The organism is Salimicrobium halophilum (assembly GCF_900100295.1).
GTDB lineage: Bacteria > Bacillota > Bacilli > Bacillales > Halobacillaceae > Salimicrobium > Salimicrobium halophilum.
Window position 1 is genome coordinate 457,773 of sequence record NZ_FNEV01000001.1, and the last position, 115,085, is coordinate 572,857.

Here is a 115,085-nt window from a genome sequence, read left to right on the forward strand (position 1 = left end):
TGTCTAAATAAAAGTTTCCCGCCCTAGTAAAAGACATTACAGCATCTTCAGGTAACCCTTCTCCACCAGGAGCCAAATCACCAGCCGGGGATTCAGCTAGCGCAAACATCCCATCACCTTCTATAGCAAGGTCAAGAGATCTGTTTGTTGTTTGTCGATTCCCCTGAGTATGGACATTATCTATTGAATTTAACTCAGATCCCAATCCTACTTGCTTAGCGTTTACACCACCTAAATTTCTATCATCTTCTCCTTGAGGGCCTTGCGCAGCTGAAACAGTCTGGCTCATCATGTCCTGAAATGTCGCTCTTCCCTTTTTAAACCCGAATGTATTTACATTGGCAATATTATTACCGATAGTATCAAGTTTTGTTTGAAAACCTTTCATTCCGGAAATACCTGCATACATTGATCGTAACATTTATATTCATCCTCTCTATTTGCGGCCGTTTCTGTCTATCCACGGCCTAAGGCTTCCTAAATAGGTCCAGCCATTTACATAATTATAGTTCCATCGATATTCGTAAACACTCTTGCTTCCGTAGCTTGCTTATCCATAGCAGTAACAACAGTATGGTTCTTCGTATTGACAATGAGCGCCGCATCATTCGTCAGCACAAGAGAATCCCTAACTCCCTTGTTTTTAGCTTCTGTCAGTTTTTCACTAATCTTTTTCCATTGCTCGTCCGGTATTTCAATATTACGTTCTTTTAATCTTTCAGCAGCGTGCTTGCTCACCTTAAGTTGTTGATTATTTAAAACCTCTTTGAATGATGTTTGCTTTTCTTTATTACTGGCAGTTTTATCAGCATGCTTTAAGGGAATCGGTTGGTAAGTCTGATGAATTTTAGGTTGCATCATTCATCCCCGCTCTCCGGGTTTCTTACCTCCTGTATCAATGAAACGGGAACGGAAGTTCCATCACTTAATTTTAGAGAAACATTTCCATCTTTTTGACTGACGGCCTCTACCACTCCTGTTTGAATGGTGTCGCCCTCTCCTCCAGTGTCACTTTCAGAAAGATAAGAGATTTCTTTAGCAATCATATGACTATATTCAACTACCTGAGCCTGACGTCCTTCGAAAAATTCCTGGAAAGAGCTGCTCATATTAGTCATTTGCTCCAACTGAGTGAATTGAGCCATCTGAGCTACAAAGTCTTTGTCTTTCATCGGATCAAGAGGGCTCTGATTTTGCATTTGAGTCATCAGTATCTTCAAAAAATCATCTTTTCCTAGGGAACTACTTCCTGTGGAACGTTCCTGTTTCATATGATTCTCAAGATAATACGTCGAATCAATACTATTCATTTATTTCACCTACACTTTCTCATTCAGAATATCGGAGAAAGACACGGCCGACTCTTCACCTTCATCTTCTTCGAAATCTTCATCAAATTCCTGCCCGGAAGATTGTTCTTCCCCTTCATGGAAGTTTTCAGCTTCATCTTCATTCAAAAATTGCTGATTCAATGTTTGTTCTGTTTTCTCTACAACTACTTGCTGAGGAGAAAACATATGGCGCAGTTGCTGCATGTTACCTTCAAGCATTTCTTTAGCTGCCTGAGACGTAACCATGATTTTTACAGCCATTTCTCCATTGACCTGAGCAAATTTAATAGTCATATCACCAAGAGAGGAAGGTTTCAACTTGATTTGCATTTCCTGATTCCCTAACTTATCCGTGAACATCTTACTCGATTGGATCATGTCTTGAAGTTTTTGAAAAACTTGTCTTTGAGCAGGGGCTTGAGACTGCTGGTCCACCTTTATTACAAATTGCTCCACTTTTGTCATCGGTGTTTGATGACTTATTGTAGAGAGCTTATCGTTTCCGGTATTTAAAGAAGATTCTTCCATTTTAATCTTTGTTGAATGAGATAACCACTTCCCTATATCTTTGACTGTTATTTGCTGCTGATTATAAACAGTAGGAAGTTGTTGTTTGCGTTGGACATTGCGGATCAATTGTTCAAATAAAGCTTTATCTTCCGGCTTTCCAGATGATTGATTAAGAAGTGCCTGAGTATCAACTCCTTTGGATTCATTCACAAATTTCACCAACAATTCCCTTAACTCTTTCAATTGAGCATTCGTCACTTCTTTTAGAGAGGTTTTTCCTCCCTCCTGTAGTGATAAAATCCCTCGAAAGCTCTGAAAGATCTCAGTTAGTTGCTCATTGCTTGAAGCAGTCTCACCAGCAACTTTTTGGATATTCTGTTGAAACCCATGGATCCCTGTTAAAAAGTTATCTTCAAGACTTTGAGTGAATGTCTGAATATCATCGAGCACTTGAATTAAAGCGGACTTTTCACTTTCCTTCTTGCCTTCATTCAAAGTATTCAATGAATGCCTCAATTTTTCCACTAGTGCATTCCATTTCTTTGTATCTTTCTCCATCATATTCACAGTTTGCGAAGGGCTGTTGGAAAGAATCATTTCACCCAGACGAAAATCCTCTGCTGATAAGTTTTTAAGGAAGTTCAACATGCCATTTTCTCCATTAGGAGAAGACCACCCTTCACTTATCAACTCGATGACATTCAACATTGCTTCTCTTTCTTTTCCTTCAAGGTTCAATAAACTTTCCGGGAGATCACCCTGGTTTCCAGCTATTATAGCTTCTTTGACTTGAGACACTTCAGATTCAGATAAGCTTTGAAAAATCTCCATTACCTGATTATTCCCATTCATACTTTGAAATATGGATTTCCCTTGACTCAGCAATTGCTCCATTGAGCTACTACTTTTTTGCATATGCCCCTTTAATTCTTCTAAAAGCTTCATCAACTCTTCTTTTTGAGCTTTTGTAAACATTCCTTTTTCACCGGATAATGAAGCCATCAATGCTTCCTTGCTACCTTCAGACTGTTGAGTCTCTTCCATAACAAGACTTATTGCTTCTCCAAAAGCTTTTTTATTCATATTTTCGTTGATGTTGCCTTTAGTCGAGTTGGTTTTTTTTATATTCACCTGACTTGTTAACAATTCCATCATCTGCATTCATTTCACCCCCCTTCAAAAGCAATCATCTACTTATTCAACCGCCAGCCGCTCCGCTATAGTCGCGCCGATCTCCGGGTCCATTTCCGCTAAGATTTCCCCTCTCGCTTCACTACTGACTTCTCTTAAAATCTGTACAATCGTGGCTGTATCCATATTTTCAGAGAGTGCCGCGGCTCTCTCTGCATCCATTTCTTCGAAGGATCCAGCCAGCTCTCCTACACTATCTGTCGTTTCAGCTTCTTCTGAATTCTCTTCTTCTTCAGAAATACTGCTTTCTAATGTGGCTATTTCCTGTTTCAACTCTTCAATTTCATTGTCTCTGGAAGAAACCGTACCTTCGAGCTCCTGAATCTGAGCTTCGTAATCTGCCACCGTTGCCTCCAGTGACGCAATTTCCTGCTCCCCGCTTTTTTCTTCCTCAGTGGTAACTACATTGGAGACACCGGGGATTTTCTGGCCGATTTTAGCAGCCTCATCAAATACGTTGAATCCCATAATCGTCAGTACCACGATGGTCAAAGTTATTGCGAAAATCACAGGGACAATGATTACGAAAAAGAACCATTGAAACCTCCCGGAGTTGCTTTCCTGCTTTTTCTTTTTCGTTTTTGCCATGTCATCACCTGTTCACTTTGTTCGAAAATTGCTGTATGGAAATACCATCCATTTCTTTCGATTCTTCATATTTTACCCAGTTTTGAAATTCCTGCTGTTTACGGTCGATGATTTTTTCATACTTTTTAACTTCTACATAGGCTTTATCTCGCTGGTCTTCAAGGCGATTCATATTCTGCCTGGCCTTATGTACTTCAGGCTGGAGCCGGCTCACTTCTTCTTCCATGTTCTTGATTCTGGCCTGATAATAGTGAATAGAATGCAGATCCACCATCCCACTTCCCAGTTCCTGATCCACTGCAGCTTCCATATTCTCTTTTTCTTTAAGCAGATTGTAGAGGGTGGTGGCTTTCTCTTCGAATACGTCTATGGCTGACTGATACTTTTTCTGGCGCTCTTCTTTCTCCCGCTCCTGATAATCTCTCAGTTTGTGAAACGCATGAATATTCACCCTTGATCACTCCTATAAAAATAGTTCTTCCAGCTCTGCCACCGATGTTTCATAGGGAGCTTTCTCATTCATATCCTGTGATAAGAATGAATCGATCTCCGGTTGCATTTTAATGGCCTCATCAATGTTTTTGCTGCTACCCTTTTTGTAGGCACCGATCTGTATAAGCTCTTTGTTCTCCTCATATGTTGATAATAATGAACGAAGCTGGTTCGCTTTTTCTATATGAGTTGGAGACACGATCTGATTCATGACTCGGCTCACAGACCCTAAAACATCAAGAGCGGGGTAACGCCCTTGTTCTGCGATTTTCCGGTTAAGTATGAAATGACCATCCAATATCCCTCTGACTGTATCAGAGACTGGTTCATTGAGATCATCTCCATCCACTAAGACCGTATAGAAAGCAGTGATCGTCCCATTCGCACTCGTTCCTGTTCTTTCAAGTAACTTAGGAAGCATCGCGAAAACGGAAGGGGTGTACCCTTTCGTTGTCGGTGGTTCACCAGTGGCCAGACCTATCTCACGTTGGGCCATGGCTACGCGTGTCACCGAATCCATCATTAAATTCACGTCATATCCTGCTTCTCTGAAATACTCGCTGATCGCTGTAGCTGTGTAAGCTCCCTTTTGCCTCAGCAATGCAGGCTGATCCGAAGTGGCAACAACTACAATCGACCGCTTCAACCCTTCTTCTCCAAGGTCATTTTCAAGAAATTCCCTCACTTCTCTTCCACGTTCTCCAATAAGTGCTATCACATTAATATCAGCCGAACTGTTGCGGGCGATCATACCAAGGAGAGTACTTTTACCAACACCACTTCCAGCGAAGATTCCCACACGTTGCCCTTTTCCGACAGTCAACAGAGAGTCGATAGCTCTCACTCCGATTTGGATCGGAGCCCTGATCCTTGGCCTGGACAAAGGGTTCGGGGGAGACTGTTCTGTTTCGAAATTTGTGAGTCCTAAGGGATGTTCACTTCCATCCATCGGTTTTCCTGTGGCATCGAGGACAGAACCTATCAATCCTTCTCCCACTTTAATGGAAAGCGGGGCTCTCGTTGCTTCAACCAGACTGCCAGGTTTTATATCCGTCATTTCTTTGTAAGGCATGAGCAGAATGTTTTCCCCCTGAAAACCTACCACTTCAGCAGTTACCACTTCATTCTCAAGTTTTGATGGGTGGATATAACACACATCTCCCACTGAAGCCTCCGGCCCTTTCGATTCCACCATTAGTCCTACCACTCTATGGATTCTACCGTAATGCTTGTATCTCTCCACCTGATCGATTTTTTCCGTTATGGCTGATAAATCCAACTCATTCACCTTCTTTCATAACGTTCATAATCGCTTCACGGATTAGTGTGAATTGACTGTCAATGCTGGCATCCACTCTTCCAAAAGGGGATTCTATATAGCATTGATAGGGATCCTCGAAATTTTTGGCATATACGGAAAGCTGAGCCTGGCTGTCCATCATTCTGCTTAATTCTTCACGATACTTTGTAAGTTCTTCATGGAAGTGCGGATGTACATAAATAGAAATTGTCGGTTGATCAGCCACCTCTTTAATCGCCTCTTTTACAAGGGAGCGAAATTGTGACGGATCTCCTTCCAACGATTTTCCCAGGATTCTTCTGCCTGCACGCATTGCAATGTGAAGGATCTCTTCTTCAGCACTTTCCACCTTTTCTTTGTAGAGGTGTTCCGCATCAGAAATGGTTGTGTTCGCCTGGTCGATCAAGGAAGCATACTCATCCTTCCCTTCCTTCTGTCCTTCCATGAAGCCTTCCTGACGCCCTTCCATTCTCGCTTGTTCCGCAATGATACGTTTTTCTTCTTCCCATGCTTCTTTCTCCGCTTCGATTTCCTCTCTGGCTTGTCGAATCAAAGCTTCCGCTTCCTCTTTCCGTTTGACAAGCAGGGATTCTGCCTCTTCTTTCTTCGAAGCTATTTTTTCTTTTTCCTGCTCTAACACGACTTCCTCGTTTGTTTCTTTCGGTTCTTCTTTAGGGGATAAATCCCGGATTGGTATGAGACGTTTAGACAATGATGTCATCTCCTCCACCACGGGCAATCACGATTTCACCGATTTCTTCAAGTCTTCTTATCGTACCTACCACGCGCGTCTGAGCTTCTTCAACATCTCTAAGCCTGACTGGTCCCATGAACTCCATTTCCTCTTTGAAGTTTTCAGCCATACGCTGGGACATATTATTGAAAATGATTTCCTGGACTTCATCACTGGCAACTTTAAGTGACAATTGTAAGTCTTCGTTGTTTACTTCCCTGATCACTCTTTGAATCCCTCGACTGTCAAGAGTGACAATGTCTTCAAATACGAACATGCGCTTCTTGATTTCTTCCGCAAGTTCCGGATCCTGGGATTCCAGGGAATCGAGAATCGTCCGTTCCGTACTTCTATCGACACCATTCAGCACCTCTACCACTGATTCTATACCACCGGTTTCTGTATAATCGTTCGTAACAGTAGCGGAGAGCTTTTTCTCGAGGACCTGTTCCACCTGATTGATGACTTCCGGTGATGTAGAGTCCATCGTAGCGATCCTTCTTGCAATATCCGCCTGAACATCCTGGGGAAGCTCTGACAGGATTTGCCCTGCCTGGGTAGCATCCAGATACGAAAGGACCAACGCTATCGTTTGCGGGTGCTCATTCTGTATGAAGTTAAGAATTTGACCCGGGTCTGCCTTCCTCGCAAAGTCGAAGGGGCGCACCTGCAGTGAGGAGGTGAGCCGGTTCAGTATGTTGCTTGCTTCATCATTCCCCACTGCTTTCTCGAGGACCTCTTTTGCGTAAGAGATTCCCCCTTGTGAAATGTAATCCTGTGCGACAGCTATCTGATGAAACTGCTCTAGAATTTCTTCTTTTTGGGTCGCATCCACTTTCTGTACGGACGATATCTCCAGGGTCAGTTGTTCAATCTCTTCTTCACTTAAATGTTTGTATACCTGGGCAGCCACATCCGGCCCCAGAGATATCAGCAATGCTGCAGCCTTTTGTTTACCTGACAATTTCTGCTGAGGCATATTCATTCCACCCCCTTAATCTTCTGAAATCCAGGAACGCAATAACTTCGCAAAATCTTCCGGATTCTCGTTGGCCATTCGTTCCAGCTGTTTTTTCCTTCTTGTGGATTCATCATCCCGTTCTTCGATATCAGGAACCTCTTCTGGAACCCTCACTCGTTCTGTGACTTCTTCATATTCATACTCTTCTTCTTCCTCCCCATTTCGGAAAAGTCTCCATAGGAGGAATGCGACGACCAGAAGCAGAAGTCCTCCTACTATGTATACCCAGGTAGGTAACCCTGTGGCTTCATCATCAAATTCAGGGGTTCCCTGAAACTCCTGAAATATAATAGATACACTATCATCCGGGTTCACATTCTCTTCGTATTGGGTATTAATGGAAGTGTTGATCATCGAGTTCAGGACGGAATCGATACCATCCGAAACTTCCTGCTGTTCCTGCTCTGTCAATAATTCAGGTTCGCCGTTTTCGTTTTGTCCGCGAACCGTATCCACAGCCACTTGGATACCTAAGTCTCTTATTTTGAATGGACTTTCTTCAATATCTCTATAAATACGATTGAATTCGTTATTAATCGTTTCCTCAGTCATCTCATAATCCGAAGGCGCTCCCTCAGCATCAGCGGGGTAGTTCTGTATGTCCTCGTCCCCAGCACCGGCTATACCTTCTGGCACACCGCCACTATAAGCTTCTTCTATTCTCTCGATACTTACAGGCAATCCTTCCATTTCTTCGGGATCGACAGGTTCGACCAGTTCTTCCCGTCTGTTTTCCTGAGTGAAATCGATATCAGCCGTTACCGTCGTGATCGCTTTGTTTGGTCCCACCATCGCACTTAACATACGCTGAACCCGTTGTTGAATGTCCCGCTCGATTTGTTTCTTGATCGTCTGCTGCTCCGTATAGTCCGTCGCACCGGCCATAGAGTTATTGGACGATTCAGGATCATAATATTGGAAGTTCTGATCCATGATTGCGATATTCTCATTCGACAAGTTCGGCACGGACTTGGATGCAAGGTTATAAAGTGCTTCCACTTGGCCATTCTCAAGTCTATAACCAGGCTCTGTATTTACCACAATGGAAGCGGATGTCGGCTGTTTATCATCTGATACAAACACTTCTTCTTCGGGTATATTAATCATTACTTTGGCATCATTGATACCATCGATACTGCTCATAAGCGTAGCCAGCTCGGACTGCATAGCATCCAGCTTGATCATACTGAACTCATTGTCCGTCATCCCCCAGGAGACGTTATTACTGAAAAAACCGTAGTCGATATTCCCACTTTCCGGAAGCCCTGCCGCTGCGAGGTCGACAAGAAGCGATTCCGCCTGACTCTCAGGGACATGGATTGTACTTCCTCCACCGGTTATTTCATAGTTAACGCCTCTCGTATCCAGTTCAGCTTTCACCTGACCTACTTCCTGACGGGAAAGATCCTGGTAGAGAGGTACCATGTTCGTCCTCGATGAAAAGACAGTGACGGCTACTATAATGAACAGTAGGGCTATAAATGATCCGATGATTATTCCTTTTTGCCCTTTTGACCTTTCTCTCCAATAAGCAGTGACCTTTTCCTGATAATTTTTCAATTTCTCTTTCATAATAGCCCCCACAAAACCAACCGTTTATTCGTACTTATTAGTACCGTTATACTTGCATGCGCATAACTTCTTTGTATGCACTGATCACTTTGGACTGCATCTCTGTAGCAGTCGTCATCATGACACTCGCTTTTTGGGAAGTGATCATCACGTTATGGAGGTCATCAACGTCTCCCCGCGCAAGTGCTTGTGTCATTTCATTAGACTCCACTTTCGCTTTGTTGACCCCTTCGATTGCATTTTTCAAACTATCAGCGAACTGAGTGTGTACTTCATTCGGCGTCGTATCGTACGTTTCACGAATAGATGCTTGGGGTAAACCGTTTATTGATTGGACCATTTTCGTTCCCTCCTCAATTATCGACCGATTTCCAGTGCTTTCATCAGCATATTTTTGGATGCATTCATAGAAGTTACATTCGCTTCATAGGAACGAGTCGCACTCATAATGTCGACCATTTCTCTTAAAGGGTCGACATTCGGCATTTGTACATATCCATTTTCATCTGCGTCAGGATGATTAGGTTGATAAACGTTCTTGAACGGTTCATCATCCTCTGTAATCTTTGTAGCACGGACTCCTTCTCCAGGTGTTGCACTTCTGTTTGATGCCTGTTGGAGAAAGGAACGAAAAGACTTTTCCTGCGGTTGGAATGAAACCATTTTTCTTCGATACGGTTCCCATTCTCCATCTTCGTTCCTCGTAGCTCTCGTTGAGTCTGCATTGGCGATATTCGAGGACGCCACATCCATTCTCAGACGCTGAGCAGTCAGACCGCTGGCACTATTGTTGATTGCGTGAAACATACTCATTTAGGCACTCCCACCTTTAATGACACTCTCCAGAGATCTGAATTTTCCGCTTATCCGGTCGACAAGTGCCTGGTAATAGATTTGATTGTTCGCAAGTTCCGTCATTTCCTTGTCAATATCCACATTGTTGCCGTTATGGTTATATGTGGTTCCTGAGCGGACCGTCGTCCGGAACCCATTTCTCTCTCCTTGATTGAACGGCAAATGTCTGGCATTTGTTCGCGTCGCCTGAAGCTCGCCCTCCAACATTTTCCCGAAAGAAACGTCTTTCGCTTTATATCCAGGAGTATCAACATTTGAAATATTATTGGATATCGCTCTATTCTTCTCACTGGCATAATTCAATGAATTCTCGAGTACATGGAACGTATCACCGAATAATTGCATTCCTTCACCCCAACAGTTTCGTATTATGTACATTGTTCATTCTAGCGAACTTGTATTTTGTGGTCTACCAGTCCGGAGCAATAGATGACAGTATTACAGAAATAACGACAATCGACCTACTACCTCCGAATTAAGACCTCCTCTTAGAATCGGGTTCTTCTTATCGTCATTTTCCCACAATTTTTAATAAAAATAAACATTTTTCTGGAATATTTTTTAAAAGTTAATATTTTTGCTAATAAAAAAGCTATGTTATTAATAACATAGCTTTTGAAGTAATCAATTAGTTTTAAGTCTTTGCAGTTCCAGCAGGAAGTTATCATTCAGGACTTTGATATACGTCCCTTTCATACCGAGTGAGCGTGATTCAATGACTCCGGCACTCTCTAGTTTTCTTAGGGCGTTCACAATAACGGACCTAGTAATTCCGACACGGTCGGCGATTTTACTGGCTACAAGCAATCCTTCGTTTCCTTCCAGCTCTTCAAAGATATGTTCAATAGCTTCCAGTTCACTGTAGGAAAGGGAACTGATTGCCATTTGAACCACGGCTTTGTTACGAGCTTCTTCTTCGATTTCTTCCGCTTTTTCATGAAGGATTTCCATTCCGACGACTGTCGATCCGTACTCGGCAAGCAAGAGATCGTCTTCGTTGAAGCTTTGATCGAGTCTGCTCAGAATTAACGTTCCAAGGCGTTGTCCTCCGCCGATGATAGGACACACAGTTGTGAGACCCTCTTCGAAAAGATCTCTATTCTCTTCAGGGAAAGCTGTGTATTTACTATCAATATCGATATTGGCTGTTGTCTCCTGAATATTGAAGAGACTTTCTGTATACTCCTGTGGAAACTGTCGATTCGAAAGCATCGCTTTCATTCTTTCATTTTCGATTTCCTGCTTGATGGCGAATCCAAGAAGTTTTCCTCTTCTACTTACAACGAAAATATTAGCTCCGATCACATCTCTGAGTGTTTGGGACATGTCATTGAAATCCACTGATTTTCCGGTGGTCGTCTGAAGCATTGCATTGATTTTACGGGTGCGTTCTAGTAAGTTCATTGTTAATTCCTCCTGTTTATAGTATAAATCTGCTTAAATCCTTATCCTCGACAATGGCAGACAGCTTACTGTCCACGTACTGAGGGGTGATTTCTATCGTTTCCATGGTGACATCAGGAGCTTCAAAAGAAAGATCTTCAAGTAATTTCTCAAGAATCGTATGAAGTCTTCTGGCCCCTATATTATCTGTTGCTCTATTTACATCAGCTGCAATCTCTGCGAGCCTCGTTACAGCTTCATCCGTGAACGTAACGTTGATGCCTTCTGTTTCGAGAAGGGCTTTATATTGCTTCAACAGAGCATTCTTCGGCTCTTTGAGAATCTTCTCGAAGTCTTCGACAGATAACTTTTCCAATTCGACGCGAATCGGAAATCTTCCTTGAAGTTCAGGAATAAGGTCCGAGGGTTTCGACATATGAAAAGCACCAGCAGCAATGAACAGGATATGGTTCGTCGAGACTGCTCCATGCTTGGTCATAATGGTAGAACCTTCAACGATCGGTAGAATGTCTCTTTGCACACCTTCTCTTGAAACATTCCCCTGCGATTCGCCCTTAGCAGCAACCTTGTCGATCTCGTCGATGAATATCATACCAGATTGCTCGACGCGTTCGACCGCTTCCTCGGAAACTTCATCCATATCTATCAGCTTCTGGGCTTCTTCTTGTTTCAATACTTGCCTGGCTTCCTTTACCGGAAGTTTACGGCTCTTTTTTTTCTTCGGCATGAACTGGCTGAAGGCATCCTGCATGTTCATCCCCATCTGTTCCATACCTGACCCCTGGAACATATCAAACATCCCTGCCTGAGACTCCTCGACTTCAATAGTTACCATCTTATCCTCAAGTTCACCGTTCTTCAATTGATATTCGATAGTGCTGCGTTTGTTTTTTATATCCTGCTCTTCGCCTTTTTCCGGTTCCTCTTCGTCTTCAGGACCCTGATTAAAGAGCATTTCAAATGGGTTTTTCATAGAAGGAGCCTGCTTCTCTTTCCTGGAAGGAACGAGAAGTTTCACAAGACGCTTGTTGGCTTGTTCTATAGCCTTCTCTTCCACTCCTTCCATTTTCTCTTCTTTCACCATGCGCATCGATGCTTCCACCAAGTCACGAACCATTGACTCTACATCTCTACCAACATAGCCGACTTCCGTAAACTTCGTAGCCTCTACCTTTATAAAGGGAGCATTGGTCAACTTGGCGAGACGTCTGGCGACTTCCGTCTTTCCTACTCCTGTAGGTCCGATCATCAGGATGTTTTTGGGTACAATTTCATTCCTTAAGTCATCATCCAATTGCATTCTGCGATATCTGTTACGCAAAGCTACAGCTACAGATTTCTTCGCTTCCTGTTGACCAATTATATATTTGTCCAGCTTCTCTACGATGGTACGTGGTGTCAAATTAACAGACAACTCCACCCCTCCTTTATTCAAGTACTTGCAGTGTCAATTCATCATTCGTGAAGACACAGATTTCACCGGCTATTTTCAGGGAAGCTTCGGCGATCTCTTCAGCAGTCTTTTCCGGAGAATAGCGTTTGAGAGCTCTACCTGCACTCAACGCAAAATTCCCGCCGGAGCCGATAGCTAAAATCTGGTCATCCGGTTCAATCACCTCTCCTGTCCCTGATAAAAGAAACATCTGATTTTTGTCCATTACAATCAACATCGCTTCCAGTTTCCTAAGCATCCGATCGCTACGCCACTCTTTGGCGAGCTCTACAGCGGCACGCGCAAGATTTCCATCAAAGGATTCGAGCTTCGCTTCAAACTTTTCGAAAAGCGTAAAAGCATCAGCTACAGACCCTGCAAATCCAGCAAGAACCTTACCACCAAAAAGCTTACGTACCTTGGTAGCCTTGTGTTTCATAACGACCTGATTCCCGAGTGTGACTTGACCGTCTCCGCACATGGCACTTTGACCATTATGCCGGACAGCGAATATCGTTGTTGCATGAAATGACTCTTCCATATCTTCCACCTCACTTTTTTGCTCTTGGATGACTGTTTAGATATACATCCCTTAATCTATCTTTGGATACATGAGTATAAACTTGCGTACTCGATAAATGCTCATGACCCAGCAATTCCTGAACCGACCGCAGATCAGCTCCTTCATTCAACAAATGGGTAGCGAAGGAGTGTCTCATTTTATGGGGATGGATATCCACCGTTAGTGATGCTTCTTTTACAAGTTTATCAAGGATTGTACGAATCCCTCTTGGAGTAATTGCTTTTCCTCTATTGTTCAAAAATACTTTCGTTGTCTTTTCATTGCTTTTCGTCAAAAGCTCGGAACGTCCATTTTCGATATAGGCCTTAAGTGCATCCTGGGCATACTGTCCAAAAGGGACGTACCTCTCTTTCCGACCTTTCCCTGTTACCAATATCGTCGATAATTGAAAATCTATACGTTCCATTTCTAAATCAGCACATTCACTTACTCGTATACCTGTACCATATAACAGTTCGAGGATGGCAAGGTTTCTTTGACCCAAGGGTGTAGAAGGGTCCGCAGCTTTGAATAACTCTTCCATTTCTTCCTCATAAAAAAACTGAGGAATGTACTGATCCTCTTTCGGGAGACGTACGTCCATCATCGGACTTTTCCCTACGCCCTCTTCCCTTTCAATGAATCTGAAAAACCCTCTCAGGGAAGATAACTTCCTTGATACAGAACGCCGCGAAAGCCCATTGTCGTATAATTGCGACAAATACAGACGGATCACTCCCATTTCTATCTCATCGATACCGTCAACCACTTCCTTTTCCAGAAATGCAGCGAACTCTTGTAGGTCATTCTTATACATATGTATCGTATGAGGCGAAGCATTCTTTTCAATCTGTAAATACTCTATATACTGACGAAGCCAATCTTCATATTCAGGCACAATGGACCCCCTCACAAAACGATTAAATTCTATCATTATCTTCAGGAAAAAACAATATATTTAATAAAATTGTAACAAAATTCTGAATTGTCGCTGACTACATACATTTTACCACAAGCGCTTATTATATAGAAGCGTTCCGCTACTGTCAACGCACAAAGTCGTAAACGACAACTTTCCTTCTCCATAAAAAAAGCCCGGCTATGCCGGACCTTTATTTTTGCTGTAATTCTTCTTTATAGTCACACTCTGTACACTGTATCTGGTTTCCTTTTTTCAAACGTTTCTCTACGAGCAGAGATTCACATTTTGGACAAGGTCTGCTGATCGGCTTATCCCAGGAAATGAAATCACAATCAGGGTATCGTTCACAACCGAAGAATTTACGATTTTTCTTACTTTTCCTCTCAACGATTTCACCTTCGTTACACTTCGGACATGTAACATCGATCTTCTTGAGAATCGGTTTCGTATTCCTGCATTCCGGAAAGTTGGAACAAGCCAAAAATTGACCGTATCTTCCCATTTTATAAACCATTTCATGACCGCATTTCTCACAAGTGATACCCGCGGGTTCATCTTTGATCTCGATTTCTTCCATTTCTTTTTCTGCTTTCTCGAGTCTTGGTTCGAACCCATTATAGAACTCCCGAAGCACTTCGATCCAATCCTCTTCGCCGTCTTCGATACTATCGAGGTCATCTTCCATTTTCTTTGTGAATTCGACGTCGAGAATCTCCGGGAAGTACTGGAGAAGTTGTTCGAGGACAATTTCCCCGAGCTCAGTAGGGATGAACCGCTTATTATCAAGTGAGACGTACCCTCTGCGTTGAATCGTATCAAGGGTAGGAGCATAGGTAGAAGGACGCCCGATCCCTAGCTCTTCGAGTGTCCGGACGAGCCTTGCTTCCGTATATCTCGGAGGTGGCTGAGTAAAATGCTGGTTCGGTTCGATCTTATCAGCCTCTACAGTCATGCCTTCTTCGAGATGTGGGAGCTGCTTGTTTTTATCATCTTTCTTATCGTCTTTGCCTTCAACGTATACTTTCATAAACCCTTTGAACTTGATTTCGGAGCCCGTAGCACGGAATTCTACCCCTTCATTGTATAGATGAACAGTCATCGTATCCATCACCGCCGGAGCCATCTGGCTTGCCACGAACCGCTCCCAAATCAACTTGTAGAGACGGTGCTGGTCTCTTGATAGCATCTTTTTGAGGTTGGTGGGCTCACGCAAGGTTGATGTTGGTCGAATAGCTTCGTGAGCATCCTGAGCCCCTTCTTTCTTCTTTTCGTTCTTCTTCGACCCTGCACTATACTCTTCTCCGTATTCTTCAAGAATATAATCCAGAGCCTCTGACTTCGCGGTATCAGAAATGCGTGTAGAATCTGTACGCATATATGTGATCAGGCCTGCTGTTCCCTGTTTTCCGCCAAGGTCTACCCCTTCATAAAGTTGCTGGGCGATCATCATCGTTTTCTTTGCACGGAAATTCAGCTTTCTTGCCGCTTCCTGCTGGAGCGAAGAAGTGGTGAAAGGAGAGGCAGGGTTCCTTCTCCTCTCTTTCTTATTCACTTTCTGAATGCTGAATTTATTTCCGTCCATCTGCTCCTGGATCTTTTTGACGTCTTCTTCGGAGCTGAGCTTTCGCTTTTCACCGTCCACTCCGTAAAACGACCCCTCAAAGGTTTCTTTACCTTTCAGAAAGTCCGCTTCAATGGACCAGTATTCTTCAGGTGTGAAATTATTGATTTCCTTTTCACGGTCGATGATCAGTTTCACCGCTACGGATTGCACCCTCCCGGCACTGAGTCCTTTCTTGACTTTCTTCCATAGTATAGGGCTGATATTATAGCCGACGAGCCTGTCGAGAATTCTACGTGCCTGTTGGGCTCTTACCAGGTCATCGTTTATCGTCCTGGGATTTTTGAAAGACTCTTTGACCGCTTCTTTCGTAATCTCGTTGAAAACGACACGACATTCACTGTTTTCGTCTATGTTAAGACTGTGAGCCAAGTGCCAGGCGATTGCTTCCCCTTCACGGTCGGGGTCGGCAGCGAGATATACTTTTTTCGCTTTCTTGGCTGCTGTCTTCAATTCTTTTAAAACTGGACCCTTGCCCCGGATTGTAATATATTTCGGATTAAAATCATCTTCCACATCGACACCCATCTGACTTTTCGGTAAATCACGGACATGTCCTAGTGAAGCTTTCACTTTATATTTTTTTCCTAAATATCGTTCGATTGTTTTGGCTTTAGCAGGTGATTCCACAATTACGAGATAGTCTGCCATGTACGAGCCTCCCATAGAGGTTTTGATAAAGTAAATCTTCCTTATTATTAAATAGATAGAAACTGTTTGTCAAACAGAGTCATCCCTTTGAGCGTTGTTCAGGTACAAGTATATCGTGATGAGTATGAACGATCTTCGCTCCCTGATCAATGATAAAGTGACATCCTTCACTTGTTTCACTGCCTACCGGACCGGGAAAGGCATAGACTTCTTTTCCCTGCTCCAGAGCCTGATCCACCGTAATCATCGTACCACTCTTCATTCGTGCTTCTACCACCACCGTAGCGTCACTCAATCCTGAAATGAGTCTATTCCTCTCAGGAAAGTGATACTTTTCGGGAGCAATATGTGGCGCATGTTCGCTCAAAACCAGTTCTTCGGTCATCAACCTCTGGTAGAGAGTAAGGTCATTTTTAGGGTAGACCTTATTGAATCCTGACCCGAGAATTGCAATCGTACGTCCCCCGTTTTTGATAGCCAATTGATGGGCAAACTGGTCTACTCCTTGGGCCATTCCACTGACGAGGCAATGGGTTTCGACCATAGGAAGAAAGATCTTCTTCATCGCTGGCAATGCATAAGAAGACGGTTTTCTAGTACCTATCACACTTATACGCCGGTTATGTTCAAGTAATGAAAGGTCCCCGGACGCATATAGAACAAGCGGAGGGTCCGGAATCCTTTTCAATGCATCCGGATACTTGCGGTCTATAATGGTGAGTACGTGGAACCTGCGAAGGGCTTCGGATAATGTACGATTTACAAACGCATCTGAAACATGGTTCCTGATTTTGTTTGCACGTTCGACAGGAAGGGATAATTGATGGTGCCAGCGTTCGGGGGGAGAGTGAATAAATGTTGAAAGAGAAGGGTCTTGCCTGATCATCTGCTTCAGCAGACGCCTCGTTACATTAGGGGAGCTTTGCAATAGTAGTAGATTCCAGATATCGTCCATCACACACCTCATTCACTATTATTAAGTTTTAAAAATATAGAGAAGGGAGCATATCCCTTCTCTATGAATCATTAATGCGTCTTACATTTATCATAAAGATCATTCTTTTTCAGTACATCAATCAACGTCTCTCCCATTACAGAAGGCGTCTCAGCTACTCCGATGCCACACTCGTTCATGACGCGGATCTTCTCATCAGCTGTACCTTTTCCACCTGAAATGATGGCTCCTGCGTGGCCCATACGTTTACCGGGAGGGGCTGTACGTCCGCCGATGAACCCGACAACAGGTTTATCCATATTGGATTTCACCCATTCAGCAGCCTCTTCTTCAGCTGTACCACCGATTTCACCGATCATAATTACTGCCTCCGTATCATCATCCTCCTGAAATGCTTTCAGAACATCAATGAAGTCCGTTCCGTTAACTGGATCTCCACCGATTCCGACAGCTGTGGACTGACCGATTCCAGCCTCAGAGAGCTGATGAACCGCTTCATACGTCAACGTACCGGAACGGGATACGACCCCTACATGTCCTTTTTTATGGATGTATCCCGGCATGATGCCGATTTTACACTCATCCGGTGTAATGACACCTGGACAGTTCGGACCTACGAGACGCGTTTTCTTCCCTTCCATGTAACGCTTCACTTTGATCATATCCTGAACCGGAATATGCTCCGTGATACAGATGGCGATATCCATTTCAGAATCAGTCGCTTCCATAATTGCATCAGCAGCAAAAGGAGCCGGTACGTAGATGACAGAAGCATTTGCTCCTGTACTTTTCACAGCTTCTTCGACCGTGTTGAAGACGGGCACTCCTTCAACTTCTGTACCGCCTTTACCCGGTGTTACTCCGCCGACGATTTGCGTACCGTATTCAAGCATCTGTTTCGCATGGAACAACGCTGTAGACCCGGTAATACCCTGGACAATCACTTTTGTATTTTTATCAATATATACACTCATCCTATTCCCGCCTTTCTACTTTACAAGTTCTACGATTTTTTGTGCACCGTTAGCCATAGAATCTGCAGACGTAATATTCAGTCCGGATTCTTCAAGTATTCGCTTACCTTCTTTGACGTTCGTACCTTCGAGTCTCACAACAAGAGGAAGCGTCAGACCTACTTCCTTCGTAGCTGCTACAATTCCTTCGGCGATGACATCGCACTTCATGATTCCCCCGAAGATGTTAACGAAAATACCGTTCACATTTTCATCGGAAAGGATCAATTTGAATGCACCTGTAACCTTCTCTGTTGTAGCTCCGCCCCCAACGTCAAGGAAGTTTGCGGGTTCTCCGCCATAGTGCTTGATGGTATCCATCGTCGCCATTGCAAGTCCGGCACCGTTGACCATGCAACCGATGTCTCCGTCAAGAGCGATATAGCTGAGATCGTATTTAGACGCTTCGATCTCTTTCGGATCCTCTTCGTCAAGGTCTCTCAAGTCCGCAATATCTTTCTGACGGAAAAGAGCGTTGTCATCAAAATTCAGTTTGGAATCAAGGGCAAGAACTTCTCCATCTCCTGTAGTGACAAGCGGGTTGATTTCCGCAATGGAACAATCCTTTTTCACAAAGACGTCATAAAGTCCAAGCATAAATTTAACCGCTTTCGAGAGCGATTCTTTCGGAATGTTGATATTGAAAGCCAGACGACGTGCCTGGAATGGAGTGAGGCCAGTAACCGGGTCGATCACTTCTTTGAAGATTTTCTCCGGCGTTTCTTCTGCCACCTCTTCAATTTCAGTTCCGCCTTCCTCGGATGCCATCATTGTAATACGGCTGGTATTACGATCGAGAACAAGTCCTACGTAATATTCGTTTTGAATATCACAGCCTTCTTCGATCAGTAAGCGCTTTACTTCTTTCCCTTCAGAACCTGTCTGGTGAGTTACGAGCGTCTTGCCGAGTAGTTCTTCCGCATATGTACGAACGTCATCCAGACTTTTCGCTATTTTCACTCCACCCGCTTTGCCTCGTCCACCGGCATGGATTTGAGCTTTTACGACTGTTACATCAGAGCCGAGTTTCTCCGCGGCTTCAACAGCTTCGTCGACATTATAAGCAACGTGGCCATTCGGTACGGCTACGCCGAAATCGCGCATGATTTGTTTTCCCTGATACTCATGAATGTTCATGTTTCATCCTCCCATCATTTTCTACTGCAAGTCTCATTGTATATAAAGTGAGCTTCCATTGTCTACAGTTATACAAGGATATGTCGAAAATTTCAAACGTTCCAGCTCACGGCACCTCTATTAAATGTAAGCGCCATCCTTTTATTTTCAGTATGTGTACGGCTTTTCTGTTTCCAGAAATTAATTCTCCTCTGTCTCACGTTTTTATTCTACTTTTCTTATTAAACCCGATGAAAAAGGCGGAACCCGACCACGGATTCCACCCATCATTCAACTTTTTTATCGCCCTGTACATTCTTCCTATTCTGTTTCATTTCCTTATCGGACTGATAGATAAAGGCGAACACTTCAGCAACAACCTGATATAGTTCTTCAGGGATCTGTTCATTAATATTGAGTTCGGACAAAAGTTCAATGAGTGTAGCGTCTTCTTGAACTGGAACATCCGCTTCTTTCGCACGATCCAGAATTTTATCCGCTATATACCCGTGACCTTTGGCCGTCACTCTCGGTGCTTCCCCACTCTCAGGATCGTAGGTCAGCGCAACCGCTTCTTTTCTTTCGTTTTCATTCTTCATACGCGAAAATCCACCCCCTGGAAATTGATGGACGGTGTCTGTTTATGCTCTTCGACTCGACTTTCCCCCCTTCCCGCCTTCACCTGCATGGAAGCAAGAGAATAACCGGCATTCTCCAGCCCATTTTTCAGTTTGGTTTCAAAACTTCCTGCAACTTCAGGCAGCTGCTCCGCTTCATTGAAAACAGTTACATGTACTCCTCGGTTTCTTACCTGAAGATCGATCACCGTTTCCTTAAGATTTTCCAGGTCCAGATAGAAAAGTATATGGCAATGATTAGGGTCTATCGTACCGTCTTCGTTTTTCTTTCCTTCCACGTTCACGTGGATATCTTTCCTTGCCTCCAACAATTGTCCCGGGAACTGTAAGGAAAATTGCAGAGATTGAGCAGTCTCCTGAGAAGCGGTCATCTGCATAGAATTGAAAAAATGAAGAAGATTTCTAGCTGCTTCAGCTTTAGGAGTCTGCCCCTCTCCGAGAAGAGCCAAAAGCCCTGTTTTCATGGACGGTTCAGGTTGAGAATTGTTTTGACGAAGAATTGCTTCATCATCGAGACCGCTCATCTGCTGAAATGCCCTTACTTGTAGCAGCAACCGTTCCTGTAAAGGCAGCGGAGATACCTTTTCTGTCAACACCGTCCACTCCGTCAATGTTTTTTGCAGGGAAGGAGGGAGCTGCGTTTCAAGTGTCTGATGGATTTTCTTCATAGCTGCTTGCATCATACGAATAGCGTCTTCAGAAGTGGCAGCCCTACTATTAGGAGAAAACTTCATCGCTTCGAAAGGGATTTGATTGATCACTTTTTCGATGGAAGACCTCTCCGTTCCCGACATGGGAGCTGTGAGTTTTTGGAAGGTTCCTTGCGTCATCAACTGCCGGTGATTCTCCACAAATGACTGGAGCAAGGCCTGCGGACGGGATTCGCCCCCCGAGGTGAACATCCGATTAAATTGCCCCATCCACTGAGATAATTTCTGCGTCTCCTTCCCGGAAAGGGGAAGCTGTTGCCTGAAAAGATTCTGGATTTTTTCTGCTGTTTCCGCGGAAAAATCCACTCCGTTCTTTGGCAGTACCCCACGAGTCCCTTGACCTTGACGATGTGTAGCCGTCAGAGGGAGCATCTGGTTCATATCCTTTATAACCGGTTGCTCTCCTGAGCGTGAAAAGCTGCTCACGGACAATTTCTGCATCCCTTGAAACAAGTTTTGTTGAGCGGATTTGGAACCAGACAGGTTTCCTATAATTGAATTCTGCCCCTGCTGTAAAACATTCGATCGGAAGGATCCAGGCGATTGGGTCGAAGGAAAGACGCCCGCTCGTTGAAGAACCCGAAAAGACTGAGACTGATTCGCCTGAGCTTCATTCATAAGTTTTTGATTTGCGGCTTGCTGAACACTCCCGTTGCTATCTGAGGCAACGATAGAACTCAACAAAGTGGAAGCCCTTGAGGCGAGCTGGAAAGGCCCTCCCCCTTTACTGAGTTGGTTGAAAAGCGTTTGTAATTGCGTCTGTTTAGAGGTTGTTAGAGCATGGAATACAGATGGTCTGATAGGCAGCTGCTTTTCGAACATTTCTTTTAATACAGCAACTGTTTGAGGACTTTTGGATGATTGCAGCATCGAAAAAGCCTGCTTTAATTCCTGCGCATTAAAAGGAATCCTACTGTCCATCAACATCTTAGCGAAGGCAAGCGTCTGATTGTTCGCTTTCATTCCGTGAGACTGCATCCATTTTTGTAGAGATACCGTTTCGTCTCCTCCTGGCTGATTCGCCAATACTTTCAGATGGATCGGTTCTTTCCCGGGCTGGACTTGAAACAGGTAGTTCTGTCCTTTCGTAAGCGATGTTTCAAGACGGGCATGCACCTGTTTTCCGCCGATATCAACGATGGCACGATTTTTCGGTAAAAGTTCTGCCACTTTCCCATTGATCACTTTTCCGGCACTCAAGGCTGGTGAACTTACTTTTTGAACTTTTTGCAGTGAATGGAACATACTCTGTATCGTCGTATTCATATCATTACCCTCTTTTCATTCAGGAGCGGACAGGTACGAAACTTTTTCTATGGTATGGGGTGATTCCCTCTGCCTTTATCGCATCGAGGTGCACTTTCGTCCCGTATCCTTTATTATTGGCGAACCCGTAGCAGGGATAAGACTCACCAAGGTCTTTCATAAACCGATCTCTTGTCACTTTAGCAATCACGCTCGCAGCAGCAATGGAAACGCTTCGCTCATCCCCCTTCACATAAGCCTCCTGGTCACTTTTCACGGGAATGCTCATAGCATCTACGAGAAGGAAATCAGGAGCGTATTCCATATTCTCTACCGCTCGTTTCATAGCCAGTTTCGTTGCCTGATAGATATTAATTTCATCGATCTCCTCTGCGCTCGCTTCCCCTACCCCTACATCCGCATACTTCATGATTTCGTTATAGAATGAATCTTTGTCTTTCTCTGTGAGCTTTTTGGAATCATTCAGACCATATAAAGTGAATCCTTCCGGTAAACGCACACATGCTGCCGTGACCGGACCCGCAATCGGCCCTCTGCCTGCTTCATCTATGCCGGCTATATAGCTGTATCCCTTTGCCTTTTTCTCCTCTTCCAATAGACTCATTTCATGCCACTGGTTTTCAAGTTCTTCTCTACGTGCTTCCTGTTTTTTTATACGTGCAACGATTTGCTGGACACCTTTTCTTTCATCTTCCTGAATGTCTGCTAATGTCAAAAGCCCCTGCTTTTCTTCTTCCTTCAATTGCTTCACTGATTTATTCGGCATTGCGGATCCTTCCTCTCCTTTTTATATCGGAAAAAAATAAAATAATTGAATGGTTTCGTGAGATGGAACCCAGCGCTAAAGTTTTCTAATGAAAAAAAGAAAACGCGTCATGGAAGAGATCCACACGCGTTACGGCCGTTCAAAACTGATTCTGCCGAGCCGGTCATTCCTCAAATCATGGATGATGATTTCAGCCACTTTTTCGTAATTTACGACACCGCCACCTTCAAGCGCACCTCTTCTTTTACCGATTTTATCGAAGGCTTCCACTACATCTTCGAAATCGGAAAAACCGAACCGTGCTTCCATCAGGTCAGGGTAATGATCCTTCAAAAGATTAAGGATATAAATAGCCACTTCATCCTGAGGCAGAATCTGATCCTTGATCGTCCCTATCGAAGCAAGACGGAACCCGATCGCTTCGTCTTCGAATTTCGGCCAGAGGATGCCTGGAGTGTCCAATAGTTCAAATTCATTCTTTACTTTGATCCACTGTTGTTTTTTCGTTACACCAGGTTTGTCTCCCGTTTCCGCTTTCTTCTTATGAGCAAGACGGTTGATCAGCGAGGATTTCCCGACGTTTGGGATCCCTACGATCATTGCTCTCGGATTTCGCGGATTTATACCTTTCGCCCGCTGCTTATCAAGCTTTTCCTGGGTAATTTGGCGTGCCGCCTGAGCTATTTGCTGAACGTCTTTCTTATTATTCACATCTATTGCAATCGCGTAAGAAAATTGACTTTGAAAATAATCAAGCCACTCTTTCGTCACCTCCGGATCAGCCAGGTCCTTCTTCATCATGACGACCAGTTTCGGCTTATTCTGGATTTCTTCCTGTAACATCGGATTCTGAGAAGAAGCTGGTGCTCTTGCATCTACCAGCTCGATAACGAAATCGACAAGCTTCAAATTCTCTTTCACTTCGCGTCTCGCTTTGGCCATGTGGCCTGGATACCACTGAATACTCACCTTAGTCCCTCCTTTAATCAAGCCATTGAATGCGCTCCGGCGGCCAGTAAGACAGAATCGCCTCTCCTACGACCTTTTCAAGCGGTACGACTCCAAACGCCCGGCTGTCTGTAGAATTCCTGCGATTATCCCCCAGAACCAGGACGTTACCTTCGGGGATTTCCGAGTAACCACCTTCGAGCTGCTCCAGCTCAAAGTTTCTCGTGTATCTCTCCCCCTCCGGCATTTCCCTTATCCTATCTTCCAGGAACGGCTCTTCCACCTGTTCATTATTAATATATAGCTGATCATCCCTTACGGCTACGTGTTCTCCTGGCAAACCGATCACTCTTTTAATGTAATCTCTCCGTTCTGTTGCATGGAAGACGACGATATCAAAACGGTGAGGAGAACCGAGGGTATAGTTGATTTTACTCACGATCAAGCGATCCTCATTATGTAAATTCGGAAGCATGGATGGACCTTCCACTACCACAGGGGCGAAAAGGAACAACCTTACAAGGATAGCAAGAACTGCTGCCACGGCCAGTGCTTTTGCCCAATCTATGATTTGTCGTTTCATATTCGAAGCACCTTCTTTTCCATTATAACAAAAGGCGATCCTATCCGAAAAAGCACAGAAGCAGGATCCTGCTTTTGTTCGTTTATCTATTTTATCAGAAAAAAAGGAGCTTGACAGCGCAAGCTCCTTTTCCACTATTAAATGATCTCTTTAATACGCGCTGCTTTTCCGCGTAGGTTACGCAGATAGTAAAGTTTCGCCTGACGTACTTTACCACGGCGAGTGCGTTCAATTTTTGCGATTCTTGGGCTATGAAGCGGGAATGTACGCTCTACACCTACACCGTAAGAAATCTTACGTACCGTAAACGTTTCGCTGATTCCTCCGTTTTGGCGTTTGATGACGACCCCTTCAAATACCTGGATACGCTCGCGGCTACCTTCAACAACTTTTGCGTGTACTTTTACAGTATCACCAGGGCGAAAGTTGGGATGGTCCGTACGGAGCTGATCCTTTGTAATGTCATGAAGTAGTTCCTGCATTTTTTTCACTCTCCTTTTAACTAATGCTCATCCCTCTATGAGCGAGCGGAACATCGTTTTTTCCACTTAAACCGAACGTTTAAGCACAACGTATAATATAGCATATTATCCCTTTTAACACAAGGGTTTATCAGCTTTTTTTCCATTCTTCTATCAAAGCCTTTTCATTATCCGAAAGCTCTACTTTATCGAGGAGATCGGGACGTCTGGCAGCCGTCCTTTTCAAAGACTCTTTGCGGCGCCATTCGTCTATTTTGGCATGGTTCCCTGATGTTAGAACCTCGGGCACTTCCATCCCCCGAAAGTTCTGTGGGCGCGTATAATGAGGATGTTCAAGTAGTCCGTTCGAAAACGAATCTTCCGGAGCCGACTGCTCATTACCCAGGACTCCGGGAAGTAATCGCACGACAGCATCCATCGTAACCATTGCCGGCAGCTCTCCGCCAGTAAGGACATAGTCACCGATGGAGATCTCATCCGTAACGAGGTGTTCACGAATCCTTTCATCGTATCCCTCATAATGGCCGCACAAAAACACCAGATGATTCTCCTCCGAGAGTTCTTCTGCTTTACGCTGAGTCAGAGGTTCTCCTTGAGGACACATAAGAATGACTCTGGCTTCTTTGTCGGGATTGATCGCCTCCATGGCATCAAACATCGGCTGCGGGGTAAGAACAAGTCCTGCTCCCCCTCCATACGGATAATCATCGACTTTGTTATGCTTGTTCGTCGTGTAATCCCGGAAATTGATGAACCGATGGGTGAAAGCACCATTTTCCCCGGCCCGTTTTAAAATAGAAGAGCGGAGAACCCCTTCGAACATTTCCGGAAATAATGTCAGAATATCAATATGCATCAGTCCAACAGTCCCTCCATAGGTTCAATAATAATCGATTTCTTTACTACATCGATATACGTAACGACATCTTCAATGTAAGGGATAAGCGCATCTCCTTTCCCTTCTCTCTCTACCACCCATACATCATTCGCACCAGGGGTCAGGATTTCTTTGATGGTCCCGACATAATGGCCACCGGTTGTATACACATAACATCCGATGATTTCATGAAAATAATATTCATCTTCATAAAGGATGCCCGGATTATCTTTTTCGACCATTAACATCCCATCTCTCAAAGATTCCGCTTCGTTTACAGTCGGATAGCCCTCGAAAGTAAGAAGATCAAAACCCTTATGGATACGGTGGTTGCCAACGACAAGTTCCGTCACCTGTTCATTACCTTCATTCGTCCAGTACAACGTATTACCTTCTTCGAAACGTTCCTCGAAATCCGTGATGCGCTTGACCTTCACTTCCCCTTTTATTCCATGGGTATTGATGATTTTACCGACATTCAAATACTCTTGATCCATTTAAACATCCCTCACTCGCTTTATGACTCCATCTTCAATGACGATTTCTCTATCCTTCAGTGTTTCCCATCCCATACCTTCTTCGATATCTATGACACTATCCACTTCTTCGACTGTCAGTTCATAACTCTCAGGAAGGATATCCAGCTGTTCTAATTGATAGCTGATCGCTTCCACCTTATTCTCCCGCTGTTTGATTTCCTGACTCATCCGTTCTTCGATCTTTGAAGGCAGTGTACCGTACTTGTGCTCTAACTTCTTCTGTTCAAAATGAAGCTGTTCCTTTTCCGTTTCCACTTGCTTCCGCTGGTTACGCAGGCGATCGCTTTGTTTGTTTCGCTCTGTTTCTGTGAGGACAACTTTCACCGGGACTTTTTTCATTATTCTCAAGAGCGTCACCCCTTTTCGGATGCAAAAAAAGGGAAAGGTTTTAAATCCCTCTCCCTCTTCTTACATGATATCTACATAAACCTTCTTGTTGTTGTCTCTATTAGCTGCATAGACGACGGTGCGAATCGACTTCGCGATCCTGCCGTTCTTACCGATCACTTTCCCTACATCATCCTGATGAACAGTTACGTGATAGACTACCTTATCCGGTTCTTCATTCACGTCGATAACCAGTTCCTCAGGATGATCGATCAACGGTGAAACAATCGTTTCAAGCAAGGTTTTCATGAGATCACACTACTTTATTTTTGATTTTTTTTATCGTGGAACTGCTTCATGATTCCTTCTTTGGAGAAAAGGTTACGGACTGTGTCACTCGGCTGAGCACCATCAGTCATCCACTGAAGAGCTTTCTCCTGATCAATGTTCACTTCTACCGGATTTGCTACCGGGTTATACGTTCCGATCTGCTCAATGATACGACCATCACGAGGGGAACGGGAATCTGCTACTACTACACGATAAAATGGGTTACGCTTTGCACCCATGCGCTTCAAACGAATTTTAACTGCCATATTTATTGCACCTCCGATTAATATTAATGACTCACACAGATTAAGATTTTAGCAGAAGTTCAAAACTGTGTAAAGCATTTTTCCATTACATAAAAGGAAAATTCATTCCTTTTCCTTTTTTGCCTTTTTGATTGCTGAATTGTTTCATCATCTTCTTCATTTCATTGAACTGTTTCAAGAGCCTGTTCACTTCGGATACAGACGTACCTGAACCTTTGGCGATCCGCTTCTTACGGCTCGCGTTCATCACAGAAGGGTCATGACGTTCCTTTTTCGTCATGGACTGAATGATGGCTTCCACATGGACGATCTGTTTATCGTCGAAGGAAGCGTTCTGCAACCCTTTCATCTTGTTCGCACCAGGAATCATATTGATGATTTCATCCAGTGGTCCCATGTTTTTGACCTGATCCATCTGCTCGAGGAAGTCGTCAAAGGTGAAAGAAGCATTCTTCATCTTGGCTTCTAATTCTTTCGCCTGCTTTTCATCCACCTGCGTTTCCGCTTTTTCGATAAGGGTGAGCATGTCCCCCATACCGAGGATACGGGATGCCATACGTTCCGGATGAAAGACTTCAAGCTCATCCAGTTTCTCTCCCATACCTACGAATTTGATCGGTTTCCCGGTCACTGCCTTGATGGAAAGAGCAGCACCACCTCGGGTATCCCCGTCAAGTTTCGTCAGGAGAACACCGGAGATATCGAGTTGTTCATCAAAGCTCTCCGCTACGTTCACGGCATCCTGACCGGTCATCGCGTCTACGACGAGAAAGATTTCATCCGGATTGACCGCCTCTTTGACCCGGCCAAGTTCACCCATAAGCTCTCCGTCAATATGAAGACGACCGGCCGTATCGATGATGACGTAATCCTGATGGTCTTCTTTTGCTTGTTCCACGGCCTGTTTGGCGATATCCACAGGATCAGCTTCTGTCCCTTGGGAATGCACAGGGAAATCAAGCTGTTTCCCGATTGTCTCGAGCTGATCGATGGCTGCCGGACGATAGACATCGGCCGCTGCAAGAAGCGGTTTACGGTTATAGCTCTTGCGAAGAAGATTGGCAAGCTTCCCGGTAGTCGTCGTCTTACCGGCACCCTGAAGACCTACCATCATAATGACAGTAGGAGGCTTTTTCGCTACGGCGATTTTACTCTCATCGCCACCCATCAGCTCCGTAAGCTCCTCTTTGACGACTTTAATGACCTGCTGTCCGGGAGTCAGGCTCTCCATTACTTCCTGACCGATGGCACGTTCACGGATTCTTTTCACGAAATCCTTTACGACTTTGAAGTTGACGTCGGCTTCAAGCAGAGCCAGACGAACTTCTCGGGACATCTCTTTAACATCCTGCTCGGTGACTTTCCCTTTTCCTTTTATCTTCTGAATCGTTTCCTGCAAACGATCTGAAAGTCCTTCAAAAGCCATTCGGAAGACCCCCTATTCTAATTCTCTCAGTTGATCCACATATCGCTTTAACGGGTCCCGTTCTTCAAGCGATTGTTCCATCTCATCCAGTAGCTTCTGACGCTTACTGAACTTATCGTACAGAAGCAGTTTATTTTCATACTCCTCAAGCATCATTTCTGTGCGCCTAATGTTATCATAGACGGCCTGTCTCGAAACATCGAAGGTTTCCGATATCTCTCCAAGCGAATAATCCTCGAGAAAGTACAGCTCCATGTAACTTCTTTGTTTAGGAGTCAAAAGCGATTGATAAAAATCAAACAAAAAATTAACTCTCGTTGTCTTTTCGAGCATCCCTCTACTCCTTGTTAAGTGAAATACCTTTACAAACATTAATACTAAAGGAGGGAAGGAAGGGCTGTCAAGGATTATCCCTTCTCTGTCTCTTCTTCATAATCATCAATCATATCAGCGAACAATCCATACACGAATGCATGAGCATCAAATGTTTCAAGATCGTTCACGCCTTCACCGAGACCAACGAGTTTCACCGGAATCTCAAGCTCCCGGCGGATCGCCAGAATGATACCACCTTTTGCAGTACCATCCAGCTTAGTCAGTACAATCCCTGTCACATCGGTCGCTTCGGAGAACGTTTTCGCCTGGCTCATTGCGTTCTGCCCTGTAGTAGCGTCCAGCGTGAGTAGCACCTCATGAGGAGCTTCTGGAATCTCCCGGGAGATGACCTTTTTCACTTTGGACAATTCATTCATCAGGTTCACTTTGTTCTGCAGACGTCCGGCTGTATCACAGATGAGCACGTCCGCTTTTCTTGACTTGGCAGCCTGGATTCCGTCATAAACGACTGCGGCCGGATCGCTGCCCGCATTATGCTTGATGACATCGACCCCGACTCTTTTGCCCCATGCATCCAACTGTTCGATGGCACCGGCACGGAACGTATCTCCAGCCGCAAGAAGCACTTTCTTCCCTTCCTGCTTCAACTGATACGCGAGTTTGCCAATAGAAGTCGTTTTTCCAACACCGTTGACACCGACGAACAGATACACCGTGAGGTCGCCTTCTTCTTCATGAAGACCTTCGACTTCCTCTTCATCATCTTCCCCGTAATAAAGCTCTACGAGTTTCTCGGAAATCACTTCTCTTACTTCCTTCGTATCCTTGATATTACGGCGCTTCACTTCCATCTCCAGTTCTTCGATCAGTTCCATGACGGCATGAACTCCGACGTCTGCGGAGATCAGAACTTCCTCAAGCTCTTCGAAGAATTCCTCATCCACTTCCCTGTATTTAGCTACGAGATCATTGATTTTCGTTGAAAACGAGTTCCTCGTTTTGGCAAGGCCTTTTTTGAATTTCTCTGCAATAGAGACTTTTTCCCCATCTTCCACAGGTTCCGGTAATTCTTCTTCCGTCCATTCCTCTTCCGATTCATGAGAAGGAGGTTCCTGCAGCTTGGCTTCCGGTTCTTCCGTCTCCGGAGCTTCCAATTTTTCCTGTGCAGGAGCTTCGAGTTCCACAGTTTCTTCCGTTTCCGGTTCTTCAAGCTCAGGAGTCTCTTCGGTCACAGGGCTTTCTAATTTTTCACTTTCTTCCGCTTCATCAAGCTCAAGTGCTCCTTTATCAGAGTCTGTAGCTTCGTCGATTGATGGATCGTCCTGTCTGGAACGATCTTCAGAGGTCTCTGTTCCGGTTTCTTCCTCCCGGGCGGGTGCTTCTACATCCTCTGCGTCTTCTTTTTCATGATCGACTGGTTCTCCGACTTCGATCGGGGTAAACTTTTCTTTCAGTTTTTTGAAAAATCCCATCTAACCTTCCTTCCTTTACACTTCTAGTAATGATTCCGATTCCTCAAGCTTCACAGAGACGACGCTGGAAACGCCTGACTCCTGCATCGTAACTCCATATAAAACATCTGCATGTTCCATCGTACCCTTGCGGTGAGTGATGACGATGAACTGGGTTTCAGCACTGAAATCTGTAAGGAATTGAGCGAAACGATCGACATTCGCTTCATCCAAAGCAGCTTCCACCTCATCAAGCACGCAGAACGGTACAGGACGTACCTTCAGAATAGAAAATAAGAGGGTGATAGCAGTGAGTGCCCGTTCGCCTCCCGAGAGCAGGTTCATGTTCTGCAGTTTCTTACCTGGTGGTTGGGCTACGATCTCTACCCCTGTCTCTAAAAGATCATCCGGGTCTGTGAGAGTCAGATCAGCTTTACCTCCCCCGAAGAGTTGTCGGAATACATGTTCGAATTGACCGCGAATCGCCTGGAACGTTTCTTTGAACTTCCGTTCCATCTCCTGATCCATTTCACTCATGACTGTACGCAAGGTTTCTTTTGCTGAAAGGAGGTCCTCTTCCTGCCCTTTGAGAAACTCGAAACGTTCTCTCACTTCTTCATATTCATCGATCGCTGCGAGGTTTATCGTCCCCAGCTCTTCGATGCCCCGCTTGATCAATTTCACCCTGGTTGTAGCTTCGTCTACATCAGCTACACGTTCATACGTTGCCTTCGCTTTCTCATAGGTCATTACATATTCCTCTTCAAGGTAGCGAAGCAGGTTTTCAAGCTCAACGTCGAGCCGATTCGCTTTCACCTCTTTATCCTGGAGGTTCTGTACAAAATTCGAATGAATACGATTCGTTTCTCTGATCACAGCATCCAGGTCTTCCACTTCGGTCTGTAACAACCTGCGCTTATCCTTCGCTTCTGTAAGCTTCGAGGACAATGCTTCTTTTTCTTCACCCTTCGCATTTATCTTCTCTTCGAGTTCTTCCTTAGTTTCTTCAGAGTGGAAGAACGACATCAGCTCTTCGTAACTTTCTTCCACCTTTTGAAGAGAAGCCGCTTTCTCTTTATGCTCCGCTTCGATCTGACGCACCTTTTCTTCTGCATTCCTTGCTTCCGCCTGGTGAGTAGCAAGCTGCACTTTCAATTCCTGTTCTTTCTTCCTTAGAGCATCTTTGTTTTGTTCTTTTTCTGCTTTGACATTCGTCAACCGGTCGATTTCCTGCTGAGTCTGTTCGATTTTCTTCTCAAGCTCATCGAGATCACTGTCGATGGCAAGCATATCTTTACTCGTCTTGTCATACTCTTCTTTTTGCTGGACATACTCACGGTCGAGAAAGGCAAGCCGCTCTTCATAATTATCGATGGAGAATTGTAGTTTCCGCTCTTCTTCCCTGTGGGTACGGACTTCTTTTTCGACCTCACTACTTTTCTGCTCTACTTTCTGCAGGTGTCGTTCCTGTTCTTCCATCGATTCTTTCAGCGACTTCACCTTCTTCTCGGCGCGCTTCATTTTCTCTTCATAGTCTGCAACTTTCTCTGTAAGGTCTTTCAATTCCTGTTCCTGTGAGAAAAGAGATGAAGACTTGCCGGACTTTGCACCGCCCGACATCGAACCACCCGGGTTCACAACATCTCCTTCAAGCGTGACTACTTTGAATTTACGTCCGGTCTTCCGCGCAATAGCATTTGCCGTCTCCAGTGTGTCGGCAATCAGTATGTGGCCAAGCAAGTTACGGAGGATTGCATTGTATTTAGAATCCACCTGAATGAGAGCACTTGCGACACCGACGAATCCACTTTCCTTTCTCACCCCTTCAAGCGTACGTTCAGGAACGAACCTCTCCTTGATAGCTTCCATGGGAAGAAAGGTGGCCCGCCCCTGATTCGTTTTCTTCAGCCATTCGATAGCATTACGCGCGGAAGCTTCATCCGCAGTGATTACGTGCTGAGCCTGAGCTCCGAGTGCTGTTTCGATGGCTGTCATGAACTCTTTCGGAATGGTCACTTTCTCAAGAACAGATCCCTCTACTCCCTTGAGTTGGCGGTTGTCCCGAGCTTTCAACACAGCTTTCACCCCTTGAAAGTAACCGGCGAAGGATTCCTTCATCTCTTCAAGAGCACCTTTTTTCGAACGGAGGCTCTCCATATGCTGATAACCCTGATACAACTTCTGCTGCCATTCTTCATAGGATTGTTTCGTCTGTTTCCACTGATCTTCTTTCTCTTTAAGTTCAGTCGTCAATTGTACTTCCTCAGCTTCTAGAGGGTGCAATTTCTCCACAATATCCTGATGGGTACCTTTCATTTTTGTCAATTCTTCACGAAGTTCAGTCGTTCTTTCGTCAGACTGGTTCGTCTTCAGTTGGTCGGCACGTCTCTTTAGATGCTGCTTTTCATTTCTCTTTGCTGCCTGATCATTAAGAAGATCGATGTAATCAGCTTTCAAGCTTTCAATCGTTTGTTCTATCGTGTCGATTTCCTCATATAGCGCTGAGGCCGTACGATCAATCTGATCTTTCGTATCTTTTTCTATCCGCTTTTTCTTCCGCTTATGTTCCTTTGCTTCCTTTAAGGCTTCCTCTGAAGATGTCAGCTCTTTCCTCATTTTCACGCGATCATTTTCCAGACTTTCCTTTTTCTCTTCATAATGCTTTTTCTTCTCCTGGAAAAGCTCTCTTTTACCGTTCAATCCCTCCAGCTCTTTGGTCAACTGAAGCATCGTCCCGTGCGTTTCTTCAATCAGACTGTCAAGATGAGCTGTCTCTTCACGCTTGTTTTCCACTTCCGTCTGTTTTTGTTCCACCTTTTCGTCAAGCTCCTGTTCCTGCTTCCGGTGGTATTCGATATAAGCTTCCAAAGCTTGCCATTCTCCGTGCATATCTTCAATCTGCGTGACGAGAAGAGCCACTTCTTCTGTTTCAAGTTCTTCTTTCTTTTCCAGATAATCACGTGCGATCGAAGCCTGTTCCTTTAATGGCTCCACCCGGTCTTCGATTTCTGATAGGATATCCTTCACACGGTACAGGTTATCTTCTGTTTCTTCGAGTTTCGCTTCCGCTTTCCGTTTCCTTTGTTTGTATTTCAACACTCCGGCTGCTTCCTCGAAAATGACCCGGCGGTCTTTAGGTTTAGAACTTAATATCTCCTCCACCTTGCCCTGACTAATAATAGAGAAGGCTTCTCTGCCAAGTCCGGAATCCATGAAGAGGTCTACAATATCTTTCAGCCGGCAGCTTTCCTGATTTATATAGAATTCACTATCCCCGGAACGGTAAACCCGCCTGGTCACCTGCACTTCTTCAAACTCAAGTGGCAAGGTATGATCTTCATTGTCCAGAGTAAGTGTTACTTCTGCATACCCTTTGGAATGTCTCGTTTCACTTCCGGAAAAGATGACATCCTCCATTTTGCTTCCGCGCAATGAGCGGGCGGACTGTTCTCCAAGCACCCACCGGATCGCATCCGTTATGTTACTCTTTCCGCTTCCGTTCGGCCCTACGACAGCCGTCACTCCCGAAACGAATTTAATATCTATTTTGTCGGCGAAGGATTTGAACCCAGCCGTCTCCAATTGTTTGAGGAACATCTCTTATCCTCCTGTTTGTCATTCTTTCTCTAACTTAATTATTCTATCATAATAATATTGACGCGCCCACCTGGGTTTTCGAGGGGTTTCAAAATCTCCTGTAATCATCTATCATAGACAATAGCAAAAAATAGGGGGAAGATACCATGAGTTTGGAAGAAGCAAACAGAGATAATTTGAACACACTAATAGAAACACTCGCTGATCGATTGCAGGTGGTCAACCGCGGCCTCCTCGACCCGGAAGATTTCGACCTTGATCATTATCATGATATCAAAGAACTTTACGATATCATCGAAATGAAAGGGCAGCTTAGCGTGTCGGAGATTCAGGCGTTCGTCTCTGAACTGTCTAAATACCGTAAATACTGAATCGGAACACTCGCTTTACAACAACATGGATGGGACCACAAAAAACTCCGAACAATTGAACTATAATTGTTCGGAGTTTTTTTAGGAAGCTTTTGTGCGCGCTCATTCCTCGAAAGAAGGTATCTGAACCTTTACTTAAGCTTCTCCAACGCTTCTTCCGCGGCTTTCTGTTCGGCTTCTTTCTTTGTTCTTCCTATCCCGATTCCTGCGGTATCCCCGTGAATATGTACATGAGCAATAAATTCCCGGTTGTGCGCAGGACCTCGTTCTTCTACAATCTGATAATCGATATCCGCCTGTTTCTCCCGCTGAATGAATTCCTGAAGCTGGCTTTTATAATCCATCGCATGAGAAAAAGCACCACGTTTGATCTTCGGATAGATATAGTAACTTAGAAAAGATAGAACACGGTCGAATCCCTGATCAAGATACAAAGCGCCGATAAACGCTTCAAAAACATCCGCGAGAAGAGCAGGGCGGTGACGGCCACCGGTCATCTCTTCCCCTTTTCCAAGTAGCACATAATCCTGGAAGTTCAAGTCATTGGCAAAATCGACGAGAGAGGCTTCACACACGATAGAAGCACGTAACTTCGTCAAATCCCCTTCTGCCATATTCGGATATTTTCTGTACAGGTACTGGGAAACCCCGAGTTCCAGTACGGCATCTCCAAGAAACTCAAGACGTTCATTATCTTCCCGATCCGTATGACGATGCTCATTCACATAAGATGAATGGGTAAAAGCCTGCTCCAAGAGCGATATGTCAGAAAATGGTACGTTCATATGTTCCTGAAGCTTAGTTAGATCCCCCATAGGTCACCCGTTCCTTTGCATTGTACTTTTGTTTATCTTTTTTTACAGGAAAGGCTGCCTGACATGCAGGCAGCTCCAACATTTAAGACTGACTGTCTATGTAATTGACAGCGTCTCCCACTGTATTGATTTTTTCTGCTTCTTCATCAGAGATTTCCATGTCGAACTCATCTTCAAGTTCCATTACAAGTTCAACTACATCAAGTGAATCAGCTTCCAGGTCTTCTTTGAAAGACGCTTCCATCGTCACTTTAGATTCTTCGACATCCAGACGATCTACGATGATCTCTTTCACTTTTTCAAATGTCTCGGCCATTCCGGTCACCTCCCTTCAGATATTATAGTAAAATTCGGTCCAAAAAACCAGTGTATTTCTCCGTCTTCTTTCGTAAAAAACGGCAGGTTTCGCTTACATGACCATACCGCCGTCTACGTGAAGCGTCTGACCTGTCATATATTCAGCATCTTCACTCAGAAGAAAACGAACGACTCTTGCGACATCCTCCCCTGTTCCAAGGCGATTTAACGGAACCAATGAAAGCATCTGCTCTTTTTGCTCCTCTGTGAGCTCGTCTGTCATGTCAGTAGCGATGTATCCAGGTGCCACAGCATTCACCCTGATATTCTTAGCAGCAAGTTCCTTGGCATTGGATTTTGTAAGACCTATCACACCGGACTTCGCTGCTACATAGTTTGCCTGGCCAGGGTTCCCTGAGACACCGACGATAGAGGAGACATTGACGATACGACCGAACTTCTGGCGCATCATCTGGCGCGTCACCCCTTTAGTGGTAAGAAAGACTCCTTTTAAGTTAGTATCAATGACAGACTCGAAATCTTCTTCCTTCATCCTCATCAGCAAGTTGTCTTTCGTAATACCCGCGTTGTTCACAAGAAGCTCCAGACTTCCGAATGTATCGACTACTTCTTTGATCATAACCTTTACATCTTCTTCCTTCGATACATCCGCCTTGATCTTGAACGCTTCTCCGCCGGCAGCCAGAATCTCATCAACGACCGCCTGCGCCTTCTCTTCACTACCGGCATAGTTTACTGCCACTTTCGCCCCCTTCTTAGCAAGTTCAAGAGCAATGGCTTTTCCGATTCCACGGGACGCTCCTGTGACTAGCGCCGTCTGTCCTTCGAACATTATGAATCCTCCTTATACCAGTCAATGAAAGCTTCAAGACTATCTTTATCATTGATCTGGAATGTTTTCATTCGTCTTTCCACTTTTCTTACGAGTCCCGACAACACTTTCCCTTCTCCTATTTCCACGATGGCGTCCACACCTTCCTGAACGAAGGCTTCCAGCGTTTCCTGAAAGCGCACCGGAGAATAGAGTTGCTCTACGAGAAGCCTGCTTATCTCTTCTTTTTCCTTCACAGGACCAGCTGTTACGTTCGCATATACCGGTACCCTTGCGTCTTCTACCGCTATTTCGTTCAAATAGGAAGCGAAATCCTCTGCTGCGGGTTTCATAAGATCCGAATGGAACGGTCCGCTGACGTTAAGGGGCATCACCCGCTTTGCTCCCTTTTCTTTCAGATTCTCTTCGGCTTTCGATACAGATGGCTTATCTCCGGAAATGACTACCTGACCCGGACAGTTGATATTGGCGATATTCACGACACCATCTACACTTCCTATAGCTTCCTCGATTTCAGCAGTAGACAATCCGAGAACGGCACTCATAGCCCCTTTCCCTGATGGATAAGCTTCTTCCATCAGCTTTCCACGGGTATGTACAAGGCGTACCCCTTCAAGGGCCCCGAGAGATTCGGCGGATACGAGGGCACTATACTCGCCGAGACTATGGCCGGCAGCCATATCCGGCTTCATCCCTTCTTTCTTTAACAGCTGGTCAATAGCAGCACTGACAAGCAGTAAGGCCGGTTGTGCATTCTCCGTTTTCGTAAGTTCTTCTTCAGGACCTTCGAACATAAGTGAAGTCAAAGAATACCCGAGAGCATCGTCCGCTTCGTCAAACAGATGCTTCACGAGAGGGAATGATTCGTATAGATCCTTCCCCATCCCAACCTTTTGGGAACCTTGTCCAGGAAATACAAACGCTACTTTTTTCATTCTTTTTCACCTTCCATTTGTTCAAGAGTTGTTTGAATCGTGGAAGAAACATCCTTCTTCACCATATCACGTGCCTGACGCACAGCATTCACAATCGCGTTCTGATCTGAAGAGCCATGCGCTTTGATTACAGGAGCAGAAAGGCCAAGCAAACCTGCTCCTCCGTATTCCGAATAGTCAAGCTGGTCTTTGAGCTTTTTTAAATCATTTTTGACAAGAGCCGCAGCCACTTTTGTCTTTATGCTGGACATGAATGTCTCTTTGATCATCTTGAACATATTCATCGCTGTCCCCTCGATCGTCTTCAGCGCGATGTTACCTGTGAATCCGTCCGTCACGACAACATCTGCCACCCCATCGAGAAGATCCCTCGATTCGACATTTCCGACAAAATGAATCGGAGCTTCCTGCAGCATGGTAAAGGCTTGTTTCGTAAGATCGCTTCCTTTTCCATCTTCTGTGCCCACGTTCAATAAGCCCACTCTCGGATTATTGATTCCGCGGACCTGCTCTGCATAAATCGAACCTATGATTCCGTATTGCAACAGGTGATTCGGTTTTGCATCTACGTTCGCACCGACATCCAGCATGAGGAACCCTTTGCCGTCAAGAGTGGGAAGGGTCGGGCTTAATGCGGGGCGGTCCACCCCTTTTATACGTCCGACAACAAACAGACCGGCACTCATCAGAGCTCCGGTGTTCCCGGCTGAAATACAGGCATCCGCCCGTCCTTCCTTCACCTCCGTAGCCGCAAGAACCAGCGAGGACTGCTTTTTTCTCCTCACGGCACGTACCGGTTCATCTTCATTCGTGATCACTTCGGATGTATGCACAACATGAAGACGTTCTCTCGATTCCGAAAACGCATGGATCTTCTCTTCGTCCCCTATCAGGGTAATCTCTATGTCTTCATATGTCTGAAGGGCTTCCATCGCACCTTTCACAATCGCCTCGGGTGCGTGGTCCCCGCCCATCGCATCAATAGCTAGTTTCATGACGTCTCTCTCCTTCTACTCTTCGGAACGATACATATAAAACGTTCCAGAAAACACTTCTTCCTGTCCTACATAGCTCGTAACTTCCACTATGGTGCGTTTCTTCTCATCCAAGCCACGCACCTTCGCTTTGGCAACGACCCGCTCCCCGCGCTTCACCTGTCGGGTGAATTTCAGAGAGGAGCTTGCTGTCAGTGCCAGTTCATCATCGATGACAGCTACAGCAAGGGAATTGGCTTGCGCAAATAAGTGGTGCCCTCTGGCTATATCATTACGGGAGAAGACGTGTTCATCTTTGATATCCATGATCGAGATCGCTTTCTCATCAAGCACAAGATCGACGACTTCTCCTATGACATCATCGATGGACAAAGCTTTCACCGTCTCCGTCCATTCCTGGTGTGCCACTGATTTGATTCTTTCCCTCACCTCAGGAATCTGAAGTTCCATACGATCGAGCCGAATCGTCTGTATACTTACGGAAAATTTCTTCGCAAGCTCATCATCTGTCACAAAGGGGGTCGCTTCAATCGTTTCCTGAAGTTCCTTTTGCCTTTGCTGTTTCCCTTTTTTCATTCTCTTCTCCACCGTCCATTTTTATGACTAGGTACTAATAGTAATATATAATACTATACTTGTTAACGCAACAGATGTGAGTTAATCAAGGACCTCTCCAATATTTTCAAGATCATGTCTCAACATGTTCCTTAAAGACCGGAATTCCTCTTTTTCCTCCAACCATCCACTGTCGATGATTTCAGCCGCATCTTTTCTGGCGGTCTCTAGCGCCCGGTAATCGTGAACCATGTCTGCGACTTTGAATTCAGGAAGTCCACTTTGTTTTCTTCCAAAAAAATCCCCCGGACCCCTGATTTTCAAATCCTCTTCCGATAGTTTGAATCCGTCCGTCGTCTCTGTCATGATCCTCATTCTTTCTTTTCCTGTGTCGCCTTTCGGCTCAGCGAGAAGTATGCAATAACTTTGACGCTCTCCGCGTCCCACCCTTCCTCGAAGCTGGTGAAGCTGCGAGAGTCCGAAACGATCGGCATCATAGATGACCATCACACTTGCATTGGGAACATCAACACCCACCTCCACGACAGTAGTGGATACAAGAATTTGTGTCCGGTTCTCTGCGAACTCAGTCATGATCCCTTCCTTCTCTTCATTCGACAACCTTCCGTGCATAAGTCCAACGGTGACCTCAGGTTCATATACTTCCCGGAGTTGTTCGTAAAGCTCGACAGCATTCTGAATATCAAGCTTGTCGGATTCTTCGATCAAAGGACAAATAACGTAAGCCTGACCGCCCTGTTGGACCTGTTTACGGATAAACCCGAGAACTCGCTCTGTCATCTTCCCTTTCACCCAGTAGGTCTCCACTTCTTTACGACCGGAGGGCATTTCATCGATAGAAGAAACGTCCATATCACCGAACGCTGTAATCGCCAATGTACGGGGGATCGGAGTAGCCGTCATGAACAACACATCAGGTTTCATCCCTTTGTCACGAAGAGTGCGGCGTTGTTCCACCCCGAACCGGTGCTGTTCATCGATGACGACGAACCCGAGTTTCGAGAACCTGACATCTTCCTGTATCAATGCGTGGGTACCGATCAATATATCGATCGTGCCCGTTTCGATCTCTTCGATGATTTCCCTTCTCCTGTTTCCTTTAACCGAACCGGTTAAAAGTCGAACGTTCAAGCGACCCCCGAACAATTGCTGTAAAGAAGAAGCATGCTGTTCTGCAAGTATCTCTGTAGGCACCATAAGAGCTGCCTGCTTCCCGGCCGTAACTGCCCCGTACATACTGATCGCGGCTACTACTGTCTTCCCCGAACCTACGTCCCCCTGAAGTAGCCGATTCATACGATGGGGCTGTTTCATGTCTTTCAATATTTCTGCCAGAGAACGTTTCTGGGCTTCCGTCAACGAGAAGGGCAGAGACGCAACAAACTCCGTAAGGACTCCGTTATCATAATGGAGGGCATTCCCTTCCGTCGCTTCTTTATACCTTTTTCTAAGCAGCTGCATTCGCAACTGAAAAAGAAGGAGCTCTTCATATGTAAACCTTCTACGGGCATGTTTCAGCAAAATGCGACTCTCCGGAAAATGCATGTCCCGCATCGCCCTATGTCTCTGAGGCAACTTGTACATGTCGAGATAACTTTCGGGGAGCACTTCATCCACGTGATCTCCGAATTCTTCGATCGCTTCGCGCATCACTTTTTTCAATGTGGAGAGTTTCACATGTTCACTGACGGAATAAACCGGCTGGATAGGTGCGTCGGATTTCGCTTCCCCTTTCTTCAAGTGGGTAGCTGTCAACTGCAGGCGGTGCATGTCCCATTTCCCTGTCACCGTGACCGTATCATCCATTTCCAGGCTCTTTTTCAGAAAGGCACGGTTGAACATAACGACCTTGACAGCAAATTCTCCCACTTGCATCGTGAAAGTCAGCCTTGATTTTTTCTTGCCATAATAGGCAAGGGAAGGTTGTGTGGCAACCTTCCCTTCGAGTGTCGCTGTTTCCTTATGAACCAATTCCGTCAGTGGCTTCACTTCAAATTCATCATAACGGAACGGAAAATAAAACAGCAGATCACGTATCGTATAGATTGATAGATCATTCAGATAGGAAGCGAGTCTTTCCCCCACTCCCTTCACTTGTTGTACCGATTGATCCAGCACTGGTCCTCACTCTTTTCCATAGATATTCTTCGCTAGCGCTTTTCCTGTAGGGGTAGCAGCAAGCCCTCCCTCAGCTGTTTCACGAAAAGCTGAAGGCATCCGCTGACCGACTTTGAACATTGCATCGATCACTTCATCACAAGGGATTCTACTTGTTACTCCGGCCAGAGCCAGATCCGCTGATACCATTGCCTGGGAAGCACCCATCGCATTTCTTTTGACGCACGGAACTTCCACAAGTCCTGCTACAGGGTCACAAATCAATCCTAGCATATTCTTCAAGGTTATTGCCATCGCTTCCGCTGATTGCTCAGGAGTTCCCCCCGCCATTTCGACAATAGCCGCCGAAGCCATACCGGCAGCGGAACCCACTTCCGCCTGACAACCTCCGGCTGCCCCTGATATAGATGCGTTATTCGCCACTACAAATCCGAACGCACCAGACGTGAACAAATATCGAAGCATATCTTCTCTTGTAGGGTTCAGTCTGTTCTTTACAGCAAAAAGCGTGCCCGGTACGCAACCGGCACTTCCTGCCGTTGGCGTAGCACAAATCCTTCCCATAGCAGCGTTCACTTCATTCGTCGCCACAGCTTTACTGACAGCATCAAGAAGCAGGTCTCCCGATAAAGGGGTCTGTTCCTTCATATACTTCTGTATCAAAACAGCATCTCCACCGGTCAATCCACTATGCGACTTCACGCCCTGAAGTCCTTCTTCGACCGCCTCTTCCATGACCGCCAGGTTTTGTTCCATGGTAGCGAAAACTTCGTCGCGAGTAGCCTCTCTCGTTTTCATCTCCTGGCGGATCATCACTTCGGATATGGCGATCCCCTCTTCTTTTGCAATAGCTAACAATTCTTCAACATTACGAAACATATTCATTCTCTCCTTCAATCCGATATTCTCGCTGCCTGTGTAATATGATCGGCGACTTCGAGTTGTTCCATCACAGTATCCGGAATGTTCTGATCCACCTCAATCACCATCATAGCCGCTTCCCCGGCTGCAGTCCTCGAAACTTCCATTCTACCTATATTTATCTTCTCTTTAGCGAGAATTCCTGTCGCAGAGGCGATCGCTCCATAACGGTCATGATGCAGAAGGACAATCGCCGGATGATTCCCGGAAAGTCGAAGTGGAAACCCGTTCAATTCTGTGATTTCCACTTTCCCTCCTCCGATTGAAATCCCCGTCAATTCCAGTTGATCCTGCCCGTCTTGCATACGGACTTTCGCTGTATTCGGGTGATCAGCTCCCGCCTGTTCTTCATGGATACGAACACTGATCCCTTCTTCTTCTGCCTTGATTAGGGATTGTCTGATGCGATCATCGAAGGTATCGTAATCCAGAATACCTCCAACGATTGCAACGTCCGTCCCATGCCCTTTATAAGTCGATTTAAAAGAACCGTACAAATATATGTCCACTTGCGAAGGCTGCCTTCCAAACAGATGCCTTGCAGCTCTTCCGATACGCGCAGCTCCCGCGGTGTGAGAACTCGAAGGCCCGATCATCACCGGTCCTATAATGTCGAATACAGATCTGTATTTCATTTTTAACCACCTCTCATCTTCCCTTATTTTAGCATATACAAGAAAAAATCCCCACTTTCTCTCATTAACGCAGTGCTGTCACAAAAGGAAAGGTAGCGCTTTCAATGATTTTATATTTGATTATTGAGAAGCAAGGAAGTAAAATTGAAAGCTGTGGGTTCATTCGTAACCGGGTGGGAGAGGGACAAATTTCATAAGGAGAACGAGATGCTGAATAAAAACGGACAACAGACCTCTTGGAAACAGGAGCTGATTGCTGGATTTATCGGTTATTTCACGACCGTGTACATCGTCGCCGTCAACAGTCAAATTCTCTCCGATGCAGGCTTGCCACTCGAGACAGGCATGGTAGCTACCATTCTTGCCAGTGCACTGGGCTGTTTACTGATCGCTTTGTATGCTAACGCGCCGATGGTCCTCATACCTGGCATGGGAATCAATGCACTGTTCGCCTATTCTATCGTAGAAGGGAACAATTTCACGTATGAACAGGGGCTGGCCGTGGTCGTCGTGGCATCCGTGTTTTTTGTCATTACCGCTTTCACTTCTCTCGGTGCATGGTTGAGCCGGGCTTTACCGCTTTCACTCATCCACTCCATCACCGTGGGAATCGGGTTTTTCCTGGCGTTGTTGGGTCTTGAAAAAGGCGGAGTCGTCGTAAAAGGAGAACAATCACTAATTGCTCTAGGAGACCCTACATCACCTGTTGTGTTGACAAGCCTCGCCACTTTATTCATCGCCATTTTTCTATTTGCGAAAAATGTTCCGGGGAACTTCCTCGTTACACTAGTGGTAGGTACGATCATCGCTTCCTTTACAGGAGTCCTGGATGATCCTCAACCAGCTCTTAATTTTGCTGAACAACAGTGGGTGTTCGCTCCTGATTTCTCAGCGATGGTAGATTTCGGGTTTTGGATGGCGGTCTTTCCACTCGCCCTTGTCATCATTTTCGAGAACATGGGCCTGATTCACGGGCAGCTTGATATGGTCGGCAATAAGACGGATACGAAATTCCATAAGTCTTACCAGGCCACCGCTTTTTCTTCTCTGTCGAGCGGGTTTCTGGGCACTTCTCCAACGGTTTCATCTGCGGAGAGTGCAGCGGTTATCGCAGCGGGAGGAAAAACGTGGCGCGCCTCCATGACTATGGCTGTATTGTTCATCGCTACGCTATTCGTGATTCCGTGGATCTCCATTGTTCCATCCACTGCGATCAGTCCTATTCTTATTATCGTAGGTTCTTTGATGGTACAGGAAATCAGACATATTCCTTTCGATGATCTGTCTGAATCCCTTCCTGCCTTTCTGATGATAGCTATGATTCCGTTCACCTATTCTATTCCAGATGGGATGGCATTCGGATTTATCGCTTATCCTATAGTCAAACTCGCTATGGGCAAACAGAAAGAATTGACGGTTCCGATCATATTGATCGCTTTGGCGTTTTTCATTGAATTTTTATTAAGAATCATTTCTACGTAACTACACCCCCGCTTTCGCATGGAAAGCGGGGGATTCTTATATTCATTTCTCTCCCAAAAAGAAAAAGCGCACCATTTCCCGGTACGCTTGTCCTCTTACTCTACAGAAAAGATGAAAGAATAGATAGGTTGTCCACCTTCATGGATTTCTATTTCCATTTCCTCGAATTCTGCTTCTATATAATCTTTCACTTCTGCAAGCTCTTCTTCCGTCACTTCTTCCCCGTAAATCACCGTGAGTATCTCATCCTCTTCCTGATCGATCATTTCAGAAAGAAGACCTTTGGCCACATCCAGACGCTCCGGATGTGAAACAGTGATATCTCCATCGAAAATCCCCATGAAATGGTCTTTCTCGATGGTCATTCCTTCAAAGGAAGTGTCACGGACGGCATAGGTCACCTGCCCTGTTTTCACATCTTCCATCATGGAAGTCATCGTCTGCTTATTCTCTTCGAGAGACAGATCCGGAGAGTACCCGAGCATGGCACTCATACCTTGAGGGATCGTCTTGCTCGGGACGACAGCCACATGATCTTCTGAAAGGTCAGCGGCCTGTTCGGCTGACATGATAATGTTTTTGTTATTAGGTAAGATAAGGACCTGTTTGGCATGTGCCCTTTCAATAGCTTTGGAGAGATCCTGGGTAGACGGGTTCATAGTCTGTCCACCTTCAATGACGACAGAAGCCCCCAGGCTTTCGAAAAGCTTCTTAACACCATCTCCCATGGCTACGGTTACGATACCGTAATCACTTTTTTCTTTTGCCGGTGATTTCGTTTCACCGACGATAGAGGTATGCTGCTCTCTCATGTTTTCGATTTTTATATTTGTAAGTCTTCCATATTGCTGTCCTAGAGAAAGTGCGCGTCCAGGTTCTTCTACGTGAACATGGACTTTGATCAGTTCTTCATCAGAAACTACGAGAAGAGAGTCTCCGAACTCACTCAGGTCTTCACGGAATGCCTCTTCGTCGTAGGGGGTTTCCGCTAATTTATCTTCCTCGAATTTCACCATGAATTCCGTACAGTAACCATAGTGGATATCGGCGGTTTCCATAAAATCCTGGTTCAATTTATGGTGTTCCGCACTTACCATGTCATCCATGCTCACACTGGTATCAGCTTCAGGCGCTTCTTCTCCTTTAAGGTTGGAAAGAAACCCTTCGTAAATGGTCAGAAATCCCTGGCCGCCACTATCAACGACGCCGACCTCTTTCAATACCGGTAACAGTTCTGGCGTACGATCCAGTGACTTCTTTGCAGCCTTCACCACACGTTCGAGAAACGGAATGAATTCCGCTTCTTCTTCTGCAGCTTTCTCCGCTTCTTCACTCGCTTCTCGCGCCACAGTAAGAACGGTTCCTTCCACCGGCTTCATCACAGCTTTATAAGCTGTCTCTACTCCCTGCCTCATAGCAGCAGCATAGTCTCCGGTAGTAATCGTCTCTTTACTCTCGAGTGACTTGGAAAAACCACGGAATAGCTGGGATAAAATTACTCCCGAATTACCTCGTGCTCCCATGAGAAGCCCCTTGGCGAGCGCCTTGGCCACATCTCCTGCATGGTTCGAGGTTACGTTTTTCACTTCTTCCTGTCCGGATGTCATCGACAAATTCATGTTCGTCCCCGTATCACCATCCGGAACGGGAAATACGTTCAGAGCATCGATCATCTGAGCGTTCTTTGATAAATAACGGGAGCCCTGCAGCACCATGGCTGCAAATGTCTGCCCATCCAACTCCTGTAAACTCACGCTGACTTCCTCCTTTGCCTTCTACCTCACTTTAATCATCACTGGTCACTCGCACACCCTGAATATAGATATTTACAGAGTCCACGGTGAGACCTATTGTTTTACTTAATGTATACTTCACTTGAGACTGCACGTTGTGAGCGATCTCTGAAATTTTCGTTCCATAACTTACGATAATATACATATCGATGTGGACGTGATCTTCTTCCTGCCTTACAACGACACCCCGGGAGAAATTCTCTTTTTTCAACATTTCCGTCAATCCATCCCGAAGCTGATTCTTCGAAGCCATTCCGACAATGCCATAACATTCCACGGCAGCTCCTCCTGCCACAGTGGAGATCACTTCAGTACTGATAGTAATTTGACCATTTTTCGTATTCATTTCAACGGACATTCGGATCCTCCTTTAACATGTCTTCCATGCGCTATTATTATAACACAGGACGAACCCCCATCCCCATAATACTTTGTAACAATTCCATTGTTCTGTCAAGGGAAAATTCTTGATATAACCGATTGCATTACACATTTTTCTATGATAGAGTAATTAAGTATCTAAATTGTAATTGGAGGGATTCGATATGGCACGTCGTTGTGTCGTTTCTGGACGTCAAACCCGCAGCGGGAACAATCGTTCTCACGCTATGAACGCTAATAAACGTCAATTTAAAGCTAACGTACAAAAAGTCCGTATTCTTGTGGACGGTAAGCCTAAGAAGGTTTACGTATCTGCTCGCGACTTGAAATCAGGCAAAGTTACCCGCGTGTAACTTTAAAAAAAGCACCCCATAGAGGGTGCTTTTTTTAATGATTACCGCTACGAATTCCACCAGCTGACGCTTTTAGAGACCTTCTTTTTCGAAGCAAGTCCCCCACATCACCAGTGAACATGGTTCACTTCCGGAACGTTCCAAGAACAGCCCGTACGAAACCACCTACAAAACGAGGTAATTTAATGGTATAAAATTTCACACCGTGTCCTCCTCTGTTTACTTAAGGTCCCCCTCGTCCCTGCTTCTTACCACTAATACTATGCCTTCCTTAAAGAAATAAGTACCTGTATCCTCACAAAGCTGATTAGACAGACACAAGGTCGATCCAATGGGGACACTTTCTTTCTCAAGTGGATATTTGAAATTATGAAGTGTCAACCCTTCCACTTTAAGAGAAATCGGAATAAAAGAAATATATGGATAAGAAGTGCTGTAATTTATCGTATGTGAACCGGCCAGTTTTAATTCCATTTCGTTTTGGTTATCAATGATACGTCCCTCTACACCGTGCTGCAAAAGAGGATAAAGAAGCTGGATATTAGCTAACGTATGATCCATCCTTCCACCTGTGACTCCAAAAAACAGAATCCGCTCCGCCTGTCTATCGATAGCTTCATTCACCGCAAGCTCCAGGTCTGTTTCATTTTTTTCCTGAGGATAGACTTTGGTCTCTTGCGCCTTCGCTTGGATTAACGCAAGCATGTCCCCGGATACGGAATCAAAATCTCCTACTGCTACATCTACAGGCATCCCCTTTTCTATAAGCACCTTGGCTCCGTGATCTGCACCGATCCATAAAGAAGCAAGGTCACTGGAAAGTTCAGGAATATATGAGCTCGGTCCACCTCCGACGATTGCAATAGTTTTCATATCTGAAGCTCCTAACTGTTCCGAATCTTTTCTATCGCTTCCTGGCGATTTCCGCTTTTGAAAATGGCGCTTCCGGCTACAAGTACATCCGCCCCGGCGTGTTTGCAACGTGACGCTGTTTCCTCATTCACGCCGCCGTCCACTTCTATTTCATAGGTGAAAGTCTCGTTTTCTTTCCTCCACGTATCCAATTGCTCAATCTTTTTCAGGGTAGCAGGAATGAAATCCTGACCGCCGAATCCCGGGTTGACACTCATGATCAATACTAGATCCGCTTCCGAAAGAATCGGCTTCAGTACTTCGACCGGTGTACCTGGATTGATGACTACCCCTGTTTTCACACCCTGGTTCTTGATAAGTTGCAGCGTTCGATGCAGGTGAGCAGTTGCCTCCTGATGAACGGTGATAATAGAAGCCCCAGCCTTAGCGAATGCTTCGACATAATTTTCAGGGTTCTCAATCATGAGATGCACATCAAGCGGCAGAGAAGTGATTGGTCCGATCGCTTCTACAACAGGAATACCTATGGATATGTTCGGAACAAATTTCCCATCCATGACGTCCACATGGATATAGTCTGCTCCTTTTTGTTCCACGTCTTTGATTTCTGTGCCTAAGTTCGCAAAGTCCGATGCCAGAATAGATGGTGCGATTTTTGTCATTGATCAATACCTCGGCTTTCTATTTTGAATTTCATGTAAAAACTCGATATAGTGTTCATATCTTCCCTCGGCAATTTCCCCGTTCTCCACAGCAGCTTTGACTGCACACTTCGGTTCTTTATCATGAAGACAACCTCTGAACTTGCAGAACGCAGCATTTTCTCTCACTTCCGGAAAACACTCCCCCAGCGCCTCAGCACTCACAGAGTCGAACTCCAGAGAACTGAAGCCAGGGGTATCGGCGACCAACCCACCATTGATCGAAAATAATTCCACATGTCTTGTCGTATGCTTGCCTCTCCCCAGACTTTTTGAAATCTCTCCTGTTTCCAGGGAAAGGTCAGGGTGGATGGCATTCAGTAATGTCGATTTTCCTACCCCGGATTGTCCGGCTATGACTGTTGTCTTATCCTTAAAGAGCTCCTTCACAGCAGTCAGCGCCTCTTTCTTACCCGGCTCACTTAGTATCACTTGATAGCCGGCTTTTTCATACACCGCTTGGTATTCCTCTATTTCCACCGCTGAAACCACCTGATCCTGCTTAGATATAACAATAATCGGGTCGATCAATTTCGACTCGACAAGCACCAGGAAGCGGTCTAGCAGCCGGGAATTAAAAGCTGGATCTACAGCCGATATCACGATGATTGCCTGGTCGATGTTCGCTACCGGAGGACGAACAAGCTCGTTGGTCCTTCGTTCGACAGATAGGAGATATCCTTCATCAGGATCGAATTCCACGATGTCTCCAACGAGAGGGGTGATTTTTTTATTCCTGAATACGCCGCGGCCTTTACATCGATACGTTTCCCCTTGGGACAGAACGTCATAAAAGCCGCTCAGCGATTGAATGATGATACCAGAAGCCATTCAGGCCCTCCTTTTAGTAATTAAGGTTTCCTTCTTCAATAATCTCTCCATCCTGTTCCACTCGGTATAAAGCCTCAGAACCGGGGTTTATCTGGACATCTATTTCCACTGTCGTTTCTTCAGTGATCGTCTCTTCCTGGTACACTTCCTCCCCGTCACTATTCGCATCATCTACATAAATCTGGTAGGTTTCTTCTTCTCCGTCTTCTCCGTTATAAGGTAAAGTCAGTGATAGCGTATCTTCCCTTATAGGTTCCTGTTTCTGACCAAGGGAGACCGTCACGGTTACAGTCGTCCCCTGATTCACTTCCGTAAATGCTTCCGGAGACTGAGAGATAACCCTTCCGACTTCAATATTACGAGAGAACTGTTCGCTGGTCTCCATCTGAAGCCCTTCTTCTTCAAGATAATTTCTCGCTTCTTCCTGGGTCATATTCCTGAGAGGTCTCAGCATAACCTTCGGTGGTCCTGTGCTCACGCGGAACAGCACGCTCGTTTCTCCTGGAACCACTTCCTGATTCTCAGAAGGCTGGAGTTGTTCCAATATTTCCCCTGCAGGACGCTCAGAACTTTCACTGATCGAAAAGACAGAGGCAAATCCTTGTTCTTCAAGCTCTTGTTTCGTCGACTCGAAATCTTCACCCGTGTAATCTTCGAGACGGACCGTCTCTTTCCCCATGCTGGAAACGACGGTTACCGTGGATTCCTCTTTTGTCACACTGCCGGCCGGAGGATCTGTCCTTATCACATACCCTTCTTCTACCTCATCTGAATACTCCGTTTCCCGTTCCACTTGCAGATTCAAATCACGCAGCGTACTATAAGCTTCTTCATATTCCATTCCGGTAACGTCTGCGATTTCCACATCTTTCGGCTCAAGCATCATGGGGATAGCTACTGCAGCTCCTGCGCCCATGAGTAAAAAAAGAAAAAAGGCGATGATCCACGGTTTTTTGCTTCTCTTTTTCTTTTCCTTCTTCTTCGGACCAGGGCCTGGAGCATGCACAAGCGTATCACCACCGGAAGAAACAGGAGTATCTTCGGTCACAACAGGAATCGCCTTCGTTTTCTCCCCTTCCTCCTCCGGAACCTGAAAAGGCTCTACATCTCTATGTTCAAGACAGTGACTTAACTCTTCGTCCATATGTTCGACGGAAGAATAACGATGCAAGGGGTCTTTCGCCGTCGATTTCAACACGATATTTTCTACACTTTGCGGAACATCTGCATAGTTCGATACCGCCGGTGTGTCGTGCTGCAAATGTTTCAAAGCTACAGACACCGGAGACTCTCCGGAAAAAGGGAGACGTCCCGTCAGCAATTCGAAGAAGACGATTCCAAGCGAGTAGATATCCGATTTCTTTGTGGCTATCCCTCCCCGGGCCTGTTCCGGAGACAGGTAGTGTACAGATCCGAGAACGGAATTCGTCTGTGTCAATGCGGTAGCAGAAAGGGCCATCGCTATGCCGAAGTCCGTAACTTTCACGGCTCCGCTTGAGTCGATCAGAATATTCTGAGGCTTGATGTCCCGGTGTATAAGACCGTTTTCATGGGCGTGTCCAATTGCATCAGTAATCTGCCTCATAATCCTTACCGCTTCCTCAAGGTTTACAGGGGCATGCGTCTGTATGTATTTTTTCAGAGTCATACCATCGACATATTCCATGACCATGTAATATATATCCGATTCTTCACCCACATCAAAAATATTAACGATATTCGGATGATTGAGGCTGATCGCTGCTTGTGCTTCTCTATGAAAACGGGTAATGAATTCGTCATCATCTCCGTATTCCAACCGTAGTACTTTGATGGCCACGTGCCTTTCAAGGATCGTGTCAAAAGCTAAATAAACATTCGCCATACCTCCGCCGCCTATCATCGACTTCACATGATAACGGTCATTTAGCATTTGATTTTCAAGCATCACTCGTCACCTGCTTTTTCGGGGGAAGACGAATAGTCCAGAATAGCAATGGAAATGTTGTCTTCACCCCCACGTTCATTAGCAAGCCCGATCCATTCATCAGCCATGGTCTCAACCTCGTTGTTGTAATCGGCCAATGCAGAAAGTTCTTCGTCTGATACTTTATTTGTAAGCCCGTCTGAACAAAGGATCACTCTTGTATGCCCTTCAGGTGAAAGAGAATGAAGATCAGGCGAAACATCCTTTTCTGTTCCAACTGCCTGCAAAAGTACGTTTTTCCTTGGATGGTGATCAGCCTCTTCTTCTGAAATCTGACCGGAGCGAACCAGTTCATTCACGAGAGAATGATCTTTCGTCACCTGACGGAATCCACTTCCATCGGCAATGTAGCATCTGCTGTCTCCTATATTAGCGATAACGAGGAAAGATGGAGTGCAAATAGCAACAACCACTGTCGTTCCCATGCCCTGGCATTCTTCGTTGACCGAAGCGTAGGAAAGAATGCTTTCATTAATATCCTGCATCTTTTCTGCTAACCACGTTTCCATTTCTTCCGGCACATCAAAAGTCTCTCTTTCCAAAAACGCTTCCGTCATCCGCTCAACGGCTATTCTGCTGGCAACATCCCCGGCACGATGCCCTCCCATGCCATCGGCGACAATCAAAAGCCAGGACCCGCCATCAGGGTGTTCAATTGCTGCCCCGTCATCTTCGTTATGGGGTCTCACCTTTCCGGTATCCGTCCAAAAAAAACCTTCCATTTCTCCACCTCATTTCGAACGTTTTTTGAGACGCGTCAAAAAGAAACCATCAGAGTCCGCATCCTGTGGGAAGATCTGTACGCCTGTCCCTTCTATCCAACGATATCTGAGGGCCTCGGGGAGTTCCTCCCGCAGATCTTCGACTATAAAATCCGGGTGAGTCTCGATAAAGTGGTGCACGGCTTCATCATTTTCGTGCCTATCGACCGTACAAGTGCTGTAAATAAGGGAACCACCTGCCGTCAGAAGCGGTGCTACGTGATCAAGGATCGCATCCTGGATCTCTCTCAAGTTATATATATCTTTCTCTTCTTTGCTGTATTTGATATCAGGCTTGCTACGTATAACACCAAACCCTGAGCACGGAGCATCCACAAGAATCCGGTCGAACACTTCCGCTTCATGTTTCTCTTGAAGTTTTCTGGCATCAAAACCTTCTGCTTTTATATTCGTCAGCTTCAGAGACTTGGCTTTCTCTTCTATGGCCCGGGCTTTTTTCTTATGAAGATCATAAGCATGAATCGATCCTTCGTTCTTCATTTTCTCCGCTATGTGTGTTGTCTTTCCTCCGGGGGCCGCACACGCATCTAGCACTGATAGTCCCGAATCCAGTTTCATCAGCTCGGCCACCAGCATAGAACTCTGATCCTGGATCGTAACCAGGCTTTCCCGGAAAAGACGATGCTTAATAATATTTCCTTCATGGATAATAATGCCTTGTTCGGAAAATGGAGAGGCTTCCACCTTAAATCCGTCTGCCTTAAGTTCTTCCATCGCTTCTTCGCGGCTGGTCAACATAGGCTGAACCCGTATGGATTCCGGCATCCGTAACTGGTTCGTTTCACACATCTCCCTAGTCTCTTCCTCGCCATATTGTTCCGTCCATCTTTTCACGAGCCATAAAGGATGACTCGTTGCTATGGCCAGTCGTTCTTCTTCATCTTCGATCACTTCTACAGACGGAACACCATCTCGCTGAATGGAGCGAAGTACACCGTTTGTGAAGGAAGCGATTCCTTTATGGCCTTTCTCTTTTGCCAGGTTTACGGCTTCATTGATGATGGCATGGTCGGGAATGCGGTCGAGCATTTTCATCTGATACACAGACATATACAAGAGCCACTTCACCCAGGGAGTGATTTTTTTCTGGTTCTTGATGGAGGGGTGCAGCCAGTACTGAAGGAGGTCTCTGTTTTGAAGAGTGCCATATACAAGTTCGGTCAGCAGACCGGCATCAGCAGTAGAGAACTTCCGCTTATCAATCTCCTGATTCAGAAGAACGTGACTGAACCCTCCTTCCTCTCCGATGCGGGACAAAAGCTCAAGAGCGGAGGAACGTACAGTACCCTTACTCATTGTTCTCACCCAGAACATCACCTATGTTCATAGCCTGTCCTACACCGTTCACAAACGCAGCCGCATCCATTCTCTTCTTCCCGGCTGGCTGCAATTCCGTCACGATTACACTTCTTCCGTCTCCACAGGCCACAACGATTCCTTCTGGAGACTTATCGAGAATTGTTCCCGGAACCTCTGAGTGTGTAAGTGACCCTTTTCGCGCCGCCCACAGTTTCAAAGGTTTCCCTTCCCAAACGGTGTGCGCCACGGGCCAAGGGCTCATCCCTCTGATATGGTTCCATACGTCCTCTGAAGGTCGGGTGAACTCAATCGATTCTTCTCCTCGTTTGATAGTGGATGCGAATGTCGCCGCTTCATGATTCTGAGGTTCAGCGATCAGCGTACCTTCTATCAGACCAGGAAGTGTCTCTTTCAACAACCCGGCTCCGGCATCGGATAACTTGTCATGCAGAGTCCCCACATCATCCGTTTCCTCGATTTCAACCGTCTTTTTCGAAAGCATATCACCGGCATCCAGGGCTTTGACCATATACATGATGGTAACTCCAGTCTGCTTCTTGCCCTGCATCAGTGCGTAATGGATCGGTGCTGCACCCCGTAATTCAGGAAGAAGAGAAGCGTGCACATTAATGGCTCCAAGTTCCGGATAATCAAGAAGCGGCTCCGGAAGAATCTGACCGTAAGCAGCCGTAATCAGAATGTCCGGCTCATAAGCAAAGATCTTCTCATAGGATTCTTTTATCTTTTCGGGTTGGAATACCTCGATCCCATGCTCTATAGCAGCCTGCTTCACTGGTGGAGGTGTCATCACTTTCTTCCTTCCTTTAGGCCGATCAGGCTGGGTCACGACCAGAGGAATATGATACCCTTCTTCAATCAATCTGTTTAAAATAGGGACCGAGAAATCAGGGGTCCCCATGAATACGATATTCGTCATAACAATGTCCTTTCTCCTACATAAGCTGATATGGCTGAAAATCAACGATGATCTGTAAGCCATTCTGATCTTTCATTTCGTTCTCATAGTAATTCATAATTCTTTGAACGTACTTGTGCTGGTGCGGTTCTGCCTTATATTTTACCATGGTTTGATATCTATATCTATTATTGATGCGCTCGAGAGGCGATGGTGTCGGGCCCAGGACTTCCGATGTTTCTGAAAGGTTCTGGGATAGGTATTGCGAAATCTTCCTCGTCACTTCCTGAGCGTAGAACGTATTCGGATGAGAAATCGTGAGCAACGTCAAATAATAGAAAGGAGGATAGTGGAACATTTTCCTGTATTTCATTTCTTCTACATAAAACTGTTCGAAATCATAGGTGCTCGCAAGCTGAATACTGTAGTGCTCCGGAGTATACGTTTGTACGACGACTTCGCCTTCCTTTTCATGACGTCCTGCCCGACCACTTACCTGGGTGAGCAGCTGGAACGTTTTCTCCGAAGCCCGGAAGTCCGGAAGGTTCAGCAGGGAATCCGCTGCCAATACGCCAACTAACGTTACATTCCCGAAATCGAGTCCTTTGGCGATCATCTGAGTACCGAGGAGAATATCCGCCTCATGATTCCCAAATTTCGTCAGAAGCTTTTCATGCGCCCCTTTACGCCTTGTAGTATCGACATCCATACGTATGATCCTTGCTTCAGGGATCAATTGCTGCAGATGTTCTTCGACCTTCTGCGTTCCGGTTCCGAAATATCTGATCGTTTTGCTTTCGCACTCCGGACACTCGGAAGGCATCGGTTGTTCGTAAGAGCAGTAGTGACACTTCAACTGTTCCTGTTTCCGGTGATACGTCATCGATATATCACAGTGTGGACATTCAACGACATGACCACAATCCCGGCACATGACAAACGTGGAGTATCCTCTGCGATTGAGGAACAGCACGGACTGTTCCCCTCTTCTGAGACGCTCCTCGAGCTTTTCTTTTAGTGCATGAGAAAACATCGATCTGTTGCCTTCGTGCAGTTCTTCTCTCATATCAATGAGTTCGACAGAGGGCATCGCCTGTTTGTTCATTCTCTCCGGCAATTGCAGAAGGTGATAATTACCTTTTTGAGCTCTTGCAAAACTTTCAAGCGAAGGAGTTGCGGAACCTAAAACCACCGGACACCCGTGATTCTCTGCTCTCTTTATCGCAACATCCCTCGCGTGGTACCTCGTCCTGTCTTCCTGCTTGTAACTCGTCTCATGTTCTTCATCGATGATGATCAGACCGAGATTTCTGAAAGGTGCAAAAATCGCTGACCTGGCACCAACGACAACTTTCACATCCTGCCTCTGAATCTTCCGCCACTCATCGAATTTCTCTCCGGCTGAGAGAGCACTATGAAGGACAGCCACCTTGGAACCGAACCTTCCTTTGAAACGCTCTACCATCTGCGGGGTCAGAGAAATTTCCGGCACGAGCATGATCGCTTCTTCTCCGCGATCCAACACTTCCTGGATGGACTGCATATATACTTCCGTCTTGCCGCTGCCAGTAACCCCGTGCAAAAGAAAGACTTCCGGCTCTTCTTCATGGACAGAAGCAACGATCTGATTCTTCGCTTCCTGCTGATAATCCGTCAAAGGAGGCGGGCTCGTCTCCTCAAAAGTATGTCCTTCATAAGGATCTCTCAAAATTTCCTGCGTATAAGATCGAAGGTAACCCTGGTTCACAAGTGGTTTAAGCGAAGCGTCCGTAGTCTCCAGTCGCTTCAGCAGGTCTTTTTTCGGAATCGGGTCCGGATACTCGATGAAAAAGTCGAGGAGAGCCCGCTGCTTTTTCGCCTGAGGAGAAATATCCACGAGAGCTTCTTCCAGTTTCTGCATATCAAGAGAGGGCTCAATCACCGTTATCTTCCGCTTCGTTTCTTTACTCTTCACCTCATACCGTACATCGAGATAGCCATCGTCCACCCATTTTTTCAAATGGTAATACCCGTAGGAAGATACTTCCCATTCCTCGTTCGTAAGCATATCTTTCCCTTCAAACAGACGTTCCAATTCCTCGGGCAAGTGCTCTTCCAACCGCCATATTTCTTTTTTGTACTTGGCTTTTAATACTTGCGGCAACATGACCTGCAGACAGGATATGTAAAAGCTTAGAGTGCGGGAAGCCAACCATTTCCCGAGTCCCAACAGTTCCTCCGTGAGTACAGGGGTCACATCGAGCACTTCTTCCAGTGGCTTCACTTTTTCTACATCCGTTGCCTCCTGAAGCCCGACGACATATCCGAGGATTTTGCGGGGCCCGAATGGGACGATTACTCTCATACCAATGTCTATCCCCTTCTCGAACCCTTCAGGTACAAGGTAATCGAAGGGGCGATTCGTCTGATTCGTCGGTACATCCACAATCACTTTTGCAATCATAGGTCTCGGATCTCCCTGACGATCCGGTCCAGGATCTCTCTGGCTACATCCTGTTTTGAAAGAAGCGGCAACTTCTCTTCTTCTTTCCCCATCCAAATGACACGGTTTTCATCAGCACCGAATCCTGTCCCCGCCTCTGAAACGTCATTGACGACGATGGCATCGAGGTTCTTTTTATCCCGTTTCATTCTCCCGTATTCTTCCACATTCTGTGTTTCTGCGGCAAACCCTACGAGAAACTGGGTCGTCTTCTTCTTACCGAGTTCCTGTAAAATATCCGTCGTTCGTTCCATCTCCACTTCCCATTCTCCGTCTTTTTTCTTCATTTTATGGTCAAACGTAACAGCCGGACGGTAATCAGCGACAGCTGCCGTCTTAATGACGATATCCTGATCCGGGAAGTGTTCCATGACACTCTCGTACATATCACGGGCAGACACAACATCAATTCTCTTTACATTCGGAGGGGTATCAAGAGTTACCGGCCCGCTGATCAAGGTCACTTCAGCTCCCATTTCGGCAGCCTCTCTGGCCAATGCGTACCCCATTTTACCCGTGGAAGGGTTGGTGAAATAACGGACAGGATCGATCTTTTCTCTTGTCGGTCCTGCTGTTATCAATAGTTTCCGGCCACTTAGCTGCCTTCTCCGATCCGTTTCCTTGCGCAGCACTTCTACAATGGTCTCCGGCTCTTCCAGTCTCCCTTTCCCCACGTACCCGCACGCCAGGTAACCATCTCCCGGTTCAATGAACTTGAATCCGAAACCGTCCAACTTCTTAAGATTCGCCATCACAGACGCGTGCTGGTACATGTGCACATTCATAGCAGGCGCTATGTATACACTCGCTTCCGTAGCCAGTAGTGTCGTTGTAAGCATATCATCAGCGATTCCGTTTGCGAGTTTTCCAATAAGGTTAGCCGTGGCCGGAGCCAGTACAAACATATCGGCCCAGTCCGCCAGATCGATATGTTGTACACCACTCGGATCCTGCTCTTCGAACGTATCATCGTACACCGGCTGGCGGGACAAAGCCTGAAATGTAGACGATCCTACAAACCATTTCGCATTTTCTGTCATAATAACTTTCACGACTGCCCCTGACTGGGTCAGTTTACTTGTAAGAGCGGCCGCTTTATAAGCAGCAATACCGCCGGAAACCCCGAGCACAATTTTTTTGCCTTGAAGCATGGATGATTCCTCCCTTGCTTGATATAAAGGACTAAACGGATCCCGTTGACTCTGGCCCTTCATCTATAACAAAAGCCGCGCTATAAACGCGGCTCTTCCTTTGAATATTAGTCTTTTTCCGTACGAGTGTGTACTTTATCGGCATTCGAATAGGAAAGGTGACCTTCTTTGATTTCCTGAAGCGCAATCCCTACGGATTGTGGGGAAGAAGTCTTTTCTACAAGCGGTTCTGCTCCCTGCTTCAGTTCTCTCGCCCGACGAGCGGAGAGTGCGACTAGGGTGTACTTCGACTTGATCTGTTTCTGCAATGAGTCAATGGATGGTTCGAGCATCATTTGGCATCATCCTCCAGTGCTTGTTTGTATTGTTTGGCTACACGACTCCTTTTACAGTGCTCACTGACAACGATGGACTGGACTTTTTCCACTGCATGATCGATATCATCATTGACGACGACGTAATCATACTTATCCATCATATCAATTTCTCCGCGAGCCGCTTCGAGTCGTGCTTTGATCTTATCTTCCGTTTCCGTTCCGCGACTCACGATTCTGTCTTTCAATTCCTCGAGAGAGGGTGGAATCAGAAATACGAAAACTCCTTCCGGGAAATTTTCCCGGACTTGAAGCGCACCATTCACTTCAATCTCAAGAAAAACATCTTTTCCTTCTTCAAGCGTCTGTTCGACGTAAGCTTTCGGGGTACCATAGTAGTTGTTCGCATACTCTGCGTACTCGATCAATTCACCTTCAGATACCAGTTTTTCAAACTCATCCCTCGACTTGAAAAAGTAATCGATTCCGTCTTCTTCTCCTTCTCGAGGATTTCTGGTCGTCATGGAAATAGAATAACGAAGCTCTGTATCCTGTTCAAACAGCGCTTTTCGAACCGTCCCTTTCCCTACACCGGACGGTCCGGATAATACAAATAATATCCCTTTTTCTTTTATCACACCGATGTTCCTCCTAGTTATCTTCCGACATTTCCTCATGACTGAGCACACGTTGGCCTACCGTCTCCGGCTGAACCGCCGACAGAACGACGTGATCGGAATCCGTAACGATCACTGCGCGTGTCCGTCTTCCGTATGTAGCGTCTACCAGCTTATTGTTATCTCTCGCGATCGTGATGATACGCTTGATCGGAGCCGACTCCGGACTCACGATAGAAATGATACGGTTTGCTGATACGACATTCCCGAATCCTATATTGATCAGTTTTAAACTCAAAATTAGTATCCTCCCAACAAGTACTGCCTACAATTTTATTACCTTCTATTATAGGCGAATGACGGCTGATTTCTCAAATGATACGTCGGATTTTTCGGATTTACTTCCATTTACTTCTGTAACCACGACCTACAGTGTAACAAAAAAATTCGATTTGTGCGATAGTTGAACGTACGTTTGTCTTCCGTGATATACTTGAGGGTGAGGTGAAGAATTTATGGCATTCGATGGAATAGTAACACGCGCAATGGTTCACGAATTGAATAACGACTTGCAAACAGGAAGAATCACAAAAATATATCAGCCAACAGATACAGAACTCGTTTTTCAGGTGAGAAAAGACAGAACGAACCACTCTCTCTTAGTGTCAGCTCACTCCACCTACGCACGATTTCATTTAACGAAAGACAATTATGATAACCCGAAACAGCCTCCGATGCTGTGCATGCTTCTTCGGAAACATCTCGTCGGAGGTTTCGTCGAGAGAATCGAGCAGATTGAGAATGAACGGATCGTCAACATCCAGATTCGCACCAAAAATGAAATCGGGGACGAAACGCTCAAAACGCTGGTCATCGAAATCATGGGCAAACATTCGAATATCATGCTTGTCGACCAGGAAGGCGGACATATCTTAGATAGCATCAAACATTTGCCTCCTGCTCAGAATACGTACCGTACGATTATGCCCGGACAACCTTATAAACAACCTCCGTCCCAGGGGAAAACCCACCCGCTTAAACTTACGGGAGAAGATATCGTCCGAAAGCTCGATTTCAATACCGGGAAAATGGACCGTCAGCTTCTTAACATCGTCATGGGCTTCTCTCCGCTCCTTACGAAAGAAATCGTTCATAAAGCGGGCCTCGGAGATACGTTCGGGTACAGTGAAGCTTATGAGCATGTGAGAAGTCTGATAGAGGCACATTCGTACACACCTGCTATTTATGAAAGAGATAAAGAAGTGTTTCACGTACTTCCTCTTGATCATCTGAAAGCAGAGAAAATGGTCTATGGATCTGTGAGTGAGATGCTCGATGCCTTTTATTCCGGGAAAGCCGAGCGGGACCGCATCAGACAACAGGCCGGGGATCTGCATCGCTTCCTGAAAAACGAAATCGATAAGAACCACCGTAAAATCAAAAAACACGAGGAAACCATCAAAAGATCGGAAGCAGCGGAGGATTACCAGAAACTCGGCGAACTTCTTACAGCTCATATGCACATGGTGAAACAAGGTGATGAGGAAGTGACAGTAACCGACTATTATAAGGAAGACCAACCTGACCTGCTCATCACACTTAACCCGAACAAATCACCGAGCGAGAACGCCCAGAATTTCTTCAGGGATTACCAGAAGCTTAAGAATTCGAAGCTGTACGTAGAACAGGAAATCACCAAAGCGAAGCAGGAAATCGAATATTTGGAGCGCCTGCTGCAGCAGGTGGAATCCGCCCGTTCCGAGGACGTAGAAGAAATCCGTGAAGAATTAAGAGACGAGGGATACATGAAGAAGAAATCGAACCCTCGTAAACAGAAAAACAAGAAGAAAAAGCCGTCTCCTGAGAGATATGTCGCTACAGACGGAACCGAAATGTTCGTCGGTCGCAATAATCTTCAGAATGAATATGTAACAAGCCGTCTTGCCCATAAAGAGGACATCTGGCTTCACGCGAAGGATATCCCGGGTTCTCACGTGGTAGTGAAAGACAATGAGCCGTCAGAGGATACGTTATTCGAAGCCGCTCAGCTGGCTGCCTATTTCAGCAAGTTCCAGGCCTCTTCTTCGGTACCGATCGACTATACGAAGATCAAGCACGTCAAGAAGCCATCAGGCGCAAAACCCGGTTTCGTCACCTACGATCACCAGAAAACGCTTTTTGTCACACCGGAAGAAAAGAACGTAAAACAATTAAAACGGAACGCATCCGTCTGATTATTCAATGAAAAAACCCGGATTTTTTCTGACTTTAGAAAAAATCCGGGTTTTTTGTCATCTGTTTTCATTCATATCTTTCCGCCACTTCTTCAGCACCTCTTTTTCTTCTTCTTTGAGGTCCAGTGTTTCCATAAGTTCAGAATACGTGAGGAGAGAATCAAAAGCAAAGCCTGCTTCTTCAAAAGCATCAGCCGCTTGCGCCAGTTCATATGTAAAGATACTGAGCACCTTCTCCACCTTTACCCCTGCATCCTCCAACACCTTACCTGCTTCGATAGAAGAACCTCCTGTAGAAATCAGATCTTCGATGACTACAGCCTTCTGTCCTTCTCCGGCAACACCTTCGATTCTATTTTCCTTCCCATGACTCTTTTTAGAACCTCGGATATAAACCATAGGAAGTTGCAGTTCATCCGCCACCCAGGCAGCGTGAGGAATACCTGCAGTAGCACAACCGGCGATAAAATCGACCTTTTCAGGCAGCTGTCTGATTTTTTCGGAGAGCTGTTTGCCTACCAGGGTACGTACATCAGGATAAGAAATGGTCAATCGATTGTCACAGTAAATCGGGGACTTGATTCCAGAGGTCCAGGTAAAAAGGTTTTTCGTATTTATTTGAATCGCACCGATATCACTAAGTCGCTTAGCCAGGTTCATTACTTTCCAACTCCTTCAATATATAGTCATAGACAGCCCCCGGATCTTTAGCCTGGGTAATCGCCCGTCCCACAACGACGACATCCGCCCCGTGCTCTTTGGCTTTCTTCGGAGTGGCTGTACGTTTTTGGTCATGGGAAGGCTCTCCTTCAAGACGGATCCCGGGCGTGAGAGTAAGAAAATCCTCGCCGGTTTTCTCTTTGATCGCGTTTACTTCATGAACGGAGCAGACGACCCCATCCACTCCACTTTCATCTGCCTGTAAAGCGAGATGCGGAATGATCTCTTCCATAGCAGCATGAACTCCTAGCTCCGCGTTCAACATGGCTTCGGTCATGGAAGTCAAATGCGTTACAGCTAGTACTCGGGTCTCTCCTGCCGCTTGTTTCGCCCGGTTCATCATCTCTTTTCCGCCCTGAGCGTGAACGGTCAGGACATCGACATCGAGGGAGGAAAGGCTTCTTACAGCCCCCTCTGCTGTATTCGGAATATCGTGTACTTTCAGATCGAGAAATACAGGGTGCCCGCGCTTTCGCAGTTCCCTTACAATCGGAGGACCCTCTTTATAAAAAAGTTCCATCCCCACTTTCACAGGCACCTCTTCCAAATTATTGTGCTCCAGGAAATGCAAGGCTCTTTCTCCATCGGGAAAATCAAGGGCTATATAAAGGGGATACATTTGTTTCATCATGGGCACCTCCGATCGCTTCCTGTACAGAAGAAAAGCCATACCTTTCAAGAACGTCAGGAAGGTTTTCAATAATCTCAGGCATTACGAGAGGATTTCGGAAGTTAGCCGTTCCCACCGCTGTCGCTTGTGCTCCTGCAAGCAGAAACTCCAGCACGTCCTCTGCGCTTTCGATTCCTCCCATACCGATGATCGGAATCGACACATGAGGGTACACTTCGTAAATCATGCGGATGGCTACCGGTTTAATGGCCGGGCCTGACAACCCACCTGTCTTATTCGCAAGGAGCGGTTTTCTTTTATCTTTCATGATCTGCATACCAGTGAGCGTATTGATCATGGACAACCCGTCCGCTCCCGCCTGCTCACAGGCGACAGCCATGCCCTTGATATCAGAAGTATTCGGAGAAAGCTTCACATAAACCGGCACTCGGGATTTATGTTTTACGGCTTTCACCACTTCCGCTGCAAGGGAAGGGTCTGTACCGAACTGGATCCCTCCCTCTTTTACATTGGGGCAGGATATATTCAATTCGATAGCAGAAACGTGAGAAGATATCTTTTCAGCTACTTCCTCGTATTCTTCGACGGTAGAACCTGCGATATTTGCAATCTTCGGTGTCTGAAAACCTTCGAGGAAAGGAAGCTCGTTTTCAATAATGGCATCGACCCCGGGGTTCTGGAGACCGATGGCATTCAGCATGCCGCTTGAGGTCTCTGCTACCCTCGGAGTTTTATTTCCGAAGCGTGATCCTCCGGTAGCTGCTTTCAGAACAATCGCCCCCAACTGATCAAGGTTATAGAACGCCGCATACTCTTTCCCAAAGCTGAAACATCCGGAAGCCGGCATGACGGGATTTTTGAGTTTCAGACCTGGAAGGTCCCGTGTCAAGTTCATGGAAGCACCACCTTATCCTTTGGAAATACAGGTCCATCTTTACATACATTGACATAACCACCATCACACGTTTCCATGGTGCAGGCAAAACATGCGCCGATCGCACATCCCATTCTCTCTTCCATCGATATATACCCGGGGACCTCAAGCGTCTTCGTGACTGCTTTGAGCATTCCATTAGGACCACAGGCATAGAAAATATCTGCATCTTTCCCGAGCCATTCCGTCACCAACCCAGATTTCCCGTAGGAGCCGTCTTCCGTGACGATGGTAACATCGGCAAAAGCAGAAAGCTCTCTTTCATAGAAAACCTCCGCTTCAGATCTGAATCCTAACACCGCGCTCACGTTATTGTTGGTACGTGACAATTCTTCGGCCAATCCTTTCATCGGAGGTACGCCGACGCCACCCCCGATGAGTAACACGTGTTGGTCTTCCGGCAGTGGAAATCCGTTGCCGAGAGGCCCCAGCAGATTCACTTCATCTCCCCGACGTTTATTAGTGAGTGTCTTTGTCCCGGGCCCGAATGTTTTATATACGAACGTAAGCGTATCCTCCGTCCATGAAGCGATGGACAACGGACGCCTGAGGTAGTGCGGAGGATCAACCAATACGTGGACGAATTGCCCCGGTTGCTCTATCGATATGCTTGCATCCGTGGCTACAGTCATTTCGTACGTGTCTTCAGCCAATTTGCGGTTCTCTGTTACTTCTACGTCCAGAAGTTTCATAGAAAGGTGCCTCCCTGATTCAGCAGTGGCCGGGATGTGAGACTCATGGAACGAAGCACGTCCACGGCTGCGGAAGCAGTATCTACGCTTGTGAAGCAGGCCTTGCCATACTCTACAGCTTCCCGTCTGATCCGGAAGCCGTCGGTATGAGCTTTTCGTTTTCGATTCAGCGTATTGACGACCATTTGTACTTTGTCTTCCCGGATGACCGAGAGCACGTCCTTTTCTTCTCCTACCTTGCCGACAGTAGTAACCGGTAATTGTCTGCTTTGAAGAAGGTCAGCTGTTCCTTCTGTCGCGAACAAATGGAACCCGAGGTCTACGAGAGAAGTCGCGAGAGGAATGATTTCTTCTTTATCCTTATCCGCCACTGTCAACAGCACACTCCCGTGATCAGGGATGGAAAGTCCAGCTGCGAGCATTCCTTTGTACAACGCTTTTTCAAGTGTTTCGTCGTATCCGATGACTTCTCCGGTCGATTTCATTTCCGGTCCGAGGGTTGTATCAACACTTCTCAGCTTCTCGAAGGAAAAGACAGGAACTTTCACATAAACTCCTTCTCGTTCTTTGGCCACTCCTGTTCCATACCCTTCTTCTTTCAAAGTGCCATTCATCATCATCTTCGTCGCAAGTTGTGCCATTTGTATGCCGGTGATTTTACTGAGGAAAGGAACGGTACGACTCGCTCTTGGATTCACCTCAAGCACATACACCTGTTCTTCATGGACGACGAACTGAATGTTGATCAGTCCTTTCAATGGCAAATTCCTGGCGATTTTCACCGTCGCTTCTTCGAGTTGCTTTTTCACTTCTTCAGAAAGTCGCTTCGGAGGATAAACGGCCATAGAGTCTCCGGAGTGAACGCCGGCACGTTCAATGTGTTCCATAATACCTGGAATCAGTACATCCGTACCGTCCGTAATCGCGTCGACTTCCACCTCTTTGCCTGTGACGTACTTGTCGATCAGAACAGGGTGACCATTGGAAACGAAACGCGTGAGATAATGAGCCAATTCCTCTCTGGAATAAACGATTTCCATCGCTCTTCCACCAAGGACATAGGATGGCCGGACCAGTACCGGATATCCTATCGCTTCTGCAACCTGGTATGCTTCTTCTTTTTCTTCCACACTCTTTCCACCGGGATGCTTCACATCAAGGTCGTTCAAAAGCTGCTCGAAGGAATCGCGATCTTCCGTTGCCTGAATGGATTCGATGGTTGTTCCAAGAATGGAAACGCCTTGTGCTTCGAGCCCATCTGCGAGATTCACAGCCGTCTGACCACCGAACTGGACGATTACCCCTTCCGGCTTCTCAAGATCGATGACATTCATGACATCTTCAACGGTGAGCGGTTCGAAGTAAAGCTTATCGGAAACACTGAAGTCCGTCGACACCGTTTCAGGGTTGTTGTTGATGATGATCGCTTCATACCCCATCTCTTTCAGGGCAAGAACCGAATGTACCGTGGCATAATCGAATTCGACACCCTGACCGATACGGATCGGGCCGGATCCGATGACGAGCACTTTCTTATTATCGGTAACGTCTGATTCGTTGAATGCTTCATACGTTGAGTAGAAGTAAGGAGTCTGCGACTCGAATTCTCCTGCGCAAGTGTCTACCATCTTATAAACCGGCACGATTCCTTCTTCTCTTCTCATCTCCGTGATGCGTCCCGCTGTCGTTTTCAATACGCGGGCCAGCTGCGTGTCGGAGAACCCTTTCTGTTTGGCGAGATGGACCCGCTCGTTGCTCCAGCCTTCCTGTTGAAGCTCTTTTTCCAGAAGGAGAATCGTCTCGAATTTACGCAGGAAGAACCAGTCGATTTTCGTTTTATCATGAATCTCCGCAAGGTCCATTCCTCTGCGTATCGCTTCCGCAAGTACAAACAATCGGCGATCATCGGCACGCTGCATGTGTTCTTTCAGTTTCTCTTCGGAGAAGGACTCGAAAACCGGATCATAAAAGTCTCCATCCGTCTGCTCAAGGGAACGCACCCCTTTGAGAAGTGCCTCCTCGAGGGTTCTCCCCATCGCCATAACTTCCCCGGTCGCTTTCATTTGCGTGCCGAGTATCCGATTCCCGTCTTCGAATTTATCGAACGGCCAGCGGGGAATTTTACAAACGACATAATCAAGAGATGGTTCAAAACAGGCATAGGTGGTTTCCGTTACCGGATTTCTGATCTCGTCCAGCGTCATGCCGACGGCTATCTTAGCGGCTATCTTCGCGATCGGGTATCCGGTCGCTTTCGAAGCTAAAGCAGAAGATCTGCTGACACGAGGATTCACTTCAATGACATAATAGTCGAAGCTCTCTGGATCCATAGCCAGTTGCACGTTACAGCCACCTTCAATCCCCAGCGAGCGGATGATTTCTGTAGAGGCGTTCCGTAACACTTGAAAGTCACGGTCGCTCAACGTCTGTGTAGGTGCCACGACAATAGAGTCTCCGGTGTGAATGCCTACAGGATCGATATTTTCCATCGAACAGACGATGATGCAATTGTCTCTTTTATCTCGCATCACTTCCATCTCGACCTCTTTGAAGCCGGCGATGTTCTTCTCGATCAGACATTGATGGACCGGGGAGAAATCAAGTCCTGCTCTTACCGTCTGTCTCAATTCCTCTTCATCGTTACAGATACCACCCCCGGCACCTCCCATCGTATAAGCAGGTCGTACGATCACCGGGTATCCGATATGAGAAGCAGAAGCAACCGCCTCGTCCGCGGATGAAACGATGTCACTTTCCGGTACCGGCTGGCCTATTTCCCGCATAAGAGAACGGAATAGTTCCCTATCTTCTGCTTTCTGGATAGCATCAAGGCTTGTTCCCAGAAGACGGACATCCATTTCCTTCAAAATACCAGTATCATTAAGCTCCACCGCAAGGTTAAGACCGATTTGCCCGCCAAGCGTAGGAAGGATCGCATCAGGGCGTTCTTTCCGAATGATTTTGGATAAGAATTCTACTGTGAGCGGCTCCATGTACACCTGATCGGCGAAAGTATAGTCCGTCATGATCGTTGCCGGGTTCGAGTTTGCCAGAATCACTTCGTACCCTTCTTCTTTTAAAGACTGGCAGGCCTGGGTTCCGGAATAGTCGAACTCTGCCGCCTGTCCGATAACGATCGGGCCGGACCCGATGACGAGTATTTTTTGAATGGATTTCTCTTCAGACATTCGTTTTCTCCCCTTTCTCCTTGCGAACCAAAGCTAAGAATTCTTCAAAAAGGTGCCCGGTATCTTCAGGTCCGGGTGTGCTTTCAGGATGGTACTGCACCGAAAACACCGGATATGCAGAATGCTTCAGTCCTTCGACGGTCTGGTCATTCAATGAATATTGAGTGACTTCAAGTTCAGTTGACATAATTGTATTATCGTCTACTGAATACCCATGGTTCTGAGAAGTCATAAACGTCCGTTTGCTTTTCTTATCGAAAACGGGCTGGTTTACTCCGCGGTGACCGAAGTGCAACTTGTGTGTCGTTGCTCCACAGGCTCTTGCAATGATCTGGTGACCCATGCACACTCCGAAAATCGGAACCCGGCCGATCAATTGCTTCACGGTTTCCGTCGCTTCAGGAATATCTGCAGGGTTTCCGGGACCATTTGATAGAAACACTCCGTCCGGCTTCTGTCTCAGAATTTCGTCTGCAGACGTGTCGTAGGGAACGACCGTTACGTGACAATTTCTTTCCGTAAAGGCGCGCAGCAAACCGTTTTTCATTCCGTAATCGACGATGGTGATACGTTCTCCCCGATTAGGGATGACGTAGGGTTTGTCTGCAGATACGGTTTCCACCTGATTGTGAGGCAGATCCGTTTCTTTCATTTGCTTCACCGCTTCTTCTGTAGAGAAGGACTCGTCGACAATCATTGCTTTCATCGTCCCATTTTCCCTGATGATTTTGGTAAGTTGCCTTGTATCTACTCCGCTTATGCCAGGGATATCTCGTGCCTTCAAAAATTCATCCATCGACTCTTCGTTGCGGAAATTCGATGGGAACTCACAGTGCTCCTTCACGACCACCCCGAATAGAGAAGGAAAAATCGTTTCGAAATCATCCCGGTTGATTCCATAATTCCCGATCAAGGGATAGGTGAATGTTATAATCTGTCCGCAGTAGGAAGGGTCGGACATGACCTCCTGGTACCCGGTCATACCGGTCTGGAATACGATTTCTCCGAAAACGGACCGCTCACTACCGAACCCGTTCCCATTCATTACTGTCCCGTCTTCAAGAATCAGTTTTCTCATTTTTCCTTCCACTCCTTCCATACAGTCTTACCGTCAATCATCGTGCAGACTGGGATACCGCTCACTTCTCTTCCATCGAACGGAGTATTTTTCCCTTTGGATACAAACGCATGTCTGTCTATCACTTCCGTGTTCCTTACATCGATAAAAGCGAAGGTCGCCGGATGAAGCGGCTCGATTTCACGTCTATTCAGTGAAAACACCTTTCTCGGCTTCGACGTCATCCAGGCGATAAGTTGACCCAGGGACCATTTCCCGGTCGCTACAAAGTGGGTATAGAGAAGAGGGAATGCCGTTTCCAGACCTGTAATACCGAACGGTGCCTCTTTCATCGATTGCTTCTTCTCATCTTCTGCGTGGGGGGCATGATCCGTAGCTATGAAATCGATCGTTCCATCTTCAAGCCCTTCGATAAGTGCTCTCTTATCCTCTTCCGATCGCAGAGGAGGATTCATTTTAAACATCGCATCATCTTCCGTTACGTCTTTCTCACTTAAGATAAGATGATGGGGAGTGACTTCTGCTGTAACGTGTATTCCTGCCTGCTTTGCATTCCGTATCACTTGTACCGATCCCTTCGCGGACACGTGACACACGTGGTAATGACAACCTGTTTCTGCAGCAAGAAGTACGTCTCTGGCTATATGTACCGCTTCTGCGCTTGACGGAATTCCCGGAAGCCCGAGACGTTTGGAAACATCTCCTTCATGAACTACCCCGTCGCCTGCGAGAGAATTATCTTCACAATGAGCAACTACCGGCATATGAAGTTGTGAAGCCTTCTTCATCGCCTCTTTCATCTGTGCCGCTGACTGGACACCGACCCCGTCATCTGTAAAAGCGAAAGCCCCTGCTTCTTTTAAAGCTCTCATGTCCGTCAGTTCGTGACCTTGCTGTTCCTTCGTAATAGAAACATACGGCAGTACTTCACAATTCGCACGTTCCCTGATCATTTCCGTCAGTTCTTCCAGTTTCTCTTCGGAGTCAGGCACGGGGTTCGTATTAGGCATCGGACAAATGGTAGTGAATCCGCCCTTGACCGCAGCATTCGTTCCTGTCTCGATCGTTTCTTTATGCTCTCCACCCGGCTCTCGTAGATGTACGTGCACATCTGTAAATCCCGGGGCTAGCAGGGTCTGTTCCGCATCAAAAATCGCTTCTTCTTCCTTCTTTGAAAGAGTATGACCTATTTCTGCGATCACTCCGTCCACTATACGAATTTCACACGGTTGCACATAACCCTCGTTCCATCTGAATGCGTTTATGATTTTCATAGTACTTCCCCTCCATCAATGTTTGTATAATCGCCATTCGCATATAAACTCCGTTGTTCATCTGCTCGAATATTCTCGATCTCTCACATTCGACCAGTACTGAATCGATCTCTACGCCGCGGTTCACGGGGGCAGGGTGCATGATGATGGCACCAGGTTTCATCAGATTTGCTCTATGCTTCGTCAATCCATACGTTTCGAGATAAGAATCGGTGCAGGACTCATCTTCATGACGTTCTTTCTGAATCCGTAAGAGCATCACGACATCACTGTTTTCCACAGCTTCATCCATGGATACATAGGAGCCATTCGTTTCCCTCCACTGATCCGGAGCAGAAAATTGAACTTGAGCCCCAAGCTGCTTCAAGGCATAAGCATTCGATCGTGCCACCCGACTATGCTTGATATCACCGGCAATCGTCACGGTAATCCCCTGGAACGTACCGAATTCTTCATAAATCGTGTAAAGATCGAGCAGGCTTTGCGTAGGATGCTCCCCTGTCCCATCTCCTGCGTTTATGATGGATGCACCAGTTTTTGCGGCAATGTCATCTAGAGCCCCACGTTCGGACTGTCGGATCGTTAAAACGTCTGCTCCTAACGCCTCGAGAGTTCTCACAGAATCGTACAGCGTTTCTCCCTTTAACAGACTGGACTGTTCTGCTTCGACGTCAAGCACTTCCATTTGAAGACGTTTCTCAGCGACATAAAAGCTTTGTTTCGTCCTCGTACTCGGTTCGAGGAAAAGATTCGCTGCAAACATGCCTTTGAGTGAAGGGATCTCTCCTTTTTTCATCCGGCTCGTTCGGTCGAGAAGGTCATAGATCATCTCATTGGTTAGTTGACTCATGGACAGTAAATCCTTCATCTTATCCCTCCTAAGCGATATCTTCTTCTTTTTCAAACAAGGAATCCTGCTCTTCCTGCTTTTCCGATTTCGGAAGCACCAGGTTCAAGAGAACACCGACGAAAGCTGCCAGCGCCATTCCCCCAAACTCCACATTCGCAGACAATTTGATGAATGCTCCGCCTACACCAAGGACGAGTACTACTGACGTTATGACAAGGTTCCGGTTATCCCCGAGGTCTACATTATGATCCACCATCATCCGCAGACCACTTGCTGCAATCACCCCGAACAGAAGGATGCTCACTCCTCCCATTACAGCCTGAGGGATGGAACTGATCAAAACCGTCACCATACCGATCCAGCCAAAGAGAATCGCGAACACAGCAGCAAGCCCGATTACAAATACGCTGAACACTCTTGTCACAGCGAGCACCCCGACGTTTTCACCGTACGTCGTATTCGGAGGTCCCCCCATCATGCTCGCAAGCATTGTCGCTGTTCCATCTCCGAGAATCGTTCGGTCGAGTCCCGGGTTCTTCAGAAAGTTTCTTCCTGTAACTTTAGAAAGTACCATCTGATCCCCGATGTGTTCTGCAAGCGTTACTAGAGCGAAGGGCATCATAACGAGCGCAATCTCGAAGCTCAGAACCGAAAACGGTGAGTAATCTACAAAAGGTAGAAGGAAATCCGGGGTCTGGAAGAAGGCTTGAAGAAAGCCTCCGAAAGTCTCTGCATTCGTCCAAGCTTGCCATTCTTCCTGGATAGAAGCCGTATCTACAATTCCGTTAAAGAAAGCGAACGTATATCCTGTGAAAATACCTATCAGTATCGGAATCAGCCGGAAGATACCTTTGAAAAAGACCATCGAGATGATCGTCGCTCCAAGCGTTACGAAAGCTGTAATGATATGAATGGTACTGTACACATTGTCACTTCCGGGTTCATACATCGCCATATCCACTGCTGTCGTCGCCAGCCCCAGTCCAATCACCATGATGACCGGTCCCACAACAACCGGAGGTAACAGTTTCGTCAGCCAGTTTACTCCGAAGGTCATAATGAGGAGAGATGCTACGCCGTACACGATGCCTGCCAGGAAGCTCCCTACCATCGCTCCGGCTACCCCGGCACTCTCGGAGATCTGAGTAATCGGATAAATGAAAGCGAAGCTCGAACCGAGATACGCCGGTACTTTTCCTCTTGTAATCAATAGATAGGCAAGTGTTCCTGTACCGCTTGCTACCAGGGCTACAGCTGGAGATAACCCTGTCAAAAAAGGTACAAGGATCGTCGCTCCGAACATGGCGAACAGATGCTGCAGGCTCAGAGCAAGCCAGGATGGCACATCCGGTCGTTCGTTGATATCGTATACTGCTTCTTCATTTTTCATCGTTATATCCTCCTTTTGGTAATAAGCATCTGGACATTAAAAAAACCTCTTTGCTTCAATAAGCAAAGAGGTTCGGTTACAGGTACAGCTATCCACGTATCCTGTCACTCTTTACCTTTGAAGCCTCACGGGACGTTCATTAAAGGTACGTTTTATTTATTTTTCGAAAATGACGACTTCTTCCTGTCCATCCGATTCATCGAGATAAACAGTAACGATCTCGTCTTTGGAAGTCGGTATGTTCTTCCCGACAAAGTCAGCCCGGATCGGCAGTTCCCTGTGACCACGATCGACCAGTACTGCCATCTGAATCGAAGAAGGCCGTCCGATATCTACCAATGCGTCCATTGCGGCACGCACCGTTCGACCTGTGTAAAGGACGTCGTCCACCAGTATAATCTTCTTTCCGTTGATATCGATAGGAAGCGAAGACTCTTTGATCTCCGGTTCTTTATCCTTCGTGACTTCCTTCAGGTCATCGCGATACAAAGTGATGTCCAGTTCTCCCTGAGGAAGCGTCACTCCTTCGATATCAGCTATTTTATCTTTGATTCTTGTTGCAAGCGGTACCCCTCTCGTCTTTACACCGACGATTACAAGGTCGTCGACCCCTTTATTCTTTTCGACTATTTCATGAGAAAGTCGGGTGAGTGTTCGTCTGATCGCCGAGTCATCGAGTACCGTAGCTTTTTTGTTCATACCGGATCCTCCCATACAAAAAACCCTTTTTTGACACACGTGGGCAAAAAAGGGTAAAATCTCCGAAATCCTTTTCAGCCTCACGGGACTGTTGTTAAAGGTCTTTATTAACTTGTCGTTTATTATCACAGAAGATCTCTACTTTGTCAACCGGATTCACTCAATTCATTCAGTGCTTCCTGGAACTCTTCCGGAGGTTCGACAGTAAAACGAAGTTGGTCTCCGGTTGCAGGATGGGTGAACCCTAGCGTTCCGGCATGAAGTGCCTGTCCTGGAAGGGCCAGTGTCTTTCTCGGTCCGTACTTCGGATCACCTGCGAGTGGATGCTCAATGTAGCGCATGTGCACACGTATCTGATGAGTACGTCCTGTTTCCAATCGGCAGGTGAGATGTGTAAAATCTGCAAAGCGTTTCTTTACAGTGAAATGTGTGACCGCGTCTTTACCGCCTTCGATTACAGCCATTCGCTGACGCTCCTTGGGGTCGCGTCCTATGGGAGCATCAATCGTACCATGATCATGAGCCACGACGCCATGTACAATCGCTTCATAGGTGCGTTCCACGGTCTTGTCCTGCAACTGTTCAGCTAAACTCTGATGAGCCTTATCATTCTTGGCAACCATTAGAAGTCCGCTTGTATCCTTGTCGATACGATGAACAATTCCCGGACGTTCCACTCCGTTTATCCCTGACAAATCGTCACAGTAGTAGAGGAGGCCATTTACCAGTGTACCACTATAGTGACCGGCAGATGGATGCACCACCATGCCTGCAGGTTTGTTTACAACGAGCATATGCTCATCTTCGTAAACGATTTCGAGAGGTATATTTTCCTTTTCAATCGTCGCCGGCTTGACTTCAGGAACGCTCCACTCCACTTGATCACCAGGTTGGAGCTTATAATTGCTTTTCACATGTCTTCCGTTCACCGACACGTGATGTTCTTTGATCCATTGCTGAACCTGAGCACGGGATACGTCTTCCAGTGCTTCACTCAGCCATTTATCAATTCGTTCTGATTTGTCTTCTTCCGTTACCACCATCTGTTCACTCATGATGATTTTGCCTCCTTCTGTTTCTTCTCTTCCATTAATGTCGCAATAAGAAACAGAATGACACCGATGGTCAAAGATGCGTCTGCGACATTGAATATCGGATAATTATAGCTACCAATGTACATATCGACGAAATCGACGACCTCTTTGCGGAAGAGACGATCGATGAAATTACCGATGGCTCCCGCAAGCAATAAGGCCAGAGCAACTCCAGTCGCTTTATTTTCTTTTCCTTGTGTATGCAAATAATAAATCAGAAATGCCACGATAATGACTGTAATGATGTAAAAGAAGGTCATCTGCCCCTGGAGAATCCCCCATGCTGCCCCCTCATTCCTGTGAGAAGTCAGATAAAGGAAAGAATCCACTACCGGAACCTGTTCTCCAACGTCCATCAATACGGTTACGAGCCACTTCGTGATCTGATCAATAGCGATTATCAGTAAAGACAACCCATAGAACCAAATCATAGTTATCCTCCATCCATATATTATCCGTCCTTATTGTATCATAAAAGAAGAAGCGCCTCTTCTCCCTCGAAAAAAAGCCTTTCTCTATAGGAGAAAAGGCTTTTCTCTCTTACCTGTTGGATGGACTGTACTCCTGTTCAAGCTGGTCGGATTCGACTTCCTCTTCAAAAAGACGATCCCAGTCATCGTTCTCGATCATGTCGATTTGAGCTTCCACTAGCATACGTAGCCGCGTCTTGAATACTTTCGCCTGCTTCTTCATCTCTTCGACCTCTATGGAGATACGTCGGGACTTTTCGAGAGCATCGTTGACGATACGATCCGCATTCTTCTCCGCTTCTTTTATGATCAACTTCGATTCCTTATTCGCATTCCCTTTCACCTCTTCAGCGGTTTCCTGGGCAACGAGGATCGATTTATTCAACGTCTCTTCGATATTGCTGAAGTGTCCCAGCCGTTCATTCAGCCTTTCCACTTCTCCTTCCAACTCTTTCTTCTGACGTATGACCACTTCGTAATCTTTGATCACCTGGTCAAGGAACTCATTCACTTCATCTTCATCATACCCGCGAAACCCGCGCGTAAATTCTTTATTATTGATATCAAGCGGTGTTAATGGCACACCAGGCACCTCCTCGATCTCTTTAATCTATATACTTTATTCGACAAAACTAAGGAACTTCCTGCCCGGTTGGACAGATCTCTCCTCAAATGTTTCACAAGTCATGACAATACGGAGACGGTCACCCGCCATTTGTCTTTTTTTGTCTGTCCCATCACTTCTGTAAGTTTGCTCCGTCCCTTCCCTCTCAAAGAAAGAAGATCCCCTTCCTCCAGCAGAAAAGAAGGGTCATCTACGGTACGGAAATTCACTTTCACGTGTCCAGCCTCTATGAACATCACCGATTTCTTCCTGGGCAGACGGTAGATTTCTTTAAGTACCACATCGAGTCTCAACGAAGATACGGTCGAAAACATATCTTTCCACTCTTCCTCTGACTCCATCCGTTCCTCCAAAGGTTTTTCTTCCCACGTGACATTTGCATTTTTGATTTGGGTCAGCTGCATTTTTATATAATCACTGATTTCCTCTGCGACCAGAATATGTATCAAACCGTCCCTTACAACAAGATCTCCCAGTTTCTCCCGTTTGATCCCCAGGGACATAAACGCACCGAGTACATCCCGGTGTTCGAGCGACATGAACTTTTCAGGATAGCGGGCTTCAAGTAAAGTGACCCCGAAATCCTCTTCCTCAATAATCTCATATTCAGGAGCGATGATCATTCGCCTGCGCTCATCGGCATCAGTCCCGGAGACTTCCACTTTCAAATCAACATTCGCCAGCAGGGAAAAAGCGATGTGTCGTTCTCTCGGATTCAGGAAATCTGTCCGTTTCCGCTCGAACCTCATCTCCACATCTGATCTCCACGCTTCCACCTGATCGATGAATGGTCGTTCTTCTTTTCTGAAATGCTGGTATACGTCCATATGTCCTCCTGTAAGATGAATAGGAATGTTTCTTTCAAAGAAGAAAGAACAGAAAGTCCTGCTCTCTGTCCTTCCCTACATCGTCATTAACATAAAATATAGTTCCTGTATGCCTCTCGAAGCGAAATTAAGTGTCAAAATTGCTACAATCGGCGAGATATCGATCATTCCAAGTGGTGGAATAATCTTACGAAACGGTTCCAGAAACGGCTCTGTAACCTTCGCCAGCCCTTGACCGAAACTGGAATCTCTCGCTCCCGGGAACCAGGACATAAGGATATAAATGATCAATAGCCAACTATAAATCTGGATGGCGTTAATCAAAAGACTGAAAATCAAACCCACACCGCATTACCACCTTCTATTAAATTCATCCTCGTTTTGAAGCATCTCTGATATGGAACCGGAGACCTCCACGTTGTCAGGTACACAAAGGAACGTCTGACTGCCAAGCTTTTGTATATCGCCACCTATAGCATATACCGTCCCGCTCAAAAAGTCGACGATCCGTTTGGCCTGGTCATGATCGACCCGCTGCAAGTTGATGACGACAGCTCTGTGGCTGACAAGTTCATCGGCGATCTCCTGCGCTTCATTATAATTCCGAGGTTCGTGTAAAACCATTTTAGAAGATCGCTGCGCACTTTTCAAACTGACGACATTTTCTTTCCCTTCTTTCTGCCTGGAGGAAGGAACCTCGGACTCTCTCTCCTCTTCATACTCATCCTCTTCGACGTATTCATAATCATCATCAAGAGTGAAGAATGATTTGAATTTGTTTTTCATACTCATCGATTGTCACCTCCGTTAGATTCATTCCCTACAAGGCTTGTACCGATACGAATATGTGTCGCCCCTTCTTCGATAGCGATCTCATAGTCGTTACTCATCCCCATGGATAAGAAATCACACGGGGCATGTGCAAACCCCTGAGCTTGTACTTCGTCTCTTAGAGCACGCAATTTGCGGAACACTGCTCTCAATTTCTCTTCGTCCTCTACATGAGGAGCCATCGTCATCAGACCGATGATGCGGATGTTCCCATAGGCCTCCGCCATTTTCACAAAATCGAGCACTTCTTCCGGTGCCAGACCGTGTTTCGATTCTTCTCCGCTCACATTCACCTGAACAAAACAGGAGAGAGGTTGTTCTCTTCGTTTATTGATTTCTTTCGCCAGAGATTTACGATCGAGAGAGTGAAGGATATCTATCTCTTCAATCACTTCTTTCACCTTTCTCGATTGAAGAGAGCCGATGAAATGCCACGTCGCTTCTTCTCCGAGAGCCTGGTGCTTATCAAGGAAGCCTTCTTTCCGGTTCTCACCGAGATTCACAACCCCTGCATCTATCGCTTCTTTTGCCCGGTCGATACTTACGTATTTGGTAACGGCGATAACTGTGATTTCATTTGGATCACGATCGACAGCCTTACACGCCTTGCTTATATTTTCGTTGATGATTGCCACATTGTCTTTTACGCTCACTATATTTACCCCTTTCACGTGGAACGGACGATGAAACCGAGCATTCTGCCTGTTTGTCCCTCGTCTCTCCGGTGGGAAAAGAATAACTCTTCTTCTTTATACGTACAGGAGGGAGATACAACAATATTATCTCCCTTCATACCGGCTTCAATGGCTAGACGCCTGTTCAATTGTTTCAGATCAAGCAACCAGCCGTTTGTGTCTATATGCTGCAGAACGTTCTCACGAAAACGTTCAGCTATCTGAGAAGCTACACGATCATCCACTTTATACACATCTTCGCTGATGGCCGGTCCGATGACCATCGTAAGCGTTTCAGTATTCGCTCCTTGCTTCTTCAACGCTTCGATCATACTGCCAGCCATATTATTTACGGTGCCTTTCCAACCGGCATGGGCGATTCCGATCCATCCCGTGCTCTCATCCATAAAATAAAGCGGCACGCAGTCTGCATAAAATCCAGCAAGAAGGGTGTTTTCGTCACTCGTAATAAGACCATCTGCTCCCCCCACAGCTGTATGTAGATCCCTCGCTCCAAGCCCGCGGTCCGATGAAGTCACATGCTTCACCTGTGTGCCGTGTACCTGCTCTGCGAGAATCCAATGGTCCAGGGGCACTCCGATATCTTCGGCTACCGATTCCCGGTTCTTGATCACAAGTGCCGCATCGTCGTCTATGTGCAAGCCCATATTCAGCGATTTTTCTGGATATGCAGAAAATCCATGATTCCTAGTCGTAAACCCTATGGTGACGTCTGAGTCGTCCTGTTTCCAACGAAGAACTCTTTTGGTTTCCGGAACAAACATATTCATCCACCTCTGTTAATTTTCATTTTATCACATGTTTCGCTATATTGCTTTATCATCTTCTATTTTTAACTCTACTTAGGTTCAGTACCCTTAATATTCACCAGAATAACGTCTGCACCGATGTTTACAATTTGTTCCCACTTCACTTGAACGGCTTCTTCTTTGCCGAATAATCCCATCGTTTTCCCTTTCAACTGAAGTTCAATCGAAGCGAGTCTCCCCGTCTTCGTATCAATATCCACATCTGTAATAAATCCGAGCCTTTCTCCTGATTCCACTGCTATAACATCTTTCAACTGAAGATCTGTTATTTTCATCGAATCCCTCCTGTATTATCGTATGTTTCATCCATCCACCTCATGAGGGATATCAACTGAAGCAGGATAGGTTCGGAGGGGAATGATCAAGTATACAAAATTAAAAAAGCATGGCTTCAACGACAGCTCTTTAAGGAGCAAATCGTTCAAACCATGCTTTTGAAATATGTCGTAATGGATTTATTCTTTGTTCCAGTTTCTACTCCTGGAACATCGATTCGTTCATTTCCTTCATTGCTGCCTTCTCAAGTCTCGATACTTGAGCTTGTGAAATTCCGATTTCTTCCGCCACTTCCATCTGTGTTTTCCCGTCGAAAAATCGCTTCGTAACGATCGTCTTTTCTCTGTTATCCAGCAATTTGATCCCCTCCCGAAGAGACAGTTCATCATCCCAGGAGGCTTCTTTTTCATCCTTCAGCTGATCGACAACATATATCGGATCCCCACCGTCATTATATATCGGTTCAAACAATGACACGGGGTCCTGTATAGCATCAAGGGCGAACACCACATCTTCTTCAGGAAGGTCCATTCTTCTTGAAATCTGACGGGCGGTAGGTTCTTTCGCCGTTTCTCTCATTATCTCTTCTCTCATCTGAAGTGCTTTATAGGCTGTATCTCTAATGGACCGCGAGACACGGATCGGCGTATTATCCCGCAGATACCTCCGTATTTCTCCGATGATCATGGGAACTGCGTAAGTAGAGAATTTCACGTTGTGTTTCAGGTCGAAATTATCAATGGATTTCAAGAGACCGATACATCCCACCTGGAACAGATCATCCCCATACTCTCCTCGATTCATGAACCTCTGGATCACGGATAATACCAGCCTAAGATTTCCGTTGACCAGTTCCTGCCTTGCTTCTTCTTCCCCGCTTTGAAGTCGGATGAACAACTCTTTCATTTCTTTGTTTTTTAAAACAGGGAGCGTGGATGTATCTACTCCGCATATGTTCACTTTATGTTTTGGCACAGAAGTTCCCTCCTGAGAAGCAATTTGTATTTTCATTGTCTCCTCAGGAAATTTTTTTATGCGCAGCTACACCATTTTGTCGAACTCTTTCTGAAGCCTTTGGATGATCTTTTTTTCGAGTCTTGATATATACGACTGAGAGATTCCCATCGCATCCGCTACATCTTTCTGCGTTTTTTCTTTATTCCCGATAAGTCCGAACCTCATATGCATGATCTCTTTCTCCCTATCGTTCAATTGTTCGATGGCACTCATCAGCAGGGATTTATCCACTTTCTTTTCCATTTCTTTCGTAATTACATCATCGTCGGTCCCCAGAATATCGGATAACAGCAATTCATTTCCGTCCCAGTCTACATTAAGTGGCTCATCAAAGGATATCTCCGTTTTTCGTTTGCTGCTTTTTCTCAGGTACATGAGAATTTCATTTTCAATACACCTCGAAGCATACGTCGCCAACTTGATCTTCTTTTCCGGATTGAATGTATTGACCGCCTTGATGAGTCCGATGGTGCCGATACTGATCAAATCTTCTATGTGAACCCCTGTGTTTTCAAATTTCCTGGCTATATAGACGACGAGACGAAGGTTACGTTCAATGAGCATGCCCCTGGCCGCCTTGTCTTTCTCTGGAAGCTTCTTCAAAAGCTCTTGTTCTTCCTGCCTCGAGAGGGGAGGTGGCAGAGCATCGTTCCCTCCGATGTAGTAGGTTTCCTTCGGCTTCCATCCCAATTTTCTAAGAACTTTAAACAGCCATAGCCTCATTCGTTTCCATCGATTCATAACTTGTCCCCTTCCCATTCATTCATAAGGTCCGGGTGCAGGAGCATCTGATACGAATGATGTGCCGACAATTTGCCGGGATGCAGACCGATCAGTGGCTTATGAATAACATGTTCGCCGTCGATGATCATGTCATCCATTTTCAATACCGCCATCCATTCATGATCGCTTGCGCCTGCAGCCTGAAACGGAATAAAACAAAACGGGGAGTCGGTATTTGTAATATCAGTGAACTCCACTAGTTGTTCCTCCGTAAACCAATGCAAAAACACATCCTTCTCCGCTACACTGACTCCCTTGCCCGTCCATGGTTCCGTGAGCAGATTTCCCGTGTCAACAAAAGCACTGACTTCAATATTTTTATGATTCCAGATCAATCGTACGTCCCTGCACCCTTCCTTGACACGCGTCAGACTCTCCATTTGACCAAGAATCCCTCTTACCACCCATCCTCCTCCGATAAAGGAGAGAACGGTAATAGCCGGGTTCGGCCAGCCGCTATATGGCGCTATCGCGTAGAATCCTCCCCCTACCATAAAGCAAATAACATAATAAGTGGCTGCCTGCCCCACCCAGGCATTCAGCGATCGATACGGAAAAATGATACGTATAATTACTACAATGCCTCCAAGAATCAGAAGCCACACAGGTACGATGTTGTACAAAGAAGACCAGGTAAGCAATAAAAAAAAGAGGAAAGCGACAGTCATTTTACGCAAAGACAGACGAACCCCCCACAAACGGGCGGTAATCTGTAATAGAATTCCATCCACCAGGACGTTCATCAGCATATAAGACTCTAAGTATACAGCCTCTCCCTCCTTCCCTTTCTATCATCAGTATAAGGGGAGAGGGGCGGAAAACATGTCGGTAAAAAGCGAAGAAGATGAATATTATTTTGTCGATTCATCGAAAAGCGAAGTAAAGCTTTCTAACATGAATAGATGTTTTGCTAGGAACGAAACATGCTTTCAACTATCATTTTCCACAAAAAAACTTCCACCTGTTACAGGTGGAAGTCTTGGTATTATCTTCTTCTATTTCTATTGCGCAGGAATGTCGGAATATCCAACGTTTCCTCTTCCTGAGGAGCTGACTGGTCGTTCATCTGCTCTCTAGGTTCACGGCGAGGCTGTTCTTCCCGTTGCCGAGGTTCCGGTTCTGATTGCTGCGTTTGTACCGTGCGCTGACGAGGTTTGGACTGTCCTTCTTTCATTTGCGTTTCATCAAATCCGGTAGCGATGACCGTTACTACTATTTCATCTTTCAGATTTTCATTGATGACAGACCCGAAAATGACGTTAACTTCCTGGTCTGCAGCAGAAGTGACGATGTCAGCCGCCTCCTGCACTTCATAAAGGCTGAGGTTCGTACCTCCACTGATATTCATCAGAACACCGTGCGCCCCGTCAATGGATGTTTCCAGAAGAGGGGAAGAAATAGCTTTCTTCGCTGCTTCCGCTGCTCTGCTTTCTCCCGTAGCGATACCGATACCCATCAACGCGGACCCTTTATCGACCATGATCGTCTTCACGTCAGCAAAGTCGACGTTGATCAGACCCGGAACCGCTATAAGGTCCGAGATACCCTGTACACCTTGACGAAGGACGTTATCCGCTTCACGGAACGCTTCAAGCATCGGAGTGTTTTTATCGACAATTTCAAGCAGTCGATCGTTAGGGATTACGATTAGTGTATCCACACTTCCTTTGAAGCTGTCGATACCTCCGCCAGCCTGGGTCGAACGCTTTCTGCCTTCGAAGGTGAATGGTCTGGTGACCACGCCGACAGTCAACGCTCCCAGTTCTTTTGCTACCTGGGCAATAACAGGTGCAGCACCGGTTCCGGTTCCGCCACCCATTCCAGCTGTTACGAATACCATATCCGCTCCCTGAAGAGCTTCTTCTAGCTGTTCTTTACTTTCTTCTGCCGCTTTTCGTCCGACTTCCGGGTTGGCACCGGCTCCGAGCCCACGGGTCAACTTATTTCCGATCTGCATCTTCACTTCCGCTTTCGACATATTCAGTGCCTGGGCGTCCGTGTTGACCGCGATAAACTCAACTCCCTGGACTCCATGCTCAATCATTCGGTTGACAGCGTTCGAACCGCCACCTCCAACACCGATGACTTTAATCGTAGCTAATTGATCCATGCTCGTATCAAAATCTAACATCATTCGTTCCTCCTAACCGGCTAGTTGCATCCTTATATTTTAGTCAAAAAATGCTTTGATGAATTTCGAGAAACCAGTTTCCTCTTTTTCTTTCGGCTGTTTCTTCTCTTCTTTAGGCTGCTCTGTTTTTTGTACTTTTTTCTGCTTTGGTGCAGGTCTCCCTGAACTAGCAGTGTCTTGCATACTTGGAAAGATATCCTTTCCCTGTATTTTCGCATTGCGGTAAGCAAATTGCAAGATACCTACGCCGCTTGTGAATTTAGGGTCTCTTACTCCCAGATAATCCGGAACGGCAAGCCTCAGATTTGCACTGAAAACATCCTGAGCAAGCTCAAGCACCCCGGGCATATTCATGGAACCTCCCGTAAGTACGAACCCTCCAGGAAGATCACGTACACCCATGTTCTGCAGCTCTTTAGCTACCATCACATATATTTCTTCGAGTCTAGCTTCAATCATATCAGAAATCTGAAGCTGATTGAATGTCTGTAACTGATTGCTGCCGATAATATTCACAGAAAACGTTTCCTGATCATTGGCATCATCGAAGAAAGCATGTCCATAATCCACTTTGATATTTTCCGCTTCCTCTGTAGACGTACGCAATCCGACAGAAAGATCTTTTGTAATATTATCTCCACCAAGAGGAATCATTGCCGTACCCACAATATGCCCTTCCCTGAATACAGAAACGGTGGTGGAGCCACCGCCCATATCGATGAGAGCTACTCCAAGATGCTTTTCATCTTCTGATAAAGAAGCGGAGCCGGATGCCAACGGCTGAAGACAAACATCACCGACTTCAAGTCCGGCCCTCTCTACGCATCTTAACGTATTATGTAACACGGTTTTAGTGCAGGTGATAATCGTACCTTCCATTTCCAGACGGACGCCGATCATGCCACGCGGATCCGTGATCTCATCCTGTCCGTCAACAATGAATTCCTTTGGTATCACATCAATGATTTCTCTCTCCGGAGGTACGGAAACGACTTGAGCAGCGTCGATGACACGTGTGATATCCTCATCAGCAATTTCCCGATCTTCACTCGAGACAGCTACTACCCCGTGGCAGTCCTGTAACTGTACATGATTTCCGTTAATTCCTACAACCACGCGATCGATTTTCATGTCTACCATTCTCTCCGCCTGATCGACTGCAGAACGGATGGATTGGACGGTCTTGTCGATGTCGACGATAGCACCCTTTTTCATTCCTATAGAAGGGGCGCTACCCACTCCAATGATATTAAGGGAATCATTGGCAACTTCTCCGATTATTGCTTTAATTTCACTTGTGCCTACATCCAGGCTTACAAGTATCTCTTTTTCATTCATCACTATGGCGCACCTCCTGTAAACGACCATGAAAGTATGTCACATATTAAAGGATAACCCATTCAAAAACAATCGTTTTTCATATTCGTAAACGAATTGATAGACTGTGTAATGCTTTAGCCTCACAAGACAACTGAACATTAAGGGTGAAGTCGTCCATATCCTTTTCCGTTAGAAAAAACCTATTATACATCTAATTCCATTCGGATAAACAAATTCCTTCTTTTTTTCCTTTGTTACTCTTCAGAAGTATTCTCCTCGAGTTCCGATGTGTCTTCACTTTGTTCGCTTTGTTCGCTTTTTTCGTTCTCTTCATTCTCCCCTTGACCACTTTCGGTTTCGGATGGTTCAAAGTACGTGCCCACTCCGATGTGAATCACACCTCTGGCATCAGGGTTCAGCTGTGCTACGATGGATGGGTAGCTCGGCATTTTTTCAGCAAAGTATCGCATAGAAGCCAGAACCGTATAACCGTCGTTCATGTATAATCGAACTTTGTCCCACTCTTCATCTTCTACCCAGTGTACTTCCGAAATCAGACTGGAGATGCTTGGAGGAAGCTCACTAATTTCAGCAGCCATTTCTTTAAGGTTCTCTTCTTTAGTGAACCCTGAAAGGACAGGAGCGTCTCCTCCTGGATGATCCACTCTCTTATCGAGAATGTTTCCATTTTCGAGAATAGGTGCATAAGATTCTTCTTCCTCCACATAAGCTACCCTGTCTCTTTCATCAACAGTGATCGTGACAGTAGCCGGGAAACTTCTATTGATGGTTGCATCCTTCACCTCGGGATGTGTCATAAGAGCTTCCCTGACAGAATTGCGGTCCACGGACCACAAATTATTGTCTTCCGTTATTCCACTTAATTCCCTGATTTCTTCTTCTGCCACTTCCTCTTCTCCGTTCACCTCTATAGTAGCGACGTTACTGAGCGGGGATTGAAGATAAATAACGACTCCAATCAGCAAGAAAAGGATGGTCAAGTACAAGATCAGTTGTCGATTCACTTTTCTCTTTCGTCGTTGTTTCAGTTGAGGAATTCGTTCTTCAATCGATACAACATTTTTTTCTTTCTTCATCTAAGAATCCCCTTATGTACGGGTAGGCTTCATACCCAGCCAGTATAGATGTATTTCACTTTATTATAGCATATGTAAACGCCCCTACGTAGACGGTAATGCGAGGAAATCGAAAAAAATAGGAGCATTCTCACATGCTCCTCTTCCCTAACCTTCTTTTTCGTAAACATTGTTAATTCTTCGCGTTCCCGCTTACACGTAGTACGAGTCCAAGCGAAGCCAGTGTCACTGTCAAAGATGAACCTCCGTAACTGATCAAAGGTAGTGTTATGCCGGTGACAGGTATCAAACCGATCACAACGCTTATATTTATACCTACCTGGATTACGACCATACCTACGACACCAGCGGCAATGAAAGACGAAAACATATCCGGCGAATAGATAGCAGTTATGAAACCTCTCCACATCAATAGGAAGAATAAGGCCAACAGGGTCGAAGCACCAATAAACCCTAGCTCTTCGGCGATGACAGAAAATATGAAATCCGTCTGAGGTTCCGGAAGATAATAATACTTTTGTATACTTCTTCCGAGCCCCGTACCGAACAAACCTCCAGGCCCCACTGCGTAGAGGGATTGAATAATCTGAAAACCCGTGCCGAGAGGGTCCTCCCAGGGGTTGAGATAGGCAGTCAACCGATCGATTCTGTAAGGGGCGGAAGCGATCAGCCCGACCAGCCCTGCAAGTGCCAGACCGGCCAAAGCGAAAAAATAACGCATTCTGCTTCCAGCAATAACGAGCAGCACCATACCTGTTCCGAACAACACTGTCCCCGTTCCGAGGTCGGGCTGAAGCATAATCAGCAGGAAAGGAAGTATCGTCATCACTAACGCCGGTAAAAAAACACGCTGAAAAGATTGAACGTCCTTATAGTTTGTCGCCAAAAACCTTGCAAGCGCAAGAATGACACCAAGCTTCATGAATTCCGCAGGCTGAATACTGAAAATACCTATACCAATCCAGCTTCTTGCCCCACCGCGCACCATCCCGACTCCCGGAATAAGCACTGCTGCCATGCAAATCAGGCACGCGATATAAATATGATAAGCATACTTGTCCCAAAAACTTATCGGAATCCTTTGTACCAGGGCCATCATCGCAATTCCCAACCCTGCAAAAAGCAATTGACGCTTGGCGTAATAAAAAGAATCATCGAATTTATACATCGACCAAGCTGAGGAGGAACTGTACACCATCACCACCCCCGCTCCGACGATAACCAGAATCAGTAGAAGAAGGAAACGATCACAACGTTTAAACAAAAACCCCACCTCCGTAAAGAGCCAGGGCACATGTTGTCCATAAGCCCCTACTAAAGCTTATGAACAGCCGCTATGAATTTATTACCTCTCTCCTCAAACGTCCGATACTGGTCCCAGCTGGCACACGCCGGAGAGAGAAGGATGACGTCACCCTTCAATGAAACTCTATAAGCCGCTTCTACTGCATCTTCCATCGTCTCTACAGATACAAAGGGGATATCAGAATCCCGGGCAAGCGCTTCAAGTTTGCCGGCAGTTTCCCCGAAAAGGACAAAATGTTTCACTTTAGGGAGATATGGAATGAGTTCATCGAACGCATTTCCTCGATCGAGCCCTCCTGCAAGCAGCACGACAGGCTCTGGAAATGCTTGTAACGCATGACTGGTCGCTCTGATATTAGTCGCTTTCGAGTCATTATAGAAGAAGCGTTCGTACTTCTTGTCTACGTACTGCAAACGGTGAGAAACCCCTGCGAACTCATAGAGCACAGCTTGAACGGCTTCATTCGAAACTCCGAGACATTTACAGGCAGCAACGGCGGCAAGACAATTCTGTATGTTATGTTCCCCGACGAGGACGATTTCCCCTCTTTCTGCAACGATTTCTTCTTTGTAATAGATAAACGAATCGTCCGCCCAGGCACCATTCTTATCCTGATAAAGAGAAAAAGGAACGCCTTTTGCCTGAGTCTTCGTTTTATAGCTTTCTACGAGCCTGTCATCTGCATTGTAAACGAAGCAATCTTCATCGGATTGGTTGTTCAGGATATTGGCTTTGGCAGCCTGATAGTTCTCCCGGGTTTTATGATAATCAAGATGGCTGTCAAAAAGGTTGAGCCACACTGCTACGTCTGCACGGAATTTCTCAATGCCGAGCAATTGAAAAGAGGATAGCTCGATTACCATGATATCCGAATCGTCGGTACGCTGAGCCACCTCACAGGCGACCTCTCCTATATTACCTGCAACATGCACTCTCCGGTTGTCCGCTTCAAGAATGCGGTGCACAAGCGTTGTCGTCGTCGTTTTTCCATTAGAACCCGTAATGCCGATCACAGGCCCTTCATGCAAGTAAGCTGTGAGTTCCACCTCTGTCACTACGGTGATGCCACGTTCTACAGCCTCTGCTATCAATTCATTTTCATAAGGGATTCCCGGGTTCTTGACGACAACATCCGTTTCATCCAGAAGTTCCAAGGGGTGACTGCCTGTTACAAGAGAGACCCCCATCCGTTTAAGCTGCCCGGCTTCCTTACTCCCCTCTGATGTATTCAAATCATTGACCGTGGTGCGGACGCCGCTTTTTTGAAGAATTGCAGCTGCTGCGAACCCGCTTTTGGCTAATCCAACCACCAGCGCGCGCTCATATGGAAAGTTCTTCAACTGTTTCATCCGACCATCACCTCCATCGAAACTCCGAGGATAGCGAATAGAAGACCTGCAATCCAAAAGGCGGTTACCACTTTCCATTCCGACCATCCCTTCAGTTCATAATGGTGATGAAGAGGACTCATTCGAAACACACGTTTTCCGGTTGTTTTATAAGAAAGGACTTGAATGATGACAGACAAGGTCTCCAGTACAAATACTCCTCCCACGATGATCAAGAGAAGTTCCATTTTCAAGAGGATGGCGACCATAGCAATAGCCGCTCCGAGAGCCAGGGAACCTGTATCCCCCATGAACACCTTCGCAGGATGAGCGTTAAACACGAGAAACCCGAGCAATGCTCCGATGACCGCTACCGTGAAGAGGGCCGTCTCTACGTCCCCCGCTACTGCCCATGCAAGGATTGCAAAAGCTCCGAATGCGATAGAAGCCGTCCCTGCAAGTAATCCATCCAGACCATCTGTCAGGTTGACGGCATTCGATCCGCCTACAAGCATCAATAAAAGCAGCACACCATAACCAGCTCCAAGGTCCACGGAGAGAGAGGTAGAAGGTATTTGTATGGATGTGTCAAATCCTCCGGTCATCAGGATGACGTATACAATAGCTGCTATCACGAGTTGCATAGCCATTTTCTGCTTAGAGGTCAGGCCGAGATTCCTTTTCTTTGCCACTTTAATGTAATCATCGAGAAATCCGATCAACCCGTACCCTAGCAGGACAATCAGAAGAAGTGTCGTTTCCATTCCGAGTCCATTCGCATAGAAGAATGGGAGGAATAAAACGATCGTCACCGTAACAGAAAAAAGCACCATCAAACCGCCCATGGTCGGCGTACCGCTTTTTTTCTGGTGTGAGGAAGGCCCTTCTTCACGGATTTCCTGTCCAAACTTCAACCTTCTCAAAAACGGGATGACCACAGGGAACAGGGCGACCGTAAGCAAAAAGGCGATTCCCATAATTGCAAGTAATAATAGTTCATTCATTTCTGTATTTCCTCCTTAAACCGATCAACCAACATTATTCATTCGTAATAGCTGTCACGACTTCTTCAAGTTTCATTCCGCGGGAAGCCTTCACAAGTACAACGCTGTCTTCTTGGAGCAGGCTTTTCAGTTTCTCTATCAATTCCTGTTTTTCTTTATAATGAGCCGTTAGTACAGAAGAGAACCTCCTGGCCACTTCTTCTGTGATAGCTCTCGAATCCTCCCCGATCGATAATACAGCATCTATGTCAGGGGTTACGGACTCTGCGACGCTGGCATGCAGTTCCCGGCTGTGATATCCGAGTTCGAACATATCTCCCAGCACGAGAATTTTGTGGGATTTAGCCTGATATTGTTTCAAAAAATCGATGACGGCTTTCATCGAAGTCGGGGAAGCATTGTACGTATCGTTGAAGACATGAGAGCCCTGCAACCCTAGTACCTTCTCCAGACGCATCCCGGTCATCGTCAACTCCCCGAAGCCACTCTGGACTTCTTCCGGGTTCATACCGAGCTTTTCCGCAAGGGTCAATACGTAAACGGCATTCTTCACGTTATGTTTTCCGACAAGGGGAAGGTCATAAGTGCTTCCTTCCACTTGAAAACGACTCCCCTCATCATGAAGAAGAATATTTTCCGCTTTTCTATCTACGTAATCCGAAAACCCACAGGTGATTCCCTTCGTACCTGCGAGCAGTTTTTCATCCCCGTCATAAATAAGGAGACTGCTTTCCCTGAACCCGGCTGTGATTTCAAGCTTTGCTGTCGCTATATTCTCACGGCTCCCCAGATGTTCAATGTGAGACTCTCCTATATTCGTCACAATTCCGTAATGGGGGCGGGCGAGTTCACTCAACACTTCTATTTCCCCAGCTCTATTCATCCCCATTTCTAGCACAAGGACTTCCGTATTCTCCGGCATTGCAAAAACGGTGAGGGGCACACCGATATGATTATTCAGGTTCCCCTTCGTGTAATGCGTCCGGAATTTCTTTCTTAGTACTGAAGCCGCCATATCCTTCGTTGTCGTTTTTCCATTTGATCCGGTAATCGCTACGACAGTCGGTTCCACCCTACGAATATATTCATTCGCGAGCCGTTGCATCGCAGTGAGGGTATCCTCTACAAAAAACACCGGAAAATCCGTCGGAACGTAAGCAGGAAGGTCTATATCCTTTTGCCATAACGCCGCCACCGCTCCTTGCTCAATCGCTTTATCAAGGAAGGAGTGAGCATCAAAGTTCTCTCCTACAATCGGAATGAACAAACTTTTTCTTCCGGGGACCCTGGTATCAGTCATCACACTTTCGATGTGAATTCCTCTATGGGCATCCCCCTTGAAATCGTGGAACAGAGAGATCATCGTTTCTGTCGTCGTTATCATGTTTCTTCCCTCCTACCTGTAACAGCTTCCTTTGCGACTTTACGGTCGTCAAAATCTGTTTTTACACCATCTATTTCCTGATACGTTTCATGTCCTTTTCCGGCTATGAGCAAGACATCTTTCTCCTGGCAGGAAGACACCGCCCGGGCAATCGCCTGTTTACGATCCGTGATTCTCTGGAAGCCTCCGCTCAGGTGAAGGGTCATATCGTCAAGGATTTGTTCGGGGTCTTCGGATCTCGGATTGTCAGACGTAAAATACACATCATCCGCCATCTCCATCGCTATATCAGCCATCTGCGGACGCTTCTCCCTGTCTCTGTCTCCCCCGCAACCGACGACCACTCTAACTTCTCCTTCACAAACCTTGCGTAAGGTACTCAATACATTTTTCAAGGAATCCGGTGTATGCGCATAGTCGACGACAATTCCATAGTTCTGACCTGCAAGGACAGGTTCAAGTCTTCCAGGTACCCCCTTCGTTTTCTGAAAGGCACGAGCAATCACTTCAAGTGATATGCCACTGGCAATAGCGGCCCCTGCAGCTGCCAGCATATTATAGATACTGAATTCACCCATGAGCCCGCTGCTTATGTCGACGGTTCCTACTGGTGTGACCATCGTAAAGGAAACGCCGGTCTCATTCGACACAATATTCCGGACATGTATATCTCCATGCTCGAGACCATAGGTAAGAACCGGCTGAGCTGTCGACCTTATCAGCATCTCTCCGGCAGGATCGTCTGTATTGACGACGGCATATTTCTCTCTTCCTTGTTCGTAATGGTTACCAAGCTGAGAAAATAGCAGAGATTTGGCACGCAGATAGTCATCCATATCTTTATGGTAATCAAGATGATCCTGGCTCAAGTTTGTAAAGACCGCTATATTAAAGTCGAGTCCATAGACCCTTCCTTGATCAAGGGCATGGGAGGATACCTCCATCATCGCCGCATCTACTCCTTCTTCCTTCATCGTGTGGAAGAAATCGTGAAGCGTAACAGAATCCGGCGTAGTGTTCGCCACATCATAGGACTGTTCATTGATTTTCGTTTGAATCGTTCCGATCACTCCGGTGGAGCTTCGATTCTCCGTAAAGATCTCATCCAAAAGATACGTAATCGTCGTTTTCCCATTGGTACCGGTAACACCGATCAAGTGCATGTCACGGGTCGGGTTATCGTAGTAGTAAGAAGCGAGTTGAGCCATAACACGTTTCGTATCACTCACTACGATAAGGGGAACATCCACTTCCACAAATTCTTCTGCTACGATTGCCGCAGCCCCATTTCTTATAGCTGAAGGTATGTATCGATGCCCATCCGTCTCGAAACCTCTGATAGACATGAATAGATCCCCCGGCTTTACCTGCCGGGAGTCCATCGTAATGCCTGTTATATTCGTTTCCTGATCTCCGAATCGTTTATAAAACGGTACGGAAGTAAGTAATTGATCCAAATTCATCTCATTCATCCTAACTTTCTTAGTAAAAAACACATTCTTTCTTATTATATCAAAGATAGCTTCCTTTTGGTTACAAAAAATGAGTGTAGCGAAATCTGACTGTTTCAATCGCTGAGGTAAACACGAACGACAGTATCAGGTGGCACTTTAACTCCGGCCCGTGGAGCCTGATGGAACACACGGTCTCCTTCCCCCTCTGCTTCCACTCTCAAAGGTGTCAGCAGCTTGCTTAGAGAAGACTTCGATTCCCCTGTTATATCCGGTACTTCCACATATTCTTCTTCCGTCCACGTATAATCCTTCTCCAGCTGGTCCTCACGCTCTTCGATCCCCATCGCCCGTAAACTGTCCTCCATTATTTCCTTCACAATCGGTGCAGCGACAACCCCGCCGAACTGGACAGTATCTTTCGGGTTATCTACAGCCACGTAGACGACAATTTCCGGATCGTCGGCAGGTGCAAAGCCGATGAACGACACTATGTGATTATTCGTCATGTAAGTGCCGTCCGGTCCGACCTTCTGAGCCGTTCCGGTTTTCCCTCCCATCGGATATCCTTCAATGAAAGCGCTCCTCCCTGTACCTTTAGCAACGACTGACTCCAGAGCTTCCCTGATCTTCAGGGAAGTTTCCGTATCGATGATTTTACGTTCCGCTTTCGGTTCAAAAGCCTGGATCTCTTCACCTGTCTCAGAATCGATCCATGCTTTACGGATAAATGGCTGAAAATACGTTCCCCCATTCACAGCCGCGGAAACGGCAGCTACCTGCTGAATCGGTGTGACCGATACGCCCTGACCGAAGCTCGTCGTCGCAAGCTCAATCGGACCAACCGCGTCTTCTTTGAAAAGGATGCCTTTGGCCTCTCCACTCAGGTCGATTCCTGTCTGCTTACCGAACCCGAAGTCCTTGATATACTTGTACAACGTCTCGACTCCAAGTCTTTCTCCCAGTTCGACGAAGCCGGGGTTGCAGGAATTCTGCACGACTTCCAAAAAGGATTGACTGCCGTGACCTCCGCCTTTCCAACAGCGCAATTTCGCGCCATTCACCTTCACGTGACCAGGATCATGGAAATGGCCATTATGAAGATCGACCACATCTTCCTGAAGAGCCGCGGCAAGTGTAATGATCTTAAAAGTGGATCCCGGCTCATAGGTGCTCCATACAGGCAAATTCCGATTATACACGGAAGGGTCTACCTCTGAGTATTCCCCGGGATGGAAGGTGGGTCTCGAGGCCATCGCCAATATCTCTCCACTACCCGGGTCCATTGCAATCGCAATCTGACCGTCGGGATTATAAGTAGCTTCAGAGATATCCAGTTCTCTTTCCACGATTTCCTGGATGTCCCGATTGATGGTTAGTTTGAGGTCCTGTCCATCTTCCGGAGGATTATATTTATCCATAAGCCCTTCAAGTCTTTTACCTTTGGCATCAGAATAGAACGACAAGGAACCCGCCTCTCCTTCAAGGCGATCATTATAATAGGCTTCGAGTCCTGCCAGCCCCTGATTATCAATCCCACTGAAACCGACCACGTGGGATAAGAAAGCACCTTCGGGGTATTTCCTCTTGTAGTCTTTTGCGATGTATACACCTTCCATCCGTTCTTCTCTTAATTTCAGCACCTGTTCCTCCGTTATTTTGCGCCCTTCCGGATGAATGCGCTCCATAGACACCTGGTTCGTTACGTGACGATATGCTTTTTCTTTACTCATCTGGAGGATGTGAGCCAGGGTTTCTGCTGTTGTTTCTTTATCTTTGACTTGTCTTGGAACGACGATTACAGATGGAGCCGGTTGATTGCCGACTATAGTTCTGCCTTCCCTGTCCACGATTTTCCCACGTTCTGCTTCATAAACAATATCTCTTGTCCATAGCCCTTCCGCTTTTTCTTTCAGATCCTCATGCTTTTCGAACTGGACATATCCGAGGCGTGTGATCATGATAAGAAATAATAGAAGGGCAGCAAAAAAAGCAGTGACTAACCGTTTCTTGATTACATACATGGCATCTCAGTTCTCCTTTTGAGATTTGCTTGTACTTAATGTATGTATATCAAAAACGATTAGAACACTGCTAAGGGGTTTCCGGCGGTTCGAGTTCAATGACTAGATAATCATCTTTATCAAGCGCTGCACTTCTTTCTATGCTTTGTTTCTTCACATACCCGTTCCCCATCACTTCAAGGGTGATTCCGAAATAATCAGCAAGTCGCTGCACTTCACGCTGGGACCAGCCTGTAATATTCGGCATCGTCGGCTCATCAGTAATAATCATTATATGCTCATTCGCTACTGCTTCCTCCTGGTTATGAGGCAGCACCGCTTCCACTTTGGAGCCACTTCCTACTACAGTGACTTCTGAGAATTCGCTCAGGGACTGTTTGGCTTCTTCGACAGACTCCCCTTCAACCTCAGGAATCTCCAAGTTCTCTACAGTCATCTTTTCATTCTGGTCCGGAGATATATTCAAGTAGTGAAGACTATTTTGCATGACGGTCTTGAAGATATGGGAAACAGGATCCGATCCGATTTCTGAATTCTCGAGTTTCGGCTGTCGAACCGCTACATACATAACAAGTTCCGGATCTTCAGCAGGAGCCATGCCCAGGAAGGAAAAGGTGTAATTGTTCCTCCCGGCAAGGTATCCTCCTTCCGATATGTTCGCCGTCCCTGTCTTCCCGGCTACAGAAAAGTCTTCAAGAGCAAACGGCTTCCCTGTTCCATCTTCGTTACTGACCACTTGAGTAAGCAACTCTTTCATTTGTTCTGCTGTTTGTTTAGAAATCGGCTCCCCGAGGGTTTCCGTTTCATTCTCCGCAACAGCTTCTCCCGTATCTGCTTCTCTGATGGAATCAAAGACATACGGTTTCATCATCTTGCCTTCATTCGCAATAGACGTTGCTGCTGTAAGAAGTTGGATCGGGGTCATTGTGGAACCTTGACCATACGACGTGGTAACCGTTTCGATTGCCCCGGACAAAATCGTTCCCGTCTTCTCCCCAGGAAGATCGATACCTGTTTTATCATCCAACCCGAAACGACCGATATAATCCCGGAAGGTTTCAGGACCAAGCTTCTCATAACCTAGCTTCGCCGCAGCTACGTTGGACGACCGCATCAGTCCTTTATCATAAGTGATCGTCCCCCAACCACTGTCGTTATGGTCGGAAATGGTAGATCCACCTACCGTATAGGAGCCTGATTGGAACGTTTCAGATGGGTTATAGACTCCTTCTTCCATCGCTGCTGCCCACGTGAACATTTTCATCGTGGACCCTACTTCGAACGGGTAAGCAATCATATCATTGTACCAATTCTCCACATCACTGCGATCGTTCGGGTTATAGGCAGGTCTGTTCCCCATGGCCAATATTTCCCCAGTCTCCGGGTCCATCACTCCTGCCATCACTTTTGCAGGGTCATACTCTTTCTCGACCTGAGTCAGTGCGTCTTCGAGGAACGTCTGTATTTTCTGATCGATGGTAAGATATACATCTTCCCCGTCTTTCGGAGCTTTCAGGATCTCCTCCGGATCGAGAAGTTCAGTTCCATATTTGTCCCGTTGATAAGAAATACTTCCATCTTCGCCCTCCAAATAGTTCTCCATGGATTTTTCCACGCCTGTGACTCCTTCTACGCCTTCGTCCGTGGATTGAGCAAAACCGAGGATGTGGGAAGCAAATGTACCATTGGGATAAAAACGCTCCGTCTCCTCTTCGAATGTAACACCCGTTATCTCTTTTTCTTCGAGAGAACTTTCGATGTCTTCTTTATCATCCTTCGGAATATCTCTTCCTGCACTGCCGAATTCAACTTGGAACCTACCTTCTTCCTGCCCTTCTTCTATCCGGTTCGTTATATCCGACTTTTCGAGAGGCAGGTAATCAGAAAGAACTGCTGCAACTTCCTCCGGATCCGTCACATGTTCAGGTTCCGGGAGGTTCTCGGAGTACTCCGGTTCAACAATCGCCTGCAATCGGTACGTCGGGCGGTCATAAGCCAACACCATTCCGTTCTTATCGTATATCTTTCCGCGTTCTGCAGGTATCGTGTAAGAACTTGTACGCTTTTTGTCCGCCCATTCCTCAAGATCTACCCCCTGTACAGTTCCAGTCGTCTGTATGTAAAGAAATCTACCGGCGATGATGAGAAAAGCAAGACCGAACAATAGCAGGAGAAGGGATGCCCCTCGTGTTGTGTTTTTATGCTTCATAGTGCCATCCTCCAGATAATCAGTCTGCGGATACGGTTCCTGCCTGTTTCACCTGAGACTGTTTTATATCCAGGCCGTGTTTCTTTGCGATTTCAAGAATCCTTTCAGGATTCCTGAGTTGTTCTGCTTCATAGGAAAGGGAGTTATTTACAGATTGTTGTTCCTGGATCTTCCCTTCCATGGACTCGATATCCCGGTTCAGGGAATCCGTGGCACTTGAAAAGCTGATGACATAAGCACATGCACATAACATAGCGCCACTTATCACTGAATAAAGATATTTCTCTCCGGTACTGATCCATTTCTTTTTGGTGACTTTCACCTTCACCTGTTTCTGTTTCCGCTTCGGCTTCGTTTCCGGTTGATACGCTCTTACTTTTTCTGTACTCATGTCAATTTCCACCCTTTCTCAAAGTGAAATTCTTCGGACCATGGCTTCACCTTTTCAACGACGCGGAGTTTCGCAGAACGCGACCTGCGATTTTCTTCCAACTCTTCACTGATTGCTTCTACCGGTTTCCTTGTCACCAATCTGAAAGGTGGTTGTTTTTCGTCAGGTATCACCGGTAAATTTTTCGGAAGAGGCGGGGTCGTACTCCATTGTTTGAAAGCCTGCTTACAGATTCTGTCTTCCAATGAATGGAAGGTGATGACTGCAATTCTTCCTTCAGGAGATATGTAACGTGCTGCCTGCTCAAGAGAAGAGAGAAAAGCTCCGAGTTCATCATTGACAGCAATCCTGATTGCCTGAAAGACTCTTTTTGCCGGATGCCCGCCTTTTCTTCTGGCAGCAGCCGGAATCCCTTCCTTGATTAATTCTACGAGTTCTCCTGTCGTGGTGATCGGTTCCGTTTCCCTTTGTTTCTCGATTTTTCTTGCAATCTGTTTGGAAAATTTCTCTTCTCCGTATTTGTAGAAAATACGGACAAGATCTTCATAAGCCCATTCGTTGACTACTTCATACGCCGTGATAGCATCATGCTGATTCATCCTCATATCAAGCGGGGCATCCTGATGATAACTGAATCCTCTCTCTTTCACATCCAGCTGTGGGCTTGAGACACCGAGGTCGTATAAAATGCCGTCGACCCTCTCCACCCCTCTTTTCTCGAGCTCTTCTTCCAGACTGCGAAAATTCGCAGCGATGAACGTGACATTCGCAGCATATGGTTCCAAGCGTTCTCGGGCTGCTTTCATCGCGTTCTCATCCTGGTCGAAGGCATACAGATGACCGGTGGTGAGGCGTTTCAGGATTTCTTCACTGTGTCCTCCGCCCCCCAGTGTACAATCAACGTACACCCCGTCTTCCCGGATGTTCAATTTTTCAATGGTTTCTTCTTTTAGTACGCTATAATGTTCAAACATGGACTCACTCGTTTCCTCATTCATAAATCAAGATCCAATAAATTTTCGGTAATAGACTCCAGTTCCTGGCGGGAATCTTCCATATAATTTTCCCATTTCTCTTCGGCCCATATTTCCACCCTTGTGGAAACCCCTACAATAACACAGGATTTCTCGAGCGAAGCATGGCTCCTGAGAGGTGGGGCCAAGTGGAGACGTCCCTGACCATCAAGGCCACTTTCCATGGCACCTGACAAAAAGAATCTGGTGAAAGCACGGGCATCTTTTTTCGTCAAAGGTAGCGATTGAAGCTTCTTTTCAAGCTTTTCCCATTCATACATCGGATATACGAATAAGCATCCATCCAATCCGCGTGTCACTACGAATGAATCGCCGAGAGAATCCCTCAGTTTGCTGGGTACGATCAGTCGTCCCTTCGTATCCATGTTATGACGATATTCTCCCATCAACATATAGACGACCCCACTTTCTGTTACAAGCGTACCACATTCTCCCACTTTGCACCACAGGAAACTAACGGAAAACGAAAAAACCCTACTTTAGAAGTAGGGTCAGCTGTAAATAAGATAATGTTGTTGCCGGAAATCCCATGTGTATTCGGGAATCTCCGTGAAAAAGTTCCAGCCGAACTCATTGAGGAATGGAACCGGGTTCCACACCCTTTCCTGCAATCCTCCGAAGGGGCGTAACAGGTTCTCCATTTCTCTGTAGAAATCAAGCGTTTTCTGATAGCTTTTCTTCTTTTCTTTCGAAATCCGTTCCACCAGTTCATCTACGAGAGATTCCATGTATGCCAGATTTTTACCGGCAAATGCTTCAATGTCGGGCCCTATCGTTCCTGCTTCCTCCTGGAACGGTCTGTGGATCCGGGCAATCTCCCTCTTCGCTTCCTCTCTCATCTCTTCAAGTGGCAGGTTCGTCTGAGAAGCAAGGTACTTGATTTTCTCTTCTCCGAGCCCTCGTCGTAATACGTGATACAAATCGATCCCTTCATTCCTTGAAGCGATCCGTTTATCTTCACCGATGAAAGTGAAACTGAGGCGGGGAAGGATAGGCGGCATCTTTATGGAAAGCTCTGAAAATGCAGGCCTTAAGGCAGACCAGTAACTTATCTCACCCGGACCACCGATAAATCCGAGCACCGGGAGCAACAGATCCTGCATGAGAGGTCTCGATACGACGTTATTACTGAGTTTTCCAGGCGTCTCTTCTGCTATCATCAGCAGCTCATCTTCGTCCAGTTCCACTTCTCCCTGTTTTCCGACGAAACGGCTACCTTCACGAACAAGAAGGACCCTTCTATCCTCCTCATGATAGAACAGATGAGCATCTTTCTGTTCTGCTCCGATGGTAGTAGGGTATCCCTGCCTTCTATTTTCCTGTTCGCGAGTATAAACTCCTGAAGCGATCGCTTCGCTATGTTCTATCATCTGGACGAAATAATCTTTCTCCATATGACGGATAGCCGGAGCGTGAGCATCCATCACAATGAGTCCCTGATCTTTGAACAATGCAATCAGCAACCTTGCGAAGAAGTCCGTGTACGTTTTCGAGCCCATCAAAGCATTTGATATTCTGTCATAGACCTCTTTCGTGTGCTTGGACTCCGGCAATTTCCGAAAGCAGTCATCGATGAAATTCTTTGCTGCATCTTCATCCAGCCCTACATCAGATACGGAAGTTTTCCCATCTGTTTGTTGAGAGATTTTCTGCTTTTTCAACCCGTCCTGGTTCAAATAGATATGGTTGATCTCTTCAAAGTCATGATCTTCCCCAGCAATCCAGAATACCGGAAGTACCGGCTTGCCAAGAGCCCGCTCTTTTTGCTTAGCCGCTTCAATGACAGATATCGCTTTATTTACGGTATATAAAGGGCCTGTAAGTAGACCCGCCTGCTGACCGGCAATCATGACGGTTGCATCATCTTCTTTGAGCCGTTCGATGTGAGCGAGCGTCATCTCCCCAGCCCCATACTTTTCATTCATCTTCTTCAAAACTTCCGACAGTTCGGTTCTATGAAAGGAACGATCCCGAATCTCATCGAGCCGTTCCTTCCAACAGTCTTGCCGAAAAGGGTTGTAATCGAATTTATTTTGTATTTTTTCAAAATGAGAACGATAATCTCTCATTAACGTATTTTTTTCTTCAAACTGAACCGGATCGATTCTCATCACACATTCTCCTTTGTACGTCCCTATGTATCCATTCTCACCATATTGTACATAATTACGGACAAGCATTCATCTAATCTGTTTGAAACAAGTTAAGTTCGCTGACCTATGCGAGTAACCAGAAATTCTACTCACTCAGGAAGCTAGAAACACGTGAGTCACGAAACCATAGGAAAACAAGGAGACGTGCGCAAAGGTGAAGACCAGAAAAGCAAGCCGCAAAAATCCTTTGAATGTCCTTCCGAATTTAAGCTCTTCTCTCGTTTTGTACTGGATCACACAGGAAAGACCCATAAGGCACAGTAACATCACTACTACCCAACCGATATAACCGCTCCCGAAAAGCACTTCCAACAACAGATAGACATCTACCACAAAAATCGGTGCCGTAAGATGGACCGCTCCTCTGAGCGCTCTTTTCTTCGTCTTCGTCCATTTTTGAAACCATATGTATATGAATAAAAAAAATAATAGCGGCATCGTAACTATCGGAGCAACAATGAAAGTGAACACATTGATCATATCTCTCACCTCTTTTCCCATTCCAAGTACCATTGTAGCAAACTTCCGCCAGTCATAGCAGCACAAAAAGGTTGTCATTATTCATTTCATTCTGAAAATTTTTATACTATAATGAGGATGGAAAGAAAGATTGCTGAAAGGGGAATCAGTCATGATGGGTACTAGTACACAAGTACAGCCATTGCTTATCAACTATAAAACATTAGAAGAGTTCAAACGATTCAAGGAATATGGAATCCAGGAACTTACCATGCTTGAAGATCTCCAGGGGAATATCGTTGAAAATAACAGCGAGTCGCCTTTTTTTGGAATTTACATTGGAAACGCTTTAGTGGCCCGTATGAGTCTGTACAGGGTATCCGCTAAATACGATCATTATTTCGAGCCTCCTCAGGATTACCTGGAGCTCTGGAAACTCGAAGTATTGAAAGATTACCAGGGGCAGGGATACGGAAAACAATTGGTAGACTTCGCAAAAAGCTTCGAACTTCCTATCAAAACGAACCCACGCGTCAACTCCCACAATTTCTGGGAACGTATGGGTTTCCAAAAAGCGACATATAAAGTTGAAAGAGACTTGGGAGAAAACCCACTTCTATGGCTTCCACAAGGGGTGGAAGAACAAAACGATAAAGAAGAATAAAAAGGCACCAGCTTATTCCTTCAAAGAAAAGAGGCTGCTATTCATCGGATAGCGGCCTCTATTTTGTAGCTTGCCTTACATAACGGACAAACTGCTCAAGATCACTCCATGCCCTTTCCCAGACTTCCATCTTTTTCTCCAGTTCTTTCGTATCTGGTGAAGTACAAGAATCACTCTTCTGACGAGCCTCACGAATCGATCCGTCATACTTTTTTCTGAGCACTTTATTCCAACGGAAACCGCACGCTCTCGGAGTACGCTTAAGCTTGACGGACGCTTCTTCGAAAGCTTTCAACTGTGTTTTTCCGGCCTTCATACACGTAAGCACCGTTTCCGCGAGAATCAGATCCTCTTTTTCTTTCCACGCATCTTTCCTGGCAATCTCTATCACTTCCCTTCAACCATTTGTTCATCTATATGCCTGATGGGTGAATGATAGAATCACTACTGCCCCCTTCGCCCATTGAAAAATGCGCGCACTGCTTCTTTATGCATCTCTGACTCCCATAATTTCGCAGCCTGTAAGGTTTCCTGAACCATCCTTCCATGGAGTTTTTCCACATCCATTCTGCTAAGTATCTGTGTTTTCCAGAAGAGAAGCTGTTCCGGGGACATCTTTTTCAAAAAGAAATAGTCCTCTTCTTCAGTAATCTTTTGCAGCCAACCGATCCGATGAGCTTGTTCGGATGAAATCATTTCACTCCTTATAAGCCAGTTCATCGCCTCGCTGGCCCCTATTCTTTCCTGAAGGAGTACGCCTCCTCCCCATCCCGGAACGATTCCGAGACTGCCCTGGATAAAGCCGTAATAATCGTCGTTCTTCCCATAACGAAGGTCACAGGCACTTGCGAGTTCACATCCGCCTCCTTGCGCACTTCCGTTCAGGTAAGCTAGTGTAGGAACAGGAAGCGTTGCTATGTTGTACAATACCTCCCGCATCGGGGTAAGAACAGAATATGCTTCTTCTTCCGTGAGATCCCCGTGCAGTTCCTTTAAATCGCCTCCAGCGCAGAATGCTTCAGGTCCTTCAGCTGTAAGTACCATAGCTTTCACTTCTGTACTCGATCGGATATCATCGAGCGCTCCCTTCAATTCTGAAATCATTGCACGATTCACAGCATTACGTTTATGTGGACGATTCAGCATAAGGACTGCTACACCTTCTTCATATGTAAGATTTATCGTTTCCATCACGATCCCCCCTCCTCTTATTATACATAAAAAAAAGAGCCTGTATCGACAGGCTCTTTCTTACGCTTCTACAACTTGCTTTCCGTTGTATTGACCACAAGAACTGCACACGCGGTGCGGCTTAGTCAATTCTTCACAGTTTTGGCACGCAACCAATTTAGGGGCACTCAATTTCTTATGAGTACGGCGTTGGTTTTTCACTTTCTTGGACGTTCTGCGCTTAGGTACTGCCATTGCTGTACACCTCCTTTATGAGTTATGAGTTCAGAGTAAGTGATTGTTCCTCACTTATTGTCTTCCTCATTATCCAATAATGATTCCAGTTTGGCTAAACGGGGATCCACTTTCTCTTCTGTCTGCGGCTTCTCATCCACAACGCCCCATCCCTTACCTTCTTGAGGAGGGGTGTTTTCAGGATTTTCCGCAAACACTCTATATGGAACCTCCAATAGCACATTCTCCTTGATATAAGGAGTCAAGTCAAGTACTTCTCCACCCAGGGGATGCACTTCAGAATCATCCTCTTCCGTGTAATACTGGGACGTATTGAAGTACTCATCAGCCTCAATCTGAAAGGCATAGGGCACATCGGCCAATGTCCTCGCACAAGGAAGAATCATCTCTCCCTTGATGGTCATCGAAACAATAATTTCTTCGCCTTTCATCTCCGCCTGGCCAGTTACTTCAACAGGAGAGATTTGACGAATATCATTCTTTGCCTCTTCCAGGGTAGAAAGATCAACCTCTCCTTCGAAAAAGAAGGGTTTTTCCCCTGCCTGTTTCACTTTTTGTATAGGAAATTTCACGGTCATCACCTCATGACAACAAGAGTAATTTTAAAACCAAATCAGTATTTTGTCAACATTTTTTCTTTACACCTTATGAATGCTTTCTCCTAATGTTAAAATAGATGGCACATGAGTGCAAACATACCGGAGAGGGAGATTTTATGCAAGCCACAGGCATTATCGTCGAATACAATCCATTTCACCTCGGCCACCTATACCATGCGGAACAATCCAGAAAACAGACGGGAGCGGACTGTATCATCGCAGTTATGAGTGGACCATTTCTTCAACGGGGAGAACCCGCAATTATAGACAAATGGGAGCGGACCCGAGCAGCTCTGACCGGAGCTGTCGATCTCGTTGTAGAATTACCACATCTATTCGCTGTGCAACACGGGGATTATTTCGCTAAGGGAGCCGTCGAAACACTCAATCATCTGAATGTATCATCTATCTGCTTCGGAAGTGAAGAGGGTCACATCTCCCCTTTTCTTACTGCACACAGAACCTGGCAGGAAAGAAGAAGTTCGTTCGACCGCATCCTCACTTCCCACCTGGATGCCGGAAACTCTTTTCCGGAAGCTTCGAGACGTGCATACGAAAGTATCGGAATCCAGGATCTGGATGTATCGCGACCGAACAACATCCTCGGTTACAGTTACGTAAAAGCGATCGCTGAGTACGCTCCCTCTATTCAACCGGCCACTATCAAAAGGCTGAAAAACGACTACCATGATGAAGAAATGACGGGCCATATCTCGAGCGCTACAAGCATACGCAAAGACCTTCACCACTACCATGAAATAACGGAAGATGTTAAAGAAACACTTCCGGCTTCCACCATCCGTACACTTGCCGACTATAAATTCCATAAAGGGCTCTGGCACTCGTGGGAGCACTATTTCCCCCTGATCCAATACCTGCTGCAAGTATCTTCCCCCGAAGAACTGAGAGAGATTCACGGGATGGAGGAGGGACTCGAATACAGAATTCTTAAAGCAGCGGACTGCACTTCTTTCAAAGAAATGATGGAAACGGTGAAAACGAAGAGATACACGTGGACTCGTCTGCAGCGATTGTTCGTTCACCTTCTTACTAACATTAAGAAAAAGGAAAGCTATATTCTCGATTCCCCCGTCCCTTATGTCAGGGTTCTCGGCATGAATGAGAAAGGGAGGAAGTATCTATCCATCCATAAGAAAAATATAGAAGTCCCTCTCCTGACACAATTGAAACAATTGAATCATCCATTGTTCGACATGGATATCAGAGCTCAGAAAGCATACCTTTCTCCCCTTAGTGCCGTAAATAGAACGGAAGGGGTCAAGAGAGAAAGAATGCCTCCTGTGATGATCTAAGAATCGATGACCTGGGATGGGATAGCACTCCAGGTCATCGATTCTTTAATTGTTCTGTAAATAATCCAGCGCTTCCCCGAACGTATCCACCGGTACAATCTCCATATCTGTTCCGATCTCTTCCGCCGTCTTTTTAGCAACTTGATAATTGGAATCCTCTGCTCCTTCTTCATTCGGAGCGAAGAATACAGAAGCCCCCGCTTCGTCTGCAGCTACCACTTTTTTATCGATACCTCCGATTCGACCTACTTCTCCTTCATAGTTGATCTCCCCCGTACCGGCAATCTCTTCGCCGTCTGTCAGATCATCCTCTGTCAGCTGGTCATAAATCTCAAGAGAGAACATCAGACCGGCACTGGGTCCGCCGATCTCACCGCTTTCCACCGTAACTTCAGGATCGACTTCAACAGAACGATCGGTAACTAAGGAAATACCGATCCCTACCCGCTCTTCATTATCGGGAAAAGGAGCCAGTTCCACATCCCTCGTCAGGGTCCCATTTTCCCTTTCGATCACAAGAGAAACACTTTCTCCGGCATCTTTGTCTTCTACGTAATCAATGAGATCACTCGATTCATTAACCGGCTGTCCATCCACTTCAACGATCCGATCTCCCGATTGCAAACGTTCTTGTGCCGGCATTCCATCCATGACCTGAACGACATAGACCCCTTCATATTGAATATCTATATCTTTCCCCGCAGCTTCATAGGCTACGACTTTCGCAGCCTCCTGCGACGACTCCATCATCTGGAGCTGGGCGTGGAAATACTCTTCCTCCGTCACACCTTCCGGGCGTACCTGGTCAATCGGTGTCAGTTCGTGGAAAGGTCGGATTTGTGCCAGGGCCCATTGTACAATCGTCGCCTGTCCTCCACGAATCGTGACCAGATGCATATCGCCGTCACTTGCATAACCACCTTCCACTTCGATGACAGGATCAAGCGCGTCTGCCGAACCGGGTTTATATACGTAATAAGGCAATTGATAAGAAAACAAAAGCGCCGTGATGACGGCGGTGATGACAACTACAATAAGTGTCCTCTTATTTATTTGCATAAAAAAAGACTCCTTCCTTCAACCAATTCATAAATGTATAGCACGTAGGCGTAGGCTTATTAGTACACCTATATTTTACCTTGCCTGTCCATAGAAGTACAGAAATCAACGTATAAGGAAAGAAGGCGTCCAAATGAAACGGTTCATCTTAATTTCCCTTTTACTGATGTGTGCGAGTATGCTCTTATATCCGAACGTAGCACTCGATGCAGCTAAAGACGGCCTCTTGCTATGGGCGAATCTCGTCTTTCCTGCTTTATTCCCCTTTTTTGTTACAGCGGAACTTCTGATCGCTTATCGCTTCGTAGAAAAGTTGGGAGTATGGATCCAAAAGCCTGTCAAGGTCATTTTCCGCCTCCCTGGAGAAGCCGGATTCGTTCTTATAATGGGGATGCTTTGCGGATATCCTGCCGGTGCCAGATGGACCGCAGACCTCAGAAGAAGAGGGCTGCTAGCTAAAGAGGAAGCAGAGAGGCTGCTCGCTTTCTCTAATGGACCCAGTCCCCTCTTTATTCTTGGGGTTATTGCCGGGGGGTATTATTCGTCTCCGGAAATCGGATGGGTATTGCTTGGGTGTCTGTACCTTTCCACCATTATTCTCGGTCTCCTTCTTCGAAACAATACGAAGAACGTTCCTGTCCTGCCCTCCAACCATTCCCAGCAGGTACCAGGACCTTTCGGAGCTGAGTTGACAAGAACGATCCGTAAGTCCGTCGACACCCTTCTGATTGTCGGAGGGGTCATCACTTATTTTTCCGTGCTCACAGAAATGCTCCTACGTCTCTTCACGGCTATCGGAATCACACATACTTTTATTCCAGCACTGTTTGAAATCACCGTAGGCGTCGATCTTATAACCTCACTTGACGAACCGCTTCTGGTCCAGCTCTGTTTTCTGACTTTCCTTACAGGCTTCCACGGCTTTTCGGTACAGGCCCAAGTAGTCAGTATGCTTCAGGGGACGGACATAAGACCAGGAACTTATCTGAGGACGAGAATTCTGCAGGGGATTATGAATGTCTTATTATTGGTGACTGTATTGCATATGTTCTCTATACCGGTTCAGGCGGCAGACAATTATTCCCTAAGAGGACAGGACTTTCCCCTTTACACCAGTTTCATTCTATTGATGTATATCCTGATAGTACTCCCCTTATGTAAAAGAAAGAAGCTTTGATCAACAGTCGATCGAAGCTTCCACATACCCCATTATTGTAATTCGTCTGACAGTTCGGTGACGTGCCGTGCTCGTCTCACCTCTGAAACCTTTCTTTCAAAGCTTTATCTACAGCATCCGGAACCAGATCAGTGATTTCTCCGTGATACCTGGCGATCTCCTTAACGATACTGGAACTGAGAAACGAATACTGATTATTGGTCATAACAAAAAACGTCTCTATCTTCTCGTTCAATTTCCGGTTCATCGATGTGATCTGCATTTCATATTCGAAGTCGCTCACCGCACGGAGACCGCGGATGATGGCTTTGGCTTCGACTTCTTCCGCATAGTTCATCAGAAGACCACCATACCCATCGACGGTGACATTCCCGAGGTGGCTTGTAGACTCCTCGATCAATGCCTTTCTTTCCTCCACAGAGAATAGAGGAGATTTGCTCTGGTTATTGAATACGACGACGCGGACTTCATCAAACACTCGCGCCGCTCTTTCTATGATATCGAGATGACCGTATGTAATCGGGTCAAAACTTCCTGGACAAATCGCTAAGCCTGACATCCTACTCCTCCTTTTGATAAAACGATACTCCTATGTTCGAGCCGTATTCTTCTTGTTTGAATTGACGAATAGGTCCCACTTCCCGAGGAAGCGCTTCCGAAATATCATGTTCACATACGACGACAGCTCCATCTTCCAGAAGCTCATGCTCCAGAAGCTTCTGCATCAAGTCTTCATAAGAAAACTTTTTATAAGGAGGATCCAGAAATACGTAAGAAAAAGTAATTCCCCGTTTGCCGGCCGCTTTCATAGCACGATATGCGTCAGTACGAAAGACTTCAACATGGTCTTCAAGCTTCAAAGCTCTCACGTTGTCCCAAATCGTCTTAATCGCTTTTGGTTCCTTGTCCACAAAGATCGCTTTTTCCGCTCCACGACTCAAACACTCGATACCGAGACCTCCACTGCCTGCAAAACAATCAAATACCACGCCTCCATCAAAATAAGGGCCGATAATTTGAAACACGGCTTCCTTCACTTTGTCGGTCGTAGGTCTTGTCTTGTGGGTAGGAACAGAATATAGACGATGACCTTTGTGCGTTCCACTGACTACTCTCATCCATTGTCACCCCCTATCCACTCATTTTTCTTTATCCTACCATAAAACCTTCAGGAGAAAAATCATTCTTTCCTGTATAAGTCTTCCCCCGCTTGAACAGACTATGTACGGAAGGGGTCAAAGGGCTCCTTCCGGAAACGAGGCGGCTTACTCCCCATAAGCCCGTCCTCCGATTTCTCCTCTCCCTTTACTTTTGTGCCACTGGCACAAAAAAAGACGAGCCCTCCAGGCTCGTCTTTTTCTTCTATTTTCCCTGTGGACCTCCAAGATAAAGGTCGAGCACTTCATTCATAAAGGTTTCCTTCAGATACAGTCCTCCTTCAAAACGTTTTACAGCTTCTGATGCAATGCCGAAGTCCGCCTCGTTCTGAACGAACGTATCCGAACCTAAAGAAAGCCTGATCCGCTTGGAGCTTGTCTCCAATAAAAAGGAATCATTCTGAAGCATGGTTATTTGAAAGGCTTGATCCTCTTTCAGAGCCTGAAGCGGGATATAGGTGTCATTAAGATACGTGATGAAGAGAAATTCTCCACCCGTGTCAGACATTCTTGGTACTCTATAATAGAAACGACTATCCGCTTTATTCGCTATTCTCTCAGAATAAGTCGTCTCCCCTTCTCTCATCGAAGATAAAAGGTCATCAGAAAAAGCCACTAGTTCATCCTCTTCACTTACGTCTTTCACTTTCCTTTTGATTTCTTCTTTCTCTTCCGATGAAAATGTAGAAGAAAGCGGCGAAGCTAATTGTTCAGCCCTTTCCATAGAAGTTTCGAACAAAAGAGCCGTATACATGCGAATGACCCAATGGTCACTTACCCCGGAATTTTCAGCCGCCTGCTTCCGGAACAGCAGTGATTCGAGCACTTCCGTATTCCGATTGCGCAGAAGAACCTTATTTTGTGTGAACGTATCTTGTTCTTCGTCAAGAAATAATAAATAAGAACCATATTTTTCCGTATAACCTGTAGCCTTTTCAACAAAAGAAGGTTCAATCAGTTCCCCCCGCTCATGCAGAATGGTGAGACGATCATTGGCAAACCTTTGTGTATCTGTTGTATCATACATAAACAGCGGAGCTGATGTAACATCGTCCCATTTGTAATAGTGAAGCCGTTCCTTCTCCACTTTTGCGTCCGGCGATTCTACCATCGTGAAACTCCGGTTCCCATATGCTCTATCCTTCACAACTACTTCATAACGGACTTCCTCTTCCTTAAGCTCGGCTGCCCAGTGACTTGTTTGTTCAGATAAAGGCAGACGATAGGATAGAACGGGAGACTCTTCTTTCAGTTGAAAATTGTCTGCTTCGCCGCAAGGGGCAGGGGCACAAGCAATCTCTTCGGCTTCATCAGGATAATCGATTTTATAACTACCGGGAACATATCCCCCGAAAGATTGTTCTATGCGAAGCTCTTCATCCGTAGCTGTTATGGTTACAGTTGACTTGACTGAGGAGCTTTCCGAAATGTGGTTCTCCGAAAAATCCAGCCACTGATAGGTGAGTGTAATGGTTGCTGTCGAGGCGATGAAAAGCAACACTAGGAGCATTTTCTTCATGGGTTCGTAGACCCCCTGACGTTTTCCTTTACGGCTCAGTTTACTATACTTCTATAGGTGTTGAAATAGTTTTGCATTATGGCCGACTCGTGCTAGAGTAGAAGAAACTTGTTTCAGAAAGGAATCCGTTCTATGCGACAAAAATTCATTGAACTAGGGGAAGGGTACACAGATATCTATGAACTTATAGAACTCGGGAGGCAGATGCCTTCTCGTGTCAAAGGAGCTCTTGCATTTCACTGTGAACGAGAAGGTAAACCGAAATCTTCGCTGGCACTGATCATGGCGCCGGCAGATAAATTCCAACCTATTTATATCTGCAGAGAGGGAATACCGAATCCTCACGAAATTCCGAATACGCGATATGATCTTTTTAAACGGATGACAGAAGAAATCGGAGTGGATATCCACGAATACACGTTGAAGCCATCCACCATGTTTCCGGAGACTGAGCTCTATTACCAATATCTGATCGGGATACTCAGAAGCAATAAAGAACTGCCCCGCCTTACTTAAAAACAACGCACGGAGGCTCCGTGCGTTGTTCGTTTAAATTCCGAATTTATAGTCGTATTCTTTCGCTTTATCCGGCTTTGCATTTTCGTAGTCAACTCGAACTTCCGGCTTATACGAGGGCTCTACCCGATGAACGTAAGGTAACTGTTGAAGAGCTTCCATCTTCTCATTGAGATTATCACGATTCACATAGATGAGCGCATATTTCTGGCGCTTCGAGGCGTGAATAAGGTGTCCGTATTTTTTTAAATGACGGACGTTTTTCATTTGCTGAAAATAGACGATGATCCCCTGCCTAGGCACTCTCATTATGTCACTTCCTTTTTAAGAACAGCCGCAACCGCCGCCACTGCCGCATGAACAACCTGTATCTGTAAAGACCATCCCATTCCGAGGGACTTTGATCTGTTCACTTACGCTATAGGCGACACTCTGGCTGATATCATCCAATAACTTCTGAACGTTCCGCTCTGCGCGTTTGTAACGAGCGACACTCTCATGCATGTCCATTTCCCGCTTCACGCTGCGGATACTCTTAGTGATGGTACTGTAGTCAGGATGATACCTGCCGAAGCGCTGAACTTCTTCGTATTGGTCTTTCATTTTATTGAAATTATGGATAAGTCGTTGTGCTTCTTCGTTCTCTTCCATTTCCTGTTTGGACTGATAAAATTCCTTGAACACGTCCGAATCCATGATCATTTGTCCGATTTCTTCCGATCTATCTAACACATCTACAACTTCCATTGTAGCTAACATAAAAGGCTTCACCTCCACCTTCATCTTATCAAACACCGGAAGAGAATAAAATCTTTCATGGAACTTTTCTCAGGTTCCGGCACTTTTACCCCCGAAAATAAGGAGAAACCTCACCAGTTTAATTGCAACTTTTCCTTTTTCATAATAAAATGAACACTATACATACATTGTTGTGAGGTGGAGACATTGAAACTAGAAAATACAGGTATTGAAGATTTGGTTCTTGATGTTAGGACTTTGACCAGAGTTATGGAATCCAAAGGGTTCATGCTTGGCGGTTCCTGGGACTACGAGCGAGTTACATACGATTATAAAATTGAATCGAATGAAGAGAACATCACTTATTATGTACGAATCCAAGGGTACGCTCTTGAAGGGGACGTAGATAAAGGAAATGCGGTCATCAAATTGATGACACCTTTACTCGGACGCCACTATTACCCACACGGGGTGGAGTACGGCGAGGACGAAGGCTTCTCCAAAGACATGATCAACAAAGCGCATCGACTTGTAAGCAACGTGCAGCCCCCTGCAAAAGCGAATCAGGTGGAGCAGTAAGAAGTAGCAAGAGTCGCACATCTCGAATGATGAGCGGCTCTTTTTAACAATGAATCAGCGCTTGAAGAAAGGAGACACCGTAAAGAGTTGTTTAAATATTTAACAAAACGCCAGTGGACTTTAATTTTACTCACGATTGCAGGGATCATCGCAGCTTATTTCATTTTACCGGTGTCTGTGCCACTCATCGTCGCCTACGTTACTGCTCTGTTTCTGAACCCTTCGATTCGCTGGTTTCAGTACCGGTTTCATATAGGTCGCCAGTTAGCTGTCTCTATCGTATTCCTCCTATTTCTTATGCTACTCGGTTTGATAGGGACTTTCGCTGTCACGAGAGCTGTCGCTCAGATTATTCAACTCATAGATAATGCTCCGTATTACATTTCGCAGCTGAATCAGGTGTTGATCGATCTTCAGAATAACATGAACAGTTTCATGGAGATGCTGCCTAAGGAATTCGTGGACCAGACATCCTCACGCATCGAAGAAAGTCTGCAAAGTTCTACCGACAGACTGACGGAAACGTTGAATATCGAGAATGCTGCTGCGTTTGCGACAAAGATACCTAACCTCATTGTAAGCCTGTTGGTATACTTGATCGCTCTATTCCTATTCATGCTTGAACTGCCTCGGTTGAGGAAGAAAATGCACAGCTATCTGACCGAAGAGACGTCAGAGAAAGTCAAGTTCATGAATGCCCGTCTCGGATACGTCGTATTCGGTTTCTTGAAAGCACAATTTCAGGTGAGTATCATTATATTCATCGTCACTCTGTTAGCATTGCTATTCATTGCACCCGAAGTAGCGGTTCTCATGTCACTGATCACCTGGGTGGTCGATTTCATTCCTATTATCGGATCTATCGCGATTATCGGACCATGGTCCATCTATATGTTCGCTACAGGCGATATTGCTACAGGTACCCAATTAGCTGTTCTTGCCATTGTTCTTCTGGCAATCCGTCGTACGGTAGAGCCTAAAGTCATGGGTACACAAATAGGATTATCACCGCTTGCAACACTCATAGCCATGTACATCGGCCTGAAGCTTATCGGGTTCCTTGGATTCTTCATAGGGCCCCTGGTGGTCATCGCTTTCAATTCTGCAAAGGAAGCCGGATTGATCAAGCTGAATATAAAAATTTAAAAGAACACAAAAAGAAGGAACTGCTCTATACAAGCAGTTCCTTCTTTTTTTATGTGCCGAGAATGGCTTTGATAAGACTTGTCGTATGTCCTCCATCATATATGATATAGAGAAGCAGGTAGACAGCGACACCAGTGATGGCAGTAAAAAACCAAATGATGCTTGTGACTGGACCGATTTTCCGATGCTTTTTGATGTTCCGTTTAAATGCAAGCGTTAGAGTGACAATTCCAAATACCGCTCCTGTCGTTGCAAGAATGATATGGAATATTAAGAAGATCGTGTAGTAGATCTTATATTCTTCAGGCCCTCCGAAACTTGTGTTTCCTACGAACACCGTGCGACTCACATAAATGATGAAAAATATAAGCGCACTGGCTGCCCCTGCAAGCATGGCTTTTTTGTGTGCCGCTCTCTTGTTCTTCGCAATAAGAATCCAGCCGATTCCTACGAAGATGGCACTAATAACGATGAAGAAGGTACTGATCGTTGGCAATACGGGCATATACATCTCTCCTGTATCTATTAACTATGTTCGTACGTTGTTTCCGGTATAGGGTCTACGATATTTCTTTCATCTTTGTTGAACCAGCTGAAGAATATGTAGCCCATGATGGCTGAAAAAATGATTTCCTGCATAATTTTCATGATGATGCCACCCAACTTCTGATCTTCCACAATAGGCATGGAAGTGAAGAATCCAGGACCGCTCAGAGAGCTGGGTAATCCTTCTAGAATTCCGGAAGGGACACAGAGACTCATCGCTTCCATCCAGGCCCCTGATTGAGTATAAGTATCATACAATGGCACCTCAGAAAAGATGATCAGCGCACATGCAGGAGTGATCAATACTCCATTTGCGAAAATGAAACCTATCTTGAGAATCGGACTGAGCCTGTCCAGATTTTTCGATGGCGGAAATACAGAGACCCACATACAAAAGGCCAGAAACAGGATTGTTGTTGATATAAAGGCATGGACCAACTCATTCGATTTGGCAAAATCGAATACGACAGGCACATGATACATCGAAAATATACCATTGAATAAAATGAGAGCAAGCAATGGTCTCGTCAACAGCTTCATGACAGGTCTGATTATCGGTCGATCCACTATCCTTTTCCAAACCTCTAAGGGAACGCCTTTGATTATAAGAATAGGTACCAGTAAATAATAGAGTGCCATCTGCGTCATGTGTGCTGCAAACATGATATGGCTCAGTAAGTCGACGGGAGACCCTTTCACGATATAGAGAAGCGTGACCCCGGACAGGAACATCACCTTTTGCAACGTGGAAGCCTTTCCTTCTTCGGTTTTTCTACCGGGCCCTGTAAGGTAAAAGTAAAGAAGTACAAGCCCCAGAATAAAAATCATATAGTATGGGCTCCACAACGCTCGAAACCCGAATATCTGTAGTTCTAACCACATCTTTTTCACCCCATGTCTAAACGTTCCTATTCCCCATTTTAACGGACATCAGCAAAAAAAACGAGATGTATCACCCATTGTTTCTTAAAATGTCAAAATTTAAAACAATGGACTGTTTCCTCAAAAGCATGTATGTACCTCCGTAAAAAAACGTATGAAATCAGGGTTTCTACTCTGATTTCATACGTTTCTGTTACTTATTGTGCCAGTTCCAACCTTACCACCAGATGATTGTTGTAAAAGTGATGATCGTGAGAATTGCAACTGCAATTCCGCTGAACATCATCATTGCTGGCATTGTATGTCCTTTATTCTTCATATGCATGAAATAATAAAGCTGAAATACCACCTGTACTACCGCAAGAAGGATCAGCACAGGCTTTACGAAATAAGAACTTATTTCTAAAATGACCATCCCAAACGCAATAAAGGTGAAGAGGATCATCAGCGTGAAGCTGATCACCTGATGAATCATCTCTTCTTTATGCTCTTTCTTATGAATGTCAATCTTATGTTTCGAAGTGGAATCCGTGTGATCTGTCATTCTCTACCCCACCTTTCCCATAAGGTATACCACAGTAAAGATGAATACCCATACTACGTCGATGAAGTGCCAATAAAGACTGGCAATATAGAATTTCGGTGCATTATAAAGGTTCAGTCCGCGCTTCTGGTTACGGATCATCAAAGCGACGATCCAGCTGAGACCGAAAACTACGTGTCCCCCGTGGAATCCAACCAGGGTATAAAACGCTGATCCGAATGCCGAAGACCGGAACGTGAATCCATATTCATGGATGTAATGATAGAACTCGTATATTTCACAACCGAGGAACCCGAGACCGAGGAGAACAGTTATTCCAAGCCATAACTGCATCTTCTTGAAATCGTGATTCTTCATGTGATACATCGCATATACGCTTGTCAACGAACTGGTCAATAGGAGCATCGTCATAATGAATACTAGTTCAAGACCAAAAAGGTGCTCCGGAGTGTTCTCTCCGGACGTCGAGCGGACAAGAGCCAGGTATGTCCCGAAGAGAGAAGCGAATAGCACTGTCTCTCCTCCAAGGAACATCCAGAATCCTATAAATTTGTTCTTACCTTCAAGGGTGGCTTTTTCCGGATCATGGGGCATCTGTTTCGGATTTAAAACGTCGTCATGACTCATTATTTGCCATCCCCTTTCTCTACAAGATCTTCTTTATGAATGTGATAACCGAGGTCATCCTTCAGGGAACGGGTGAGCATTGAACCCAGGGTAAGTCCCATTCCGACAGCCACTGCTATAAACCAGGCATTGTGATCCACTTGATAAATGAATCCGAATCCTGCGATAAACAGACCAAGAGACATCAGGAATGGAAGAACAGAAGCGTTCGGCATGTGGATATCTCCAAGCGGTTCTGCAGGAGTTACACCTTTTCTTCCTTCCATCTTCTCGATCCAAAGAGGATCCAAACCACGAACAAGTGGTGTCTGTTTAAAGTTATAGAACGGTGGTGTAGATGGAATCGACCACTCAAGAGTACGTCCATCCCACGGATCGGCGGATGCCTGAGGTTCTTTGATCGCTGTATAAACGATGTTGTAAAGGAATATCAGTGTACCGATTGCCATAAGGAACGCACCGACCGTACTGATCATGTTTCCTGTTGCAAGGCTTTGACCTTCGAAATATGTCCAGTAACGACGTGGCATTCCCATAAGACCAAGGAAATGCTGGATGAAGAACGTCAAATGGAAGCCGATGAAAAACGGCCAAAACGCAAGATGTCCCAATTTCTCATTCAGGACCTTACCGAACATCTTCGGCCACCAGTAGTGCAATGCTGCAAAGATACCGAACACTACCCCACCAACGATGACGTAGTGGAAGTGCCCAACTACGAAATACGTATCATGGTACTGATAGTCAGCAGCAGCAGATGCAAGCATTACTCCTGTCATACCTCCAATGGTAAATGAAGGAATAAATGCGATAGACCAAAGCATAGCTGCACTCATCTTAATGCTTCCGCCCCACATCGTAAATAGCCAGTTGAATATCTTGATACCCGTCGGTACAGCGATTGCCATTGTAGAAACGGCGAAAATCGAGTTTGCGATCGGCCCGAGTCCTACCGTGAACATGTGGTGGGCCCACACCATGAAGCCTAGGAAACCGATCAGTACAGTTGCGAAAACCATCGCTGAGTAACCGAACAGTCGTTTTTTCGAGAAAGTAGAAATAATATCACTGAACGCACCGAACAATGGAAGAATAAGTATGTAAACTTCCGGGTGCCCGAAAATCCAGAATAAGTGCTCCCAGATAATTTCATTACCACCAGCGGTCACATCAAAGAATGCTGAACCGAACATACGGTCGAACATCATAAGAAACAGACCAACCGTAAGTGCCGGGAACGCAAATAGAATAAGCACACTTGTAATGAACGTCGTCCATGTAAAAAGCGGCATACGCATATAAGTCATACCAGGAGCTCTCATGTTAATGATCGTTACCAGGAAGTTGATACCACCGATCAATGTTCCTGCCCCTGAAATCTGTAATCCCATGACGTAGTAATCAACGCCGTGTCCGGCCGAGGTCGTAGACAGCGGTGCATAGTTCGTCCAACCAGCATCCGGTGCCCCGCCTGTGAACCACGATACGTTCAGGAGTAGGCCCCCGAACAGAAATAACCAGAAGCCGAGAGAGTTCAAAAATGGAAATGCTACATCTCGTGCCCCTATCTGTAATGGTACTACGGCGTTCATTAACGCAAATATGAGCGGCATGGCTGCTAAGAATATCATGGTCGTACCGTGCATCGTAATCATTTCATTATAAAGTCCTGCGGAAATAAACTCGTTATCCGGCTTCATTAGCTGGATACGGATAATCATCGCCTCGAGACCACCGATCAGAAAGAAGAATCCGCCGGAGACCAGATAAAGATGTGCAATCTTTTTGTGGTCAACGGTCGTAATATAATCCCAGATCATCGCTCCGAGGCCGCGTTGTTGTGCAATTGCATTACTCACGCTATAACCTCCCTTTTTCTCTGAATATCTACTCTTCGCTTGAAGAACTGACAGATTCC

General features: G+C 45.9%; 122 protein-coding genes and 1 pseudogene (2 of these 123 cut by a window edge). 10 read left to right on the forward strand and 113 right to left on the reverse strand.

The features are described 5' to 3' along the window. From flgG to smc, 36 genes are all read right to left on the reverse strand, one after another. Positions 1-421: the 5' end (the start) of a flagellar basal body rod protein FlgG gene (flgG, locus tag BLQ44_RS02480; RefSeq protein ID WP_093191675.1), read on the reverse strand. It extends 509 nt beyond the left edge of the window; 421 of the gene's 930 nt are visible here — the first part of the coding sequence; it begins with the start codon at positions 419-421; its stop codon lies off the left edge, out of view. Between the two features lie 74 nt (positions 422-495). Continuing rightward, on the reverse strand, positions 496-861 hold the full coding sequence (locus tag BLQ44_RS02485; protein WP_322787512.1) for a TIGR02530 family flagellar biosynthesis protein: 366 nt from the start codon (positions 859-861) through the stop codon (positions 496-498). Continuing rightward, entirely contained in the window at positions 858-1,310 is a 453-nt protein-coding gene (flgD, locus tag BLQ44_RS02490) for a flagellar hook assembly protein FlgD (protein ID WP_093191678.1), read from the reverse strand. The genes BLQ44_RS02485 and flgD overlap by 4 nt, the downstream gene beginning before the upstream one ends. Positions 1,311-1,319: 9 nt before the next feature. After that, positions 1,320-3,002 carry a flagellar hook-length control protein FliK gene (locus BLQ44_RS02495; protein ID WP_093191682.1) on the reverse strand — a complete coding sequence of 561 codons (1,683 nt, stop codon included), beginning with the start codon at positions 3,000-3,002 and terminating at the stop codon, positions 1,320-1,322. A 33-nt stretch (positions 3,003-3,035) separates the two neighbouring features. Further along, positions 3,036-3,620 (reverse strand): MotE family protein, encoded by a 585-nt coding sequence (locus tag BLQ44_RS02500; protein ID WP_093191685.1) that lies wholly within the window; start codon positions 3,618-3,620, stop codon positions 3,036-3,038. Between the two features lie 4 nt (positions 3,621-3,624). Next, positions 3,625-4,071, reverse strand: coding sequence for a flagellar export protein FliJ (gene fliJ, locus BLQ44_RS02505; RefSeq protein WP_093191688.1), 447 nt, complete (start codon positions 4,069-4,071; stop codon positions 3,625-3,627). Between the two features lie 12 nt (positions 4,072-4,083). Then, entirely contained in the window at positions 4,084-5,391 is a 1,308-nt protein-coding gene (gene fliI, locus BLQ44_RS02510) for a flagellar protein export ATPase FliI (RefSeq protein WP_093191691.1), read from the reverse strand. Between the two features lies 1 nt (position 5,392). Beyond that, positions 5,393-6,124 carry a flagellar assembly protein FliH gene (gene fliH, locus BLQ44_RS02515; protein ID WP_176757398.1) on the reverse strand — a complete coding sequence of 244 codons (732 nt, stop codon included), beginning with the start codon at positions 6,122-6,124 and terminating at the stop codon, positions 5,393-5,395. Beyond that, entirely contained in the window at positions 6,117-7,124 is a 1,008-nt protein-coding gene (gene fliG, locus BLQ44_RS02520; protein ID WP_093191698.1) for a flagellar motor switch protein FliG, read from the reverse strand. The genes fliH and fliG overlap by 8 nt, the downstream gene beginning before the upstream one ends. A 15-nt stretch (positions 7,125-7,139) precedes the next feature. Next, on the reverse strand, positions 7,140-8,738 hold the full coding sequence (gene fliF, locus BLQ44_RS02525) for a flagellar basal-body MS-ring/collar protein FliF (RefSeq protein ID WP_093191701.1): 1,599 nt from the start codon (positions 8,736-8,738) through the stop codon (positions 7,140-7,142). A gap of 46 nt (positions 8,739-8,784) precedes the next feature. Beyond that, on the reverse strand, positions 8,785-9,078 hold the full coding sequence (gene fliE, locus BLQ44_RS02530) for a flagellar hook-basal body complex protein FliE (protein ID WP_093191703.1): 294 nt from the start codon (positions 9,076-9,078) through the stop codon (positions 8,785-8,787). 17 nt (positions 9,079-9,095) lie between these two features. Then, positions 9,096-9,551, reverse strand: coding sequence for a flagellar basal body rod protein FlgC (gene flgC / locus BLQ44_RS02535; RefSeq protein WP_093191706.1), 456 nt, complete (start codon positions 9,549-9,551; stop codon positions 9,096-9,098). Continuing rightward, positions 9,552-9,938: a flagellar basal body rod protein FlgB gene (gene flgB / locus BLQ44_RS02540; protein ID WP_093191709.1), complete on the reverse strand. Its 387-nt coding sequence runs from the start codon at positions 9,936-9,938 to the stop codon at positions 9,552-9,554. A gap of 279 nt (positions 9,939-10,217) precedes the next feature. After that, the gene (gene codY, locus BLQ44_RS02545; RefSeq protein ID WP_093191711.1) at positions 10,218-10,997 is read right to left on the reverse strand and encodes a GTP-sensing pleiotropic transcriptional regulator CodY; all 780 of its coding nucleotides are present in this window, start codon (positions 10,995-10,997) and stop codon (positions 10,218-10,220) included. Positions 10,998-11,013: 16 nt separating this feature from the next. After that, positions 11,014-12,411 (reverse strand): ATP-dependent protease ATPase subunit HslU, encoded by a 1,398-nt coding sequence (gene hslU / locus BLQ44_RS02550; protein ID WP_093191714.1) that lies wholly within the window; start codon positions 12,409-12,411, stop codon positions 11,014-11,016. A 13-nt stretch (positions 12,412-12,424) separates the two neighbouring features. Beyond that, on the reverse strand, positions 12,425-12,970 hold the full coding sequence (gene hslV, locus BLQ44_RS02555; RefSeq protein WP_093191718.1) for an ATP-dependent protease subunit HslV: 546 nt from the start codon (positions 12,968-12,970) through the stop codon (positions 12,425-12,427). Between the two features lie 10 nt (positions 12,971-12,980). Beyond that, a complete protein-coding gene (gene xerC, locus BLQ44_RS02560; RefSeq protein WP_093191721.1) occupies positions 12,981-13,889 on the reverse strand; it encodes a tyrosine recombinase XerC in 909 nt (302 codons plus the stop codon). A 214-nt stretch (positions 13,890-14,103) separates the two neighbouring features. Then, a complete protein-coding gene (topA, locus tag BLQ44_RS02565) occupies positions 14,104-16,185 on the reverse strand; it encodes a type I DNA topoisomerase (RefSeq protein ID WP_093191724.1) in 2,082 nt (693 codons plus the stop codon). Between the two features lie 79 nt (positions 16,186-16,264). Beyond that, a complete protein-coding gene (dprA, locus tag BLQ44_RS02570; RefSeq protein WP_093191728.1) occupies positions 16,265-17,140 on the reverse strand; it encodes a DNA-processing protein DprA in 876 nt (291 codons plus the stop codon). Between the two features lie 71 nt (positions 17,141-17,211). Continuing rightward, positions 17,212-18,114 carry a succinate--CoA ligase subunit alpha gene (sucD, locus tag BLQ44_RS02575; protein ID WP_093191731.1) on the reverse strand — a complete coding sequence of 301 codons (903 nt, stop codon included), beginning with the start codon at positions 18,112-18,114 and terminating at the stop codon, positions 17,212-17,214. Between the two features lie 15 nt (positions 18,115-18,129). Beyond that, complete coding sequence (gene sucC, locus BLQ44_RS02580) at positions 18,130-19,290, reverse strand: ADP-forming succinate--CoA ligase subunit beta (RefSeq protein ID WP_093191734.1); 1,161 nt, start codon at positions 19,288-19,290, stop codon at positions 18,130-18,132. Between the two features lie 266 nt (positions 19,291-19,556). Beyond that, positions 19,557-19,868: an EscU/YscU/HrcU family type III secretion system export apparatus switch protein gene (locus tag BLQ44_RS02585; RefSeq protein WP_093191737.1), complete on the reverse strand. Its 312-nt coding sequence runs from the start codon at positions 19,866-19,868 to the stop codon at positions 19,557-19,559. Next, complete coding sequence (locus tag BLQ44_RS02590) at positions 19,865-21,883, reverse strand: hypothetical protein (RefSeq protein ID WP_093191740.1); 2,019 nt, start codon at positions 21,881-21,883, stop codon at positions 19,865-19,867. The genes BLQ44_RS02585 and BLQ44_RS02590 overlap by 4 nt, the downstream gene beginning before the upstream one ends. A 19-nt stretch (positions 21,884-21,902) precedes the next feature. Next, positions 21,903-22,649: a ribonuclease HII gene (locus BLQ44_RS02595; RefSeq protein WP_093191742.1), complete on the reverse strand. Its 747-nt coding sequence runs from the start codon at positions 22,647-22,649 to the stop codon at positions 21,903-21,905. A 129-nt stretch (positions 22,650-22,778) separates the two neighbouring features. Then, positions 22,779-23,618 (reverse strand): ribosome biogenesis GTPase YlqF, encoded by an 840-nt coding sequence (ylqF, locus tag BLQ44_RS02600; RefSeq protein ID WP_093191745.1) that lies wholly within the window; start codon positions 23,616-23,618, stop codon positions 22,779-22,781. A 13-nt stretch (positions 23,619-23,631) separates the two neighbouring features. Then, a complete protein-coding gene (lepB, locus tag BLQ44_RS02605; protein WP_093192024.1) occupies positions 23,632-24,180 on the reverse strand; it encodes a signal peptidase I in 549 nt (182 codons plus the stop codon). A 137-nt stretch (positions 24,181-24,317) separates the two neighbouring features. Further along, the gene (rplS, locus tag BLQ44_RS02610) at positions 24,318-24,662 is read right to left on the reverse strand and encodes a 50S ribosomal protein L19 (RefSeq protein WP_093191748.1); all 345 of its coding nucleotides are present in this window, start codon (positions 24,660-24,662) and stop codon (positions 24,318-24,320) included. A gap of 130 nt (positions 24,663-24,792) precedes the next feature. Further along, a complete protein-coding gene (gene trmD / locus BLQ44_RS02615; protein WP_093191751.1) occupies positions 24,793-25,518 on the reverse strand; it encodes a tRNA (guanosine(37)-N1)-methyltransferase TrmD in 726 nt (241 codons plus the stop codon). Beyond that, complete coding sequence (gene rimM, locus BLQ44_RS02620) at positions 25,518-26,036, reverse strand: ribosome maturation factor RimM (RefSeq protein WP_093191754.1); 519 nt, start codon at positions 26,034-26,036, stop codon at positions 25,518-25,520. The genes trmD and rimM overlap by 1 nt, the downstream gene beginning before the upstream one ends. Beyond that, positions 26,037-26,417, reverse strand: a complete 381-nt coding sequence (locus BLQ44_RS02625; protein ID WP_093191756.1) for a YlqD family protein — start codon at positions 26,415-26,417, stop codon at positions 26,037-26,039. Positions 26,418-26,486: 69 nt separating this feature from the next. Continuing rightward, complete coding sequence (locus BLQ44_RS02630; protein WP_093191759.1) at positions 26,487-26,714, reverse strand: KH domain-containing protein; 228 nt, start codon at positions 26,712-26,714, stop codon at positions 26,487-26,489. Positions 26,715-26,728: 14 nt separating this feature from the next. Further along, complete coding sequence (rpsP, locus tag BLQ44_RS02635; RefSeq protein WP_093191762.1) at positions 26,729-27,001, reverse strand: 30S ribosomal protein S16; 273 nt, start codon at positions 26,999-27,001, stop codon at positions 26,729-26,731. 85 nt (positions 27,002-27,086) lie between these two features. After that, positions 27,087-28,427, reverse strand: a complete 1,341-nt coding sequence (ffh, locus tag BLQ44_RS02640; RefSeq protein ID WP_093191764.1) for a signal recognition particle protein — start codon at positions 28,425-28,427, stop codon at positions 27,087-27,089. A gap of 12 nt (positions 28,428-28,439) precedes the next feature. Continuing rightward, positions 28,440-28,760, reverse strand: a complete 321-nt coding sequence (locus BLQ44_RS02645; RefSeq protein ID WP_093191767.1) for a putative DNA-binding protein — start codon at positions 28,758-28,760, stop codon at positions 28,440-28,442. Positions 28,761-28,834: 74 nt separating this feature from the next. Continuing rightward, the gene (gene ftsY, locus BLQ44_RS02650) at positions 28,835-29,818 is read right to left on the reverse strand and encodes a signal recognition particle-docking protein FtsY (RefSeq protein ID WP_218118997.1); all 984 of its coding nucleotides are present in this window, start codon (positions 29,816-29,818) and stop codon (positions 28,835-28,837) included. Between the two features lie 432 nt (positions 29,819-30,250). Continuing rightward, positions 30,251-33,811: a chromosome segregation protein SMC gene (smc, locus tag BLQ44_RS02655; RefSeq protein WP_093191774.1), complete on the reverse strand. Its 3,561-nt coding sequence runs from the start codon at positions 33,809-33,811 to the stop codon at positions 30,251-30,253. A 146-nt stretch (positions 33,812-33,957) separates the two neighbouring features. Here smc and BLQ44_RS02660 point away from each other — a divergent pair, with 146 nt between their 5' ends. Further along, positions 33,958-34,182: a DUF1128 domain-containing protein gene (locus BLQ44_RS02660; protein ID WP_093191777.1), complete on the forward strand. Its 225-nt coding sequence runs from the start codon at positions 33,958-33,960 to the stop codon at positions 34,180-34,182. 131 nt (positions 34,183-34,313) lie between these two features. Here BLQ44_RS02660 and rnc read toward each other — a convergent pair whose 3' ends face one another. The 9 genes from rnc to sdaAB all read right to left on the reverse strand — a co-directional run bounded on the left by rnc (position 34,314) and on the right by sdaAB (position 42,327). Continuing rightward, on the reverse strand, positions 34,314-34,997 hold the full coding sequence (gene rnc, locus BLQ44_RS02665) for a ribonuclease III (RefSeq protein ID WP_093191779.1): 684 nt from the start codon (positions 34,995-34,997) through the stop codon (positions 34,314-34,316). Positions 34,998-35,079: 82 nt separating this feature from the next. Then, positions 35,080-35,313, reverse strand: a complete 234-nt coding sequence (gene acpP / locus BLQ44_RS02670) for an acyl carrier protein (protein WP_093191782.1) — start codon at positions 35,311-35,313, stop codon at positions 35,080-35,082. Between the two features lie 93 nt (positions 35,314-35,406). Then, positions 35,407-36,147, reverse strand: coding sequence for a 3-oxoacyl-[acyl-carrier-protein] reductase (gene fabG / locus BLQ44_RS02675; protein WP_093191784.1), 741 nt, complete (start codon positions 36,145-36,147; stop codon positions 35,407-35,409). Continuing rightward, entirely contained in the window at positions 36,147-37,082 is a 936-nt protein-coding gene (fabD, locus tag BLQ44_RS02680) for an ACP S-malonyltransferase (protein ID WP_093191787.1), read from the reverse strand. The genes fabG and fabD overlap by 1 nt, the downstream gene beginning before the upstream one ends. Continuing rightward, the gene (gene plsX, locus BLQ44_RS02685) at positions 37,079-38,077 is read right to left on the reverse strand and encodes a phosphate acyltransferase PlsX (RefSeq protein ID WP_093191790.1); all 999 of its coding nucleotides are present in this window, start codon (positions 38,075-38,077) and stop codon (positions 37,079-37,081) included. Before plsX ends, fabD begins: the two co-directional genes overlap by 4 nt. A gap of 15 nt (positions 38,078-38,092) precedes the next feature. Beyond that, positions 38,093-38,653 (reverse strand): transcription factor FapR, encoded by a 561-nt coding sequence (fapR, locus tag BLQ44_RS02690; protein WP_093191793.1) that lies wholly within the window; start codon positions 38,651-38,653, stop codon positions 38,093-38,095. A gap of 81 nt (positions 38,654-38,734) precedes the next feature. Next, a complete protein-coding gene (gene recG, locus BLQ44_RS02695; RefSeq protein WP_093191795.1) occupies positions 38,735-40,771 on the reverse strand; it encodes an ATP-dependent DNA helicase RecG in 2,037 nt (678 codons plus the stop codon). Positions 40,772-40,777: 6 nt separating this feature from the next. Then, a complete protein-coding gene (gene sdaAA / locus BLQ44_RS02700; protein WP_093191797.1) occupies positions 40,778-41,650 on the reverse strand; it encodes an L-serine ammonia-lyase, iron-sulfur-dependent, subunit alpha in 873 nt (290 codons plus the stop codon). A gap of 14 nt (positions 41,651-41,664) precedes the next feature. Beyond that, on the reverse strand, positions 41,665-42,327 hold the full coding sequence (sdaAB, locus tag BLQ44_RS02705) for an L-serine ammonia-lyase, iron-sulfur-dependent subunit beta (RefSeq protein WP_093191799.1): 663 nt from the start codon (positions 42,325-42,327) through the stop codon (positions 41,665-41,667). A gap of 207 nt (positions 42,328-42,534) precedes the next feature. Here sdaAB and BLQ44_RS02710 point away from each other — a divergent pair, with 207 nt between their 5' ends. Further along, positions 42,535-43,809: an NCS2 family permease gene (locus BLQ44_RS02710; protein WP_093192026.1), complete on the forward strand. Its 1,275-nt coding sequence runs from the start codon at positions 42,535-42,537 to the stop codon at positions 43,807-43,809. Positions 43,810-43,904: 95 nt separating this feature from the next. Here the strand turns inward: BLQ44_RS02710 and BLQ44_RS02715 are convergent, their stop codons facing one another. Both BLQ44_RS02715 and BLQ44_RS02720 read right to left on the reverse strand, forming a co-directional pair. Further along, positions 43,905-45,563, reverse strand: a complete 1,659-nt coding sequence (locus BLQ44_RS02715) for a DAK2 domain-containing protein (protein WP_093191801.1) — start codon at positions 45,561-45,563, stop codon at positions 43,905-43,907. Positions 45,564-45,594: 31 nt separating this feature from the next. Then, entirely contained in the window at positions 45,595-45,960 is a 366-nt protein-coding gene (locus BLQ44_RS02720; RefSeq protein ID WP_093191803.1) for an Asp23/Gls24 family envelope stress response protein, read from the reverse strand. A 187-nt stretch (positions 45,961-46,147) separates the two neighbouring features. On the opposite strand from BLQ44_RS02720, the gene rpmB reads away from it, so the two are divergent. After that, positions 46,148-46,336: a 50S ribosomal protein L28 gene (gene rpmB, locus BLQ44_RS02725; RefSeq protein WP_093191805.1), complete on the forward strand. Its 189-nt coding sequence runs from the start codon at positions 46,148-46,150 to the stop codon at positions 46,334-46,336. Between the two features lie 124 nt (positions 46,337-46,460). Here rpmB and spoVM read toward each other — a convergent pair whose 3' ends face one another. The 13 genes from spoVM to remA all read right to left on the reverse strand — a co-directional run bounded on the left by spoVM (position 46,461) and on the right by remA (position 58,566). Next, entirely contained in the window at positions 46,461-46,538 is a 78-nt protein-coding gene (spoVM, locus tag BLQ44_RS02730; protein ID WP_093192028.1) for a stage V sporulation protein SpoVM, read from the reverse strand. 17 nt (positions 46,539-46,555) lie between these two features. Further along, complete coding sequence (locus tag BLQ44_RS02735; protein WP_093191807.1) at positions 46,556-47,209, reverse strand: thiamine diphosphokinase; 654 nt, start codon at positions 47,207-47,209, stop codon at positions 46,556-46,558. Positions 47,210-47,220: 11 nt separating this feature from the next. Beyond that, positions 47,221-47,871 (reverse strand): ribulose-phosphate 3-epimerase, encoded by a 651-nt coding sequence (gene rpe, locus BLQ44_RS02740; protein ID WP_093191809.1) that lies wholly within the window; start codon positions 47,869-47,871, stop codon positions 47,221-47,223. A gap of 3 nt (positions 47,872-47,874) precedes the next feature. Continuing rightward, positions 47,875-48,741 (reverse strand): ribosome small subunit-dependent GTPase A, encoded by an 867-nt coding sequence (gene rsgA / locus BLQ44_RS02745; RefSeq protein WP_093191811.1) that lies wholly within the window; start codon positions 48,739-48,741, stop codon positions 47,875-47,877. A gap of 13 nt (positions 48,742-48,754) precedes the next feature. Then, positions 48,755-50,668: a Stk1 family PASTA domain-containing Ser/Thr kinase gene (gene pknB / locus BLQ44_RS02750; RefSeq protein WP_093191813.1), complete on the reverse strand. Its 1,914-nt coding sequence runs from the start codon at positions 50,666-50,668 to the stop codon at positions 48,755-48,757. Next, positions 50,668-51,429 (reverse strand): Stp1/IreP family PP2C-type Ser/Thr phosphatase, encoded by a 762-nt coding sequence (locus BLQ44_RS02755; protein ID WP_093191815.1) that lies wholly within the window; start codon positions 51,427-51,429, stop codon positions 50,668-50,670. Before BLQ44_RS02755 ends, pknB begins: the two co-directional genes overlap by 1 nt. 9 nt (positions 51,430-51,438) lie before the next feature. Continuing rightward, positions 51,439-52,785 (reverse strand): 16S rRNA (cytosine(967)-C(5))-methyltransferase RsmB, encoded by a 1,347-nt coding sequence (rsmB, locus tag BLQ44_RS02760; protein ID WP_093192030.1) that lies wholly within the window; start codon positions 52,783-52,785, stop codon positions 51,439-51,441. After that, positions 52,778-53,725 carry a methionyl-tRNA formyltransferase gene (gene fmt, locus BLQ44_RS02765; protein WP_093191817.1) on the reverse strand — a complete coding sequence of 316 codons (948 nt, stop codon included), beginning with the start codon at positions 53,723-53,725 and terminating at the stop codon, positions 52,778-52,780. The genes rsmB and fmt overlap by 8 nt, the downstream gene beginning before the upstream one ends. 16 nt (positions 53,726-53,741) lie before the next feature. Then, complete coding sequence (gene priA, locus BLQ44_RS02770; RefSeq protein ID WP_093191819.1) at positions 53,742-56,147, reverse strand: primosomal protein N'; 2,406 nt, start codon at positions 56,145-56,147, stop codon at positions 53,742-53,744. After that, a complete protein-coding gene (coaBC, locus tag BLQ44_RS02775) occupies positions 56,144-57,337 on the reverse strand; it encodes a bifunctional phosphopantothenoylcysteine decarboxylase/phosphopantothenate--cysteine ligase CoaBC (RefSeq protein WP_093191821.1) in 1,194 nt (397 codons plus the stop codon). Before coaBC ends, priA begins: the two co-directional genes overlap by 4 nt. 107 nt (positions 57,338-57,444) lie before the next feature. After that, entirely contained in the window at positions 57,445-57,672 is a 228-nt protein-coding gene (gene rpoZ / locus BLQ44_RS02780) for a DNA-directed RNA polymerase subunit omega (RefSeq protein WP_093191823.1), read from the reverse strand. Continuing rightward, positions 57,669-58,289 (reverse strand): guanylate kinase, encoded by a 621-nt coding sequence (gmk, locus tag BLQ44_RS02785; RefSeq protein ID WP_093191825.1) that lies wholly within the window; start codon positions 58,287-58,289, stop codon positions 57,669-57,671. The genes rpoZ and gmk overlap by 4 nt, the downstream gene beginning before the upstream one ends. Before the next feature lie 13 nt (positions 58,290-58,302). Then, complete coding sequence (remA, locus tag BLQ44_RS02790; protein WP_093191827.1) at positions 58,303-58,566, reverse strand: extracellular matrix/biofilm regulator RemA; 264 nt, start codon at positions 58,564-58,566, stop codon at positions 58,303-58,305. A gap of 217 nt (positions 58,567-58,783) precedes the next feature. Between remA and BLQ44_RS02795 the strand changes: the two genes are divergently transcribed. Beyond that, entirely contained in the window at positions 58,784-60,502 is a 1,719-nt protein-coding gene (locus tag BLQ44_RS02795) for an Rqc2 family fibronectin-binding protein (protein WP_093191829.1), read from the forward strand. 57 nt (positions 60,503-60,559) lie between these two features. On the opposite strand, the gene pyrE is transcribed toward BLQ44_RS02795, so the two are convergent. The 37 genes and pseudogenes from pyrE to BLQ44_RS02980 form a co-directional block, all read right to left on the reverse strand. Continuing rightward, a complete protein-coding gene (gene pyrE, locus BLQ44_RS02800; protein ID WP_093191831.1) occupies positions 60,560-61,162 on the reverse strand; it encodes an orotate phosphoribosyltransferase in 603 nt (200 codons plus the stop codon). Further along, positions 61,149-61,850, reverse strand: coding sequence for an orotidine-5'-phosphate decarboxylase (gene pyrF / locus BLQ44_RS02805; protein WP_093191833.1), 702 nt, complete (start codon positions 61,848-61,850; stop codon positions 61,149-61,151). The genes pyrE and pyrF overlap by 14 nt, the downstream gene beginning before the upstream one ends. Further along, the gene (locus tag BLQ44_RS02810) at positions 61,816-62,748 is read right to left on the reverse strand and encodes a dihydroorotate dehydrogenase (RefSeq protein WP_093191835.1); all 933 of its coding nucleotides are present in this window, start codon (positions 62,746-62,748) and stop codon (positions 61,816-61,818) included. Before BLQ44_RS02810 ends, pyrF begins: the two co-directional genes overlap by 35 nt. Continuing rightward, positions 62,745-63,479 (reverse strand): dihydroorotate dehydrogenase electron transfer subunit, encoded by a 735-nt coding sequence (locus tag BLQ44_RS02815; RefSeq protein ID WP_093191837.1) that lies wholly within the window; start codon positions 63,477-63,479, stop codon positions 62,745-62,747. The genes BLQ44_RS02810 and BLQ44_RS02815 overlap by 4 nt, the downstream gene beginning before the upstream one ends. Then, positions 63,476-66,667, reverse strand: a complete 3,192-nt coding sequence (carB, locus tag BLQ44_RS02820; RefSeq protein WP_093191839.1) for a carbamoyl-phosphate synthase large subunit — start codon at positions 66,665-66,667, stop codon at positions 63,476-63,478. Before carB ends, BLQ44_RS02815 begins: the two co-directional genes overlap by 4 nt. Beyond that, the gene (gene carA / locus BLQ44_RS02825) at positions 66,660-67,745 is read right to left on the reverse strand and encodes a glutamine-hydrolyzing carbamoyl-phosphate synthase small subunit (RefSeq protein ID WP_093191841.1); all 1,086 of its coding nucleotides are present in this window, start codon (positions 67,743-67,745) and stop codon (positions 66,660-66,662) included. The genes carB and carA overlap by 8 nt, the downstream gene beginning before the upstream one ends. Further along, positions 67,742-69,019, reverse strand: a complete 1,278-nt coding sequence (locus BLQ44_RS02830; protein ID WP_093191843.1) for a dihydroorotase — start codon at positions 69,017-69,019, stop codon at positions 67,742-67,744. The genes carA and BLQ44_RS02830 overlap by 4 nt, the downstream gene beginning before the upstream one ends. Beyond that, complete coding sequence (locus BLQ44_RS02835; RefSeq protein WP_093191845.1) at positions 68,967-69,887, reverse strand: aspartate carbamoyltransferase catalytic subunit; 921 nt, start codon at positions 69,885-69,887, stop codon at positions 68,967-68,969. Before BLQ44_RS02835 ends, BLQ44_RS02830 begins: the two co-directional genes overlap by 53 nt. A 10-nt stretch (positions 69,888-69,897) precedes the next feature. Beyond that, entirely contained in the window at positions 69,898-71,259 is a 1,362-nt protein-coding gene (locus BLQ44_RS02840; protein WP_093191847.1) for a uracil-xanthine permease family protein, read from the reverse strand. 156 nt (positions 71,260-71,415) lie between these two features. After that, positions 71,416-71,958 carry a bifunctional pyr operon transcriptional regulator/uracil phosphoribosyltransferase PyrR gene (gene pyrR, locus BLQ44_RS02845; protein WP_093191850.1) on the reverse strand — a complete coding sequence of 181 codons (543 nt, stop codon included), beginning with the start codon at positions 71,956-71,958 and terminating at the stop codon, positions 71,416-71,418. A 146-nt stretch (positions 71,959-72,104) separates the two neighbouring features. Beyond that, on the reverse strand, positions 72,105-73,013 hold the full coding sequence (locus BLQ44_RS02850; RefSeq protein ID WP_176757399.1) for an RluA family pseudouridine synthase: 909 nt from the start codon (positions 73,011-73,013) through the stop codon (positions 72,105-72,107). Further along, positions 73,010-73,483 carry a signal peptidase II gene (lspA, locus tag BLQ44_RS02855; protein WP_093191854.1) on the reverse strand — a complete coding sequence of 158 codons (474 nt, stop codon included), beginning with the start codon at positions 73,481-73,483 and terminating at the stop codon, positions 73,010-73,012. Before lspA ends, BLQ44_RS02850 begins: the two co-directional genes overlap by 4 nt. Positions 73,484-73,592: 109 nt before the next feature. Further along, the gene (locus tag BLQ44_RS02860; RefSeq protein WP_093191855.1) at positions 73,593-74,105 is read right to left on the reverse strand and encodes a DivIVA domain-containing protein; all 513 of its coding nucleotides are present in this window, start codon (positions 74,103-74,105) and stop codon (positions 73,593-73,595) included. Between the two features lie 101 nt (positions 74,106-74,206). Beyond that, a complete protein-coding gene (locus tag BLQ44_RS02865) occupies positions 74,207-74,974 on the reverse strand; it encodes a YlmH family RNA-binding protein (RefSeq protein WP_093191857.1) in 768 nt (255 codons plus the stop codon). 75 nt (positions 74,975-75,049) lie between these two features. After that, a complete protein-coding gene (locus tag BLQ44_RS02870) occupies positions 75,050-75,319 on the reverse strand; it encodes a YggT family protein (RefSeq protein WP_093191859.1) in 270 nt (89 codons plus the stop codon). Positions 75,320-75,325: 6 nt separating this feature from the next. Beyond that, positions 75,326-75,766, reverse strand: coding sequence for a cell division protein SepF (locus BLQ44_RS02875; protein WP_093191861.1), 441 nt, complete (start codon positions 75,764-75,766; stop codon positions 75,326-75,328). After that, the gene (locus tag BLQ44_RS02880; protein WP_176757400.1) at positions 75,763-76,458 is read right to left on the reverse strand and encodes a YggS family pyridoxal phosphate-dependent enzyme; all 696 of its coding nucleotides are present in this window, start codon (positions 76,456-76,458) and stop codon (positions 75,763-75,765) included. The genes BLQ44_RS02875 and BLQ44_RS02880 overlap by 4 nt, the downstream gene beginning before the upstream one ends. A 14-nt stretch (positions 76,459-76,472) precedes the next feature. Then, entirely contained in the window at positions 76,473-77,264 is a 792-nt protein-coding gene (gene pgeF / locus BLQ44_RS02885) for a peptidoglycan editing factor PgeF (RefSeq protein ID WP_093191863.1), read from the reverse strand. A 74-nt stretch (positions 77,265-77,338) separates the two neighbouring features. After that, positions 77,339-77,584 (reverse strand): YlmC/YmxH family sporulation protein, encoded by a 246-nt coding sequence (locus BLQ44_RS02890; protein WP_093191865.1) that lies wholly within the window; start codon positions 77,582-77,584, stop codon positions 77,339-77,341. 199 nt (positions 77,585-77,783) lie between these two features. Then, the gene (gene sigG, locus BLQ44_RS02895; protein ID WP_093191867.1) at positions 77,784-78,560 is read right to left on the reverse strand and encodes an RNA polymerase sporulation sigma factor SigG; all 777 of its coding nucleotides are present in this window, start codon (positions 78,558-78,560) and stop codon (positions 77,784-77,786) included. A 66-nt stretch (positions 78,561-78,626) separates the two neighbouring features. Further along, positions 78,627-79,343, reverse strand: coding sequence for an RNA polymerase sporulation sigma factor SigE (sigE, locus tag BLQ44_RS02900; RefSeq protein WP_093191869.1), 717 nt, complete (start codon positions 79,341-79,343; stop codon positions 78,627-78,629). Beyond that, a pseudogene (locus BLQ44_RS02905) lies at positions 79,340-80,140 on the reverse strand (sigma-E processing peptidase SpoIIGA); the annotation flags it as partial. The gene sigE and the pseudogene BLQ44_RS02905, both read right to left, overlap by 4 nt. Positions 80,141-80,370: 230 nt before the next feature. Next, entirely contained in the window at positions 80,371-81,516 is a 1,146-nt protein-coding gene (gene ftsZ / locus BLQ44_RS02910; protein ID WP_093191873.1) for a cell division protein FtsZ, read from the reverse strand. 39 nt (positions 81,517-81,555) lie between these two features. Next, positions 81,556-82,854, reverse strand: coding sequence for a cell division protein FtsA (gene ftsA, locus BLQ44_RS02915; RefSeq protein WP_093192034.1), 1,299 nt, complete (start codon positions 82,852-82,854; stop codon positions 81,556-81,558). 236 nt (positions 82,855-83,090) lie between these two features. After that, positions 83,091-83,933, reverse strand: a complete 843-nt coding sequence (locus BLQ44_RS02920) for a cell division protein FtsQ/DivIB (RefSeq protein WP_093191875.1) — start codon at positions 83,931-83,933, stop codon at positions 83,091-83,093. Positions 83,934-84,105: 172 nt separating this feature from the next. Continuing rightward, a complete protein-coding gene (spoVE, locus tag BLQ44_RS02925) occupies positions 84,106-85,206 on the reverse strand; it encodes a stage V sporulation protein E (protein WP_093192036.1) in 1,101 nt (366 codons plus the stop codon). 41 nt (positions 85,207-85,247) lie between these two features. Continuing rightward, a complete protein-coding gene (gene murD / locus BLQ44_RS02930; protein WP_093191877.1) occupies positions 85,248-86,588 on the reverse strand; it encodes a UDP-N-acetylmuramoyl-L-alanine--D-glutamate ligase in 1,341 nt (446 codons plus the stop codon). After that, the gene (gene mraY / locus BLQ44_RS02935) at positions 86,585-87,571 is read right to left on the reverse strand and encodes a phospho-N-acetylmuramoyl-pentapeptide-transferase (RefSeq protein ID WP_093191879.1); all 987 of its coding nucleotides are present in this window, start codon (positions 87,569-87,571) and stop codon (positions 86,585-86,587) included. Before mraY ends, murD begins: the two co-directional genes overlap by 4 nt. A gap of 34 nt (positions 87,572-87,605) precedes the next feature. Beyond that, a complete protein-coding gene (locus BLQ44_RS02940; RefSeq protein ID WP_093191881.1) occupies positions 87,606-88,955 on the reverse strand; it encodes a UDP-N-acetylmuramoyl-tripeptide--D-alanyl-D-alanine ligase in 1,350 nt (449 codons plus the stop codon). Continuing rightward, positions 88,952-90,418: a UDP-N-acetylmuramoyl-L-alanyl-D-glutamate--2,6-diaminopimelate ligase gene (locus tag BLQ44_RS02945; RefSeq protein WP_093191883.1), complete on the reverse strand. Its 1,467-nt coding sequence runs from the start codon at positions 90,416-90,418 to the stop codon at positions 88,952-88,954. The genes BLQ44_RS02940 and BLQ44_RS02945 overlap by 4 nt, the downstream gene beginning before the upstream one ends. A 104-nt stretch (positions 90,419-90,522) precedes the next feature. Beyond that, positions 90,523-92,430, reverse strand: coding sequence for a stage V sporulation protein D (locus tag BLQ44_RS02950; protein ID WP_093191884.1), 1,908 nt, complete (start codon positions 92,428-92,430; stop codon positions 90,523-90,525). A gap of 70 nt (positions 92,431-92,500) precedes the next feature. Then, positions 92,501-94,639 carry a penicillin-binding transpeptidase domain-containing protein gene (locus BLQ44_RS02955; RefSeq protein WP_093191886.1) on the reverse strand — a complete coding sequence of 713 codons (2,139 nt, stop codon included), beginning with the start codon at positions 94,637-94,639 and terminating at the stop codon, positions 92,501-92,503. 19 nt (positions 94,640-94,658) lie between these two features. Then, a complete protein-coding gene (gene ftsL / locus BLQ44_RS02960) occupies positions 94,659-95,030 on the reverse strand; it encodes a cell division protein FtsL (RefSeq protein ID WP_093191888.1) in 372 nt (123 codons plus the stop codon). Next, complete coding sequence (gene rsmH, locus BLQ44_RS02965) at positions 95,027-96,004, reverse strand: 16S rRNA (cytosine(1402)-N(4))-methyltransferase RsmH (protein ID WP_093192038.1); 978 nt, start codon at positions 96,002-96,004, stop codon at positions 95,027-95,029. Before rsmH ends, ftsL begins: the two co-directional genes overlap by 4 nt. A gap of 20 nt (positions 96,005-96,024) precedes the next feature. Continuing rightward, a complete protein-coding gene (gene mraZ, locus BLQ44_RS02970; RefSeq protein ID WP_093191890.1) occupies positions 96,025-96,456 on the reverse strand; it encodes a division/cell wall cluster transcriptional repressor MraZ in 432 nt (143 codons plus the stop codon). A gap of 99 nt (positions 96,457-96,555) precedes the next feature. After that, positions 96,556-98,175, reverse strand: a complete 1,620-nt coding sequence (gene bshC, locus BLQ44_RS02975) for a bacillithiol biosynthesis cysteine-adding enzyme BshC (protein ID WP_176757401.1) — start codon at positions 98,173-98,175, stop codon at positions 96,556-96,558. A gap of 135 nt (positions 98,176-98,310) precedes the next feature. Then, on the reverse strand, positions 98,311-98,697 hold the full coding sequence (locus tag BLQ44_RS02980; RefSeq protein WP_176757402.1) for a DUF3397 domain-containing protein: 387 nt from the start codon (positions 98,695-98,697) through the stop codon (positions 98,311-98,313). A gap of 154 nt (positions 98,698-98,851) precedes the next feature. Here BLQ44_RS02980 and BLQ44_RS02985 point away from each other — a divergent pair, with 154 nt between their 5' ends. After that, positions 98,852-99,340 (forward strand): N-acetyltransferase, encoded by a 489-nt coding sequence (locus BLQ44_RS02985; protein ID WP_093192040.1) that lies wholly within the window; start codon positions 98,852-98,854, stop codon positions 99,338-99,340. Positions 99,341-99,398: 58 nt separating this feature from the next. On the opposite strand, the gene BLQ44_RS02990 is transcribed toward BLQ44_RS02985, so the two are convergent. The 4 genes from BLQ44_RS02990 to BLQ44_RS03005 are packed head-to-tail and all read right to left on the reverse strand — an operon-like array spanning position 99,399 to position 101,343. After that, entirely contained in the window at positions 99,399-99,731 is a 333-nt protein-coding gene (locus BLQ44_RS02990; protein ID WP_093191896.1) for a hypothetical protein, read from the reverse strand. 53 nt (positions 99,732-99,784) lie between these two features. Further along, positions 99,785-100,531, reverse strand: a complete 747-nt coding sequence (locus tag BLQ44_RS02995; RefSeq protein ID WP_093191898.1) for an enoyl-CoA hydratase/isomerase family protein — start codon at positions 100,529-100,531, stop codon at positions 99,785-99,787. Positions 100,532-100,591: 60 nt separating this feature from the next. Beyond that, on the reverse strand, positions 100,592-100,765 hold the full coding sequence (gene rpmF / locus BLQ44_RS03000) for a 50S ribosomal protein L32 (protein WP_093191900.1): 174 nt from the start codon (positions 100,763-100,765) through the stop codon (positions 100,592-100,594). Between the two features lie 50 nt (positions 100,766-100,815). Further along, positions 100,816-101,343: a YceD family protein gene (locus BLQ44_RS03005; protein ID WP_322787513.1), complete on the reverse strand. Its 528-nt coding sequence runs from the start codon at positions 101,341-101,343 to the stop codon at positions 100,816-100,818. Between the two features lie 137 nt (positions 101,344-101,480). Between BLQ44_RS03005 and BLQ44_RS03010 the strand changes: the two genes are divergently transcribed. Then, on the forward strand, positions 101,481-102,677 hold the full coding sequence (locus tag BLQ44_RS03010; protein WP_093191904.1) for a nucleotidyltransferase: 1,197 nt from the start codon (positions 101,481-101,483) through the stop codon (positions 102,675-102,677). 45 nt (positions 102,678-102,722) lie between these two features. Here the strand turns inward: BLQ44_RS03010 and BLQ44_RS03015 are convergent, their stop codons facing one another. Further along, positions 102,723-103,736, reverse strand: a complete 1,014-nt coding sequence (locus BLQ44_RS03015; protein WP_093191906.1) for a SepM family pheromone-processing serine protease — start codon at positions 103,734-103,736, stop codon at positions 102,723-102,725. A 133-nt stretch (positions 103,737-103,869) separates the two neighbouring features. Between BLQ44_RS03015 and BLQ44_RS03020 the strand changes: the two genes are divergently transcribed. Beyond that, a complete protein-coding gene (locus BLQ44_RS03020) occupies positions 103,870-104,913 on the forward strand; it encodes a hypothetical protein (protein WP_093191908.1) in 1,044 nt (347 codons plus the stop codon). A 76-nt stretch (positions 104,914-104,989) separates the two neighbouring features. Here the strand turns inward: BLQ44_RS03020 and coaD are convergent, their stop codons facing one another. The 3 genes from coaD to BLQ44_RS03035 all read right to left on the reverse strand — a co-directional run bounded on the left by coaD (position 104,990) and on the right by BLQ44_RS03035 (position 107,589). Then, the gene (gene coaD, locus BLQ44_RS03025; protein WP_093191910.1) at positions 104,990-105,472 is read right to left on the reverse strand and encodes a pantetheine-phosphate adenylyltransferase; all 483 of its coding nucleotides are present in this window, start codon (positions 105,470-105,472) and stop codon (positions 104,990-104,992) included. Between the two features lies 1 nt (position 105,473). After that, on the reverse strand, positions 105,474-106,031 hold the full coding sequence (rsmD, locus tag BLQ44_RS03030; RefSeq protein ID WP_093191912.1) for a 16S rRNA (guanine(966)-N(2))-methyltransferase RsmD: 558 nt from the start codon (positions 106,029-106,031) through the stop codon (positions 105,474-105,476). Positions 106,032-106,275: 244 nt separating this feature from the next. Then, the gene (locus tag BLQ44_RS03035; protein ID WP_093191914.1) at positions 106,276-107,589 is read right to left on the reverse strand and encodes a hypothetical protein; all 1,314 of its coding nucleotides are present in this window, start codon (positions 107,587-107,589) and stop codon (positions 106,276-106,278) included. 132 nt (positions 107,590-107,721) lie between these two features. Between BLQ44_RS03035 and BLQ44_RS03040 the strand changes: the two genes are divergently transcribed. Next, positions 107,722-108,105, forward strand: coding sequence for a DUF7147 family protein (locus tag BLQ44_RS03040; protein WP_093191916.1), 384 nt, complete (start codon positions 107,722-107,724; stop codon positions 108,103-108,105). A 33-nt stretch (positions 108,106-108,138) separates the two neighbouring features. Here the strand turns inward: BLQ44_RS03040 and BLQ44_RS03045 are convergent, their stop codons facing one another. Together BLQ44_RS03045 and BLQ44_RS03050 are read right to left on the reverse strand one after the other, a co-directional pair. Further along, on the reverse strand, positions 108,139-108,414 hold the full coding sequence (locus BLQ44_RS03045) for a YlbG family protein (protein WP_093191918.1): 276 nt from the start codon (positions 108,412-108,414) through the stop codon (positions 108,139-108,141). 15 nt (positions 108,415-108,429) lie between these two features. Next, complete coding sequence (locus BLQ44_RS03050; RefSeq protein WP_093191920.1) at positions 108,430-108,864, reverse strand: YlbF family regulator; 435 nt, start codon at positions 108,862-108,864, stop codon at positions 108,430-108,432. A 186-nt stretch (positions 108,865-109,050) separates the two neighbouring features. On the opposite strand from BLQ44_RS03050, the gene BLQ44_RS03055 reads away from it, so the two are divergent. Next, on the forward strand, positions 109,051-109,422 hold the full coding sequence (locus BLQ44_RS03055) for a YugN family protein (protein ID WP_093191922.1): 372 nt from the start codon (positions 109,051-109,053) through the stop codon (positions 109,420-109,422). 87 nt (positions 109,423-109,509) lie between these two features. Further along, on the forward strand, positions 109,510-110,568 hold the full coding sequence (ytvI, locus tag BLQ44_RS03060) for a sporulation integral membrane protein YtvI (RefSeq protein ID WP_093191924.1): 1,059 nt from the start codon (positions 109,510-109,512) through the stop codon (positions 110,566-110,568). Positions 110,569-110,617: 49 nt separating this feature from the next. On the opposite strand, the gene BLQ44_RS03065 is transcribed toward ytvI, so the two are convergent. From BLQ44_RS03065 to coxB, 6 genes are all read right to left on the reverse strand, one after another. Continuing rightward, on the reverse strand, positions 110,618-111,073 hold the full coding sequence (locus BLQ44_RS03065; RefSeq protein ID WP_093191927.1) for a DUF420 domain-containing protein: 456 nt from the start codon (positions 111,071-111,073) through the stop codon (positions 110,618-110,620). Positions 111,074-111,093: 20 nt separating this feature from the next. Next, entirely contained in the window at positions 111,094-111,996 is a 903-nt protein-coding gene (gene ctaG / locus BLQ44_RS03070) for a cytochrome c oxidase assembly factor CtaG (RefSeq protein WP_093191929.1), read from the reverse strand. Positions 111,997-112,213: 217 nt separating this feature from the next. Continuing rightward, positions 112,214-112,540 (reverse strand): cytochrome c oxidase subunit IVB, encoded by a 327-nt coding sequence (gene ctaF / locus BLQ44_RS03075; RefSeq protein ID WP_093191931.1) that lies wholly within the window; start codon positions 112,538-112,540, stop codon positions 112,214-112,216. 3 nt (positions 112,541-112,543) lie between these two features. Then, complete coding sequence (locus BLQ44_RS03080; protein ID WP_093191933.1) at positions 112,544-113,167, reverse strand: cytochrome (ubi)quinol oxidase subunit III; 624 nt, start codon at positions 113,165-113,167, stop codon at positions 112,544-112,546. Then, on the reverse strand, positions 113,167-115,026 hold the full coding sequence (ctaD, locus tag BLQ44_RS03085) for a cytochrome c oxidase subunit I (RefSeq protein ID WP_093191935.1): 1,860 nt from the start codon (positions 115,024-115,026) through the stop codon (positions 113,167-113,169). The genes BLQ44_RS03080 and ctaD overlap by 1 nt, the downstream gene beginning before the upstream one ends. Positions 115,027-115,054: 28 nt before the next feature. Next, positions 115,055-115,085 carry the 3' portion of a cytochrome c oxidase subunit II gene (gene coxB / locus BLQ44_RS03090; RefSeq protein WP_093191937.1) on the reverse strand. 1,034 nt of this gene lie beyond the right edge of the window, so only the last 31 of its 1,065 coding nucleotides appear in the window; its start codon lies beyond the right edge, outside the window; the stop codon is at positions 115,055-115,057.

What these genes read in the sequence shown, in the direction of transcription:
- codY (WP_093191711.1), bottom strand. Translation starts at nt 10,997, where the DNA reads ATGAACTTACTAGAACGCACCCGTAAAATCAATGCAATGCTTCAGACG.
- pgeF (WP_093191863.1), bottom strand. Translation starts at nt 77,264, where the DNA reads ATGTTTGTTCCGGAAACCAAAAGAGTTCTTCGTTGGAAACAGGACGAC.
- coaBC (WP_093191821.1), bottom strand. Translation starts at nt 57,337, where the DNA reads ATGCTTCAAGGCAAAAAAATTGTGCTCGGGGTTTCCGGCGGTATTGCT.
- BLQ44_RS02495 (WP_093191682.1), bottom strand. Translation starts at nt 3,002, where the DNA reads ATGCAGATGATGGAATTGTTAACAAGTCAGGTGAATATAAAAAAAACC.
- pyrR (WP_093191850.1), bottom strand. Translation starts at nt 71,958, where the DNA reads ATGAACAAAAAAGCTACGGTACTCGATGACTCGGCGATCAGACGAACA.
- trmD (WP_093191751.1), bottom strand. Translation starts at nt 25,518, where the DNA reads ATGCATATTGATATTCTGACATTATTTCCGGAAATGTTCGAAGGGGTT.
- murD (WP_093191877.1), bottom strand. Translation starts at nt 86,588, where the DNA reads ATGAAACAGTTGAAGAACTTTCCATATGAGCGCGCGCTGGTGGTTGGA.
- acpP (WP_093191782.1), bottom strand. Translation starts at nt 35,313, where the DNA reads ATGGCCGAGACATTTGAAAAAGTGAAAGAGATCATCGTAGATCGTCTG.
- priA (WP_093191819.1), bottom strand. Translation starts at nt 56,147, where the DNA reads ATGATTGCAAAAGTGATTGTGGATGTACCGACGAATCAGACGAATCGC.
- topA (WP_093191724.1), bottom strand. Translation starts at nt 16,185, where the DNA reads ATGGCAGACTATCTCGTAATTGTGGAATCACCTGCTAAAGCCAAAACA.
- rpmF (WP_093191900.1), bottom strand. Translation starts at nt 100,765, where the DNA reads ATGGCAGTACCTAAGCGCAGAACGTCCAAGAAAGTGAAAAACCAACGC.
- BLQ44_RS02920 (WP_093191875.1), bottom strand. Translation starts at nt 83,933, where the DNA reads ATGAAGAAAGAAAAAAATGTTGTATCGATTGAAGAACGAATTCCTCAA.
- fliF (WP_093191701.1), bottom strand. Translation starts at nt 8,738, where the DNA reads ATGAAAGAGAAATTGAAAAATTATCAGGAAAAGGTCACTGCTTATTGG.
- sucC (WP_093191734.1), bottom strand. Translation starts at nt 19,290, where the DNA reads ATGAACATTCATGAGTATCAGGGAAAACAAATCATGCGCGATTTCGGC.
- rsgA (WP_093191811.1), bottom strand. Translation starts at nt 48,741, where the DNA reads ATGGCTTCTGGTATCATCATTCAATCGCTGAGCGGCTTTTATGACGTT.
- carA (WP_093191841.1), bottom strand. Translation starts at nt 67,745, where the DNA reads ATGAGAAAACTGATTCTTGAAGACGGGACAGTAATGAATGGGAACGGG.
- BLQ44_RS03015 (WP_093191906.1), bottom strand. Translation starts at nt 103,736, where the DNA reads ATGCAAATAAATAAGAGGACACTTATTGTAGTTGTCATCACCGCCGTC.
- rpe (WP_093191809.1), bottom strand. Translation starts at nt 47,871, where the DNA reads ATGACAAAAATCGCACCATCTATTCTGGCATCGGACTTTGCGAACTTA.
- rpoZ (WP_093191823.1), bottom strand. Translation starts at nt 57,672, where the DNA reads ATGATGCTCGAACCATCCATTGACTCATTGCAGAAACAGATCAAGTCG.
- rpsP (WP_093191762.1), bottom strand. Translation starts at nt 27,001, where the DNA reads ATGGCAGTTAAAATTCGTTTGAAGCGCATGGGTGCAAAGCGTAACCCA.
- ftsL (WP_093191888.1), bottom strand. Translation starts at nt 95,030, where the DNA reads ATGAGTACAGAAAAAGTAAGAGCGTATCAACCGGAAACGAAGCCGAAG.
- BLQ44_RS02625 (WP_093191756.1), bottom strand. Translation starts at nt 26,417, where the DNA reads ATGAAAAAAGTCCCGGTGAAAGTTGTCCTCACAGAAACAGAGCGAAAC.
- BLQ44_RS02590 (WP_093191740.1), bottom strand. Translation starts at nt 21,883, where the DNA reads ATGAATACGACGATACAGAGTATGTTCCATTCACTGCAAAAAGTTCAA.
- BLQ44_RS02595 (WP_093191742.1), bottom strand. Translation starts at nt 22,649, where the DNA reads ATGCCGAATAAATCAGTGAAGCAATTGAAGGAAGAAGAAAAGCAGGGG.
- BLQ44_RS02945 (WP_093191883.1), bottom strand. Translation starts at nt 90,418, where the DNA reads ATGAATTTGGATCAATTACTTACTTCCGTACCGTTTTATAAACGATTC.
- sigE (WP_093191869.1), bottom strand. Translation starts at nt 79,343, where the DNA reads ATGAATCGATGGAAACGAATGAGGCTATGGCTGTTTAAAGTTCTTAGA.
- lspA (WP_093191854.1), bottom strand. Translation starts at nt 73,483, where the DNA reads ATGATTTGGTTCTATGGGTTGTCTTTACTGATAATCGCTATTGATCAG.
- smc (WP_093191774.1), bottom strand. Translation starts at nt 33,811, where the DNA reads ATGTTCCTCAAACAATTGGAGACGGCTGGGTTCAAATCCTTCGCCGAC.
- BLQ44_RS03045 (WP_093191918.1), bottom strand. Translation starts at nt 108,414, where the DNA reads ATGAGAGTGCCTAGGCAGGGGATCATCGTCTATTTTCAGCAAATGAAA.
- pyrE (WP_093191831.1), bottom strand. Translation starts at nt 61,162, where the DNA reads ATGAACCTGGCTAAGCGACTTAGTGATATCGGTGCGATTCAAATAAAT.
- BLQ44_RS02485 (WP_322787512.1), bottom strand. Translation starts at nt 861, where the DNA reads ATGATGCAACCTAAAATTCATCAGACTTACCAACCGATTCCCTTAAAG.
- BLQ44_RS02830 (WP_093191843.1), bottom strand. Translation starts at nt 69,019, where the DNA reads ATGAAAATCATAAACGCATTCAGATGGAACGAGGGTTATGTGCAACCG.
- BLQ44_RS03065 (WP_093191927.1), bottom strand. Translation starts at nt 111,073, where the DNA reads ATGCCCGTATTGCCAACGATCAGTACCTTCTTCATCGTTATTAGTGCC.
- BLQ44_RS02645 (WP_093191767.1), bottom strand. Translation starts at nt 28,760, where the DNA reads ATGCTCGAAAAGACAACGAGAGTTAATTTTTTGTTTGATTTTTATCAA.
- lepB (WP_093192024.1), bottom strand. Translation starts at nt 24,180, where the DNA reads ATGAAACGACAAATCATAGATTGGGCAAAAGCACTGGCCGTGGCAGCA.
- fmt (WP_093191817.1), bottom strand. Translation starts at nt 53,725, where the DNA reads ATGACGAATATCGTATTCATGGGGACCCCTGATTTCTCGGTCCCTATT.
- ctaF (WP_093191931.1), bottom strand. Translation starts at nt 112,540, where the DNA reads ATGACAGATCACACGGATTCCACTTCGAAACATAAGATTGACATTCAT.
- BLQ44_RS02500 (WP_093191685.1), bottom strand. Translation starts at nt 3,620, where the DNA reads ATGGCAAAAACGAAAAAGAAAAAGCAGGAAAGCAACTCCGGGAGGTTT.
- BLQ44_RS02940 (WP_093191881.1), bottom strand. Translation starts at nt 88,955, where the DNA reads ATGATAACGACGACAGAAACGATGATCTCTCTGTTCCACGATTTCAAG.
- BLQ44_RS02890 (WP_093191865.1), bottom strand. Translation starts at nt 77,584, where the DNA reads ATGAAAATAACAGATCTTCAGTTGAAAGATGTTATAGCAGTGGAATCA.
- fabD (WP_093191787.1), bottom strand. Translation starts at nt 37,082, where the DNA reads ATGAAAAAAGTAGCGTTTGTATTTCCTGGACAAGGTTCCCAAAAGGTT.
- flgC (WP_093191706.1), bottom strand. Translation starts at nt 9,551, where the DNA reads ATGAGTATGTTTCACGCAATCAACAATAGTGCCAGCGGTCTGACTGCT.
- ctaG (WP_093191929.1), bottom strand. Translation starts at nt 111,996, where the DNA reads ATGTGGTTAGAACTACAGATATTCGGGTTTCGAGCGTTGTGGAGCCCA.
- rnc (WP_093191779.1), bottom strand. Translation starts at nt 34,997, where the DNA reads ATGGGGGATCTAACTAAGCTTCAGGAACATATGAACGTACCATTTTCT.
- BLQ44_RS02720 (WP_093191803.1), bottom strand. Translation starts at nt 45,960, where the DNA reads ATGTCCGTTGAAATGAATACGAAAAATGGTCAAATTACTATCAGTACT.
- coaD (WP_093191910.1), bottom strand. Translation starts at nt 105,472, where the DNA reads ATGTCAGGCTTAGCGATTTGTCCAGGAAGTTTTGACCCGATTACATAC.
- BLQ44_RS02865 (WP_093191857.1), bottom strand. Translation starts at nt 74,974, where the DNA reads ATGGACGTATACCAGCATTTCAGAAAAGAAGAACGACCATTCATCGAT.
- flgB (WP_093191709.1), bottom strand. Translation starts at nt 9,938, where the DNA reads ATGCAATTATTCGGTGATACGTTCCATGTACTCGAGAATTCATTGAAT.
- BLQ44_RS02840 (WP_093191847.1), bottom strand. Translation starts at nt 71,259, where the DNA reads ATGAAAAATGAAGAAGCAGTATACGATATCAACGAACGACCGGATGTG.
- carB (WP_093191839.1), bottom strand. Translation starts at nt 66,667, where the DNA reads ATGTCTGAAGAGAAATCCATTCAAAAAATACTCGTCATCGGGTCCGGC.
- BLQ44_RS03040 (WP_093191916.1), top strand. Translation starts at nt 107,722, where the DNA reads ATGCGACAAAAATTCATTGAACTAGGGGAAGGGTACACAGATATCTAT.
- sdaAB (WP_093191799.1), bottom strand. Translation starts at nt 42,327, where the DNA reads ATGAAATACAGATCTGTATTCGACATTATAGGACCGGTGATGATCGGG.
- BLQ44_RS03050 (WP_093191920.1), bottom strand. Translation starts at nt 108,864, where the DNA reads ATGTTAGCTACAATGGAAGTTGTAGATGTGTTAGATAGATCGGAAGAA.
- BLQ44_RS02795 (WP_093191829.1), top strand. Translation starts at nt 58,784, where the DNA reads ATGGCATTCGATGGAATAGTAACACGCGCAATGGTTCACGAATTGAAT.
- rplS (WP_093191748.1), bottom strand. Translation starts at nt 24,662, where the DNA reads ATGCAGGAACTACTTCATGACATTACAAAGGATCAGCTCCGTACGGAC.
- sdaAA (WP_093191797.1), bottom strand. Translation starts at nt 41,650, where the DNA reads ATGTTTCGTAATGTTGAAGAATTGTTAGCTATTGCAAAAGAAGAGGGG.
- BLQ44_RS02810 (WP_093191835.1), bottom strand. Translation starts at nt 62,748, where the DNA reads ATGAACTTGACACGGGACCTTCCAGGTCTGAAACTCAAAAATCCCGTC.
- fabG (WP_093191784.1), bottom strand. Translation starts at nt 36,147, where the DNA reads ATGTTCGAAGGACAGACGGCGCTAGTCACAGGAGCGTCCCGTGGAATC.
- BLQ44_RS02815 (WP_093191837.1), bottom strand. Translation starts at nt 63,479, where the DNA reads ATGAAACTTCTGGACGTAGAAGTAACAGAGAACCGCAAATTGGCTGAA.
- BLQ44_RS03005 (WP_322787513.1), bottom strand. Translation starts at nt 101,343, where the DNA reads ATGACCGTGAAATTTCCTATACAAAAAGTGAAACAGGCAGGGGAAAAA.
- bshC (WP_176757401.1), bottom strand. Translation starts at nt 98,175, where the DNA reads ATGAGAATCGATCCGGTTCAGTTTGAAGAAAAAAATACGTTAATGAGA.
- BLQ44_RS03035 (WP_093191914.1), bottom strand. Translation starts at nt 107,589, where the DNA reads ATGAAGAAAATGCTCCTAGTGTTGCTTTTCATCGCCTCGACAGCAACC.
- BLQ44_RS02735 (WP_093191807.1), bottom strand. Translation starts at nt 47,209, where the DNA reads ATGAAAACTATTGCAATCGTCGGAGGTGGACCGAGCTCATATATTCCT.
- hslV (WP_093191718.1), bottom strand. Translation starts at nt 12,970, where the DNA reads ATGGAAGAGTCATTTCATGCAACAACGATATTCGCTGTCCGGCATAAT.
- BLQ44_RS02950 (WP_093191884.1), bottom strand. Translation starts at nt 92,430, where the DNA reads ATGTATGTAATCAAGAAACGGTTAGTCACTGCTTTTTTTGCTGCCCTT.
- fliE (WP_093191703.1), bottom strand. Translation starts at nt 9,078, where the DNA reads ATGGTCCAATCAATAAACGGTTTACCCCAAGCATCTATTCGTGAAACG.
- rpmB (WP_093191805.1), top strand. Translation starts at nt 46,148, where the DNA reads ATGGCACGTCGTTGTGTCGTTTCTGGACGTCAAACCCGCAGCGGGAAC.
- plsX (WP_093191790.1), bottom strand. Translation starts at nt 38,077, where the DNA reads ATGAAACTAGCTATTGATGCGATGGGCGGGGACCACGCACCCGAGGCG.
- BLQ44_RS02835 (WP_093191845.1), bottom strand. Translation starts at nt 69,887, where the DNA reads ATGAAGGATTTACTGTCCATGAGTCAACTAACCAATGAGATGATCTAT.
- ftsZ (WP_093191873.1), bottom strand. Translation starts at nt 81,516, where the DNA reads ATGTTAGATTTTGATACGAGCATGGATCAATTAGCTACGATTAAAGTC.
- BLQ44_RS02755 (WP_093191815.1), bottom strand. Translation starts at nt 51,429, where the DNA reads ATGGAAGGTTTTTTTTGGACGGATACCGGAAAGGTGAGACCCCATAAC.
- dprA (WP_093191728.1), bottom strand. Translation starts at nt 17,140, where the DNA reads ATGGACGATATCTGGAATCTACTACTATTGCAAAGCTCCCCTAATGTA.
- BLQ44_RS03020 (WP_093191908.1), top strand. Translation starts at nt 103,870, where the DNA reads ATGAAACGGTTCATCTTAATTTCCCTTTTACTGATGTGTGCGAGTATG.
- rimM (WP_093191754.1), bottom strand. Translation starts at nt 26,036, where the DNA reads ATGGATCAAGAGTATTTGAATGTCGGTAAAATCATCAATACCCATGGA.
- BLQ44_RS02710 (WP_093192026.1), top strand. Translation starts at nt 42,535, where the DNA reads ATGCTGAATAAAAACGGACAACAGACCTCTTGGAAACAGGAGCTGATT.
- BLQ44_RS03010 (WP_093191904.1), top strand. Translation starts at nt 101,481, where the DNA reads ATGCAAGCCACAGGCATTATCGTCGAATACAATCCATTTCACCTCGGC.
- sucD (WP_093191731.1), bottom strand. Translation starts at nt 18,114, where the DNA reads ATGAGTGTATATATTGATAAAAATACAAAAGTGATTGTCCAGGGTATT.
- pyrF (WP_093191833.1), bottom strand. Translation starts at nt 61,850, where the DNA reads ATGAAACAAATGTATCCCCTTTATATAGCCCTTGATTTTCCCGATGGA.
- BLQ44_RS02980 (WP_176757402.1), bottom strand. Translation starts at nt 98,697, where the DNA reads ATGATCAATGTGTTCACTTTCATTGTTGCTCCGATAGTTACGATGCCG.
- BLQ44_RS02985 (WP_093192040.1), top strand. Translation starts at nt 98,852, where the DNA reads ATGGGTACTAGTACACAAGTACAGCCATTGCTTATCAACTATAAAACA.
- BLQ44_RS03080 (WP_093191933.1), bottom strand. Translation starts at nt 113,167, where the DNA reads ATGAGTCATGACGACGTTTTAAATCCGAAACAGATGCCCCATGATCCG.
- mraZ (WP_093191890.1), bottom strand. Translation starts at nt 96,456, where the DNA reads ATGTTGATGGGAGAATATCGTCATAACATGGATACGAAGGGACGACTG.
- BLQ44_RS02660 (WP_093191777.1), top strand. Translation starts at nt 33,958, where the DNA reads ATGAGTTTGGAAGAAGCAAACAGAGATAATTTGAACACACTAATAGAA.
- BLQ44_RS02955 (WP_093191886.1), bottom strand. Translation starts at nt 94,639, where the DNA reads ATGAAGCATAAAAACACAACACGAGGGGCATCCCTTCTCCTGCTATTG.
- mraY (WP_093191879.1), bottom strand. Translation starts at nt 87,571, where the DNA reads ATGAATGAACTATTATTACTTGCAATTATGGGAATCGCCTTTTTGCTT.
- rsmD (WP_093191912.1), bottom strand. Translation starts at nt 106,031, where the DNA reads ATGAGAGTAGTCAGTGGAACGCACAAAGGTCATCGTCTATATTCTGTT.
- pknB (WP_093191813.1), bottom strand. Translation starts at nt 50,668, where the DNA reads ATGCTTGAAAATCAAATGCTAAATGACCGTTATCATGTGAAGTCGATG.
- BLQ44_RS02995 (WP_093191898.1), bottom strand. Translation starts at nt 100,531, where the DNA reads ATGGAAACGATAAATCTTACATATGAAGAAGGTGTAGCAGTCCTTATG.
- ftsA (WP_093192034.1), bottom strand. Translation starts at nt 82,854, where the DNA reads ATGAATGAAAAAGAGATACTTGTAAGCCTGGATGTAGGCACAAGTGAA.
- fliG (WP_093191698.1), bottom strand. Translation starts at nt 7,124, where the DNA reads ATGCCTCAGCAGAAATTGTCAGGTAAACAAAAGGCTGCAGCATTGCTG.
- flgD (WP_093191678.1), bottom strand. Translation starts at nt 1,310, where the DNA reads ATGAATAGTATTGATTCGACGTATTATCTTGAGAATCATATGAAACAG.
- fapR (WP_093191793.1), bottom strand. Translation starts at nt 38,653, where the DNA reads ATGAAAAAAGGGAAACAGCAAAGGCAAAAGGAACTTCAGGAAACGATT.
- rsmB (WP_093192030.1), bottom strand. Translation starts at nt 52,785, where the DNA reads ATGAGTAAGGGTACTGTACGTTCCTCCGCTCTTGAGCTTTTGTCCCGC.
- ffh (WP_093191764.1), bottom strand. Translation starts at nt 28,427, where the DNA reads ATGGCTTTTGAAGGACTTTCAGATCGTTTGCAGGAAACGATTCAGAAG.
- BLQ44_RS02630 (WP_093191759.1), bottom strand. Translation starts at nt 26,714, where the DNA reads ATGAAAACCTTGCTTGAAACGATTGTTTCACCGTTGATCGATCATCCT.
- BLQ44_RS02850 (WP_176757399.1), bottom strand. Translation starts at nt 73,013, where the DNA reads ATGAGTGAACAGATGGTGGTAACGGAAGAAGACAAATCAGAACGAATT.
- rsmH (WP_093192038.1), bottom strand. Translation starts at nt 96,004, where the DNA reads ATGTTTGAACATTATAGCGTACTAAAAGAAGAAACCATTGAAAAATTG.
- BLQ44_RS02875 (WP_093191861.1), bottom strand. Translation starts at nt 75,766, where the DNA reads ATGAGTATGAAAAACAAATTCAAATCATTCTTCACTCTTGATGATGAT.
- BLQ44_RS02585 (WP_093191737.1), bottom strand. Translation starts at nt 19,868, where the DNA reads ATGAAGAATGAAAACGAAAGAAAAGAAGCGGTTGCGCTGACCTACGAT.